90 protein-coding genes, 2 pseudogenes and 1 other annotated feature (1 of these 93 cut by a window edge) are annotated in these 115,343 nt (G+C 53.5%); of the genes and pseudogenes, 58 read left to right on the forward strand and 34 right to left on the reverse strand.

The window, feature by feature from the left end; translation table 11 throughout:
- A protein-coding gene (locus W822_RS0123455) for a CoA transferase (RefSeq protein ID WP_024004803.1) crosses the window boundary here: on the reverse strand, positions 1-577 show its 5' end (the start). 848 nt of this gene lie to the left of the window's left edge; only the first 577 of its 1,425 coding nucleotides appear in the window; it begins with the start codon at positions 575-577; its stop codon lies beyond the left edge, outside the window.
- A gap of 96 nt (positions 578-673) precedes the next feature.
- On the opposite strand from W822_RS0123455, the gene W822_RS32590 reads away from it, so the two are divergent.
- Positions 674-1,561, forward strand: a complete 888-nt coding sequence (locus W822_RS32590) for a LysR substrate-binding domain-containing protein (protein WP_031242511.1) — start codon at positions 674-676, stop codon at positions 1,559-1,561.
- 49 nt (positions 1,562-1,610) lie between these two features.
- On the opposite strand, the gene W822_RS32595 is transcribed toward W822_RS32590, so the two are convergent.
- From W822_RS32595 to W822_RS32605, 3 genes are read right to left on the reverse strand one after another with little or no spacing between them, the layout of a single operon-like run.
- The gene (locus W822_RS32595) at positions 1,611-2,591 is read right to left on the reverse strand and encodes a Bug family tripartite tricarboxylate transporter substrate binding protein (RefSeq protein WP_024004805.1); all 981 of its coding nucleotides are present in this window, start codon (positions 2,589-2,591) and stop codon (positions 1,611-1,613) included.
- Between the two features lie 36 nt (positions 2,592-2,627).
- The gene (locus W822_RS32600) at positions 2,628-3,815 is read right to left on the reverse strand and encodes an acyl-CoA dehydrogenase family protein (RefSeq protein ID WP_024004806.1); all 1,188 of its coding nucleotides are present in this window, start codon (positions 3,813-3,815) and stop codon (positions 2,628-2,630) included.
- 12 nt (positions 3,816-3,827) lie between these two features.
- The gene (locus W822_RS32605) at positions 3,828-5,393 is read right to left on the reverse strand and encodes an AMP-binding protein (RefSeq protein WP_024004807.1); all 1,566 of its coding nucleotides are present in this window, start codon (positions 5,391-5,393) and stop codon (positions 3,828-3,830) included.
- 107 nt (positions 5,394-5,500) lie between these two features.
- On the opposite strand from W822_RS32605, the gene W822_RS32610 reads away from it, so the two are divergent.
- A complete protein-coding gene (locus W822_RS32610) occupies positions 5,501-6,400 on the forward strand; it encodes a LysR family transcriptional regulator (RefSeq protein ID WP_024004808.1) in 900 nt (299 codons plus the stop codon).
- Between the two features lie 432 nt (positions 6,401-6,832).
- Here the strand turns inward: W822_RS32610 and W822_RS32615 are convergent, their stop codons facing one another.
- Positions 6,833-8,539: an N-acyl-D-amino-acid deacylase family protein gene (locus W822_RS32615; RefSeq protein WP_081724323.1), complete on the reverse strand. Its 1,707-nt coding sequence runs from the start codon at positions 8,537-8,539 to the stop codon at positions 6,833-6,835.
- A gap of 1,119 nt (positions 8,540-9,658) precedes the next feature.
- Here W822_RS32615 and W822_RS32620 point away from each other — a divergent pair.
- The gene (locus tag W822_RS32620; RefSeq protein WP_172642775.1) at positions 9,659-11,017 is read left to right on the forward strand and encodes an MmgE/PrpD family protein; all 1,359 of its coding nucleotides are present in this window, start codon (positions 9,659-9,661) and stop codon (positions 11,015-11,017) included.
- A gap of 74 nt (positions 11,018-11,091) precedes the next feature.
- A complete protein-coding gene (locus tag W822_RS32625; protein WP_024004811.1) occupies positions 11,092-12,054 on the forward strand; it encodes a Bug family tripartite tricarboxylate transporter substrate binding protein in 963 nt (320 codons plus the stop codon).
- Between the two features lie 15 nt (positions 12,055-12,069).
- Here the strand turns inward: W822_RS32625 and W822_RS32630 are convergent, their stop codons facing one another.
- On the reverse strand, positions 12,070-12,741 hold the full coding sequence (locus W822_RS32630; protein WP_024004812.1) for a GntR family transcriptional regulator: 672 nt from the start codon (positions 12,739-12,741) through the stop codon (positions 12,070-12,072).
- A gap of 182 nt (positions 12,742-12,923) precedes the next feature.
- On the opposite strand from W822_RS32630, the gene W822_RS32635 reads away from it, so the two are divergent.
- Genes W822_RS32635 through W822_RS32655 form a run of 5 tightly spaced genes read left to right on the forward strand, consistent with a single transcriptional unit; the run spans position 12,924 to position 18,098 of the window.
- Positions 12,924-14,117 (forward strand): 2-methylaconitate cis-trans isomerase PrpF family protein, encoded by a 1,194-nt coding sequence (locus W822_RS32635; protein ID WP_024004813.1) that lies wholly within the window; start codon positions 12,924-12,926, stop codon positions 14,115-14,117.
- Between the two features lie 56 nt (positions 14,118-14,173).
- Entirely contained in the window at positions 14,174-15,076 is a 903-nt protein-coding gene (locus W822_RS32640; protein ID WP_024004814.1) for an isocitrate lyase/PEP mutase family protein, read from the forward strand.
- Positions 15,077-15,078: 2 nt separating this feature from the next.
- Positions 15,079-16,479 carry a 3-isopropylmalate dehydratase large subunit gene (gene leuC, locus W822_RS32645; protein WP_024004815.1) on the forward strand — a complete coding sequence of 467 codons (1,401 nt, stop codon included), beginning with the start codon at positions 15,079-15,081 and terminating at the stop codon, positions 16,477-16,479.
- Positions 16,480-17,100 carry a 3-isopropylmalate dehydratase small subunit gene (gene leuD / locus W822_RS32650; RefSeq protein WP_024004816.1) on the forward strand — a complete coding sequence of 207 codons (621 nt, stop codon included), beginning with the start codon at positions 16,480-16,482 and terminating at the stop codon, positions 17,098-17,100.
- Positions 17,101-17,123: 23 nt separating this feature from the next.
- Positions 17,124-18,098 carry a Bug family tripartite tricarboxylate transporter substrate binding protein gene (locus W822_RS32655; RefSeq protein WP_024004817.1) on the forward strand — a complete coding sequence of 325 codons (975 nt, stop codon included), beginning with the start codon at positions 17,124-17,126 and terminating at the stop codon, positions 18,096-18,098.
- Positions 18,099-18,288: 190 nt separating this feature from the next.
- On the opposite strand, the gene W822_RS32660 is transcribed toward W822_RS32655, so the two are convergent.
- From W822_RS32660 to W822_RS32675, 4 genes are all read right to left on the reverse strand, one after another.
- Entirely contained in the window at positions 18,289-19,074 is a 786-nt protein-coding gene (locus tag W822_RS32660; protein ID WP_024004818.1) for a GntR family transcriptional regulator, read from the reverse strand.
- A gap of 32 nt (positions 19,075-19,106) precedes the next feature.
- Positions 19,107-20,078, reverse strand: coding sequence for a Bug family tripartite tricarboxylate transporter substrate binding protein (locus W822_RS32665; RefSeq protein WP_024004819.1), 972 nt, complete (start codon positions 20,076-20,078; stop codon positions 19,107-19,109).
- A 101-nt stretch (positions 20,079-20,179) separates the two neighbouring features.
- Positions 20,180-21,280, reverse strand: coding sequence for a TauD/TfdA family dioxygenase (locus W822_RS32670; protein ID WP_024004820.1), 1,101 nt, complete (start codon positions 21,278-21,280; stop codon positions 20,180-20,182).
- Positions 21,281-21,478: 198 nt separating this feature from the next.
- Positions 21,479-22,318, reverse strand: a complete 840-nt coding sequence (locus W822_RS32675) for a GntR family transcriptional regulator (RefSeq protein ID WP_031242517.1) — start codon at positions 22,316-22,318, stop codon at positions 21,479-21,481.
- A gap of 112 nt (positions 22,319-22,430) precedes the next feature.
- On the opposite strand from W822_RS32675, the gene W822_RS32680 reads away from it, so the two are divergent.
- The 6 genes from W822_RS32680 (at position 22,431) to W822_RS32705 (ending at position 29,778) form a co-directional block, all read left to right on the forward strand.
- On the forward strand, positions 22,431-23,300 hold the full coding sequence (locus W822_RS32680; RefSeq protein ID WP_024004822.1) for an isocitrate lyase/PEP mutase family protein: 870 nt from the start codon (positions 22,431-22,433) through the stop codon (positions 23,298-23,300).
- Between the two features lie 7 nt (positions 23,301-23,307).
- Positions 23,308-24,723, forward strand: coding sequence for a 3-isopropylmalate dehydratase large subunit (gene leuC, locus W822_RS32685; RefSeq protein ID WP_024004823.1), 1,416 nt, complete (start codon positions 23,308-23,310; stop codon positions 24,721-24,723).
- Positions 24,720-25,361: a 3-isopropylmalate dehydratase small subunit gene (gene leuD / locus W822_RS32690; protein ID WP_031242519.1), complete on the forward strand. Its 642-nt coding sequence runs from the start codon at positions 24,720-24,722 to the stop codon at positions 25,359-25,361. The genes leuC (W822_RS32685) and leuD (W822_RS32690) overlap by 4 nt, the downstream gene beginning before the upstream one ends.
- 233 nt (positions 25,362-25,594) lie before the next feature.
- A complete protein-coding gene (locus W822_RS32695; RefSeq protein ID WP_024004825.1) occupies positions 25,595-27,241 on the forward strand; it encodes a 3-(methylthio)propionyl-CoA ligase in 1,647 nt (548 codons plus the stop codon).
- A 67-nt stretch (positions 27,242-27,308) separates the two neighbouring features.
- On the forward strand, positions 27,309-28,745 hold the full coding sequence (locus W822_RS32700; RefSeq protein WP_024004826.1) for an MmgE/PrpD family protein: 1,437 nt from the start codon (positions 27,309-27,311) through the stop codon (positions 28,743-28,745).
- Positions 28,746-28,791: 46 nt separating this feature from the next.
- Positions 28,792-29,778 (forward strand): Bug family tripartite tricarboxylate transporter substrate binding protein, encoded by a 987-nt coding sequence (locus W822_RS32705; protein ID WP_024004827.1) that lies wholly within the window; start codon positions 28,792-28,794, stop codon positions 29,776-29,778.
- 179 nt (positions 29,779-29,957) lie between these two features.
- On the opposite strand, the gene W822_RS32710 is transcribed toward W822_RS32705, so the two are convergent.
- Both W822_RS32710 and W822_RS32720 read right to left on the reverse strand, forming a co-directional pair.
- Positions 29,958-31,192 (reverse strand): IS3 family transposase gene (locus W822_RS32710; RefSeq protein ID WP_253272254.1). Its coding sequence is split into 2 segments (ribosomal slippage): positions 29,958-30,913 and positions 30,913-31,192, totalling 1,236 coding nucleotides; the frame shifts between segments, so codons are not numbered across the junction.
- Positions 30,798-30,914: a sequence feature (AL1L pseudoknot), on the reverse strand. It overlaps the preceding gene by 117 nt.
- A gap of 257 nt (positions 31,193-31,449) precedes the next feature.
- On the reverse strand, positions 31,450-32,361 hold the full coding sequence (locus W822_RS32720; RefSeq protein WP_031242522.1) for a LysR substrate-binding domain-containing protein: 912 nt from the start codon (positions 32,359-32,361) through the stop codon (positions 31,450-31,452).
- Between the two features lie 102 nt (positions 32,362-32,463).
- On the opposite strand from W822_RS32720, the gene W822_RS32725 reads away from it, so the two are divergent.
- Together W822_RS32725 and W822_RS32730 are read left to right on the forward strand one after the other, a co-directional pair.
- On the forward strand, positions 32,464-33,438 hold the full coding sequence (locus tag W822_RS32725) for a Bug family tripartite tricarboxylate transporter substrate binding protein (RefSeq protein WP_024004831.1): 975 nt from the start codon (positions 32,464-32,466) through the stop codon (positions 33,436-33,438).
- 21 nt (positions 33,439-33,459) lie between these two features.
- Complete coding sequence (locus tag W822_RS32730; RefSeq protein ID WP_024004832.1) at positions 33,460-34,641, forward strand: aminotransferase class V-fold PLP-dependent enzyme; 1,182 nt, start codon at positions 33,460-33,462, stop codon at positions 34,639-34,641.
- 11 nt (positions 34,642-34,652) lie between these two features.
- Here W822_RS32730 and W822_RS32735 read toward each other — a convergent pair whose 3' ends face one another.
- Positions 34,653-35,606, reverse strand: coding sequence for a LysR family transcriptional regulator (locus tag W822_RS32735; RefSeq protein WP_024004833.1), 954 nt, complete (start codon positions 35,604-35,606; stop codon positions 34,653-34,655).
- A 104-nt stretch (positions 35,607-35,710) separates the two neighbouring features.
- Between W822_RS32735 and W822_RS32740 the strand changes: the two genes are divergently transcribed.
- The 5 genes from W822_RS32740 (at position 35,711) to W822_RS32750 (ending at position 41,957) form a co-directional block, all read left to right on the forward strand.
- Positions 35,711-37,783, forward strand: coding sequence for a hydantoinase/oxoprolinase family protein (locus W822_RS32740; protein WP_031242528.1), 2,073 nt, complete (start codon positions 35,711-35,713; stop codon positions 37,781-37,783).
- Between the two features lie 6 nt (positions 37,784-37,789).
- Positions 37,790-39,385, forward strand: coding sequence for a hydantoinase B/oxoprolinase family protein (locus tag W822_RS0123460; protein WP_081724327.1), 1,596 nt, complete (start codon positions 37,790-37,792; stop codon positions 39,383-39,385).
- Positions 39,386-39,436: 51 nt separating this feature from the next.
- The gene (locus tag W822_RS0123465) at positions 39,437-40,426 is read left to right on the forward strand and encodes a Bug family tripartite tricarboxylate transporter substrate binding protein (protein WP_034279526.1); all 990 of its coding nucleotides are present in this window, start codon (positions 39,437-39,439) and stop codon (positions 40,424-40,426) included.
- 146 nt (positions 40,427-40,572) lie between these two features.
- Positions 40,573-40,905 (forward strand): tripartite tricarboxylate transporter substrate-binding protein, encoded by a 333-nt coding sequence (locus tag W822_RS32745; RefSeq protein ID WP_024004835.1) that lies wholly within the window; start codon positions 40,573-40,575, stop codon positions 40,903-40,905.
- A gap of 5 nt (positions 40,906-40,910) precedes the next feature.
- The gene (locus W822_RS32750; RefSeq protein ID WP_024004836.1) at positions 40,911-41,957 is read left to right on the forward strand and encodes a GntG family PLP-dependent aldolase; all 1,047 of its coding nucleotides are present in this window, start codon (positions 40,911-40,913) and stop codon (positions 41,955-41,957) included.
- Positions 41,958-43,280: 1,323 nt separating this feature from the next.
- Here W822_RS32750 and W822_RS32755 read toward each other — a convergent pair.
- Positions 43,281-44,126, reverse strand: coding sequence for an ImmA/IrrE family metallo-endopeptidase (locus tag W822_RS32755; protein WP_024004837.1), 846 nt, complete (start codon positions 44,124-44,126; stop codon positions 43,281-43,283).
- A gap of 351 nt (positions 44,127-44,477) precedes the next feature.
- A protein-coding gene (locus W822_RS0123480) for an IS3 family transposase (protein WP_437177142.1) occupies positions 44,478-45,634 on the reverse strand; the annotation gives its coding sequence in 2 pieces (ribosomal slippage) (positions 44,478-45,391 and positions 45,391-45,634; 1,158 coding nt in all).
- 182 nt (positions 45,635-45,816) lie between these two features.
- Between W822_RS0123480 and W822_RS32765 the strand changes: the two genes are divergently transcribed.
- Complete coding sequence (locus W822_RS32765) at positions 45,817-47,358, forward strand: acetolactate synthase large subunit (RefSeq protein ID WP_024004841.1); 1,542 nt, start codon at positions 45,817-45,819, stop codon at positions 47,356-47,358.
- Positions 47,359-47,907: 549 nt separating this feature from the next.
- On the opposite strand, the gene W822_RS32770 is transcribed toward W822_RS32765, so the two are convergent.
- Positions 47,908-48,786, reverse strand: a complete 879-nt coding sequence (locus tag W822_RS32770) for a LysR family transcriptional regulator (RefSeq protein WP_024004842.1) — start codon at positions 48,784-48,786, stop codon at positions 47,908-47,910.
- Positions 48,787-48,931: 145 nt separating this feature from the next.
- On the opposite strand from W822_RS32770, the gene W822_RS32775 reads away from it, so the two are divergent.
- From W822_RS32775 to W822_RS32800, 6 genes are read left to right on the forward strand one after another with little or no spacing between them, the layout of a single operon-like run.
- Entirely contained in the window at positions 48,932-49,705 is a 774-nt protein-coding gene (locus tag W822_RS32775) for a Sua5/YciO/YrdC/YwlC family protein (protein WP_024004843.1), read from the forward strand.
- Positions 49,702-50,592, forward strand: coding sequence for an isocitrate lyase/PEP mutase family protein (locus tag W822_RS32780; RefSeq protein ID WP_024004844.1), 891 nt, complete (start codon positions 49,702-49,704; stop codon positions 50,590-50,592). The genes W822_RS32775 and W822_RS32780 overlap by 4 nt, the downstream gene beginning before the upstream one ends.
- A complete protein-coding gene (locus tag W822_RS32785; RefSeq protein ID WP_024004845.1) occupies positions 50,585-51,985 on the forward strand; it encodes a 3-isopropylmalate dehydratase large subunit in 1,401 nt (466 codons plus the stop codon). Before W822_RS32780 ends, W822_RS32785 begins: the two co-directional genes overlap by 8 nt.
- Positions 51,986-51,995: 10 nt before the next feature.
- Complete coding sequence (gene leuD, locus W822_RS32790; RefSeq protein WP_024004846.1) at positions 51,996-52,628, forward strand: 3-isopropylmalate dehydratase small subunit; 633 nt, start codon at positions 51,996-51,998, stop codon at positions 52,626-52,628.
- Positions 52,601-53,614, forward strand: coding sequence for a Bug family tripartite tricarboxylate transporter substrate binding protein (locus W822_RS32795; RefSeq protein WP_031242538.1), 1,014 nt, complete (start codon positions 52,601-52,603; stop codon positions 53,612-53,614). The genes leuD (W822_RS32790) and W822_RS32795 overlap by 28 nt, the downstream gene beginning before the upstream one ends.
- 8 nt (positions 53,615-53,622) lie before the next feature.
- Positions 53,623-55,293, forward strand: coding sequence for a 3-(methylthio)propionyl-CoA ligase (locus W822_RS32800; protein WP_253272255.1), 1,671 nt, complete (start codon positions 53,623-53,625; stop codon positions 55,291-55,293).
- Positions 55,294-55,353: 60 nt separating this feature from the next.
- Here W822_RS32800 and ddlA read toward each other — a convergent pair whose 3' ends face one another.
- Positions 55,354-56,457: a D-alanine--D-alanine ligase gene (gene ddlA / locus W822_RS32805; RefSeq protein WP_024004849.1), complete on the reverse strand. Its 1,104-nt coding sequence runs from the start codon at positions 56,455-56,457 to the stop codon at positions 55,354-55,356.
- A 737-nt stretch (positions 56,458-57,194) separates the two neighbouring features.
- On the opposite strand from ddlA, the gene W822_RS32810 reads away from it, so the two are divergent.
- The 3 genes from W822_RS32810 (at position 57,195) to W822_RS32820 (ending at position 60,322) form a co-directional block, all read left to right on the forward strand.
- Positions 57,195-57,725 carry a hypothetical protein gene (locus W822_RS32810; protein ID WP_024004850.1) on the forward strand — a complete coding sequence of 177 codons (531 nt, stop codon included), beginning with the start codon at positions 57,195-57,197 and terminating at the stop codon, positions 57,723-57,725.
- A gap of 19 nt (positions 57,726-57,744) precedes the next feature.
- The gene (locus W822_RS45815) at positions 57,745-59,502 is read left to right on the forward strand and encodes an AAA family ATPase (protein ID WP_024004851.1); all 1,758 of its coding nucleotides are present in this window, start codon (positions 57,745-57,747) and stop codon (positions 59,500-59,502) included.
- A 64-nt stretch (positions 59,503-59,566) separates the two neighbouring features.
- Positions 59,567-60,322 carry a metallophosphoesterase gene (locus W822_RS32820; RefSeq protein WP_024004852.1) on the forward strand — a complete coding sequence of 252 codons (756 nt, stop codon included), beginning with the start codon at positions 59,567-59,569 and terminating at the stop codon, positions 60,320-60,322.
- A 218-nt stretch (positions 60,323-60,540) separates the two neighbouring features.
- On the opposite strand, the gene W822_RS32825 is transcribed toward W822_RS32820, so the two are convergent.
- Entirely contained in the window at positions 60,541-61,875 is a 1,335-nt protein-coding gene (locus tag W822_RS32825) for a flagellin N-terminal helical domain-containing protein (RefSeq protein WP_024004853.1), read from the reverse strand.
- Positions 61,876-62,767: 892 nt separating this feature from the next.
- Between W822_RS32825 and W822_RS32830 the strand changes: the two genes are divergently transcribed.
- The 6 genes and pseudogenes from W822_RS32830 to W822_RS46785 all read left to right on the forward strand — a co-directional run bounded on the left by W822_RS32830 (position 62,768) and on the right by W822_RS46785 (position 70,668).
- Positions 62,768-63,751 (forward strand): PDDEXK family nuclease, encoded by a 984-nt coding sequence (locus W822_RS32830; RefSeq protein ID WP_024004856.1) that lies wholly within the window; start codon positions 62,768-62,770, stop codon positions 63,749-63,751.
- 3 nt (positions 63,752-63,754) lie between these two features.
- On the forward strand, positions 63,755-65,779 hold the full coding sequence (locus tag W822_RS32835; RefSeq protein ID WP_024004857.1) for a hypothetical protein: 2,025 nt from the start codon (positions 63,755-63,757) through the stop codon (positions 65,777-65,779).
- Positions 65,772-67,142, forward strand: a complete 1,371-nt coding sequence (locus W822_RS32840; RefSeq protein ID WP_024004858.1) for an ATP-binding protein — start codon at positions 65,772-65,774, stop codon at positions 67,140-67,142. The genes W822_RS32835 and W822_RS32840 overlap by 8 nt, the downstream gene beginning before the upstream one ends.
- Positions 67,143-67,146: 4 nt before the next feature.
- Positions 67,147-67,650: pseudogene (locus W822_RS46780) on the forward strand (TniQ family protein); the annotation flags it as partial.
- 69 nt (positions 67,651-67,719) lie between these two features.
- Positions 67,720-68,871 carry a TnsD family Tn7-like transposition protein gene (locus W822_RS32845; RefSeq protein ID WP_024004859.1) on the forward strand — a complete coding sequence of 384 codons (1,152 nt, stop codon included), beginning with the start codon at positions 67,720-67,722 and terminating at the stop codon, positions 68,869-68,871.
- Between the two features lie 1,560 nt (positions 68,872-70,431).
- Positions 70,432-70,668, forward strand: coding sequence for a GIY-YIG nuclease family protein (locus tag W822_RS46785; RefSeq protein ID WP_216593291.1), 237 nt, complete (start codon positions 70,432-70,434; stop codon positions 70,666-70,668).
- A gap of 597 nt (positions 70,669-71,265) precedes the next feature.
- Here the strand turns inward: W822_RS46785 and W822_RS32855 are convergent.
- The 3 genes from W822_RS32855 to W822_RS32865 all read right to left on the reverse strand — a co-directional run bounded on the left by W822_RS32855 (position 71,266) and on the right by W822_RS32865 (position 75,341).
- Entirely contained in the window at positions 71,266-72,129 is an 864-nt protein-coding gene (locus W822_RS32855) for a DUF2971 domain-containing protein (protein ID WP_024004861.1), read from the reverse strand.
- Positions 72,130-72,190: 61 nt separating this feature from the next.
- A complete protein-coding gene (locus tag W822_RS32860; RefSeq protein WP_024004862.1) occupies positions 72,191-73,618 on the reverse strand; it encodes a UvrD-helicase domain-containing protein in 1,428 nt (475 codons plus the stop codon).
- Positions 73,605-75,341, reverse strand: coding sequence for an ATP-dependent nuclease (locus tag W822_RS32865; RefSeq protein ID WP_024004863.1), 1,737 nt, complete (start codon positions 75,339-75,341; stop codon positions 73,605-73,607). The genes W822_RS32860 and W822_RS32865 overlap by 14 nt, the downstream gene beginning before the upstream one ends.
- 302 nt (positions 75,342-75,643) lie before the next feature.
- On the opposite strand from W822_RS32865, the gene W822_RS32870 reads away from it, so the two are divergent.
- Positions 75,644-76,183, forward strand: a complete 540-nt coding sequence (locus tag W822_RS32870; protein ID WP_024004864.1) for a BrxR family helix-turn-helix transcriptional regulator — start codon at positions 75,644-75,646, stop codon at positions 76,181-76,183.
- A gap of 519 nt (positions 76,184-76,702) precedes the next feature.
- On the opposite strand, the gene W822_RS32875 is transcribed toward W822_RS32870, so the two are convergent.
- Positions 76,703-78,007, reverse strand: coding sequence for a flagellin N-terminal helical domain-containing protein (locus tag W822_RS32875; RefSeq protein ID WP_031242545.1), 1,305 nt, complete (start codon positions 78,005-78,007; stop codon positions 76,703-76,705).
- Between the two features lie 351 nt (positions 78,008-78,358).
- Entirely contained in the window at positions 78,359-80,191 is a 1,833-nt protein-coding gene (gene glmS, locus W822_RS32880) for a glutamine--fructose-6-phosphate transaminase (isomerizing) (protein ID WP_024004867.1), read from the reverse strand.
- 249 nt (positions 80,192-80,440) lie between these two features.
- Here glmS and W822_RS32885 point away from each other — a divergent pair, with 249 nt between their 5' ends.
- Positions 80,441-80,902: an Lrp/AsnC family transcriptional regulator gene (locus W822_RS32885; protein WP_031242546.1), complete on the forward strand. Its 462-nt coding sequence runs from the start codon at positions 80,441-80,443 to the stop codon at positions 80,900-80,902.
- Here W822_RS32885 and W822_RS32890 read toward each other — a convergent pair.
- The 6 genes from W822_RS32890 to W822_RS32910 all read right to left on the reverse strand — a co-directional run bounded on the left by W822_RS32890 (position 80,899) and on the right by W822_RS32910 (position 87,219).
- On the reverse strand, positions 80,899-81,966 hold the full coding sequence (locus W822_RS32890; RefSeq protein ID WP_024004869.1) for a glycosyltransferase family 4 protein: 1,068 nt from the start codon (positions 81,964-81,966) through the stop codon (positions 80,899-80,901). The two genes, W822_RS32885 and W822_RS32890, sit on opposite strands and share 4 nt — an antisense overlap.
- A 21-nt stretch (positions 81,967-81,987) precedes the next feature.
- Positions 81,988-82,791 carry a glycosyltransferase family 2 protein gene (locus tag W822_RS32895; RefSeq protein ID WP_024004870.1) on the reverse strand — a complete coding sequence of 268 codons (804 nt, stop codon included), beginning with the start codon at positions 82,789-82,791 and terminating at the stop codon, positions 81,988-81,990.
- Positions 82,781-84,187, reverse strand: coding sequence for an MFS transporter (locus W822_RS32900; RefSeq protein ID WP_031242547.1), 1,407 nt, complete (start codon positions 84,185-84,187; stop codon positions 82,781-82,783). The genes W822_RS32895 and W822_RS32900 overlap by 11 nt, the downstream gene beginning before the upstream one ends.
- A gap of 4 nt (positions 84,188-84,191) precedes the next feature.
- Entirely contained in the window at positions 84,192-85,568 is a 1,377-nt protein-coding gene (gene glmU / locus W822_RS32905; protein WP_024004872.1) for a bifunctional UDP-N-acetylglucosamine diphosphorylase/glucosamine-1-phosphate N-acetyltransferase GlmU, read from the reverse strand.
- 88 nt (positions 85,569-85,656) lie between these two features.
- Positions 85,657-86,379, reverse strand: coding sequence for a PhaM family polyhydroxyalkanoate granule multifunctional regulatory protein (locus W822_RS0123485; RefSeq protein WP_024004873.1), 723 nt, complete (start codon positions 86,377-86,379; stop codon positions 85,657-85,659).
- A gap of 21 nt (positions 86,380-86,400) precedes the next feature.
- Positions 86,401-87,219 carry an NUDIX hydrolase gene (locus W822_RS32910; protein WP_051401654.1) on the reverse strand — a complete coding sequence of 273 codons (819 nt, stop codon included), beginning with the start codon at positions 87,217-87,219 and terminating at the stop codon, positions 86,401-86,403.
- A gap of 253 nt (positions 87,220-87,472) precedes the next feature.
- Here W822_RS32910 and coxB point away from each other — a divergent pair.
- The 5 genes and pseudogenes from coxB to W822_RS32930 all read left to right on the forward strand — a co-directional run.
- Positions 87,473-88,285, forward strand: a pseudogene (coxB, locus tag W822_RS32915) (cytochrome c oxidase subunit II); the annotation flags it as partial.
- Positions 88,286-88,373: 88 nt separating this feature from the next.
- The gene (gene ctaD, locus W822_RS32920) at positions 88,374-89,975 is read left to right on the forward strand and encodes a cytochrome c oxidase subunit I (protein WP_024004876.1); all 1,602 of its coding nucleotides are present in this window, start codon (positions 88,374-88,376) and stop codon (positions 89,973-89,975) included.
- A 9-nt stretch (positions 89,976-89,984) separates the two neighbouring features.
- A complete protein-coding gene (locus W822_RS46845; RefSeq protein WP_437177143.1) occupies positions 89,985-90,095 on the forward strand; it encodes a cytochrome oxidase small assembly protein in 111 nt (36 codons plus the stop codon).
- A gap of 30 nt (positions 90,096-90,125) precedes the next feature.
- Positions 90,126-90,350, forward strand: coding sequence for a DUF2970 domain-containing protein (locus W822_RS32925; RefSeq protein WP_024004877.1), 225 nt, complete (start codon positions 90,126-90,128; stop codon positions 90,348-90,350).
- 31 nt (positions 90,351-90,381) lie between these two features.
- Entirely contained in the window at positions 90,382-91,257 is an 876-nt protein-coding gene (locus tag W822_RS32930) for a cytochrome c oxidase subunit 3 (protein ID WP_024004878.1), read from the forward strand.
- 171 nt (positions 91,258-91,428) lie between these two features.
- Here the strand turns inward: W822_RS32930 and W822_RS32935 are convergent, their stop codons facing one another.
- A complete protein-coding gene (locus W822_RS32935; protein ID WP_024004879.1) occupies positions 91,429-91,641 on the reverse strand; it encodes a twin transmembrane helix small protein in 213 nt (70 codons plus the stop codon).
- A 35-nt stretch (positions 91,642-91,676) separates the two neighbouring features.
- Here W822_RS32935 and W822_RS32940 point away from each other — a divergent pair, with 35 nt between their 5' ends.
- The 5 genes from W822_RS32940 (at position 91,677) to W822_RS32960 (ending at position 95,849) form a co-directional block, all read left to right on the forward strand.
- On the forward strand, positions 91,677-92,456 hold the full coding sequence (locus W822_RS32940) for an SURF1 family protein (RefSeq protein ID WP_024004880.1): 780 nt from the start codon (positions 91,677-91,679) through the stop codon (positions 92,454-92,456).
- The gene (locus tag W822_RS32945; protein WP_031242553.1) at positions 92,453-93,115 is read left to right on the forward strand and encodes an SCO family protein; all 663 of its coding nucleotides are present in this window, start codon (positions 92,453-92,455) and stop codon (positions 93,113-93,115) included. The genes W822_RS32940 and W822_RS32945 overlap by 4 nt, the downstream gene beginning before the upstream one ends.
- A 5-nt stretch (positions 93,116-93,120) precedes the next feature.
- Positions 93,121-94,146 carry a COX15/CtaA family protein gene (locus tag W822_RS32950; protein WP_031242554.1) on the forward strand — a complete coding sequence of 342 codons (1,026 nt, stop codon included), beginning with the start codon at positions 93,121-93,123 and terminating at the stop codon, positions 94,144-94,146.
- On the forward strand, positions 94,143-95,045 hold the full coding sequence (cyoE, locus tag W822_RS32955) for a heme o synthase (protein WP_024004883.1): 903 nt from the start codon (positions 94,143-94,145) through the stop codon (positions 95,043-95,045). The genes W822_RS32950 and cyoE overlap by 4 nt, the downstream gene beginning before the upstream one ends.
- Positions 95,046-95,165: 120 nt before the next feature.
- A complete protein-coding gene (locus W822_RS32960) occupies positions 95,166-95,849 on the forward strand; it encodes an SCO family protein (RefSeq protein WP_024004885.1) in 684 nt (227 codons plus the stop codon).
- 32 nt (positions 95,850-95,881) lie between these two features.
- On the opposite strand, the gene W822_RS32965 is transcribed toward W822_RS32960, so the two are convergent.
- From W822_RS32965 to fghA, 3 genes are all read right to left on the reverse strand, one after another.
- Positions 95,882-98,551, reverse strand: a complete 2,670-nt coding sequence (locus tag W822_RS32965) for a cation:proton antiporter (protein WP_024004886.1) — start codon at positions 98,549-98,551, stop codon at positions 95,882-95,884.
- A gap of 440 nt (positions 98,552-98,991) precedes the next feature.
- A complete protein-coding gene (gene rpoH / locus W822_RS32970; RefSeq protein WP_024004887.1) occupies positions 98,992-99,873 on the reverse strand; it encodes an RNA polymerase sigma factor RpoH in 882 nt (293 codons plus the stop codon).
- Positions 99,874-100,065: 192 nt separating this feature from the next.
- The gene (gene fghA, locus W822_RS32975; protein ID WP_024004888.1) at positions 100,066-100,920 is read right to left on the reverse strand and encodes an S-formylglutathione hydrolase; all 855 of its coding nucleotides are present in this window, start codon (positions 100,918-100,920) and stop codon (positions 100,066-100,068) included.
- 174 nt (positions 100,921-101,094) lie between these two features.
- Between fghA and W822_RS32980 the strand changes: the two genes are divergently transcribed.
- Both W822_RS32980 and W822_RS32985 read left to right on the forward strand, forming a co-directional pair.
- Positions 101,095-101,832, forward strand: a complete 738-nt coding sequence (locus tag W822_RS32980) for a hypothetical protein (protein ID WP_024004890.1) — start codon at positions 101,095-101,097, stop codon at positions 101,830-101,832.
- A 98-nt stretch (positions 101,833-101,930) separates the two neighbouring features.
- Positions 101,931-103,829, forward strand: coding sequence for an LTA synthase family protein (locus W822_RS32985; RefSeq protein ID WP_024004891.1), 1,899 nt, complete (start codon positions 101,931-101,933; stop codon positions 103,827-103,829).
- Positions 103,830-103,891: 62 nt separating this feature from the next.
- Here W822_RS32985 and dbpA read toward each other — a convergent pair whose 3' ends face one another.
- Entirely contained in the window at positions 103,892-105,265 is a 1,374-nt protein-coding gene (gene dbpA, locus W822_RS32990) for an ATP-dependent RNA helicase DbpA (protein WP_024004892.1), read from the reverse strand.
- 310 nt (positions 105,266-105,575) lie between these two features.
- On the opposite strand from dbpA, the gene W822_RS32995 reads away from it, so the two are divergent.
- The 6 genes from W822_RS32995 to W822_RS33020 all read left to right on the forward strand — a co-directional run bounded on the left by W822_RS32995 (position 105,576) and on the right by W822_RS33020 (position 115,304).
- Positions 105,576-110,324 carry a glutamate synthase-related protein gene (locus W822_RS32995; RefSeq protein WP_024004894.1) on the forward strand — a complete coding sequence of 1,583 codons (4,749 nt, stop codon included), beginning with the start codon at positions 105,576-105,578 and terminating at the stop codon, positions 110,322-110,324.
- Positions 110,325-110,337: 13 nt separating this feature from the next.
- Entirely contained in the window at positions 110,338-111,804 is a 1,467-nt protein-coding gene (locus W822_RS33000) for a glutamate synthase subunit beta (RefSeq protein WP_024004895.1), read from the forward strand.
- A gap of 187 nt (positions 111,805-111,991) precedes the next feature.
- Positions 111,992-112,828 carry an ABC transporter ATP-binding protein gene (locus W822_RS33005; protein WP_024004897.1) on the forward strand — a complete coding sequence of 279 codons (837 nt, stop codon included), beginning with the start codon at positions 111,992-111,994 and terminating at the stop codon, positions 112,826-112,828.
- The gene (gene mlaE, locus W822_RS33010; RefSeq protein ID WP_031242564.1) at positions 112,825-113,607 is read left to right on the forward strand and encodes a lipid asymmetry maintenance ABC transporter permease subunit MlaE; all 783 of its coding nucleotides are present in this window, start codon (positions 112,825-112,827) and stop codon (positions 113,605-113,607) included. The genes W822_RS33005 and mlaE overlap by 4 nt, the downstream gene beginning before the upstream one ends.
- Before the next feature lie 40 nt (positions 113,608-113,647).
- Complete coding sequence (mlaD, locus tag W822_RS33015) at positions 113,648-114,193, forward strand: outer membrane lipid asymmetry maintenance protein MlaD (protein ID WP_024004899.1); 546 nt, start codon at positions 113,648-113,650, stop codon at positions 114,191-114,193.
- Positions 114,194-114,308: 115 nt separating this feature from the next.
- Entirely contained in the window at positions 114,309-115,304 is a 996-nt protein-coding gene (locus W822_RS33020; RefSeq protein WP_024004900.1) for an MlaA family lipoprotein, read from the forward strand.
- The last annotated feature ends 39 nt before the right edge of the window (positions 115,305-115,343 follow it).

The following is a 115,343-nucleotide window of genomic DNA, read 5'->3' on the forward strand; positions in this document are numbered from 1 at the left end:
GCGCCGCCAGCAAGGAACCCTGCGGATGCGCCCGCCACTCGCTTTGGCTCCTGGCATAAATGCCAGGTAATCGGGCTGCGGCAAAGGCGTCTTCCAGCTCATCGGCGCTCCATTTGGCAATGGCGTCGGCCAGGCCCCTCTCGGTATTGGGACAGTTCAGCACCTTGAGTACGCCGTCGCGCAGGTGCGGATATGAACCAATGGGGAAAAACCAGCGATTATCCCGGGTGCGATAGAAGTCGGCTTTCAGCTCAGTCAGTAAAGACAGGGCGGGCAGACCATAGCCGCTTTGGGTCTGAAAATGTCCCGGATTAAGTGAACTGGCCGCTTGCATCCAATCGATATCAATGGTTTGAGCGTGTCCGGTGCATTGTTGCCACCATTGTTGCACGGTGACGGCGTATGCACCGATAGCCGAAGCGGCGCTGACGGCAAGCTTGTGTCGTGAATCGAAATCAGGCAGTGTGCCATGCAGCGACAGACAGGCATCTGGCCGTTCGCTGGTTTCAGGATTCTGGGCCAGCAGGGTTCGAATAGCGCGCCGAACGTCCTCTTCGGCTTGAGTGTGATCTGTCATGTTGTTGATTTTCCGTGAATGATCAGAAAATTCTAGAGAGGTCGCACAGTTATGTCTAATATATAATTAATGACAATTAAGATAAAAAATATCTTTATGCTCAATAGCAAATTACTCAGGCAATTCATTGCCGTTGCCGAAGAACTGCACTTTGGGCGAGCTGCCCAGCGGGTCAATATTGCCCAGTCGCCCCTTAGCCAGGCGATCCAGAAACTGGAGGAACACCTGGATGTGCAGCTGTTTGAACGCAATAAAAGAAATGTGACATTGACTGCAGCTGGTCGGGTCTTTCTGGAAGAGGCTCGGCAGTGGCTGAAATACGAGCGGCTGGCGATAGAGCGCGCGCAGCACGCCCGCAATGGCGACATCGGTCATCTTTCAATGGGTTTCATCGGCAGTGTGGGATATGGATTTATGCCTGATCTGATTACCCGCTTCCGGGAGCAATATCCGAATATTACCTTTCGTCTGGTGGAAACAACGACGCTGGATCAACTGGAACAATTACAGAATCACAACCTTGATGTCGGTCTGTTGCGCACACCGCTGGCCTCCCAGGCACGTGGTGTCAAAACCCGGTTTTATGCGCGTGATAGGCTGATGGTGGCTTTGTCGGTCAATCATCCCCTGAGCAGCCGAAAACGGATTTCGCTCAAAGAGCTGGCGCAGGAATCCTTTGTAGCGTTCTCCCGGGAGCGGGTGCCTGCTGCTCATGCGCAGCTTATAGCCGCTTGTATGGAGGCCGGCTTTTATCCAAATATCGAGCAGGAATGCGCGCAGGTCGCCAGCATGGTGTGCATTATTGCGACGGGGTTGTCGGTCGCACTGGTTGCGGGCAATCTGACTGCTTTGATTCATCCCAGCGTACGCTATATCCCGCTGTCGGATAAGACACCGCATCTGCACCAGGAAATATCGGTGGCGTGGCGCGAGGACGATCAAAATCCGGCGCTGACTTCGTTGTTGAAGGTTGCCCGGATTTAAGTCTAACTATTGCTCATTTAAACGGTTATCTGCAATCGCATTTTTTGTACTACTGTGGTTCAAGACCCGTAATTTTCATCATTTTTTCGGTCCATGCCGTTTGGTCTTTCAGACGCTGGCTATATTCCTGCCCGCTCAGGCGTGATATTGAAACGCCGGTGGTTTCCAGTTGCTTTCTTACTTCCGCGTTATCAAGCGCCACATCAAGCGCATGCTTGATCGCGCTCACTACACTGTCCGGTGTACCTTCAGGAACTGAGATTCCTCCGATAGACGTATTGTCGACATCGGGAATCCCCAATTCGGCAACCGTTGGTACTTGTGGAAGTTGAGGATTCCGCGCTTTTGTCAGGATCGCAAGCGGCCTGATTTTGCCGGCTTTTATCTGGGGGATGGCAACAGATGCCAGCACAAGAGCAAAGTCGACTTGTTTACCAATGACCGCATTCAAAGATTCAGATGCGCCTTTGTACGGGATCTGCAAGGCTTTGGTGTGCGTTTTGGCCAGAACGAGTTCGGCACCCAGATGCGACGGCGTTCCCACTCCACCTGATGCGTAAGTCAACGGTTCATTTGCTTCCTTGAGTTTATCGATTAATGTCTGGAAACGATCGTAGGGTGAGTCCGGCCGTACGATTATGACGGAGTCCGACTGAGACATGCTTCCTACATGCGTGAAATCTTTCATCACATCAAAGCCGGGCCTTGCGTAAATACGCATATTATCTGCCATGGCAGTCGAAGAATAAAGCCAGGTATACCCATCCGGACGGGCACGCTTGACCGCTGCAGCGCCAATATTGCCAGCGGCACCACCACGGTTTTCCACGACAATCGTTTGTCCGAGAACGCCTGACATTGCATTCGCGATAATTCTGGCATTGGAGTCGGGGCCGGTGCCGGGCAGGTAGGGCACGACCCATGTAATGGCAGACGACGGATAGTCGCTTTCTTTGGCATGCCCGGCAGTCATTGTTACAGCTGCGGCACAGCATACAACAGACGCTATTTTTCTGATTTTTTTGTTCATTTTTGTCTCCTTGTCATTATTTAAATATAGATATTCTTACTGCCGCTCACTTGCCAGCAAATCGCGAGCAATGGTATTGCGCTGAATTTCACTTGTTCCGGTCAGGATGCGGTACATGCGCAGCAGCCGGAACATGAACTCTACCCGGCTGCCCTGGACGATGCCTTGTCCTCCATGGATTTGCACGGCCCGATCGGCAATGCGGAAAGCAGTTTCTGAGCAGAATAATTTGGCCATGGATGTCTGCGCACGCCCGTCAATGCCCTGGTCCAGCGCATGGGCGACGCTCAGGACCAGGGCGCGTGCTGCTGTCCATTCGGTCGCCATGTCGGCCAGCATATGTTGTATTGCCTGGAAGGCCCCAATGGGCTGGCCGAATTGGCGGCGTTCCATGGCATATGTGATGGAATCACGCAGCGCAATACTCGCATGCCCGAGCATGGCAGGGCAATGCATCAGCCGGTTCACGGATATTCGACCCAGCGCCATCGCCAGGCCTTTACCCTGTTCACCAATCATATTGGCAGCCGGGATGCGGCAATCGGACAGGATGATATCCCCGGTGCTTGATTGACCTGCCAGCGTTTTGTACCCTGATTCGACCACAAAGCCCGGTCGACTGCGTTCCACAAAGAAGGCGGAGGTCTCGCGGCGTTGCGGATCATCACTGGTCGAGGCAATGACCACGGCCATGTCGCAAAAAGGGGATCCTGAAATATAGCGTTTTTTACCGGTAAGGATGAAGTGATCGCCGTCGCGCACCGCTTTTGTTTGCACTGCGCCGGCATCGGAGCCCGCTTCCTGTTCTGTGATGGCAAAACAAATAGCCTGCTCCGCGCGGGCTACGGGCAGGATAAAGCGCTCCATCTGATCGGGTGTAGCGGCGCGCGCCAGGGCCCCCACTCGTGGCGGTCCAGACAACTCTCCCATCACATGGGGGGCCAATACTGATCCTGTCGCATAAATCGCTTCTTTGATGAGAACGAGGTCTCGAACGCCAAACCCGGCACCACCAAGTTCTTCAGGCAGATTGACCCCGTAGAACCCATGACGACGAGAAAGCGTCCATACGTGTTTGAGCAGTTCGCGTGAGGCGCCGGATTCGTATGTAATGCCATTTTGCGAAGCCAGCGGGTCTATCTCATTTGAAATAAACGCCTGTACTTCCTGAATAAATTCATATGCTTGTGGGGAGCCTTCAAATGTTTTTGTGTCCAGATTCATGCTGTCTCCGCTTCAATTGACCAGGCGGGCTCTGCCGCGCCAGTAGGGTTCGCGTACATCTTTGCGCGAGAGTTTGCCGTTTGCATTTTTGGGTAACTGATCGACAAATGCCACGGAGCGGGGACGCTTGAAATCGGCAAGCCTGTCGCGGCAAAAGGTCATGATTTCTTCTTCGCTTGCCTCTTGACCGTCTCGCAAAACGACAACCGCAGTCACGGCTTCTCCCCAGCGCTCATCCGGTATGCCGATCACGCATGCCTCATACAGAGCAGGGTGTTGAGCCAGTACGGTTTCCACTTCATTGGGGTAAACATTGAATCCGCCGGTCACAATCATTTCCTTGCGACGATCTACAATGTAGATGTAACCTGCATCGTCCATCCGTGCCAGGTCGCCCGTACGCAGCCAGCCGCGCTTATCGAAAGCATCGGCAGTTGCCTGGGGTGTGCGCCAAAAGCCAGCAAAAACATCCGGGCCGCGCACGCAGATTTCGCCGATTTCATCACCCTTGACGCGGTTACCTTGCTCATCCAACACCTCCACCTCGGACTCACAAGATATGCGTCCGCAGGCGCCAAGCAGTTCATCCCGCCCTTCCTCGATAGCGATACGATGGTCCTCTACACTCAGCGCAATGATGCCGCCAGTCGTTTCTCCTGCCCCATATCCCTGCGATAATACGGGACCGAAGGCTGACCATGCTTCCCGGATACGGGTGGGTGAAATGGGCGCGGCACCATAAAGGAGCAGGCGCAGGCTGGACAGATCACGTGTCTTGATGCCGGGATCCGCCAGCAGCGCGTTAATCATGGCAGGTACGACAAAGCAAATTGTCGCTCGGTGTTTCTCTATTGCTTCCAGGACCTGGTTGGGCTGGAATTTTTCAAGCAACAGAATCGTACCGCCCTGGTAGAGAATGGCCTGCATGAACATCCCACTGGCATGCGTAATAGGTCCGCTCAGCAGTAGCACTTCTTTTCCCTGCATATGCATCCGACCCATTACATTCTTGCGCAAGGACGCCATGCGATTGCCCACCGTTTGCATCGCCGCCTTGAGCTTGCCTGTCGAACCAGATGTGTAATGCAGAACGGCAAGATCGTCTGTCGCCATATCAATATGGATATGCTCATCGGAATGCCGGCTGAGCAATGTTTCGTAGTCTTGCCAGTCTTCAGCGGTTTCGTCTGAAGAGAAAATAAAGCGGTGAGCCAGGGCAATGCCATTTTGAGTTGCTTTGTCTATCATGGCCTGATGTTCCGGCCCGGTAAAGCAGATGCTCGGCTCTGCATTGGACAGCGCATCTTCCAGCTCATTCTGGGCCAGGCGGGCGTTGAGTGCTACTTTAACCAGGCCAGCCTTGTACAACGCACACTCCAGCTCTATGATTTCTGGCCGGTTTGGGGAAACGATTGCTACCCGGTCGCCTTTCTGTAAGCCAAGCCCGAGCAAAGCATGGGCAAGGCGATTGGACCTTTTTTCAAGTTCTGCATAAGTAATGGCGTGATCGCGAAACAGGATGGCTGTTTTCTGCGGCCAGAAGCGTGCACTGCGTTCCGTAAAAATTCCAATATTCATTTGATCTCCTTTCGGGCAAGTGTATCAACGCGTTGATCAGCCCGGGATAAGTAGGAGGTGGCATCTGATAAGGTATACTTATCACCAAAAATGACAATTGAAAACCTATGAGTATCCGCCTTGACGATGTCGATTACTTTCTTGCTGTCGCCAAACATGGCAAGGTCCGCCGTGCTGCCGAAGCACTTGGAGTGAGCCAACCTGCGATTACCCAGGCGCTGCATCGTCTGGAAAGCGAGTGGGGTTTCCCGCTATTTTTTCGTAGCAGCACCGGCATGCAACTGACGCCGGCGGCGCAACCGTTTTATGAGCGCATATGTAAATTACGGTCAGGGCTGGACGACGCGGTCAAAGAAGCGTCTGACCTGCACCTGGGAGAACGTGGTCTGCTGCGGGTGGGTGTATCTACGCTTTACATTCAGCGCGTATTTGTTCCGGCTGCGCTGGAATTGCAACGGCAGCGCCCTGCGGCACGTTTGCGGCTCATGTTCAATTTAAATGACCGGTTACAGGAAGCGCTGCACGCAGGCGACATCGACTTATGCATCAGCGCCTTGCCACGCGTGGTGCATGAGGACCTGACGCCAGTGTCCTTGCTGGATGACCCCATCGTGCTGGTAGTGAATAATCGCCATCCTTTGCTGAAAATCGCGGAACTTCGGCTTGAAGATTTGAGCGACGAATCCTGGTTGCTGCCTGCGTCTACTGTAAATATCCGCAGGGAGATAGAAGGCCGATTCGCAGAAGCCGGATTACCGCCTCCACGGGTCGTTGTCGAATTCAATAATGGAACGTCGGGTCAGCTGAATCCGCTCATTGAGAATACCAACCTCATCGGTTTGATGAGTGAATCGACGCTTAATAGTACCGCGGGCGCGGGGCTCAAGGCGTTGCCTCTGGAGCAGGGTCGATTTATACGCAAAGTGGGTATCCTGTACCGGAATACTGCAATCCTGTCTCCATTGGCGCAACGGTTTATCGATTTGGTGCATGGGCAACATTCCTGACAAAACGTGGACGGTTATTGCGGTGTGACGCCTGTATCTTTTATTAATTCCCCGACAATACGGTCTTCCGAGCGTAATAAATCCAGGCAAAGATCTAAACTTACACAGGTGAAGGGGCGGCTTGCCAAATTTTCCAGCCTTTTAATGACATCCGGGTCTGACACGATTTTTGCTGTTGTGTCATGCAGGAGTTGTTCTGCAGGGTGAACTGATCGGCTTGCTTCGTCCGTTCGTTCAGAAATTCAGCAGCGTGGGAGTAGAGTGGCTGGGTGAAATGCCTTGATGTCGCTTCGTTAATAAGAAATGAGATGACGTTGTCGAGTCTGGCTTCCTTTCTAAGAAAATTACAGGCCCGATCCTGGCGGTAATGCGGGGGACAGACGCTAAGTACCCGGCAGAGGCAAAATAGTCGCCTCTGTCTCTCCTGCGCTGCTATTCTCTTACAAAATCCTCACCATTTCTGTTCAGAACACGCCCTTTGCGGATGTCTTTGTAGTTCGCTTCGTCAACGGCAAGTTTACCGTTCACAAAGACATATTTCATTCCTTTGGCCAACTGATGGGGTTCAGTGAAAGTGGCCATATCCTTAACTTCTTTTAAGTCAAAGATGGTTATGTCTGCGTACATATTCGTCATGAGAAAGCCTCGATCCTTCATGCGATGAACAGTAGCCGGAAGACCTGTCATTGAGTGTATCGCTGTCGCCAGCGGAACCAGATTATCGTCACGCGAATACTTGGCAATCATTCGTGGAAATGTACCGTAGACTCGAGGATGCGGCACACCTTCTCCCATAGGGACAAGATCACCATCAGACGAGGTCATGCGCCACGGTTTGTTCATAAAAGATACGACGTCGCTCGTGAGCATATTGAAAGAAACGATGCCAATCTGTCCTTTTGCCTCGATCAATAACTCGATTGTCGTATCGACCGGACTCTTGCCTCTGCTTTCAGATATTTCGCTGAGCAACTTTCCTTCCAGAGAAGTATCCGGGCTGAAATTGGCCAATTGAATGCGTTCCGCGCCCCCGCGTCGTTCTAAATTCGTCTCGATTTCAGGTCGCATTTTGTCAAGGGCTGCGGTATCTTTAAGGTTTTCCAGCATTTTCGATGTGCCGCCTGCCATAGCCCATCGTGGAATGAGCGCAGAAGATAACCCGGTCTTGGAAGCTTCATAAGGATATTGGTCTGCCCACATTTCTACGCCATCGGCCCGCGCTTGCTCTATGCGTTGAGTTACCGCCTCAGAAAAGCCCCAAACTCGTGGGCCCAATGCTTTGACGTGTGTTACAACGCCGGGAATTTTTGCCTCTCGGGCGACCTTGATGACTTCGTCGACTGACGGGATAAGTCCGATTGAGTAGTCGCTTTCGTCTCGGATATGGCTGGTATATAAGCCGCCGAACTCTCCGACGACCTTGCCCAGCTCCACAATTTCAGAAATATCAGCAAAAGATCCCGGAACATAAAAAAGACCGCTGGACAAACCGAACGCGCCATCCTGCATGCCCTTACGTACCAATTCGCGCATTTTATCCAGCTGCTCTTCACTTGCATGTTCGTCTACATCTCCCATTACCAAGCGACGAACCATCCCATGCGGAACAAGCTGGGCCACATTCACGCCAACTCCGTGGCTAAGAAGCTTTTGGCGCTGATCGGCGATATTGACGGTATCAGTGCCGGCCGAACCGCCGCCGCCATCCGGGTTGACGACGACGGTGGTCAAGCCTTGTGCTAAAAGGGGTTCTGCTCCCCCCAGTTCAGCCTTTACCAGGCCGTCCCCAGCATGCGTGTGCGGGTCGATGAACCCAGGCGATACATAGAGTCCAGTGGCGTCAATGCGTCGTTCTGCACTCATATCCTTCAGATTTCCAATTGCTTTTATGCGGTCCCCCTTTACAGCCACATCGGTCTTAGTCCATGGCGCACCGGTACCATCGAATACGAATCCGTTTTCGATAATCACATCGACTTTGTCATTGCTTATATCTTGAGCCAGAGCCGCTGAAGAAATCACACAGAGTGCAAGCCCGGCCAGTGTCTTTCCCACATTATTTAACATCTTTTCCTTCCTCCCTTCATGATCAATATTTATTATTGGCTGTAATTTAATAAAGGGGATGAACTTCACCATGATTCACAATGAAGTACTCCCGATATTTATATTTAGTCTAGCGCTGTCATGATAATTCAGGCTAACGTAATGCTATTGACTGAGTGTAAAAAAATGAAAGTAAAAATATATTTAATGGGAAGGATTAGCTGCACCAACCAACCTGACGCGCATTATGATTTTTTCGCAGGTGCGCTCGGTTGCCTAACTGTTGTACGTCCGAAATAGAAAAACTAAAGCCATCAAAATTGCTTAGATTTTGATGGCTTTAGTTGTGAATCAGCAGGCGTTGAAAGAAAATAAAAAACCAACAGACTTCAGTCTTTCGATTTAATATGAACAGAAGAAATAAAGTCTGTCGATTTCTTCTTAGAGGAATTTTTAAGGAAAATTGGACGTTAAGTCTGTCGATTTATCTGGTCGTCGCAATTTTCCATATCAAATTTGAACTAAAGTCTGTCGAGGCCAGTAGAACTGCGGCTTTTGAAGCCCCAGAATACCTGCGTTTGCGGAATTGAGTATTATGAATTTTTCTAATTCCCAGCTTGATTTCGTATTATGAAAATATTATATGGACTAGTTGATGAGATATCCGAGACCAGCGCCTACCGGATTGCTTAAGTTCATGCTTATCCCTATATCAATTTGATTGATCTTCAAAAGTGCAAAGCCATAGCCTTTCCCCCTGAAAAAGAAAATCAGTAGAAAAGGAATAGAGCTTGTTGATTTTTATTCTTCTCTTAACAGAACTCTATTTCTATACAAAACCACCGAAAGCGACATAAAAAATTCCTCAGGGACTAGGTCCTTCGGGATGCGTATCACGGAGATGACGCACAAATCTGAAGAATCTGTCGGACGTACGCTGGAACAGCGTACGTCTTGAATGATATGGATGTCAAAGGTATCCATATCATTGCGGCTAACGAAGCATCCTTAATCCATCTTACCGCCATTTCTGACGTTCAGTGCAAAGGGTGAGGTGCTACACGAAAAAAACCTGCTACAGACGAATTGGTGTGGTAATCAGTTGTATTTTTTTAAAATATTGTATTATTATATTGTAGTACAATAATTCGCAACTAAACTGAAAGAATGGGCGCGTGCAAGCTCTTCTATGATCAAGAGAGGTGGTCAAATTTGAACGCTCAATACCTGATTTCTAAATTTTCCAATGAGTTTTCCAATGAATGCTTGTCGGAAAGCATTGTGAGAAGCGTTGCGTTAACGTTGTTGGATACCTATGCAGTAGCCCTTGGGGGACAAAGTGAACCAGCCTGCCTGGCGGCCGGGCAATATTTAGACGCACCGGGTCTGGATCCACAAGGAGTGTCAACCGTTTGGGGCTTGCGGCGGAAGACGTCACCGGAAGTCGCAGCATTAATAAACGGGGTTGCTGCACATGTTCTAGACTATGACGATGTGAGCAGCCCATTACGTGGTCATCCCAGTGTCGTTCTGTGGCCTGCATTGGCTGCATTGGGAGAATATACGGATATGCCAACAGCCAAAATGGCCAGTGCATATCTTGTAGGTTTCGAGGTGATGCTTAAGCTGGCGCGAGGGTTTGCCATTTCACAGTATGCGACCGGATGGCATACCACAGCCTCCATTGGAATTATCGGCGCGACTGCGGCGTGCGCTCATCTTCTAGGGCTGAATATCTTCCAAACCAGCCACGCCATTGGTCTGGCGGTTGCGCAGACTGGCGGCAGTCGACAGAACGTCGGAACCCAGGCTAAATCATTTCAGGCGGGCCATGCCAATGCGGCTGCGGTACGTGCTGTCTTGATGGCACAAGCGGGATTCGAGGCTTCACCGGAAGCTTTGGATGGACCCTTTGGTTATTTTGCTCTTTATGCGCAAGATAGAAATGGCGGTAATGAGCTCTTCTCCATGGGAAAAGGAGCTTTGGAATTTGAGTGTATTGGCATCGATGTAAAAAAGTATCCAATGTGTTATGCCACTCATCGCGCGCTTGACGCTGTCACCGATCTGATGACGACACATAAAATTCATTGCGATGATATCGAGTCCGTAACGGTGCAAACGAACTCAGGCGCTTTAATCCCTCTTGTACATCCTTCGCCAGAAAGAGGGTTGGAAGGAAAATTCAGTATGCAATACGGAGTCGCTGCGATGCTGCTGGACGGCCAGGTCTGTTTATCGAGCTTTACCGATGCTGCGGTGGCCAGGCCTTCGGTCCGCGCGCTGATGCGACGTATTGCAGTCAGGGAAACCGACTCACCTATTGCTCCCCGTTGGGCCGAGGTTTGCATTCGCACAAAAAATACGGCTGTATATACCCAGAAAAGCGAGCTATTAAGAGGATCGGCGGCTGCACCTCTGTCAGAAAATGAAATGCTGCTCAAGGTGAAAGATTGTCTGGAATGGGGTAACTACAACGTCGATACTGCAAAGCTATACAAGGCGGTGATGAGGTTGGGAGAGGGGCATTCAAGGTCGTATTTTCAGCAGATTTACGAAACACTTTTGTAATGACTGATGTTCAAAAACAGGCTGCTTTTATATATAAAAAACGCAACCTTAAATCAATGATTGGAGACGAGTAAATGAATTTAAATAAGTTTTCTAAAATATTATGTTGGGCCGTGAGTGGCACCCTAGGAGTTTCAACGGCGGCTGCCGCCACTTTTCCCGACAGACCTGTTACCGTAATGGTGCCGTATCCGGCAGGCGGGGGAACGGATGCGCTTGCGCGGAAACTGGCCCGCAGCCTGGCAGATTATTGGAAAGTGCCTGTTGTTGTAGAAAATGCAGGCGGTGCGGAAGGACAGATCGGTACCCAGCGTGTGCTCAATGCGCCAGCCGATGGCTACACGCTCTTGTTTCAGATCAGTCAGATGTTGTTGTGGAATAAAACAGTACCGAATAACAAAATCGATGCAGTGAACGATTTTCGTTATGTCTCCAAAATCCAGACCTCACCTTTGGTATTTGGGGTTTCCTCAAAGCTTCCAGTGCGTAATTTCGAAGAGTATGTGACTTGGTGCAAATCGAATGATTGCGCATGGGGTTCCGGAAGCGCTTATGCGCAGCTGATTGGCAAGCAGTTAATGGCAGAAGCGGCTCTTGCTGACACCGTTAACGTGCCATACCGAGGAACTGCGCCGATGATGACCGATGTATTGGGGAGCCATATTGCAATGGCGGTTCCGGCAGTAACGTCAAGCCTGGGGCAAATTAAAGGTGGAACGTTTAGGGCGCTGGCGGTCGGATCGAAAATGCGATTTGATCAATTGCCTGATGTCCCGACTCTCGCTGAACTCAAGTATTCAGTCCAGGGTGAGACGTGGTATGGTTTGCTGGTTGCCAAGAAAACTCCCCAGCCTGCTTTCGAACGTATTGTCCAAGCCGTCAGGGCAGTCTCGACTGACGAAAGCTTGCGGGCACAGATACGCGCCGAAGGCGGCACGCCGGTATTCAATGCGCCGGATGTTTTCCAGCGTGAAGTGGAGCAGGAAAGCGAGCAGCTCAATACGCTACTGGATCGATACTGGGCTCCCCAAAAGTAACTCAAAGTCCGTTTTTCAAGGAAAAATATCGGGTAATTTCATTACCCGGTCAGCCGCGTTCGCCAGGTGCTTTTGCATGAGACGCTCGGCAAGTTTTGCATCGCCCGCGAGCATTGCCGTTGCGATTTGGCTATGTTCCTTCTTCGAGCTAGTAATGTAGTCCCGATCCAGCGAACCCCTGATTTGGTATTTGACAAATGGGAGCTGCATTTGTTCGACAAGGCTTTGCAGTTTCTGGTTGTCGCAAAGTCTGAGTATGGTGCTGTGAAATTTGCTGTTTTCTTCTGAGAAATTCGCTATGTCGTCCGGGGCGCCGCTTGCGATCTGCTCTAACATTTTGTGTTCTTCCTTAAGTCCATGCTCTTTCAGATTCTCTGTCGCCAGTCTGGTGGCAAGTCCTTCGATGACCTGTCGAATCAGAAATAGATCGTGGATCTGTTTTCTGGAGAATTTTTTGACGATAGCGCCCTTGTTTGGCACGACATCAATAAATCCCTCTGCCCCCAGTCTTCTGAACGCTTCGCGCAACGGCCCGCGGCTGACACCATAGTCTTTTACCAGGTCGGTAGCGACCAGACGCTGGCCGGGTGCGAAGGTCCCATTCTGAATGGATTTTTTTAACTGATTAAATAGCTGTTCGACCGTATTGCCATGCAATTTGGGTGAAGACGACGGGGCTTCTGACATAGATCCAGGCTCGAAGAAAAAATAGGTTAATCGCCACGCTCTATTACAAGACAGGCGAGAAAATTTGTGTGTCCTATTTTACTACCATATTGTAGTATCGAATATATTCATTGATTGTAGTACAATATAGGGATACAATAAAATCATTCAACCTCATTATTTATTCTGTGCCAGGAGCAGCCGTGAACAAACCAGCCACACTTACACAGCCAGAGCAACGTGCCGTACCCTGCGTCATTCTGCGAGGCGGTACGAGTAAGGGGATTTATTTTCATGAGGAGCATGTACCAGCGCCTGGTCCGGAAAGAGACCATTTTCTGCAAACCGTCATGGGCAGCCCCGATATCTTGCAGATCAATGGTCTGGGTGGGTCTCGCCTTATCACTTCCAAAATCGCAATCGTCAAGCGTTCAGAGCGAGACGATGCAGACATCGATTACACCTACGCGCAAGTGGTTCCCGATCGCGATGTCGTCAGTTATGCAGGCAATTGCGGCAATATTTCGTCGGGTGTCGGGTCATTCGCAATTGACGAGGGACTTGTGAGTGCCGTGGAGCCCATCACTCAGGTCCGTATATTCAATACGAATACGCAGAAAATACTTGTTGCGCATGTGCCTGTCGGTGGCGGCCTTGCCAGAGTTCACGGTGACTTCGCCATTCCTGGCGTGCCCGGAACGGGCGCGGAAATTTTTATGGACTACAGCAAAACGGCTGGAGCCAAAACTGGAAAATTGCTTCCGACAGGCAGCGCCCAGGATGTTGTTCAGTTAGAAGATGGCACTCAACTGACTGTTACGCTGGGCGATCTGGCCAATCCATGCGTATTCGTCCACGCACAGGACGTTGGATTGACTGGCAGCGAAATGCCAGTACAAATCAATGAAAACAAGGCGCTTATTTCCCGACTTAAGGAAATAAGGGGAAGGGCAGCGGTATTGGCTGGGTTCTGTGATGATTGGAAGCGGGCAGAAGCGGCATCGCCAAGTTTGCCTCTGGTCGTCATCATCGCTGGATCTGACGATTACTTAGACATGAATGGCAAGGCCGTTCCTCAGGAACACATGGATTTGCGAGCACGGCTGGTTTTTTATAACAAATGTCACGAGAGCATGGCAGGAACAGGTTCAATGTGCACGGCTGCAATGTCCAGAATACCCAATACCATTGTGAATTTGACGGCGCGTAATACTGAGGGCGACACGCTGCGTATTGGTCATCCTTTGGGGGTAATGCATGTTGTTGCTGATGCAAACTCCGATGCGGTACAGGGAGAAGTCAGGTTCAAGCGCCTTGGCTTCAGCCGCACAGCCCGGCGGATTATGAGCGGTACTGTCTATATACCCAATAAACTGACATCAGACGAAATTGGATAAGCACCAGGAAAGTGGATTGAGCTTGGCGCTCACTTGATAATAATTGGAGAAATTGAATGAACAAAGCGTCCGAAAAATTCCGTGCACTTCTTGGTGCAGGAGAAATGGCGGTTGCGCCAGGTGTCTATGATGGCCTGACAGCCCGTCTAGTTGAGCAGGCCGGCTTTCCGGTAGCCTATATGACCGGAGCGGGTACCTCTGCAGCCAGAGGTTATCCGGACTATGGCTTACTGACGATGACTGAAATGGCCGAGGCTGCCGGCGTCCTGGCTCGAACCGTCAACATTCCTGTTATTGCTGATGCGGACACCGGTTACGGCAATGAACTGAATGTCACACGCACCGTCCGTGAGTTTGAAATGCGCGGGGTAGCGGGTATACATATTGAGGACCAGGTCTTTCCGAAGCGTTGTGGCCACTTGGATGGGAAGGAGATTGTTCCTGTAGACGATTTTTTAGCGAAAATTCGCGCTGCTGTGGCGGCGCGTCAAGATAATAACTTTTGTATCATCGCCCGCACTGATGCGCGTGCCGTTACTACGTTCGAGGAAGCAATTTCCCGGGCAAATCAGGCAATTGACGCCGGCGCAGATATGATTTTTGTTGAGGCGACGCAGTCTATTGAAGAATTTGAGCAAGTGCCCAAATTGGTGCGCGGGCCGTGTCTGATTAATATTGTAAAAGGGGGTAAAACACCTGACATATCCCTGGTGGACGCTGCTAATGCGGGTTACCGGCTTGCAATATTACCAAGCTTGTTGTCGGTCGCTGCGACCGATGCTTGTGAATTGGCCCTGACACAATTGATCCAGACAGGACGACCGCCTTCCTCGGCTAAGGGCGCTTCTTTACAGGCGCGTTTTCAACGATTCCGGGCCGACGAATGGGATGCATTGCGTACCCGCTTTCGTGGTGAAACGTCGGAGTCCAGCGAGCACGTGGATCAGAAGAGGGCGTGATAATGAAAGCGCGTACCTTACTGGATAAGCTCTGGGATAGTCATGTTATTCAGCAATATGAAAATGGCTGGGCATTGTTGCATATTGATAGGCAATTACTTCATGACCTTTCGGGGACCGCAAGTCTGAACGCACTATCCGCTCGTGGCTTGAGTGTACACAATCCCGAACTGGTATATGCAACGCCGGATCATGCCGTCTCTTCGGCAACTGGCAGGGACGCGTTTACCTATGAGACGGGTGGAAAGTTATGGAAACGCCTTCACAATCTTACTCAGCAAGAGAATATCCGTTTCTTCGACATTGGTCAGCAGGGACATGGGATTGTTCATGTGATGGCGCCTGAACTGGGTCTGGTATTGCCCGGACTCACCGTGATTTGTGGCGATAGCCACACGTGCACAAATGGGGCGCTGGGGGCTCTGGCATTTGGTGTGGGTTCTTCTGAACTTGCGCATGCATTGGCTACCCAGACATTGAAACAGCGCAAGCCCAAATCGATGCGAGTTCGATTCGAGGGGGCGCTATCGGCGGATGTGACCGCCAAAGACCTGATTCTATACACGATCGGACGGCTAGGAGTTTCTGCCGGGACAGGCTACGCGGTCGAATATACCGGTCCGGTGATCAGGCAGCTTTCCATGGAACAGCGCATGACATTGTGCAATCTGTCCATAGAGTTCGGTGCAAAAATGGGTTTCATTGCACCTGACCAAACCACGTTTGAGTACATAAAAGGACGCCAATACGCGCCACGCGGAGACATATGGGATCAAGCTTGTGAGGCCTGGCTTACGTTGAACTCGGACGCCGACGCCCTATTCGATAGCGAAGTGGTCATTAACGCCGATGAAGTCGGGCAAATGATCACCTGGGGTATCAGCCCCGAACAGGTCATTTGCGTCGACCAGAATATTCCCGATGTTGATGTGTCTTTGGACGATAGCGTGCGCAAGGCACGACAAGCTGCAGCGGAGTATATGGGCTTGACGCCTGGCGCCCCGCTTGCCGGCACACCGGTGGACCGTGTTTTTATTGGGTCCTGTACCAACGCTCGGCTGTCCGATCTTGTGGAGGCGGCCCGGGTGGTTCAAGGGCGTCATGTGGCGGGACACGTCAATGCTTGGGTTGTGCCTGGTTCGGAAGAGGTTAAGCAAGAGGCTCAGGCGTTGGGGCTTGACGTGGTTTTCAAAAATGCAGGATTTGAGTGGCGGGAACCGGGTTGCAGTATGTGCGTGGCAGCTAATGGAGAAATCGGGCGATCCGGTGAAAGAATCGTTTCGACGACGAACAGAAATTTTGTCGGGCGCCAGGGACCTGGGGTACGCACTCATCTAGCCAGTCCGCGCGTGGCCGCCGCGTGTGCGCTTGCGGGCGCCATCACCGGGACAATTGGAGGTTGAATGGACAAGGTAAGAATCATTGAAGGTTGCGTGGCCAATTTGCGCAGGGATAATCTGGATACCGACACCATTATCCGTATTGAGCGCCTTAGCGCCATCGAAAGAAGCCAGCTCGGGCAGTACGCGTTTGAGGCCCTTCGTTACGGCAAAGACGGCGAGGCCGATCCGTCCTTTCCCTATAACCAGCCGATGTTTGCGCAAGCCCCGATTCTGATGGCCGGAAAGAATTTCGGCTGTGGCTCATCCAGAGAAGGCGCAGTGTGGTCGCTGGTCAGTCTGGGTGTTAGATGCATCATTGCGCCCAGTTTTGGTGAAATATTCCACAATAATTGCTTTCAGAACGGTGTGTTGCCGATTGTTTTGCCAGAGGGAACGATTACATCAATCGACTTGCAGACAAGCCAGGGACATGCGCTCACAGTGAACTTGGAAACGCAGCAAATCCTGTTGCCTGACGGTCATGCCATCGGATTTGAAATTGATGCGCGCAGACGTGACGCCTTACTTGAGGGCCGGGACGATATTGAGCAGACATTGACCCAGGATGCAGAAATATGTGCATGGCAAGCACAGGATCGTCAGGCCAGACCATGGGTCTGGCTGCACATAGCGAACAACTAGTAAACTCATCAACGGAGATATTGATGTATTCGATACTTAAAAAAATTTCATCAACCATATTCTTTGGTTGTCTAGGTTTAAGTCAGGCGCTTCACGCTCAGGCGACCTATCCCGAAAAGCCGATAAAAATAGTTGTTCCTTATACTGCAGGTGCAAGTACAGACACATTGGCGCGCATTGTAGGAGAATCAGTATCCAAGCAACTCAAGCAACCGGTAATCATCGAGAATAAGCCTGGCGCAGCCGGCATTATTGCCAGCAATTACGTTAAGCAGCAAAAGCCGGATGGTTATACCTTGATGTTGACTACAGACGGCATAGCGTCGGTCAATCCCTCTCTGTACAAAGCCGTGTCGTACGATTCAGTCAAAGATTTCACATCGTTGACAGTGGCGGTTTCGGTGTCCAATGCGCTGGTCGTACGCAACGACTCGGCGTTCAAGACAGTGGGTGACGTTGTGGACTATGCGAAGAAAAATCCGGAGAAACTGTCGTATGGCTCAGCGGGTGTTGGTAGTTCGTTGCATATCGCTGGCGAATTGCTAAACGATACAGAAGGCATCAATATCCTGCATGTACCATACAAGGGTGGCGCAGCAGAAATGAATGCCCTGCTCGGCAACGAGGTCTCGATGATTTATATACCCATGGTATCGGCCTTGAATTTTCAGTCGGCTGGGAAGGCGCGTATCCTGGGGATAGGCAGTAAAGAACGCAATTCTGCCGTACCTGATGTGCCCACTTTCAAAGAGCAGGGGATCGAATACGATTCCGATACCTGGTATGGATTTGTAGCACCTACCGGCGTTGACACCGCTGTAGTCAATGTGCTGAATGCGGCGATAGAAACTGCGCTGATCGATAACAAAGATCGCCTGGAAAAAATGGGATTTACGGTGACAGCAAGCAGTCCAGAGCAAATGGATGACGCAATTAGGACAGGCCTCGAAAGATGGAAGCCGCTTCTGCAGAAGATTGATCTATTCCAGAAAATGTAAGTCTGGGGAAGGTACGGGAGCAAATGTAAGTTATTGCACTGGCTTTGCTTATCGGCCAGATAACGAGCGACTCCCTACTATATTTGCATAGAATAAGTGTCAAATAATTAAAAAATGGGCCAAGGTGGCACATTTAACGGTTTTATTCGCTAGCGGACAGCTAACTTGTGTGTCTATGACGAGTTGTTCGCTATCCAACGTCATGTACCAGATGACCTGCCGAAACGGTATTCAATTCTTTACCGGAAATTGACATGACCATTCTGCTGCGTAACGGGGTTGCTCGAATGACGAGGTACTGGAGAGGCTGTTGTTTGCTATCGTAGACCAATCGGGTGGTTCGAAGAACGGGAGAATTGACTTTGATTTTCAGATGGTCTGCCACATTAGGGTCTGCCATTTCTGCCGTCACTTCCTGAACCACTTCTCCCAGTTGTGTGCCATCGCTGATCAGCAATTCGTATAAAGGTCTAGAACGTAAAGCGGATGCAGTTAGAATCGGCGCAAAGCGCGGTAGCATCCACGCGTCCAGTAACATCAGTGGCGTGCCTTTACGCTCGCGCACGCGCACCACATGTACCGCATTTTTGTCTTCGCTCAAACCAATCGCCCGCGCTATCGTTAACGGTGGCTTCGCCAACTCCGACAGAATCAGCAAAACCCTGGTTTCATGGACAACCTGTTTCAGGCCTTGCAGGTATGTAAGTGATACGGTGGCCGCAGGCTTTCGCTGGTTCGGAAGAACGAATGAGCCGACACCTTGTTCATTTCGAATCAGGCCTTCTGTTTGCAGTTCTGAAAGCGCGCGCCGCACGGTAATACGTGATACTTTGAATTGCCTGGTAAGCGTATCCTGAGTCGGCAGTTGTTGACCTTCCAGATAAACACCATCCAATATTTGCTGACGAAGCGTCAGAAAAAGCTGGTAATGCAATAGTGTACCTTGAGCTTTGAGAGAAACTTTAGATGTTGGCATAGGGAAAGTTGTGAATAGAGCAATGTGGCCGGTTATTGCGATGTCTCGTTTAAATGTAATCGCCTGATCATTGCTTCGTATTCTACCAAATCGCCCTGAAATCGTTTGTTAAATTCTTCAGGAGGGTCTCCTCCGATTTCGGCACCCAGAAATTTTAACTTATTCAGCACCTCGGGGTCTGTGAGCACGGTTTTAACGTCTTCGTAAATAGCATCGACTGTTTCCTTGGGCATTTTTCCTGGACCGAATAGCCCATACCAACTATGTGATTCCAGGCCTGAAATGCCCTGTTCCAGCAGCGTGGGAGCGTTCGGTAACAGTTCACTGCGGCGAGAGGAGAGCACACCAAGGACTTTGACTTTACCGTCTTTGAGAAACGGCATGGCAGATGTGATACTCATAAAACCGGTGTCAATCAGGCCATTGAGCAGATCAATTGTCCATTGGGAAGAGCCTCTGTAGCCAATATGTTGCATATCAAATTTTTCGCTCTCTTTGAGTCGTTCCCCATACATGCGCGTGCTTGTTTCAGCGCTCCCGAAAGTGAATTTTCCGGGTTTTTTTCTCGCTTCACTGATAAACTCAGGTACATTTTTCGCCTGCATGCCAGAAGAGGCAATCATTACCACTACTGGGCGGGCAAGTGTCGTGATCGGAGTAAAAGCGGTTTTGGTGTTGTAGGGAAGTTTCTGAGTCATTATGTAGGGGTTGATGACAATCGAGGCGACCGACAGCAGTAAGGTCGTGCCGTCTGGCTTCGACCTCGCTACATGTGCTGCACCGATAGAGCCATCGCCACCAGATCGATTATCGACCACTACAGGTTGGCCCCATATCGCACTCAGCTTTTGAGCAAAGAGTCGCCCGACTGTATCAGTCCCTCCTCCCGGGCCATAGGGTACAATCAACGTAACGGGTTTGGACGGCTTGAATTCAGAGGACCAGGCCGATTGTGCGCAAACGCCCATTAACAGGCCTACTAATAATTGGTTGAATATTTTCATAATTGTCTCCTTAGCTATAAAAATACATCAATACGCGCGGCTGCGGAATGATCAGCAGTCCGAGTTGAAGTTCGACGTATTAACGCTGAAAAATGCGCGTATCACGGTTGAAATGACATACCCATTGCGAGAGCCTGGTCGGTATCGAAGCGCAGGCAATGTGCGTCGTAGTTCAGTCCCTTGTTTCCTCCGCGTACCGTCCCGGCTTCGCATGAACCCGTATACAGGTCCCAACCCTTGGGTAATTTGAACGAGTCCGGCATCGCCAGCCACAGGCGGTAGAGTGTGCGCTTGTTACTTTCGTTTGCATCGTCCTGAAAGCTCGTCCGGGAATGCAATATGGTTTGGTTGCTCAACAGTTGCAGGTCTCCACGCTCCAGGTGCATGCAGTACATAAGATCGGGGCGTCTTATTACAGCGTCCAAGTACCCAATTGCTTCACTCTGCAGTGCAGTCAAACTTGGTACGCCTTCCAGTCTCTGGGCATTCCAGACGCGATTGCGGTTCCATGCGCAAAAAGTTCGGCCTTCTTCAAATCCATAGATCGGTGCATTTATCCACGAGGCTTCACCGGGTGCTTCCTGACCGTTCTTGCTGAATGGATAAGGCAGGAGTAAGGTTCGGGCCAATTCCGATCGCTCATGGGCAACAACCTCAAGGGCTTTGACGGCGCTGGTGCACATACTCATTCCCCCAACGGGGGCCTGGTTATAGCAACTGAGAAGAACAATGTCCGCGCCGTCGACATGGAAGTCCAGTTGTTCGTGGGACGAGTACCCTCGACCATTCGGGCTTCGATAATCGGTACCGATATTTTTCACCTCATTCATGTATGAAGTGGATCGATCCTGAGGACGAGCGACGCCAAAATGTAGTCCTATGGCCCAGGTTATCAGTGCAAATTCATCCGGCCGCACATTCTCGCGGGGTATGCCCTTGATAAGGGCCATGCCGCGACCATCGCGCACTTCCCTGAAGCTCGTTGTCAGGGCATTTAGCACCGCATCAGAAAATGGAAAATCCGTCTTGCGGTATTCCAGCATTGATTTCTCTTCCCGACGGCCGTTGCGTACGGTGCTTAATAGTTCGGTAGCAATGTCGGGCGAGAGTTGATTTATCCAGCTGGTATCTTCGGTTACGTCAGCTACCGTCCATGCTGCGCGAGGGTTGGGATTTTTCTTGAGTTCGGATATGACGTCCACGAGTAGTCTCCTTTTGAATTGATGATGAACAGTTTGTAAGTATGTTGATATACCAATATACCAACATACTTACAAAAAAGCGAGTTTTTTTTCTTGTTGATGCTACGTTGTCAATAGTGGCGGCTGAGCGACTTGCTTCTGTGCTAATAATTATTGAATTATTGTGGGAACGGGGCTGCGGAAACAAAGGCGCCGCTTTTATTCTTTTTTGGAGGCTCTCTGCCGTTTAGTTCGCGGTTCAGCTGTTTCTGCCAATAGAGGATCGTGCACTATATGCCCGGCACTGAGTGTGTCGATGGCGTCACCAGGGATTTCCATCAGGATTCGACTGTGCTGCGGTAGCATATGTGCCGTGACATGCATCACCGGCCGTCCGCCCTTGTCGTGCATTAAGCGTGTAAGGCGAATCAGCGCAGTGCTGAGTTCGCAATGGAGCAATCCGGCCTTGTAGGGATCCGCTGACTCGGCGCTGATTTCCTGTACCACGCGGCCAAATTCAACGCCATGTGCCATCACGATCTTGTACATTGCGTGCTTTTTGAGTGTTGCGGCGGTGACGCCGACAGCGGCGTCTCGACGTACCCAGGCTTCGGTGAGCATCGCCGGTGTTTTTCCCAGCAGGCGCATCCGAACGGCGCGAACCGCCAGATCTTCTCGCGGTATCTGCATCACGGCGCTGACCCAGGGCGGTGGGGCAACGGTTTCCACCGTGATTACCTGTACATCGGTTGTTTGGGCGTTCTGCCGAAGTTCGTCCACAAAACTTAAGGATGCAATATTCGCTCCGGTAGATAGGTTGGCCCGAACAAACGTGCCGCTGCCATGACGTCTTTGCACCAGTCCCTCTGCTTCAAGGTCGGCCAGGGCCCGGCGCACCGTTGCGCGGGCTACACCAAATAACTTCACAAGCGCTTCTTCTTTGGGAAGTGCTGTTCCGGGCGCATAGAACCCCTGGATAATGCCATCGCGCAGTACCAGAAAGATTTGTTGGTGCAGCGCGGTGCCTTTGGCGCGAAGAAGATGAGATTCGGTTGTCATGGAAAAAGTATAGCAAATGCGAGACCTCTGTGACAGCAACATTTCTGGCTTCAAACAGCTTGACGATATTTGACTAGTTGTGCAATACTCTAGACAACTTATGGAGGCTAACTTGAATCCTGCACATTCGTTGAGACAGTTGCTCGCAAAGCCTGGAACATTAATTGCGCCTGGCGCGTATGACGCCATCGGCGTACGGTTGATCGAACAAGCCGGTTTTCTCGCGGCATACATGACCGGCGCAGGTACATCTCTTGCCCGGGGTTACCCGGATCTCGGTTTGCTTACCATGGGAGAGATGGTCGAAAATGCCGCAGCCATGGCTCGTTCTTCGCAGATTCCCCTGATCGCTGACGCGGATACAGGATTTGGCAATGAACTGAACGTGACACGTTGCGTCAGGGAATACGAGACGCGTGGTGTTGCAGCCATTCATCTGGAAGATCAGATAATGCCTAAGCGTTGCGGACATACCGATGGCAAAGACGTGGTGTCGCGCGACGAATTTATCAGTAAGATCCGTGCTGCGGTTGCCGCCCGGCAGGACCCTGCTTTCGTTCTCATCGCACGAACCGATGCTCGTGCGGTCGTGGGGTTTGACGAGGCAATCTGGCGCGCCAACGCCGCGCTGGCGGCAGGGGCCGATATTGCATTCGTAGAAGCACCACAAACAGCCAAAGAGGTTGCAGATGTGCCTAAGTATGTGCGAGGCCCTTGTCTGCTGAATATCGTACCGGGGGGGCGAACGCCGATAGACAGTTTGCGTGATACGGAAAAGGCCGGCTACAAACTTGCAATCCTGCCGGGATTTATGTTGATGGCGAATATTGATGCAGGCGATCAGGCGCTTGCGACACTCAAATCGACGATGATGTCGCCCGCAGCAAAGGGCAGCGTGACCGACGTGTTTCGTCGGTTCGGACTTGATCAGTGGAATGCACTAGCTACCCGCTTTACAGCGTCTGATGATGACAGCAGGTAGCGGAATGATGGGAACGAAGTCTCTTTTCGACAAGTTATGGGACGATCATATCGTCCGCAACCTCGGCGACGGCTGGGCTCTGCTTCATATTGATCGTCACCTTCTTCATGATCTTTCAGGCCCGCCGGCACTTGCAAGCATTGCGAATAGGGGCATGCAGCTTCACCATCCCGATCTGGTCTTCTCAACGCCTGATCATGCGGTGTCCAGTCGCCCCGGACGTATCTCTACAACGTTTCCGCTGGGTGGTAAGCTGCATGGTGATCTGAGTCGTCTCAGTGCCGAAATGGGTGTCCGGATGTTTGATCTTGGCCACCCCGGCCAGGGTATTGTACATGTCATGGGGCCTGAGTTAGGCATCGTGCTTCCGGGTCTGACCGTCATCTGTGGAGATAGTCATACTTGTACGAATGGCGGTATTGGTGCGCTGGCATTTGGTGTTGGTTCGTCGGAGAGTACCCATGCTTTAGCCACACAAACATTGCGCATGCAAAAGCCCAGGCAACTTCGCATCCGCTGTACTGGCAGGCTTGGTCGTGGAGTGACTGCCAAAGACCTTGCGCTGCATATTATTGGAAAATATGGTGCGGCTGCTGGCGTCGGATGTGTCGTGGAGTTCTGCGGGCCGGCTGTCGAAGCGATGGGCATAGAGGAAAGACTAACTCTGTGCAACCTTGCCGTCGAACTGGGTGCGCGTACGGGCATCATTGCGCCGGATGACAGAACATTTGCCTATCTTCGTGATAAGCCTTATGCGCCGACAGGTGAGTTGTTTGATCAGTCGGTTGACTACTGGCGAACTCTGTTTAGTGATGATCATGCCGTGTTCGATCGGGAAGAACAGGTGGACGTTTCAGAGCTGCGCCCAACCATTACCTGGGGAACCAGTCCGGAACAGGCGATTACAGTGGATGGCTGCGTGCCCAGCCCCTGTGACATAGAAGACGAGGCTGAACGAAATGCGTTGGCTGCCACACTTCAATACATGGGGCTGGAAGCGGGGCAGCCGATTGTCGGAACTCCCATTGATTGGGTTTTCATTGGCTCATGCGCCAATTCGAGAATCACGGATCTTCGTGCGGCTGCTGAGGTAGTGCGCGGCAAAAAGGTATCTGCGTCCGTCACTGCTTGGGTGGTGCCCGGGTCTGAAAATACCAAACGTGCTGCCGAAGCAGAGGGGTTAGACAAAATATTTCAGGCCGCTGGCTTTGTGTGGCGCGAGCCTGGCTGCAGTATTTGTGTTGCAGCGAATGGAGAGCAGGTCCCTGCGCGGAAGCGATCGGTGTCCACGTCGAACCGAAATTTTGTTGGTCGACAAGGGCCGGGAGCACGTACACATTTAGCAAGCCCAGCGATGGCGGCCGCAGCTGCCATCGCTGGTGTCATTGTTGATGTGTCTGCGATTTCGGAGGTTATGTCATGAGCCTGTTGCCATTTACTATCGTTACCGGTGCGGCGCCTTATCTGCGACAAGCCAACATGGATACCGATGTGATCATCCGGATCGAGCGACTAACGTCACTCGGACGTGCTGAGTTAGGCCCATATGCGCTGGAGGCGCTTCGCTACTTTCCGGATGGCAGCGAAGATCCGGCGTTCATCCTGAACCAGAAGCAATTTCGTGGCGCCCCTTTTATTCTTGCAGGGGAGAACTTCGGATGTGGATCATCCCGGGAAGGGGCGGTGTGGGCATTGCAGGGCATCGGCATCCGCTGCATCATCGCTCCCAGTTTTGGCGATATTTTCTACAGTAACTGCTTCCAGAACGGCGTTCTTCCAATTCGTTTATCGCTGCAACATATAGAGACGCTGGCAGCAGCGTGCCAGGACGGCGTGCCGTTAACCGTTGATTTAGAGCAATGCATCTTGCATGTCTCTGGTGCTTCCGCTATCCGATTTGAGGTGGATGTGCTGCGTCGCGAGGGCCTTTTGCACGGGCTCGACGATATTGGCCTCACATTAAAGCACAACGCTGAGATTCTGGCCTGGCAACACAAGGACCGCCAGCGTCGCCCCTGGGCCTGGAATACGGTAGCGCGTACCGACTACTTCCCGCCATGAATATACGATTGAATATATAACACATGTCTGATCGGATAGAGTTTATTAAAAGATAGAGCTTATTAAAACGAAAAGGAGACAACCTTGTTGCATCATTTTGAGCCACGCCAACTATCCCTGGCACAGCACTCAGGTACGCTTGGAACGAGCGTGCGAACTAGCGGTGCACTCCATTACGCAGACGCTGAAGCGATCACCCTGACTGATTATCACAATTGAAATGGAGGAATCAAATGTTGGGTTTAATGCAGGATCACCCACTATTGATCTCGTCGCTGATTGAATTTGCGGAACGCCATCATAGTGACGCCGTCATTGTTTCCAGGCGAGTGGAGGGGGACGTCCATCGATACACCTGGGCGGCCGCGGCGAGACGCGCCCGTCAGGTAGCCAAGGCCCTGGATGCAGAGCGACTGCTTGTTGGTGACCGCGTCGGTACCCTGGCGTGGAACGGGTATCGTCATCTTGAGCTTTATTACGGTGTCTCGGGATCCGGTCGGGTGCTGCACACGATTAATCCGCGCCTGCACGTCGACCAGATCGCATGGATTGTAAACCACGCAGAGGATCAGATTCTGTTTTTCGATGTGAGCTTCCTGCCTCTTGTTCAGGCGATCCACTCGCGCTGTCCTACCGTTAAGAAGTGGATTGCGCTCTGTGAGAGTGATAGTCTTCCAGCGGACACGGCAATGTCCGGTCTGCAGAGCTATGAGAGCTGGATGGGTGCGCAGTCATCGGACTATGCATGGCCACGCATTGATGAGAATTCGGCTTCAAGCATGTGCTATACAAGTGGCACCACGGGTAATCCAAAAGCTGCGCTATACAGTCATCGATCGACTTTGCTGCACGCCTATGCTGTCTCGCTGCCTGATGTAATGAATATTTCCGCGCATGACTCGGTGCTGCCGGTTGTACCCATGTTCCACGTAAATGCTTGGGGAATCCCGTATGCTGCAGCATTAACCGGCTGCAAGCTTGTGTTCCCAGGACCGGCACTTGATGGAAAAGCGGTGTACGAGCTCATTGAAGCCGAGCAAGTGACTTTTGCGGCAGGTGTGCCAACAATCTGGCAAATGTTGTTGACGCACATGAAGCCCGCCGAGCTGCGGTTCTCGACACTCAAACGCACAGTGATTGGCGGTTCTGCTTGCCCACCTTCTATGATCCGTGCTTTCGGTCAGGATTATGATGTTGACGTGCTACATGCCTGGGGTATGACAGAGATGAGTCCGCTAGGCACGCTGTGTAATCTCAAGCACAAGCATCTTCTGCTTCCCCTCGAAACGCAGGACGAGATCCGACAGAAACAGGGGCGCGCTATCTTCGGCGTAGACATGAAGATTGTCGACGAAACGGGTAACGAACTTCCCTGGAACGGGAAAGCCTATGGCGAACTGCTGGTTAAGGGGCCCTGGGTTATCAAGAATTATTTCAGCGACGAAACTGGCGATCCACTGATTTATGACTCGCAGAATCAGGGCTGGTTTCCAACGGGTGATGTGGCGACGATTGATGCAGACGGTTTTCTCAATATCACCGATCGCAGCAAGGATCTGATCAAGTCCGGGGGAGAATGGATCAGTTCCATCCATCTCGAAAATATAGCAATGGCACATCCCGCCGTGCAAATGGCAGGCTGCATTGGTGTGCCTCATCCGAAATGGGATCAGCGTCCTGTTGTCATCGTGGTGACAAAGCCAGGAGCGACGCTGACAAGAGAGGAATTGCTAGCGTTTTACATAGGAAAGACGGCTAAATGGCAGATTCCCGATGACGTACTTTTTGTCGAATCAATGGCGGTAGGCGCGACCGGTAAGATCATCAAAAATCAACTGCGCGAGCAATTCAGGAACTATCAACAGCGGACACATTCATGACCAACCTTGTCACCCTTGAGGTCATGCTGTTTTATCAAATTACTTGTCATCACACTGGACACTCATCATGATCTCGTCTATCCAAAAAGCCAATGAACCGACTGACCCCACCGGACCTACCGGTATTCTTTGTAACTGGCTTGCTGCTTTTGAACTGGACCAAACTTCTGCCATTGCACGTGAATGCGCCAGAGCTCTGACGCTCGACGGTATTGCATGTGCGATAGTGGGTGCCAGGCTACCCTGGTCGGTGACAGCTGCCAACATAGTACAGAAGTTTGAGGGCCTGGGTGATCGAACCATCGTTGGCTGGGGCACCAAAACCAGTGCTCCAGGAGCCGCCCTACTGAATGGAACATTCATTCAAGGCTTCGAGCTCGATGACTATCATCCACTGGCACCATTGCATAGTACCTCGTTGGTATTGCCCGCCTTGTGGGCTGCCATTGAGGGGCAGCCTATGGTTTCCGGGCGACAATTTCTGGAAGCCGCGATGGCCGGATATGAAGTTGGCCCTCGTGTCGGCAAGGCGCTGCATGGTATTGAAATGCTATCGCGTGGATGGCATTCCGGTGCGGTGTTCGGAACCCACTCCGCAGCCGCAGCAGTGGGTAAGCTTCTGAAGCTGGATGCTGCGCGCTTCGAAGATGCGCTTGGCCTGGCTGGCACGCAGTCCGCTGGCCTGATGGCGGCACAGTATGAAGCGATGTGCAAGCGCATGCATCATGGATTTGCTGCACGTAATGGCCTGTACGCCGCCATGCTGGCAGAGGGTGGATATACGGGAATTAAACGCGTTTTTGAGCGTGAATATGGGGGATTCCTTTCCACGTTTGGCGAAGGCCACGAGCCGGATGCCTCTCAGATTTGCAAGGACCTGGGACAGCATTGGGAAGTGGAGCATATTGTCATCAAGCCCTACGCGGCAATGGGGGGTATCCACTCGCCGCTTGATGCATTGTTTGATGTGAATCGGCAACGTGCGTTGAAGGCGGAAGAAGTGACACGTATTGAGGTGGATGTATCTCATCCCGTCTACCATCACGGCTGGTGGACGCCGACACGACCTTTGACACCTGTGGGTGCGCAGATGAATATTGGTTACTGCCTGGCTGTCGCAGTGCTTGACGGCACGGCCATGATGCGCCAGTTTGCGCCTGCACGTATAGATTCTGACGATGTATGGGCGCTTATTCCAAAGATAGAGGTACGGCACGAACCAGCCTTCGACGTGGGTGGTGCCGCTCAGCGTTTTCAATGCCGTGTAGCGGTCACTTTCACTGATGGTGAGCGAATTGAAGTCTTACGCCAGACTTCGCGCGCAATGGCCGCGAGGCAAAGTACCGACGAAGTGGCGGAGAAGTACCGATCTCTGACAGACGGGTTAATTGACAGGTCGCGCCAGCAGCAGATTGAGCAGATGGTGCGATGCATAGAAGAAGTGGATGACATCCGGGATCTTCTTGCTCTGTTGTCGCCTGTCGTCAAGCCCGTGTTTGATTAATTATAGCCTGGTCGCACTATGGCGGCTTGCAATCCTGGAGATTCTTATGAAGCCATTCTTCTTGAAGCACTCTTTGCTGGGCGTCATCTTATGCGCCTGGCTGGGGCTGATGAATGTACCCGCTAACGCGGCGAACACCTGGCCTGAAAGACCGATCCGGTTAGTCTTGCCCTTCTCCGCAGGTGGTCCCGCAGACACGGTAACCCGACTGATTGCGCAGGGTCTTTCCCGGCAACTGAACCAGCCAGTCGTTGTGGAAAATAAGCCAGGCGCCGGCGGTATTATTGGGTCTGCATTGGTAGCGAAAAGTAAGCCGGATGGTTACACGCTTTTGGTGGCAGGAAACGGTTCGATTACCAATGTTTTGTTACGCAGTAAAATGCCCTACGAAGATGCAGATCTGGTACCGGTGGCCAGTACACACACCTCACCATCTGTTATTGTGGCGTCCGTGACGAGCGATTTCACTAACCTTACGGAACTGCGAGACAGTGCGAAGCGTAAGGGCGGCCTGAACTTCGGTACTGCAGGCGCGGGAAGTACAGGGCACTTCGTGGCCGAGATGATTCAGGAAGTGCTTGGGGTTCCCATCACGCTCGTACACTACAAGAGCGGTTCTGAAACGATCAATGCGCTGATGAGTGGCCAGATCGATTTGGCCTCGGAGGCCCCGGTGGGGGTCAGTGGCTATGTGGCCGGAGGAAAACTGCGCGCACTTGCTGTAACAGCAGGCGAGCGGTCGTCCTTTCTGCCCGATGTACCCACTACGGCGGAACAAGGTTTTTCGGCAATAAGCATGCAGCATTGGGGCGGGATTTACGCACCCAAAGGAACGCCGACGAATATCCTGAATCATGTGGTAAGCGCCTTGCTTGCTGCGTCGGAGGAGGACAATGCCGCACTCAGAACAAAATTGGAAGCGATGGGCAACGAGCCGATGATGGGATCGCGGCAGGATTTCGAGCGGTTTATTGCGTCGGAAAAGGAGAGGCTTGGTAAGCTTATTCGGAAATCCAATATGAAACTTGACTAGGCGATATTGCGCGTTTTTCATGTGCGTTCCCCAGGATCTGAACAAAGCATCTTGACATGTCTTCAGAAGGCAGCCCATGCTCAATCGCAAATGAATTACGTGTTTCATCAAGGTAAGTTCAGCCATAGCGCGATCCTGAATCGGCCTGAATCGAACTGGGAATTGCGGAGGCTGTTTGGTTAAAGTAAAACAGGTTCCGCAGCCTGCGCTGCAAGTTGTCGATAGTAACGCTCTTCGGCTTCGGCTGGTGGAATATGCCCGATCGACCCGAGCAAACGCTGGTGGTTGAACCAGGATACCCATTGCAGGGTGGCTAATTCGACGGCTGCCTTGGTCTTCCAGGGAGCCCTAGGATGAATCAGTTCGGTTTTGTACAAGCCGTTAACGGTCTCAGCCAGCGCGTTGTCATACGCACTGCCGGTGTTGCCCACAGAAGGATTAATGCCAGCCTGCCCGAGGCGCTCGGTGTATCGAATGGACACGTATTGGGAGCCGCGGTCCGAATGATGGACGAGTCCATCGGATTCGGTGGGACGCCGATCATGCACGGCCTGTTCCAGGGCATCCAGCACGAAGTCGGTAGTCATGCTACTGCTCGCCCTCCAGCCGACGATCCGTTTGGCATAGACATCAATCACAAAGGCCACGTACAGCCATCCCTGCCACGTGGAAACATAAGTGAAATCTGCCACCCACAGCCGGTTCGGACGATCTGCCTCGAACCGACGCTTGACCAGATCCAGCGGGCAGGCGGGCGCACGGCCCGCCACTGTGGTGCGCACCCGCTTGCCGCGACGAACCCCTTGGATGCCTAACTGGCGCATCAAGCGTTCGACCGTGCATCGTGCCACCCTGGTGCCCTCTCGGTTCATTTGCCTCCACACCTTGCGGGCACCGTAGACCCGAAAATTCTGTTCCCAGACACGGTGGATTTGTACCATCTGTTCTTGGTCCTTCTGTGCTCGCTGGCTGCGTAGCAGTGGGTCCCGACACCGGGCGGCATAGCGTCTGTAGGCTGACGGGGCAACCTGCAACACTTTGCAGACTGGCTCGACCCCGTACAAATCCCGATGCTGATCGATATAGGCGTTTATTTCTTCAGTTCGCGGTCGAGCGCCGCCTGAGCGAAAAAAGCGCTGGCTGACTTCAGGATCTCATTGGCTCGGCGCAATTCGCGGTTCTCCCTCTCCAAGGCCTTCATGCGCTCGCGTTCTTCGGTGGTTATGCCAGGCCGAGTTCCCTGGTCGATCTGCATGCGTTTGACCCAGTCCAGTAGCGTGCTGGGCGTGCAACCAATCTTCGGTGCAATCGACTCTACAGCCGCCCAGAGCGACCGATACTCGTCGCGATGCTCCTGCACCAGTCGCACTGCACGCTCACGCACTTCAGGGGAAAATTTGTTGGTCTTGTTCATGGCTCTATTCTCTCAAGATTTAGAGCCTCCTCAAAACCCAGTTCGATTCACTAGCGTCGCTCAGAAATTGCCAAACTGAATGATCAAGACATACCAAAGTTGTAGAGAATAGAAAGCGTTTTCATTTGCGCTCCTTATATAGTCAAAAATATGTCTAACATTTAGGGCGCAGTTCAATTTTACGTGGGTACTATCCTTGCATTTTTAATAAGGCCGTGAAATGTGGGATCAGTGAACGGTTACTTAAATGGAACGGTTCACTGGTCCACATCGAACACCGAACCGAGCCAGTCCAGAAACAGCGTGGTGCTGCGCCGATGTGCTGTGCGGTGTGAGCACAGAGCATAGTAATTTAAGTGGTCGTGGGCAGAGCCGTGCCATAAGCGCACGAGGCGTCCCTGCTCGATGGCGTTCTTTACGAGCGAATATCGGGTGATTGCTACACCAGAGCCCGATTCTACAGCTGCCAGCAAAGTCGAAGAATCGTTGAATTTCAAGATGCTATTAAAGCCTGAAATCGCTTCATTAGGATTCTCTTTATTCCAACGCTCTAGGTAGTCTCTTTCCTGATTAATATAAAAGATGCAACCGAGAATATCGCCAGGACTTCTATTGGCGAGAAAACTAGCGCGGTCTGGTGCACATACAGGAATAAGAAAATCATCAGTCAGACGTACCTGAAGATGATCATCCCAATTACCATCCCCGAGTCGGATTGATATATCGGCGCCAGACGAGTCCATATCCGAGAAATAGCGATGGACATCGATGTGAACGTCGATCCAGGGATGCAATTCTACAAAATCACCTACCCGAGCTGATAGCACTCTCTCTGCAAAACTTCGTGCAGCAGAGACGACAAGGGTCTGTCGCTCCACGTTCAAGACCAGTCTACCGAGCCCTTCGTTGAGGAGTGAGAACGACCGTTTTGTGAAGTCATAGAGCAGCTCTCCTTCCTGTGTGAAGCAAAGCCCTTTAGATGTTCGCTCGAAAAGCAAAACGCCTAGATGATCTTCCAGGGATTTAATTTGTCTGCTAAGTGCGCTTTGGGTCAAGGAAAGACTTTGTGCCGCGCGTACTTGATTCAAATGCTCTGCTACGACATTGAAGATCAATAAGGAGCGTAAGGAAGGAAGGCGGTGCAGATTAGGGGTATTCGATGAACTCATAGCAGTCGTCCGTGAAGTCATTGGCGGGAATATGTCGGAAAAATTACACTTCCTATTTCTATAAACGATTATTTACATCCTCGGGAAAATATGAAATTATCCATGACTCGACAATCCATACTAGCCCATACGAAAGGCATTGTTTTTGGCCTCGCAGCTGTGTTAGGAAGCGCTGCTTCGGCTCAGAATTTTCCTACTAAGCCCATCACTGTCATTGTTCCCTATACGGTAGGTGGAAGTTCCGATGTCATTGCGCGACTGGTTACTCAGGGCATGTCTGAGCCGCTGGGCCAATCGGTCGTTGTGGACAACAGGGCTGGTGCGGGAGGGACAATTGGTACGGGCCTTGCGGCTCGCAAAGGTCAAGGTGGCTACCACCTGCTGATGGCCGACAACGCCCAGGCTGTGATCCCCGCGACTTATAAGAAGCTGAACTACGATCCGGTGGCTGATTTCTCCATGGTGGGCTATGTGGGCGAGGCTCCGGTCATGTTGTTCGCCAGCGGTACTTCGGGAATCAAATCGTTGGAGGATCTGTTGACGAAAGCCCGTGCTCAGCCTGGGAAGATCACGATTGGTACAGGTTATGGCTCGCCTAGCCACTTGATGACGGAACTTCTCCAGAAAAAAGCTGGCATTGAGTTGCAAATCGTTCCTTACAAAGGAGCCGCAGCGGCGCTGACGGATATGATCGCCGGACATATTGATCTGGTGCTGTCCAACTCGGCTTCCGGAGCTTCCTATCTCTCGACTGACAAGGCCGTGGTTCTTGCACAGTCCGGTTCGAGCCGGGACCCGCGGTTCTCCAAAGTGCCGACTTTCAGCGAAGGTGGCGTGCCTGGCTTCGACGTACAGTATTGGTTCGCCCTCCTGGCTCCTAGCGATACGCCAGCGCCAGCACTGCAGACGCTGCGCGGAGCGATGAAAAAGGCGCTGGTCGATCCAGAACTTTCGCGCAAACTCTACGAACTGGGTATCAATAAGGCGACCAGCGATGCCGATTCCATGAGTTCCATCAAGGACGAAGCCGATCTCTGGAAAAAAGTCGTGATCGATTCTTCGATCTCTATCAACTAAACGAAAGACAGGTATTTCTCTATGATTCAAAGTATCGATGCAGATTTCGACAGAGTGAAGACACATTTTTCCGGTGCACGCAACAAGGTATATATGGACGTTGCAAGTCGAGGCCTGCTTTATGACCGCGCGGTGGCGATCACGGAAAGCCACTTGCAGGAACGGGTCGACGGCGTAGCTGACAAGAAAAGATATTTCAGTTTGGTCGAATCGGCCCGAGAGAAGTTCGCTCGATTGATCGGCGCGCACGCCGACGAGATTGCCATCACGAAAAACGTCTCTGATGGACTGGCCATCGTGGCGGGTGCGATCGACTGGAGCCGTGGCGGCGAGGTTCTGCTGTGCTCCGACATCGAACATCCGAATAATATCTATGTATGGCGTAATCTGGAGTCTCGTGGCGTCAAGGTGAACGACTTGCCCAGCGAAAACAAAAGTTTTCCCGTCCAGGCAGCGTTGGAATGGATTGCGAAGCCAGCCGAAGTGCCTCGGGTCGTGACGCTCTCGGCCACTTCGTTCAAACCCGGCTTCCGAGCCGATCTGCGGACGTTGTCCGAGGCATGCGATCAGTATGGAGTGCGGCTGGTCGTCGATGGGGCACAGTCTGCGGGCGTGACCCATCTCGATGTGAACGAGACGCCCATCGGGGCGTTGGCGGTGAGTACCCAAAAAGGGCTGTGTTCTCTGTACGGCATGGGCTTTCTCTACGTGCGGCGCGAATGGGCGAACAAGCTGCACCCGCAGAGTCTGGCTCGCTTTGGCGTAGAGATCGAAGCCCAGCACGAGGCTGATTACGACAGTGGGCCTATCCGCTTGCGCGAGGCTGCACGGCGGTTTGACCTCGGTAACTACAACTTTCTCGCGGCAGCGTTGGTCAACGAAAGTCTGGATCTGCTGTTGCAGTTTGGCACCGAGGCAATCGACCGTTATGTCTCCACCTTGGCTACACGGCTGACTCATGCATTGATGGGTCAGGGGCTCAAGGTGCCTCGCAGCGATGCGAACATCCGGCCTTCGAACATTGTTTGCGTTGATTTTGGAGGTGACGCGGCATGTGCACACAGGATCCAGCAAGGTCTCGCAACCCGCAATGTGTTTGTAACAGTGCGCGGCAGCATGCTGCGGTATTCGCTGCACTTCTATAATGATGTTCAAGATGTCGATGTGGCAGTCGCAGCCACGATTGAGGCGCTGGCGGACTGAAAAACGGGCCATCATGTGGCTGGAGATAATGACAGTGATTTGCGCAGAGCATCCACTTGGGGCCGGAGCGCATCACCCAGGGACGCTTCGTGCTGCACGTATTCGATGAACCGTTGTGCGGCTGGAGACAGATCCCGGTCAGTGCGCCGCAAGATGCCAATGCGCCGCATCGGACTTGACTCACCGAAAGGGCGGAATGCGAGGCCGTCCATTTTTAGTGCGTCGAGCGCCAGCCGTGGCAGCACTGTCACTCCGAGACCGGCGCGCACCATCGCCAGCGAAGTGACCATGTTGACGACTTCATGGGCTGGTTCGCGGTGTGCGCCTAAGCGAGCTAAACCGGCATCGACCAGTCTACGTACGCTCGACGTGGATGGTAATAAGATCAGCTTTTCGTTCGTTAGATCACGCCACTCGGCCTGTTTTTTATGTATCAATGGATGCTCTTGCGCAACTACCACGACCAGATCATCGAAGAACAAGTGATCGAATCGCAACACAGCGTTAGTGCGTCCCGCCATGCCGATGCCAAAATCCACTTCGCGATTGAGTACCTTGTCGGCCAGCAGCCGGTCCTGATCCTCGATTTGAAGCACCTGGACGTCAGGGAAGTCGGCTCGAAATCTCCCCACAGCCCGCGCGCCGAGTCCGAAGGCCACCGAAGGCAGGGCGGCAAAGCGTACCACTCCGCGCGTGCCGTCTGCTAGTTGAGTTACGGCCAAATACGCGTGGTGCAAATCCTCGATTGGCCGCTTCGCTTGCGTATAAAGCAACTGCCCGGCTTCGGTCAAGTCGACACGGCGGGTGGTCCGCTCGAAGAGCCGCGCACCGAGTAGTGTCTCCAACTCCCGGATGAGCTGCGAGAACGCAGGTTGTGTCATGCACAACCGTTCCGCTGCGCTACTGAAAGAATGCTCATCGGCTGCTGCAATGAAGCCTTCGAGCTGGCGAAGCTTAAAATTCATAAGTATTTCGTATAAAAACGCGTTAATTATCCATTTGTTTTAATTTTCGCATTATCGCATAATTCTTTCAGACTAAAGGAAGTTTGAACAAAGGACTTGATTTAATGAGCGAATACTGGATTGGAATCGATACGGGCGGTACCTTTACTGACCTCGTGTTGGCCGACCCCGCGAGCGGGCACTGGCATTATCATAAGGTTCCCACGCGCACGGCCGACCCGGCGCAGGGCATTCTGGACGGCATCGGGGAAATCATCGAGTTAGCTGCGGTGCAGCCAGCAGATGTCGGATTCCTTGTACTTGGCACGACATTGGCGACCAATGCTGTGCTCGAAGGCAAATGGGCTCGCACCGCGCTGATGGCGACTAGCGGCTTCGGCGATGTTCTGGCCCTTGCGCGCCAGCGACGACCACACTACTTCAATCTTGATGTACGCAAGCCTGTTCCACCGGTGGCCGCTGATTGCTGTGCTGAAGTCGTCGAGCGACTTGATGCTGATGGAGAAGTGGTCAGAGCATTGGACGAAACGAGCGTGCTCGCTGCAATTGACCAGCTCAAAAGCACAGGCGCTGCGGCCGTTGCAGTCTGCTTTCTCCATGCTTATCAGAATCCGCAGCACGAGGCGCGTGTTCGGGAACTCATTCATGCGCAATGGCCTGATGTTCACGTTTGCCTATCATCCGATGTGCTGCCAGAGTACCGGGAGTACGAGCGCTTCGTGACCACAGTTGTCAATGCTAGCTTAGTTCCGATTATGGATGCCTATTTGGCACGCTTTGAGGCTGGTGTGGAGGACATTGGCGTGTCTTCCGCAGCCCATGTGATGCAGTCCAACGGCGGCGCGGCTACGACGGCTACAGTGCGCGAACGCCCGATCAACACTTTCTTTTCGGGACCTGCGGGAGGCGCGATGGGGGCTGTCGCGTTAGGTGAAGAAACGGGGGTGCGTAATCTCATCACCTTCGACATGGGCGGCACCAGCACGGATGTCTGCCTCATCCGCGATGGCAGGCCCGCTATGAAGAACGAGCGTGACATGGGTGGATTCCCTGTCCAGACGCGCACTATCGACATCCACACGATCGGAGCAGGTGGAGGCAGCATTGCCTGGATCGACGCCGGCGGCATGCTCAAGGTGGGACCGCAGAGTGCTGGCGCCTACCCGGGACCGGCCGCCTACGGTCGGGGAGGTGAACTGCCTACTGTAACCGACGCCAATGTCATCCTCGGTCGACTTAGCCCTGCATCGCTGCTGGGTGGTCGGATGGATATGTATCCGGAACGCGCATTTGATGCGGTGGAGTCGGTCGTGGCTGGCAGCATCAGAAAAAGCGTAGAAGATTCCGCCATTGGCATCTTGGAGATCGCCAATGCCCATATGACTGGTGCTGTGCGAGTCATTTCCGTGGAACAGGGCGAGGATCCACGCGACTATACACTGGTGGCGTTTGGAGGTGCCGGACCTCTTCATGCAGCCGATGTAGCTCTGATGGCCGGCATGCGCTACGTCATTGTTCCCTCGCGCCCGGGCGTATTCTCTGCGCAGGGCCTATTGCAGTCCGACCGTCGTGCCGACTTTTCGCTCACGCGCATGACTGCGGCGAATGAGACATCCCTGCCTGTGCTGAACGCAGGGCTCGTAGAACTGCAACGGCGAGGCGATGCTTGGCTGCATGCGGAAAAAATCGATGACGTTACGACTGATGTCCGCTACGAATGGCAGATCGACCTTCGATACGAGGGACAAAACTCCGTCCTCATCGTAGACCTTCCGGACGCGAGTCTGAACGCAGGAAAAATCCGCCAGGCTATCGACGAGTACCATGAACGGCACAAAGCGCTCTACGGTTACGACCTACCAAAACAGGCCGTGGAGGTAGTAAATCTTCGACTTACCATTGTGGCTGTGCACGGCCGCATTGGCGTTGCATCTACCACTGCGACCGATGCAATTGAAGGAAAGCCTCAGTCGCCAGCCACACGTCGAGTATGGTTTGTCTCCACTGGCTTCATTGAGACGCCGGTTATCGCGCGGGATCAGCTGGCCCCGGGCGTTGTCTTCCAAGGCCCCGCCATTGTCGAACAGATGGATACGACGACCGTTATACCGCCGGGTTCGTCGGTACGCGTCGATGCGGGACGCCACCTCCATATCGATCTTCATCCGAATTCTTGAGAGACCATGTCCATGAACCATAGCACCAGCAATTTCGACCCCATCCAGGCTGAGGTCGTCGCCCGTTTCCTACTCGGGGTGACAGAAGAGATGAGCGCGGCACTCATGCGTACTGCTTTCTCGCCTAACATTAAGGAGCGCGGCGATTGCTCCACCGCTGTCTTCGACGCTGAAGGCAATGTTGTTGCGCTACCGCAACGGGTGCCGATCCACCTAGGATCAATGGTAGGCGTGGTCGAGGCTGTGCTCGCGAAATTCGATCGTAATGCCATCCGGCCAGGAGACATGTTCCTAGCCAACGATCCTTATTCAGGCGGCGGTTCGCACCTCCCTGATATCAACGTCATTGCGCCGGTCTTCGTTGAGGACGCCATCGTTGCATTCGTCGCCTGCATTGCGCACCACGCTGACGTGGGCGGCATGGTTCCTGGCTCGGAAGCTGCTGTATGTACTTCGATCTTTCAGGAAGGTATCCGGGTTCCCCCCGTTCGCATCGTCAGCGAAGGCAAGCTCAATGAGGATGTATTCGATATCCTGTTGCTGAACTCTCGCACACCTGAGGAGAGGGCAGGCGATCTACGCGCACAGGTCGCCGCGAATAATGTTGGGGCGCGCAGTGTGCAAGCATTGTTCGCGCGGCTAGGAGTTAAGAAGACCCGCGAGACAATGGCGGCTTATCTCGAATTCACCGAGCGTCGCTTTGCCGCGGCGATCGACCGAGTTCCTGCAGGTACCTACACTGCGTGCGAATATCTGGATGGCGCTCGGCAGGGCGAGACGGCGGCAATCCGTCTGACTCTCACTGTCTCGCCAGGAAAGCTGGTCTTCGATTTCGATGGAACGTCTCCGCAGATCGAGGCGGCGCGCAACATTCCCTACCGTGCACTGATTGCAACTATCTATACCGTTGTCAAGAGCCTATTGGATGCTGACGTACCGGCCAACTCAGGATACTTCCGCACTATTGAGGTGAAGTTCCCGAGGGGCAGCGTAGTTTCACCCGAAGCGCCTGCGGCGGTAGGGGCCCGTTCCATGTCCAGTGCTGTCCTCGGCGATGCCGTGGCGTCAGCGCTGTCACAAGCCCTCCCCGAGAAGGCGCTTGCTCCGAGCGGGCCACACCAGCTCATTGTGCTGGCCGGCACCGATCCGCGAACAGGCAAGTATTTTGTGAACTACGAAACCATCGCTGGTGCGATGGGCGCACGTGCCTACCGAGATGGCGTGGATGCAGTACGAGTGCATGCTTCCGGCGCGGCCAATCTGCCGGTCGAGGCGCTCGAACACGCTTATCCGCTGTTGGTCGAACAGTACGCTTTACGTCAAGATTCTGGGGGTGGTGGGCGCTACCGAGGCGGGCGCGGCGTGGTGCGCGATTACCGCGTTCGGGCTGATGCCGCCGTACTGAGCTTGTCGTCAGAACGGCAAAATGTACCTGCAGAAGGTGTTCAGGGCGGCGGCAAAGGCGCGCTCGGTGTCTTCATTCTTAATCCAGGAACGCCCGATGAGAAAGTCCTGCCTTCGGCAGCCGCCGAGATTCAACTTTGCCGAAACGATTTGCTGCGGGTTTGCACGCCAGGTGGAGCGGGATTCGGCGTCGGTTGAGTTTCACGTCTCCTATATATCTCGCAATTCAGAATCGAAAAGGAGTAAGCAATGGCAATTCTTAACTCAGCGCTAAAGATCATCCTCTGCGTGGCGGCGAGCGCCGGGGTCATGGGCGGCGTCCAGGCGGCAGAGGCTGATGAATATCCGACACGACCCATCAGAATCATCGTTCCCTTTGCCGCGGGTGGCGGTGTCGATGCGACGGCGCGTATCATCGGCGAGCAAATTGCGAAGAAGTTGGGGAAACCTGTCTATATTGAAAACAAGCCGGGCGCTGGCGGTCTGATCGGGGTACGGCAGACAATCGCCGCACCAGCTGACGGCTATACGCTTCTTCTTAGTGCCGCCGGGGAAGTTGTCATCAATCCTGTGTTTAACAAAGAGGCGGGATACGATCCGAGTAAGGATTTGGTTCCTGTGGCGGTCGTGGTCCGGGCACCCAATCTACTCGCGGTAGGGACCGAAGTGCCCGTGAAATCCGTGGCTGAGTTAATCGAATATGGGCGCAAGCACCCTGGCGAGCTGACATATTCTTCCAGCGGTGTCGGTACGATCCAGCATATCACCGGGGAAATTTTTAGCAAGGTGGCTGGGATCGAGGCGCGGCATGTACCATACTCTGGCGCTGCACCGGCTACGCTTGATGTTGCGAGCAATCAGGTCAGTATGACGTTCTCCAGTCCCGGCGCGGTCATGCCATTCGCTCAAAAGGGCCAGCTGCGTGTACTCGCTGTTGCTATGTCGAAGAGATATTCGGAGCTTGCCGAGCTTCCGAGCATTAAGGAGTCACCCGGGATGTCGGCTTTTAACGTGGAAAGCTGGTTCGCCCTATTCGCTCCGGCTGGGGTACCCTCATCGATCATCACGCGCCTCAATGCCGAGGTGCGTGAGGCAATGCACAAACCTGAGGTGGCGGAAAAGCTGATAAAGAACGTCGGAATTCCGTCGTTCGAGGATGAGACTCAGGCCAAAGCCTTCATTGATGAGGAGATAGCCAGATACTCGACGATTGTAAAAGAACTGAATATCAGGCCGTGAATCAAATTAGATCTGATTGTTGAAGATTGTTGAAATAAGCGGAAGTTCTGATTTTTGTGAGACTGTGTAGCTTTATCTCCAGAGCTCATCTCGCCATGCTGCCAGCAAAAGGGCACCCTTTTTGACATTTGAACTAGGAGATAGATATGTACGGATGGCGAGGAAGAATAGGGATGATGGTTCCTTCGGTGAATACTACAATGGAATCCGAGTTTTGGGCAACAGTTCCGAGAGGTGTGCCGGAATACGTGTTCAAAGACCACTATGCCATCTTCACGTCGCCGAGCGTGCCGGCTTCGGTGGTCGGCGTACTGGCAGCCGCTGTGAAAGCGGCTCTTGCCGAGCAGCAGGTGCAGGATCTGCTGACGGAACTTGGCATCATCGCCTATGATGACAAGGAAACGCTAAAGCAACTCTTGGAGACGGAAACTATAAAATGGTCCAAGATACTGAAAGCTGCGGGCTTCCAACCTGCGTAGCGGTTATGGGTTCCATCAACGACACCCCCCTTGCTCTAGACTTTCGCAGCGATACCGTGACACAGCCTCCAGAGGGTATGTGGGAAATGATGCGGGCAGCGGAACTGGGCGATGACGGTTTGGACGGTGATCAGACCGCCAGGCGCTTGGAAGAAGAGACTGCAAACTTGCTGGGTAAAGACGCGGCCATCTATTTGCCGACCGCGACTATGGCGAATTTACTTACAGTTCTTGCGACTGCTCCGCGTGGTGCGCAGGTGATCACGCAGATCAATTCCCATCTTTATTCCGCCGAACGCGCAGGTAGTACGTTAGCCGGTGTGCTGTACACTGCGATCGGTGGCCGTCAGGGAGAGCTTTGCCTAGATAGCCTCGCGGACATACTCTTGAGTGTTAGTGGGCCGTCGATCGCCTTAGTATGCACTGAGAATACGCACAACGACTCGGGTGGAATTGTACTTTCACTGGACTACTCGAGGAGGCTCTACGAGCTCTGCGCTGCTCGTGGTGTGCCGGTGCACTTGGATGGCGCGCGGATCTTCAATGCATCTGTGGCGCTAGGATGCTCTGCAGCTCGAATTGCTCAGTATGCCGACTCCGTTACTGTCTGCCTGTCCAAAGGGCTTAGCGCGCCTGGTGGTGCGCTGCTAGTCGGCTCATCGCCGCTTGTCCGCCAAGCCAGGTTGCTACGGAAGACGGTGGGCGGCACACAGCGGCAAACCGGAATTCTGGCTGCAGCAGGACTGTATGCCATTCGGCACATGTCTGCGCGGCTTGCGGAAGACCATCGGCGTGCCTGCATGCTCGCTCAGGGGCTAAGGGGACTCTTTCCCTCTGCACAGTGTGACCTTCCTGATTCGAATATTGTTTTACTTGATCTGGCGGGCTCGAAACTCGCTAGTCGTAATGTCGTAGACGCACTTGCGCAGGTCGGCATCCAGGCGCGAGCGCGACGCGAAAGTCGAACAAGATTTGTAACGCATCGGCACATCACTGATGCGTCTGTCGCCGCTGTGCTAGCTCGATGCATCGATTGGGCGAGAGAGTTTTAAAAATGTGAAGAATCAATTGGCATAGTATGCCAGTATCAGGCGAAATTAAATTCACACCGAATATATGAATTCTAAATATTCAACGTGAATTCATTCAAAAGCTTGCTCCATGATTTTGTTCACTTCAGCACTTTTCGGTGCCTAGGTAAAAACTGAACTGCCCCGGGTTTGAACTGACATCCAAGAGTTGGACGGTTAAATTCCAGTACGATACTGTTCGTAGTTGGCATTCAGTTGTTCGATATTCTCGAAATCAGAGAGATGGAAATATTCTGCTTTCAGTGTAGCAAAAAGCTCTCCATAGCTGCGTTGTCGAAACAATTTCCCTTTCGCGACATACTTTTCCCGGTTATTCGGATGCCGCCATGTTTCAGTGATGTACTGCGCATTACCTCATCAATGACGTTGCACAACTGCAGACGGTAGTCGTTGTCTAGTACATGCTGCTTCCGGCAGTATCGGATGCGAGCGCCATCAAGTGGCCTGCGAGCTCAGTAGAAGTACCATTGACATGCCTCCGCTCGAACCACAAGTGCATGACCATTCCGAAGAAGTTGCTATGGACCGCCGTTTTGTCGTAATTTCAGAGTCAAAGCAACTGACTTTTTTTTGAGATTTGCTAAGACTTGACACACTATCGAATCTGGCGACTTGCTAATTTCGTCGGCCGGTGTCGATGCAGATGATTTTTAATGCTCGACATCAGGCATTCGTAGCATGAACGCATCGGTTTTGTTATAGAAGGGCCGTCTTAGCACTGAATATGGTGAAAGAAAAAAAACCACCTAAATTACCGAAATTTAAGTGGTGCGAGGCGCTCGTGGAGGTGGCGGTGGTACATTGGCCGGGTTCCACTGAAGTTCATCCCCTGGTTCCGCTTCAGGTAACGGCCGCCTAGGAGGGGCTTTGCCTGCGCCCAGCTTGCTCCAGTAACCAGGGCGTGGCCTCGGAACACGCAAGCGGTCACACACCCTCGCTAGAAAACTACCGGAGACGCCATATTTCTCCGCCAAGTGCATTGCTGGCTCGGACCATATTTCTTCGTAAAGCCGTTCTCGACTCACGATATTATTATCATTTCGTTCATTTTCAGAATTGGCAGTCTGATCCATTCGCTAAGCTCCTCTGGGTGGATGCGCGATCTTGATAGTTTGCAGAAAAATCTGAATGTATGGCTGGATTTTTATAACAATGAACGAAATCATCAAGACAAGATGTGCTGCGGCAGAATGCCAATGCAGACTTTGCTTGAGGGTAACTCTCCTTTTTTCCAGGACTTTTTCAGAGCAGATTGAGACTAGTTCATTTAAAGCCCTTCATTCACTACGGAACTGCAGGCTTCTTGCGCGAAATGTACGAGCCATGTTCGTTATACTTTCGGCCGACATCCCAGTCTGGGCCAACCTCAAACATTGATGATTCTAGATATAGTAGGACAAGCGCCGTGCCCTTTGTGCTAATGAGGCATTGTTCTTGAACCTCATACTCCCCAGCGTCATTGTTTATGAACCAGACGTCAGCCGGTTGTTTCCCCAGCCCTGGACACTCCTTACCATAATGAAGTAAGTCGTAAGTAAAAGAGTCTTCATCTAGTTCCTCGTTTAGGCGCCAGCGTGTTGGGATATCTTGTGCGGGAATCGCCCACCGTTTCCCATTACGGTCATAGCAAGCCACGATAACAGGCTGCGTGTTAACGTTGGCTAAACGTAGCGCAGTGGTCATTATGCTTGTCTCAAAATCATTGGCAACACATATCAACTGCTGAAATGTTGGCTTGCCGAATGACTTGATCATTGGATTAAATAATGGTCTAGGGAGCAGTAGATGCGCAGCAAAGCTATCTGCTTCTCTCTCTAAAACTCGGTCAGATGACAAGTTTGTATCGGGATCATCCACGCGACACCTAAAAGAGCGACCTCGATGTAGATGCCAATGCCCGAGTTCGTGCGCCACCGAAAATCGCTCGCGACCACGGACCCCTGACGGGTTGATGGTAGCGATCGCACGATGACGGTAACCCACTAGAGATGCCTCGCACCCCGTCATAGGTTCATAGACAACTTCAACTTGAGAGTCGAATGCGATGGCTTCGATGTCCAGCTCTTCAGGACTACTGATACCCAGATCTGCGATCAATTCTTCCGCGCGCTCTCCAATGCTCGCTGTCACTTATCATCTCCATCCCTAGTCGATTCCAAAAGACTTTTTAGCTGCGTGTATAACGCTATCGCCTCAGTGTCAGACAACTCCCCAAGGTTGCGTGCAGCCAGCGTAAATCTGCGGTCATTAGATGCTTTCTCTAAAAAAAGTCGAGCTTCTTCTGCTGAAACGTCGCGCAGTGTCGCAGTAGTTTTCGACTTTAGGGCAGCATATCCGGCTTGCGCCGCAGCAAGGCGTGAACGATTTGCTTGTGCCTTGGCGGCTTTGAGCAGGTGAAGCCCCTTGGCTTGCACTGTTTCTGGACTCAGTCCTTCCAGAATCTGGTCGTCGGGAGTCTCTATTAGTGAATCGGCCAGGCTTTTATAGACAGTTCGTAGTCTCAGAAAAGTATTGCTGTTCGTAGTTTACCGGTGATAGGTTGGCCGCATGACTATGACGGCGGACAGGGTTATAAAACATTTCGATATAGTCAAAGATATCCTGTCGTGCGTGCTCTCTGGTTTTGTATATATTACGTTTAATTCGTTCACGTTTGAGTAATTGAAAGAAGCTTTCTGCGACAGCATTATCATGGCAGTTTCCTCGGCGGCTCATGCTCGGTTGAAGATTATGATTGGCTAGGAATGCGCCGTATTCATAGCTGGTAAATTGACTACCCTGATCTGAATGGACCATGACGGGTTGCTTGGGTTTACGACGCCATACTGCGGCGAGCAATGCCTGCAGAACTAAATCTTTATTCATACGAGAATCCATCGACCATCCTACTACCTGGCGCGAGAATAAGTCCACCACAACAGCCAGATAGAGCCATCCTTCATGGGTACGGATATAGGTGATATCGGTCACCCAGACCAGATTCGGTGCCGCAACGTTGAATTGCCTGTCCAGAATGTTAGCCACTACATTATGAGCAGCGCCACCATAAGATCCGGGTCGACGACGACCATATCCAATCTGAGCTCGCCATCCACAGCTACGCATCAAGCGCGCTATGCGATGACGGCTGCAGGTCTCGCCCAATGCCAGTAAATCCAAATGCACCTTGCGATAGCCATAAACCCGGCCACTCTCAAGCCAGGAGGGCTTCATCAGGGCTAACAATCGTTGGTCTTCATGATGGCGTGTGCTATAGGCATTGCGTCTCCAGGCGTAATATCCACTAGGATGAACGCCCAGCACCTGACACAGTCTGCGCACGGGGTATTGAGTCGAATATTGTTCTACAAACGCGTACTTTAGCCGGACTCCTTGGCAAAATACGCGGCGGCCTTTTTTAGGATATCTCGCTCTTGAGTCAATCGTTTGACCTCAGCGCGCAAACGCCTGAGCTCAACCGCCTCGGCACCGGCTTGCTGGCCCGACTGTGCAGACTTACCGTACCGTTTGACCCACGCATACAGGCTGTGGCTCGACACGCCTAGTCGTTGGGACACTTCGGCCACCGGTCGGTGGTGTTCTGTAATTTGCTTTATCGCTTCGAGTTTGAATTCTTCCGTGAATCGGACCTTGCTCATAATAATCTCCATCTGTGAGTATTATGAGGCTTAAAAGTGTCTAGTAAACCCTGGCCGATTCAAGCTAATGCATTGCGTACAGTACGCTTAGCATGCTATGCACGTTCAACAAAGCGATAGACTAATTTCAAGCTTATCAACAGCAAAGATTAAATCGAGTTAATTCGGAATGGGAGTTATATATGAATGGCGCGCATAGTCTAGTCAAAACACTACTGGCATCAGGCGTAGACACATGTTTTGCTAATCCTGGCACGAGTGAAATGCATTTTGTTGCAGCACTTGATCAAATACCTGGTATGAAATGCGTACTCGGTCTACAAGAGAACGTCGTAACAGGTATGGCTGACGGATATTATCGATTGGCGCGTAAACCAGCGTGTACTTTGCTGCATTGTGGACCCGGGCTGGCCAATGGAATGGGGAATCTTCACAACGCTCGCGGAGCCCGGAGTGGAATAGTAAATATTGTCGGTGACCAGGCTACCTATCATCGTCCTTTCGATGCCCCATTGACCGCTGACACAGACGGGATGGCAAGAACAGTTTCTCAATGGGTTCATACTAGTACGAAATCTGAAGAGTTGGGACGTGATGCTGCTTTAGCTGTACGTGCTGCTAAAACTTATCCTGGCCAAATTGCCACGCTGATTCTTCCTGCAGACGTTTCTTGGGAAGAGGGCGGAATCGTTGCTGATCCGATACCACCAGCTCGTCCTCCTGTCGTTGACAATTATGCAATTGAAAATGCCGCGAGGATTCTTCACAATAGCAAAAATGTATTGATACTACTTGCGGGTCATGGCGTATTGAGTGAAGCTCAGTCTCTTGCTTGGCAAGTTGCAAGCGCAACTGGTTCTACCGTCATGGCAGATTATGTCACTTCTCATCTTGCCCGTGGACGGGGCCGTTTGCAACTTGAGCGGATACCCTACGGTATGGAAACTGCGATTAAAACACTCTCGCGGTTCGAGCATATTATCCTAGTAAATGCCAAAGGCCCAGTGGGATTCTTTGGGTACCCTGGGATGCCCTCAGAACAGTATCCATCGAGTGCCCAGTTGCATACACTGACTCGCCCCGATCAGGATCCCATTGAGGCTTTGAAAGGATTGATTAATGAATTGAACGCTCCTGAGGTAGAGCTGCCGGATCCTGGGGTACGTCCATACGCTGCGAGTGGAAAGCCGACACCTGAAGGTTTGGCACAAACAATAGCGGCACTGATGCCAGAAAACTCGATTATCTCGGATGAAAGTATCTCTTACGGCCGAGGATTTTATAAGTTTACCCATGCTGCACCTGCGCATGACTGGCTTCATTTGGCTGGCGGAGCAATTGGGGACGGTATGCCAGTTGCTACTGGGGCCGCTTTGGGAGCAAACAAAAAACGTCGAGTAATTAATATTCAAGCCGACGGCTCAGCAATGTATTCTCTACAATCTCTTTGGACTCAAGCACGCGAACAGCTCCCAGTCACGACGATTGTTTTAAATAATAGTAAATACAACATTCTGATCGGCGAGTACACCAACGTGGGCGCAGTTCCTGGCGATACAGCAATGAGTATGTTAGATCTTGGAAATCCAGGATTGAGTTGGGTCAACCTTGCTAACGGCATGGGTGTTGAGGCTGCGCAAGCCAGAACGCTTGAAGAATGCGCTGATCTGAGGAAAAGTAGTTTCAATAAGAACAGCCCTTTCTTGATTGAATTGATGATCTAAGCTACTCGCTGGTAACCTAGTCTGGAACCATCAGTAATAACAGTCCCTTCATGATCAAAAAAAATATACACACTCATGTTACATAATGAATTATCCAAGTATCCAACTTTTTATCTATGCCGGCCGCTGTGTGCTGAATATAGGTGTACTAGACATGATCTGACTGTTACCCGTTTGTCGCGCAGTGTCTGTCAGATTAGATTTGGCTCACATTCTCCGATTCTCTAACCGCCTTACTCTCAAGCAAGGTCTGCATCTGCGTTCTGCCGCAGCACATCTTGCCAGGGCGAGCCGTTCGTTATTATAAAAATCCAGCCATACGTCCAGATCTTTCTGCAGAGAATCCAGATTACTGTATAGCGTTCTTCTAAATATGATCTGATAGAGCTCCTGCAGCCGCGCAAGCCCTGCACTACATTTGTACTTGCGTGCCCAGTCGAGCGATCGTGAGCCCCAATTTGTATAGTCCATCCGTATTGCCGTTTTGCGGAGCTTGGAACTACATGTTGGATCTCTGATTATTAAATAAGCGATTTTTCGCTGGACCATTTACATCACCGCATAGACTTCTAATACACACTCTAGAAAAGCATCAATGCGTCGTCTTTCCGCATCCGTTGAGCGGCGTGCTAATACGATTTGCCTTTTAGGCATCATTTTTTCCAAGGAGATAACCTTAACATCGTTCGCATCGATGACCAATTTTGGCGGAGTAGGTATGACGGAAAAGCCCAGGCCCTCGGCGACCATACCCACAACGCCTTGCGCCGTCATGACCTCGTATTGCGGATGCAGGTCAGGGGCAATACGCCGGATAAAGTCTGATGCGATTCGACCACCTTCAAGGCTGCCGTTGTAGCGTATCCAAGCAAGAGTCTTGACGATTCTTCCTACCTCATCTGGCTGTTTAGTGCGGAACGGATAAACAAGGCTAAAGGGCTCCTCCATAATTGTTTCGCAGGCCAGTTTTCGCGAAATCCCCGCGCGCGGCCGCACGACAATAGCGGCATCGATATCTCCCGCTTTGAGGGCTTCGAGCAATTTTTCCGAGGTGTTTTCTGGTTCCAGTGTGACATGGATATTTGGGTAGCGCTGGTTAGTTGTTCGAAGAATGGCAGGTAGGGTGGACAGCAGCACACTGTTGATGACTCCTAAACGCAGGCGACCGCTGATTTCAGGCCTGTTTCGATCACGCAGCGCCTCCAGTTCTTCGAGGGCTTCGTCTATTGTCGCCACCACCTCCAAGGCAAAGGGCGTGGGTTTAACCGCTCTTCCTGAACGATCAAATAGGGGGCTGCCGAAATAGTTTTCCAATTGACGCATTTGCTGACTCACGGCACTTGGGGTTAGCGCGAGCTCACGCGCAGCTGCTGCGAAATTCCCCCTGCGAATGACCGCCTGCAGCGTAGGGAGCGTCCCAAGCTTCATATGACCACCTCAAAAAGTCACGATTGATTAATTATTCTAATCTTTATTTTAAAAAATTACCGTTTTTATTTTATCAGAGAGGTCTGTAGTATGAGGTCAATTCGCTAGGCTCAGAACCGAGCCTGCCCATCACAAGGAAACTCGAATGAGCAAACAGACCAACAAAATTGCCCAGCGGCTGGATATCGATGGCGACATTGAACGTGTCTTTTCTGTCTTGCATGCCGGTGGTATTGCAATATGTCCGAACACAGTAGGCTACGGAATCTGGGGCGGATCTTCAGAGGCACTCGAGCGTATATACCGGACAAAGGAGCGTGGACCACATAAGCGTAACGCATTAATTACCGATGAGATCGGCCAGCGCGAAATTCACGACTTGGAGCCGCATAAACAAGCCATGATTGAGTGCGTGACGGTGGATCATGATCTGCCGATGGGGGTGATTGCGAAGTACCGCAAGGAGCATCCCTTACTGCAAAAGGTTGACCCTGATCTACTGCGTGCGAGTACTGCAGAAGGAACGATTGGGATGTTGCTTAACGGGGGGAAAATTCATTCGACAATTGGCAGACTCAGTCGCGAAGCGTTACATCCTGTTTTCGGCTCGTCGGCAAATTTGACTGGCACTGGCACCAAGTTTCGATTGGAAGACATTCAGCCGGAAATCCGTGCTATTGCGGACATCGAAATAGACTATGGGCTGCGTCGTTATCACTTATACCAGCGCTCCTCAACGATTATAAATTTCACTGACCTGACGGTCGTGCGTATGGGATCCTGCTACGACCTGATTTCGGATGTATTGAAACGTCACTTTAAGGTCGAACTGCCACCTGATCCTGGGCGCAACGCCAATCCGTCTGGCCACCAACGGGAGTTTCAATTGCGAGACTTTGCTGAGGAATCCGTCTCATGAAAAAGACCACTTTGTTAAATCAGCTAATTCATGCGCCTGAATTGCTCATTATGCCAGGGGCATTCGATCCGATTTCTGCCAAGGTAATTGCTGCAGCAGGTTTTCCTGCTATTCAATGTTCTGGCTTTGGCATGTCGATGTCGCGCCTCGGGCTACCTGATTACAGTTTTATGGCCATGTCGGATATGGTTGCCGCGTCAAGACTTATTGTTGATGCCGTTGATATCCCAGTGATGGCGGACGGAGACACGGGTTTTGGCAATGCGGTGAACGCGTGGTATACGGTCCAAGCATTTGAGCAGGCCGGATGTGCGGGTATCAATATTGAAGACCAGGTGCTCCCCAAACGCTGTGGACACCTTGATGGCAAACAGATAATTCCAATTGAAGACGCTGTAGCAAAAATACGGGCTTGCGCCGAGGCACGGCGGGACGACGATTTTGTCATCAATGCCCGTACCGACGCCTTGGCTGTAGGTGGCATTGAAGAAGTGGTCATTCGGGGCAATGCATATTTGGATGCCGGAGCGACGATGCTATTCATAGATGGTCTGACGGATAAAACACTCGCCCAGCAAGCGGTTAAACGTATTCGGGGGCCGGTAGCCATTAACGTGGTTGAGGGAGGGAAATCGCCTGCGGATTTTACGTTCGCCGAGATGCAAGCGATGGGAATTGCGCGCGTAAGTTTGCCTGGGACATTGTTGATGGCTGCTATCCAGGGAATGCAGAATGCGCTATCTGCGATGCTGAACAATGGGTATGCAGGCGGTCCTGGTGCCGTACTTGCTGGGTTCGACACATTGAAACACCTGGCCGGTTTCGAACAGGTATTTGAACTTGAGGGGCGCTATTTGGGCCAATTGTTGGAGCAAGAAGATGCCTAAAGCGCGCAACATTATTCAAAAAATCTGGGATCAACACGAGATTGTGCAGGTCGATGATGGACAAAGTCTTCTCCAAGTAGACCGAATAATGTTACATGATCGGGCAGGACCCGCTGTATTCGGTGCGCTTAAGGACGCGGGTCGAACCGTCGCACACCCGTCCATGGTATTTGGCACGATGGATCATATTATCGATACCCATGCCGGCCGTGGGGATGAGACGTTATTCAAGGGCGGTCGCGCCTTCATTCAGGGATTTCGATCTGGAGCAAAGACGTTTCGCATTACGTTGTTCGATATTAGCGATCCGCGGCAAGGCATATCGCACGTGGTGTCGGCAGAACAAGGCATAGCATTACCTGGCTCGACTCTGGTCTGCTGCGATAGCCATACCTGTACGCTCGGTGGGATTGGTGCTCTCGCTTGGGGCATCGGGACGACACAGGGGGAGCATGCCGCCGCGACTCAAACACTCATGTGTACCCGACCGCGTACGATGCGCGTTGAGTTCACCGGTCGCCTTGCACCCGGTGTCACGGCAAAGGATATGGCTTTGGCAATGATCGGTCAATACGGCGCCAATGGTGGTGCGGGACACGCAATAGAGTTTTGTGGCAGTGCTGTACGCTCGCTCAATGTCGAGGCACGTTCAACGCTTTGCAACATGGCTGTGGAGTTTGGCGCATGGACCGGTATGGTCGCACCCGACGAGACCACGTTCGAATGGCTACGCAATAGGCCATATGCGCCTACCAAAGATCACTGGAATGCTGCGGTGGCGCATTGGCGCGATCTGGCGTCAGACACTGATGCGACTTGGGACCGTTCACTTGTAGTTAATTGTACGCATCTTGCACCGCAGGTGAGTTGGGGCACTAACCCGGGGCAAGTGGTTGGAGTTACAGAGACAGTGCCAGTTGGTTTGGAGTCAACAGAACCAGCATTGCAGTATATGGACCTTCGTCCGGGACAGGCATTGGCTGGCTTACCCATCGATGCTGCCTTTATTGGTTCTTGCACCAATAGTCGGCTATCTGATTTACGAGCTGCCGCCGCCGTGATCAAGGGACGAAAAGTGGCTACACAAGTGAAGGCCATTGTCGTGCCAGGCTCCACTGCGGTGAAACAGGCGGCTGAAGATGAGGGTCTGGACCGAATATTTCATGACGCCGGTTTCGAATGGCGCGAGAGTGGCTGCTCTCTCTGCTTTTACGTAGGCGGAGACAATTTCGATAGCCCTGGCCGAAAAGCTCGTCGTGTCATTTCTAGTACTAATCGCAATTTTGAAGGACGACAAGGACCCGGCGTGCGAACGCACCTGGCCAGTCCGGCAACGGTCGCCGCCTCTGCTTTGGCCGGCTGCATTGCGGATCCCCGGCCTCTACTGTCGTGAGAATCTTTTAATGGAAAAGTTTATAAAAATCAAAGGCGTGGCTGCACCATTGCTGCGGGACAATATTGATACGGATTTGATCATTCCGTCGCGTGAAATGACTACTCCAGGCAAGGATGGCTATGGTGAAAAACTATTTGCCTCCTGGCGCTATTTACCGAGCGATGATGGTTCGCGCGTGGAAAATCCCGACTTTGTACTGAACAAGCCGCCGTTTCGACAGGCTAGCTTTCTTCTTGCCGGCGCTAACTTCGGCAGCGGTTCGTCGCGCGAGCAAGCCGCTTGGGCACTAAGACAATTTGGCATTCGAGCTGTACTGGCGCCCAGTTTTGGTTCCATTTTTCAGAACAATTGCTATCGTAATGGGCTTTTACCGGTGATCTTGCCTCGTGACGTTATACAGGATTTGGCCATGCAAGCCGAGACAGGCGGCGTGACATTAACAGTGGATCTTTGTCGTCAAGTAGTACAGATGTGCGATGGCATAAGTTGGCCATTGAATGTTCCTGAAAATGAGCGAACTATGATGCTGTCTGGACTGGATGCTATCGGCTTGACGCTTCGTCGTAAAACACAAATCGACGCTTTTCAAAAGGTTGACCAACAACAGCGGCCATGGATTTGGCTGAAAACAAATTTGTAGGAGACAAAACAATGAAGTATCGCCACTTTGCGAAAACGCTTGCTGCTTCGTTTTTGATCGCAGTAAGTAGTTATGCCTATTCACAATCCGATTTCCCGCAACAGCCTATACGGATTGTTGTCGCCGCTCCGCCGGGGGGAGGCACCGATCATATGGCCCGTGTTCTTGGTAAGGCGATCTCCAGCAATACGACATGGACGGTGATTGTCGAAAACAAACCCGGTGCTGGCGGTACTATCGGAACGGACACCGTTGCCCGAGCGAAACCCGATGGCTACACATTAAGCATGGCTCAGACTGCGACTATGGCGATCAATCCAGAGCTTTTTCGAAAACTGTCCTACGACGCCATGAAAGATTTTACCGCTGTGGCCACGATAGCGAATCAGCCTGTCGTTCTAGTAGTGCGTTCAAATTCGCCGTATCAAACTGTAGCTGACTTACAGGCCGAGCACAAGTCGAAGAGGTTGACACTGGCGACCGCTGGCTTAGGTACCGTAGGGCAATTAGTTGGGAAAATGTTTGGTCACGAAGTTGGATCAGACTTTATCGAAGTGCCATACAGAGGCTCTGGCCCCGCGCTTCAGGATGTTGTAGGTGGTACCGTGGATACCATGTTTGCAACCCCGCCTGGTGCGCTGCCGTTGGTGCAAAGCGGTCGTCTGCGCGCGCTCGCCGTATCATCGGCCAAGCGCCTCCCATTGCTTCCCGATGTACCTACATTAGAGGAGTTAGGTTACGACAAATTCGATTACAACGAATGGAAGGTCTTAATGGCACCGGTAGGAACACCGCCAGAAATAGTCGAGCGTCTAAATACGGAAGTTCAGAAGGCGTTGGCCCAGCCATCCATCATCAAGCAGGTGTTGGCAGCCGGGGATCTGCCTATGACAGGTTCAGTGCAATCAGCGCAGCAATTTGTGAACGAAGAATTTGTTCGTTGGCGTACTATCGTGCGTGAAAGTGGCCTTAGCAAGTCGAATTGAGGAAACTTATGAAAGACTCACTACAGATGGGCTTGATGCAGCAGTCTCCTTTGCTGATTTCATCTTTGCTCGACCATGCAGAGCGGCACCACGGTGACAGCGAAATCGTGTCGCGTCGGATTGAGGGCGATATACACCGCTACCATTGGCGTGATGCTTCTCGTCGTGCCCGTCAGGTAGCCGAGGCGCTAAATGCCTGGCAACTGCCGCTGTCCGCACGTGTGGCCACACTCGCCTGGAATGGCTACCGCCATCTGGAGCTTTACTTCGGTGTCAGCGGATCTGGAAGGGTGTTGCATACCATTAACCCGCGGCTGCATCCAGACCAGATAACGTGGATCGTCAATCACGCCAGCGATCAGGTGCTTTGTTTTGATTTGACCTTTCTGCCGTTAGTCCACGCGATCTACGAAAAATGTAAAACCGTCCGCCATTACGTGGCCCTGTGTGATCGTAACCAGTTGCCCGCCGACTGCACCATAGAGGGTTTAATCAGCTATGAAGATTGGATCGGAAATCAGTCCGCCTCCTATCACTGGCCACAGTTTGATGAAAATGCAGCCTCCAGTCTGTGCTACACCAGTGGCACCACTGGAAACCCGAAGGCGGTTATGTACAGCCATCGCTCGACGCTGCTTCACGCCTATGGTGCAGCGTTACCCGATTCGATGGCATTGTCTGCCCGCGACTCGGTGCTGCCCGTCGTGCCCATGTTTCACGTCAACGCCTGGGGTCTGCCTTACACGGCAGCACTGACCGGTAGCAAGCTGGTATTCCCAGGTAATGCTCTTGATGGGCAATCTGTATACCAATTGATGGAGCAGGAGGCTGTGACGTTCGCTGCGGGCGTACCGACTGTGTGGCAATTGCTTTTGAATCACCTAGAACGCGAAGGCTTACGTTTCTCTTCACTTAAGCGAACAGTCATTGGGGGCGCCGCTTGTCCACCAGCCATGATAGATACTTTCTATGAACAGCACGGGGTGGAAGTTATTCATGCTTGGGGAATGACTGAAACAAGCCCTCTGGGCTCGCTCTGCACACCGAAAAATAAAACATTAATGCGAGCGACCAATGAGCAAGTCAAGCTCAGATGCAAGCAGGGAAGGGCGCTATTTGGTGTCGATTTCAAGATTGTGGATGACGACGGATGCGAACTACAATGGGACGGCAAAACGTTCGGCGATCTGTATGTTAAAGGGTCGTGGGTGATTCGGGAATACTTTGAGGCTGAGGATCAATCACCATTAGTGGATGGCTGGTTCCCTACAGGCGACGTTGCCACAATTGATGCCGACGGGTATTTGCAGATTACCGATCGCAGCAAGGATGTAATTAAATCGGGTGGAGAGTGGATAAGCTCGATCGAAATCGAGAACATTGCCATGGCACATCCGTCCGTCCAGTCGGCGGCATGTATCGCGGTTAAGCACCCGAAATGGGATGAGCGGCCGATCGTCGTGGTGGTAGGAAAACCAGAGGCGACGTTGGACCGCAATCAATTGTTGCAGTTTTTTGAAGGCAAGGTTGCCAAGTGGCAAATACCGGACGATGTCGTGTTTGTTAAATCCATTCCGTTGGGGGCAACAGGAAAAATGCTTAAGGCGAAAGTGCGAGAAATGTCTGAGGTTTTAGCGTACTGCAAAAGAGTAGAAGCCAGTCTCGAATCAAAAATTTAGGAATTTGAGGCGCGATTTATGGATATACCACGATGTCTACTTCAATGAATTATTCGAGTATCAAACTCGAGAGGTTGAGCTTTGTAGTAGAAGTTCACTATGATGGTGTTCAATCGCCAGTTCAATTAGGCGTGTAATCAAATCACTGTAGCTTAATCCCGTGGCTTCCCAGAGCTTAGGATACATACTTATGTTGGTAAACCCGGGCAGCGTATTAATTTCATTTACAATTAATTTCCCGTCACTGGTTAAAAAGAAATCGACCCTCGCCATCCCAGAGCATTCCAGTACTTCAAACGCTTTCAAGGCTGTCTTACGTATATGATTACTAGTCGCCTCGCTCAGCTGAGCGGGAACTACAATATTTGCGCCTTCGGAATTTATGTACTTGGTTTCATAGGAATAAAAGCTGTTGCTGGTTACGATTTCACCGCACAGGCTGGCTTCAGGACGCTCATTACCAAGCACGGCACACTCAATTTCTCTACCATCAATAGACTGTTCTATCAAAATCTTATTGTCAAAAGCGAAGGCGGTAGATAGGGCTATTTCAAACTCTTCCTGCGTTAGAACTTTACTCACTCCCACTGACGAGCCAAGGTTAGCCGGCTTAATAAATAATGGTAAACCAAGCTGTTCACATACAGACTGAAAGTCTAAATTTTTTCGATTATGTTTTTTCAGGCTTATATAGGAAGCAACATTAAGTCCGGCGGCGCGAAGCAATCGTTTGGATACGTCTTTATCCATACATATGGCGGAGCTAAGTACACTGGAACCGACAAATGGAAGATTAGCGATACGCATCATCCCCTGTAAAGAGCCATCTTCGCCAAGTGTGCCGTGAACGACCGGAAAAATAACATCCAGTTGTGAAAACTCTTGGTTTTCGTCTGCTTCACTCAATTGATTTAACTGTTGTCCCGGGAAAAGTGCCACATGCCTTCCAGACCTATTCAGAGCGATAAGCTCGGGGTTTTCTGCGTTTAATAAAAAATTCGATGTCTCATTAACGTGCCATCCACCATTTTTATCAATGCCAATGAGCGTTACGTCAAACTTTGCTTTATCGATTGCTTCAAGTATATTTTTGGCGGATTGAAGTGAAACTTCATGCTCAGCTGATTTTCCTCCAAAAATAATTCCGACACGCTTTCTTTTCATACTCAACCGTCCTTTATCTATCTATTTACACACTGAACACAGTCCGACCATTTGCAACAATTATAAAATTCAATTAGCAATAAATATAAAATCTGACATGTTTGTCTATAACAAGCATCCTGAACTACCACTTCCAAAAAAAACAGACTCCGTACAAAAACGGGAGCCACGCTGCCAATATGTATCGCTACAGGTTTTTACTAATGACTAGATTGAATTTTTATTAATTATGAAACTCGACAATTATAGAGATGAGCCCACCTGCAAAGTGGTAGGTTCATTGCGGTTCAATGTAAAAGTTATTGCTTTTGTAATTTAGTTGTTGATCAAATGCCATATTTTTTGATAGGCTATGCGCATACGCTCGAGGGAACTATCTATTTTCCTTCAACGCTATGTACCAAGCCATTGGTCATTGCGAGCGCGCCCAATTCCTCGGATGAAGGAACATGCACCAAACAAATTTAACGATTCGGTCGTATTGCTCAGCCCCGCCATTGTGCGGGGCTTGGTCCTTTTTGAGCAACTCCGCAACGAACCTACAACCTATGCCGCACGCTACGCGTCGGCTGCTTCTGTCTTCAGCGGGTACGAATGATGGGTCCTAGAGACGGCCCCTTCGGCACTGTCACTAAGCCCCGCCATTGTGCGGGGCTTAGTCCTTTTTGGGCAACTCCGCAATGAACCTACAACCTTGCAGCACCCGTTACTGTCCTTTTTCATAGGAGAAACGTGCCATGAACAAAAAATCTAACTCTATCGATGCGCAGCAAAATCCTCGTCCCAATCATGAGACAGGAGACAGGCAAGCTTCCCAAATGGTTGAGCGCGATGCAACCTGGGATGCATTTGTCAGGGCGCTTGCCGAGCCCCACATTGTCGACTCGGCGGATCGCTCAGGTCTGGATGCGCTACCCATCCGTTACCCCAGGCTGTTTATGAACGAGCCCCTACCTTGGGGGCTACAGATTGGCGCTGGCTGGACGCACCTCGTGACAGTCTTGTGCGCGCGTATCGATGCGCTCTTGCGCCAGGCCCCCTCCGCCAGGTTCCATCTGCACCAGGTCAAGGAGAAGTTTGGTGGTCTGCGTTTTTACTACGAGACTCACGGCGCACCAGAAAACATCAAGCAGGCGATCCGAAAGGCAGTCGAGCAAGCCATATTGGTAAGCCACGAATGCTGCGAGCGCTGCGGTGCGATGGGCGCAAAACGCTACTCCAGCGGCTATCTCGTGACATTGTGTCCACGCTGCGCCAGCACGCTGTAAGAGGACTGAGGATACGGACATGAAAAAAACAAACATTACGGACACACCTGAGGACGATGTGGTCCCGGATACCATAACCTGCGATTTCAACGGTGCCTTTGAACCGCCCGAAGCATTAGATAGCTTCTTTGACGATGACTTCTTCATGCTGGTGTATGCACTGGACGATGACGCGACACCGTCCAGGCTCTGGTACCTTAAAGAGCAGCTCAAGCTGGTACTAGATAAATCCACCGAGAATGCAATGCGCGCGCAGGTCGCCAAGGAACTGGCTGACCACGTGGCTGCGCGATCGCATAATGCCCGGGCACTCACTCCAGACGACCTGATTCGGGCTAAGGAGTGGTACGAACTGGCCTTGGGGTTGGGCAACGTACAAGCAGCACAGGCGCTTGCCTCACTGTACCTGGCCGATAGACTCATCGGTATGCACATGGATCCTGAACCAATGGGATTACTGGTCTTCACGGATATCCTAACCGGTGAGCCTGTAGCCAATAAAGTGGTCGATCGACATGCCTACGACGCCTGGTATCGGGGTGTGTGCTTGACGCTATGCCATGCAGAACTGGGCTTTGTCGACTGGGATGCGCACACCTTTGAGGCGGCCTTTACCTGCATTCTTGGGTTTCTCTCTATTGAGATACCAAGGGATTGGACTCCGACTGTAGGCAGAAGATTCCCAAACAGAACGCGAGCACTGAGCTGGCTTGGCCCACTTTGGAAGGCACTTGTGCAGGCCTTGACAAAGGCGCAAGTCGATCCGCTGGGAAATCAGGCGGATCGTATAGAGCAATTTCTTGCCGTGCAACTAGCCCTCAAGGCGGAAGAAATAAGTCAAGGGGATAGGACGACCAAACGCACGCCTCGCGCCGAGGTGGCGTCCGCCAGTACGCTTCAGGTTCAAGTGATTAAAGGTGAAATTCCACCTTCAAGTGATCGCAGTGATGCCTCTATCTTAAAGAGCTATGAAGAATTGCGTAAACCGATTGCACTGGCCGCCATACCGACCGAGGCAGCACTACAGGAGATAAAGTGCGTGCTGCAACGCGAGACGCCTTGGGCCGAGCTGGCGATTACAACGATACTGAGCGACATGTTTGCGCGTTCACGTCACGGGGTTCTGGCCTTAGGCATTGCACCGACCTTACTGGTGGGGCCGCCCGGCTCGGGCAAGACGCGATTTTGCCAGAGATTAAGTGAACTACTGGGCATACCCAATACCGTCATCAACATGGCCGGCATGGGTGATGCTAAGTTGTTCAAGGGCATCACCCGCGGTTGGGCCAGCAACCGGCCGTCAAGGATTGTGGAGTTCATCGCGCAAAACCGACTCGCCAACCCGTTCTTCATCCTCGATGAGGTCGATAAGGCTGGAGAAACCAGTTCAAACGGCGGCCATGCTCAGCAAGCATTGCTGGATCTGCTCGAGCCAGTCAATGCCCGGCGCTACCAGGATGTCTTTCTGATGGCGGAGTGCGACGTATCGCATTGCCTATATCTGGGGACAGCCAACTCGCTGGCCAGCATATCGGCACCGCTGCGCTCACGCTTTCGTCTGGTGTACTTTCCGGCTCCCAGGTCTGAGCACGCCGAGGCCATTGTCAGTGGCGTGCTGGCAGACATTGAGCGCAGTTGGAGCCTGCCCGTGGGCGCCTTGACCCTCCCACCCGAGCAGCGGCGGTCCCTCGTCGGTATTGCACCGCGTCAGATGCGCCATGCGGTGCTAGACATCTTGGGCGCCGCTGAGCATCAAGCACTTTTTACCCGGCATTAGGGCCACGGTCGGTCGCAACGCGAATCGATCACCCTTACATAAACCGTATTGAAGGAGCATAACCATGTCAGATATGCACCAGCGACTACCAGCCAATACGCTCGGTCGCGATTTTGTCGTCGGGGATCTACACGGGTGTCTGCAGTTGCTGCGGAGTAAGCTCGTGGGCATTGGGTTCAACCCCGATCAGGACCGACTATTCTCAGTGGGCGATCTGGCTGATCGCGGTCCCGATTCGCTGGGCTGCCTGCGGCTACTACGTGAGCCTTGGTTCTACGCCGTAGCCGGCAATCATGAGGATATGCTGCTTAGCTACTTTTATCTGCGCGACACGGTCTGCCATCGTCCGGACAGCATTTTCCATAACGGCGGTGACTGGCTCACAACGATTACACCCGAAGAGCGCGATGAGCTCGAAAACGATCTGCTGCCCCGAGTGCTGGCGTTGCCATATGTAATCACCGTTGGCCAAGAACAGGCAAGCTTTCATGTTGCGCATGCAGAGCTGATGGTGTCGTTAGATGCCATCAGCTCTGATCCGACAGGACAAGTTGCTGCCGAGCTGACCTGGAGCCGAAGACTCATCCGTCAGGTCACCTCCGAGACATGGGCTGAGCGGCGCACTCCACATGGCACACTCATCATGAGCCACCAGCCCTGGGAGCCAAATCACGCACTCACTTTTGTTGGCCATACGCCACTCAAGATGCTGGTGATGCACCGATCACATCTATTTATCGATGGGGGAGCCTATGCACACCAAGATGAAAAACACCTCCATGTTGTTGATGTGGAGGATGCAAGAACCTGGGTCAGCTAACGTCGAACTAACGGCCGAGGCCTCAGGTTTTAGTTCTGGATAGTTGACTTGTTCTGCTTAAAATCGCTATTGACGTTGAGCCCCAGTACTGTTTATGGGGGGTGTTCACATCAATACAGGTCCTTCATTCAGTGTATGATTAATGACTATCACACGTATGAATGTTTGAAGGTTGTTCTGCAAGGATATTCTGATCAAAAATTGAATAATGCCCTTATTTATTGCAGCAACGACAAGACGCCAATAGGAATCTGATTCGCCTGCGCTAGCACTGCGTTTCCAGCTTGCTGTAAAATTTGCGTACGAGTCATATTCGAGATCTCAGCCGCGTAATCTGTATCCTGGATGCGTGACTGGGCGGCTTGCAATGCCATGTTGCTGCCTGACAATCCGTTTTTGATACTGTCGAGGCGATTCATCATGGCGCCCAAATAGGCACGATAATCATTCGTGAACTGCAATGCGTTGTCTGACTTTTCTATCCAATTAACCGCGGCCAATTCAACTTCACCACTGGGAAACACTCGAAGTGGTGATGTGGCTGATGCGTATTGGTACTTCTTATCGTTGTACTCGATATAGCGCACTACATTTCCGTTGGTGTCGATGCCCATGGCGGGGGCACTGGTGACATCGATTTCGGTCTGGTCTCCGCCTTCTACCCAGTAATATTTATTAAAACCGAATCGGATCCGCGCGGACGCCGATCCATCGTCATTGATCCAAGAGGTGGCGCTCTGTGTCGTCGATGTCGCGTCCACAAAGTTGTTGTAATAGTATGTCTCGCCAATTTGCATGAGATAAACAGGCTGCCCAGCCGATAAATCTCGTACCATCTGCACGCTGTCGACCGGGACACCGAAGTAGTTTGCGATTTCGGCCCGGCCGGCAAGCGTGATGTACTCGCTAGGCTTGGAGCCAGGTACGGAAAAGAAGCTCACATTGAACGTCTCATCCGTCACGGCATACGTTCCAGGCTGGCGCGATCTTCCGTCGTCAGGAATAATGATTTCAGAAGCTGGCTCATTAATATTCGGTAGTGCGTTGGATATCAATCCAATGGTGGCCGAAGTAATCGGTTTGGTATTAAAAGAGAGGCTATCAACCTCTGACTCTCCGATTTGAAAGCTGAATTTTCCTTGTGAACCAATATTGATCCCATTGAAATTCAAGTTTGCGGCAAGCCGATCAATTTCCGCACGCGAGGCATCAATCTCAGCCTGAATGGATACGCGATCTGAAATGGTATTTGTATCGCTCGCTTTTTTAACCGCCAGCTCCCTGATACGTTGAATCAGGCTCTCAATGTCCCCGATTCCTGAATCCAGGGTGGCCAGCATAGATTGCGCATCAGAAACGTTGCGCATCGCCTGCGCTTTCCCACGAATCTTCGACTCCATCCGATTAGCGATGCCTTGACCGGCTGCATCATCAGCAGCCGAATTGATTCGCAACCCGGACGATAACCTCTCAATTGACTTTGCCAGCGTCGATTGCAACGTCCCCAATCCTTGTCGGGTCTGCAGCGAAGGAATATTGGTAAAGATTCGCATGATATGTTGGGACAGAAGGCATTGCTTCCTGAATCCGAGTTGATGGCTATAGTCTTGTTTACGGCATTTGATAGGATTTCTTTAGACGAATGGCCAAAAGATATCTGATATTGAGAAATTTCTCCCGAGAAAGAGAGCTCCCCGGCGGCAAACCTTAGATTAAATCACCTGTTCGACAAGGACATTTTGATGATGAATTGCCTAGCTAACAGGAAAAGAGGAAAAGGAGTTTAGAAATCGCCGAAACCAATCATTCTACAAATCCCGAACCCATTTAAATATTGATTAATTTATATGCCAGTTCAACATCAGATTAGAGCCAGTTTAAGATCGAATTATATAGCTACGTCCAAGTAGACTGGTGTAGAAATAGCCTTTCGTAAACACAAAACCATTATTACTAAATAGAATTAAAAGATAAAAATTTATATAAAATAAATATAATGAATTCTAGCAACTTGATGATTATTTTCAAATTGCTTTAGGCCGCCTTCTTCATCAATATTATTGTCATGGCCTTCTTTTCAGGCATACACCAGTTTGCATTCAAATCGCAGAGATTTGGACTGGATAGCCATATTTGAGCGACAAGTAGCACAAACAAGTCCATTCGAATTGATTTGAATTGATTTCAAATCAACGTTGATCCCTTTTCATAAAAAATTTCATGAATATGGGTCGTTTCGCTTTGACAATGGATCTTCCCTACCAACATAATGCGCCTAATACATCAATCGTGACCTTTTTACTTAGTGTTTTTTATGACAACCGCCAGCCATCTATATGGCTCGCCTCACCTGGTTAATCCGCTCTTTAAGCAACAGGAACTGGAGCCCAATCGCGTTCGGCAAGCCCAACTTATCTGCCCACTGACAAGCTGGGGGAGATGCTGATGGCTCGCAATCCTCTCATAAGTGAAGCGCGCCTTCAGCTCATTGAGCGCCGCCAACTGCGCCCTGGGTGGGGGCCGCACTACGAACCAGCCATGCGCGCGACACGAGATGAGGCGCCAGCAATTAGTCGACCCTCAACAGTCTACTCAAGTAAGTTGGGAAGAGAAGTGCATTTGCTCTCGCTTGCCGAGCGTGTGCCATGTCAATTGGCGCTCTATCATCCCGCACTATTTGATCTGCGTGAGCAGCACATGCTCTCGCCATTTCCGACAGAGCACCCGCTAACGGGACACCCTTACGCCGCGCGCCTTCGCCTGTCTGAGATTAAGGGCACGATCAATGTTGCCCAGCGCCTGAATGCCTTATCCAAACATCCTACCGTTTGGATCGAGGAGCAAGACCCAGAGGGACACATTGAAGCTAGACGGGCCGCTTTTCCTTATTTAGGGGATTTACTACTCTTTTTACGCGATAAGCATGGCCCCTATTGTGTGAACTGGACCGTAAAGAGTGATCGGCGCGCGTTTTCTGTCTCGCCGCATCGCTTACAAAATCCGCTTCGCATTGAGCAAACACAGGCCAATGCCCAACTGCGCCACCAAATTGAAGAAATTTACTTCGCCGATGCGGGCATTCCCACGGTACAAGTGGCCGCCAACGAGATCGATCCGCAACTTGCGGCCAATTTGACTGCACTCATTGGATGGCAGACACAAGCGGATCCCGTGTCTGACGAGGTTTTCGATTACCTGCTACAAGATTATAAGCAGCTGTTGCAGAACCGCCAGACCGTATTATCCAGGCTAGAGGCGCTCATGCACCAAACCAATTCTACCCGTCAGCAGTGTCTAGCGGTGCTGTACCAGGCGATTTGGCAGCGGCAGCTTCGCGTAGACCTGTATCAACCCATCTTGCCTGATCGGCCCTTGCGGCTAGAACGCACCGACGTGCTGGCTGATTTTTCTGCTTGGTTTGAGAGGTAAGCGATGCAGGTTGGTACACCGCTTATTGCGCCCGATGGCTACGAGATTCTGGAAAAGGGAATCAGCTACTATCTATTGCGCAGCAGCCGACTCACTCATCAGGTCCTGTTATTGACCTTTACGCCTGCCCCCAGACTGTTAGCTCAGCTGGTCATGGTTGATCGCGATACGTTTGAACATGGCTTGCAAGAAAAGCTCATTATGCCTACTAAAGCAACGGGCTTGCCTCCGCACTTAGCTGGATTCGAAGGATTTAACTTCGAGACGGTCGACATGCATCGTCTAAATGCAAAGCGTTCACATCGCGAACGCGTTCAGGAGCGGCTCTTAGCGATTGCTCCACTATTGGCCCGCGAAGCAGACATACTGAATTCCCCCTCTCCAGAGCGAGAGATCAACAAATATGCGGAAAATAACGGTAAAAACAGCCAACGGCTGCGTACCTGGTTTTTCACATACCTATGTTTTGGTAGAAACATTTGGTCCCTGATGCCGACCTTCTTTCATAACGGACAGTGGGATCGGCTAAAGCGTACTGAAGGCAAGAAGTTCGGTCGACCCTCTCAGGTCGCTGGGACGCAAGCCGGTACTCGTCTGACCGAAGCGCTAACGCAGCGTATCATCCGCAGCTATACCAAACGCGCCCAACCTGGACATCGCTTTGTCAGTATCTATCGAGAAGCCATGGTGCAGGATTTCGAAGCGCTAGTGACCACAGATGAGCGCGGTAGAAAACGACTCATTTCATCAGGCACAATCGCCATACCCTCGTACGATCAGTATCGATACTGCGTGCACAAGCACATCGGCATCAGACAAGTGCAACAGTCCCTCTATGGAGATGCACGTTATCGCCGGCAATACGCTCAGCACCAAGGCGCCTTCGCCCGCGCGGTAAGCAATCTATACGAGAAGGTCGAAGCTGATGGGTACTACACCGCAGATTGCCCTAAAGGCTATGTGGATGGCGCACAGCTCAATCCCCTATGTGTGGTGCGTAGCGTCGATACCGCATCGGGCATGCGTATTGGTATTGGGTTTGCCTTTGGAAAAGAGAAAAGCGAAGCCTATAACGCCATGCTATTTAGTGCCGCTATCTCCAAAAAGAAATTCTGCAGTCTGTTTGGCATAGAGATAGAGGAATATCAATGGCCCTCGATCGGTCTGCCTCTTCACTATATTACAGACCGCGGCCCCGGTGTTAAGCGTGAACCCGGCGCTGATGGTACTGCACCTGTTGGGCTGGTGATACGTGAAGTCACCGTGTCTGGAAGCGGACAAAGCAAGGCGTTAGTGGAATCAGCACAGCGGCGCCGAACCAAGCTTGAGGGGCCTGGCTCCAAGCTTCTCAGTGACCTATCGGCTTCTGAGATGGCACGCCGGGAGATACGGCGCCTGCTTGCGGAAAATCAAAGCGCCAATACCAGCGCGCGGCTCACCCCGGACATGATTCGCAGCAACGTTACGGCCAATCCGCTTGGGGTGTGGGACTATTTGGATAGCCGAGGGCGTAACAATGCCCAATCCATGTCATTTGATGAGGCAGTCAGGCGTTATCTCAAACGTATAGACGTTCGGATCAATCGCAGTGGGGCTTACATCAAGCACCAACTGTTCAATTCGCCTGCCTTGCAAAAGACCGGATTTTTGGACCGAGTTGGGTCAGCCAGCTCACAAACGGTATCTGCCTACATTCTGCCATTTGCGTTACGTTACATATGGTTGGAAATAGACGGCATGCTCATTGAGGTGAAAGCGCAGCTTCCCTTGCGCGACGATCCGGAGCAGCTCGATCGCAGTTATGACGAATTACTGCAAGAGGACACGCAGTTAAAGCGAATGCAAGCTGAGCAACGTATTCATAGTCATGCAGCTACCGCTGAGCAGATCGCCCACCACGAACACGAAACCGGCAAGAAATGGCGCGCTTCCAGGCGAGTCTCAACACGCCGCTCTCAGGCAAAATTGGCCCGAGCAGACGCACGCGACGCCCAGACTCTTTTAGAAGGAGAGGCATATTATGCCTAAAGAGAAAAACATTTGGTTAGCGCGATTCGATGGCTTACAAGATCAGGACGAGCTCATCCGTCGAGCAACGGTTAGCGGCCAGCCTCTCGAGAGAATTGAGAATATTCCTCTATTTGGCATTCAAAAAGCGGTTGAAGGCGCGCTCGGTAGTTTCTACCTACCCTCGGCGGCCGAGGTGCGCATACTCATGCGCCTGATCGAGCAAGCCATGGCCCATTGCTGGCGCCGGTACGCAGATCGGCAGGCCTATCTGACCGATTTGTACTGTCCCTATGCGCAGTTTGAATCCGAGTTTGTCGCACCACACTGTTTGACAGGCCCCGCCGGTGTGGGCAAAACCGCGCTCATCGCAGCGCTACGACGCATCCTGCCTGCCAATGCCCCGCTAGACCTGGGGCCGGATCATCCCAAAGCTGACTTGATCGGGCACTGGCATATCGAGGTAAGGGATCGCTCCTCCATCTCGTCAATGCTGCGACCCTTCGTCGATCAAGAATACGGTGAATCGCGACGGGTCACTAATAGCGAACTGTCCCGGGTGTGCGCAAAGTCTGCTCACCGAAATGGCGTGCCTTTAATACTGTTGGATGAGCTGCAGTTTCTGACCCAGAGCGCCTCGGCCAGCACGCTGATCACCAAAACGCTCTATCAACTCGCTTACATAGGCGTGCCACTCGTTTTTGTGGCCAACTACAGTTTGTGCCGGTTGCTTCTAGGTCGGCAAGAGCAGGATAAGCAGCGGCTACTGACTGCTCCGCTCATTCTTACACCTTGCTCACCAGACAGTGATCATTGGCTAGCGTATTTGAATCAGTTCAAATTGATTTTGGGCAAAAGCCTACAAATCGACCTAGCACAAGAGGCGGGAACCATCTATCACTTCACCGCAGGGCTCAAACGCCTAGCCATCAAGTTGATGGCGGCAGCCTACGAGAATGTGTGGCGCCAGGGCAGGCGGCAAGTTCATATTGAGGATATCGCCAATGCATACGAAGGGCTATCCTTTGCAGCCAATCGAAAACAGGTTAAAGCCATGTTGATGCCACACCCATCGATACAAACTAAGCCCTTTGAATGTCCCTTTCCGCTACCGGCTGACGAAAGCACCACGCTCCAAGCAATTAGAAAGCAGGCCAGGGATGAGGCGCTACGCTATAAAGTACAGCAAGAAGTGATGACGCCGCAAGAGCGCAAAGAGGCCAAGCTACAAAGGCCCGTCCTGCCAACGCCCGTTCAGGCATCGTCAGAGCCCTTGCGAAAAAGAGCTCAGCGTAAACCGCTTTCGGCTCAGGAGCTATTAGAGACCGAGCACCATCGGCGTGGCAAAAACCTGTATCCGCGTGGGCCCTCTGCGATAGGCTAGACACATGGACGCCGCGCCCCTCCAGCCAGCCGCCAGCAGGGAATGCCTGCATACATCAGGTTGGTTGCCGGGCGAGACGCTCTTTAGCCTATGCAGCCGAGAACATGTCCTATCCGGGGCACGGCTCTCGCGCATCACAACGCTTCGGCTCTTCGGCGATAGCCGGCAAGGCGCAAGTCACGATGTTCCAGCCAGACTGGAGCATTTCATACAGGTTACGGATGGCCAGTACGGTGCCACAGCATGGCAGATCTGTCTGGAACACACGCTATTGCCATTCTATTTGTCATGGCGCCCGCCTGAAGATCGAGTGCAGGTAATGAAGCAGGTATCGGGCCAGCGCGCCGGATCTGTCAAGAGTGTGCTAGGCCTACCCAGCAGTCGGTTTGGTGCGCAACACCCCCTAAAACTCTGTCCTCAGTGCGTACGAGCCGATCAAGCAACCTTTGGGACGGCTTATTGGCATCTGGATCACCAGCTACCAGCGGTTTGGGTTTGCCCCATTCACCGCCGCTTGCTACTCGAATGTCGGTTTAAGCGGCTAGGAGTAGGTCGGTTTTTGTGGTGCTTGCCTTCTATGGATGAGAGCATTCCGATTGAGAACGACCTGACTGGCGCTGTTGCGAACTGGGTAGACTTTGGGCATCTCGTACTGGAAGCAGCCCATAAGCTACAAGCCGTCCATATCGATTACGACCGGCTGCACCGGATTTATATCCAGGCGCTGTACGAACTGGGCCTGATGAAAGGGAATCACTCATTTCGTATTTGCGAGATCGCCAAGCAATATCTGGACTTTCTGGACAGATTCAACACCCATGGCAAGTTTGGATCACTGCCCTCGACTGCTACGGATTGCGGCCATCACCTGTCAAGCGTGCTTTATCCAGGTCATGTAAGCAGGCACCCACTTCGACACCTCTTATTTATCCACTGGTTATTTGGAGACTGGCCCTCGTTCTGGTCTGCCTATGACGCTGATCGTACCCAATCAAGCGCTCGCCAATCAGCGGCCAAGCCACGACGCCAGTCACATGCCACAGGCGCTAACGCATTGGTCATAGATTTGGTGACTCAAGGTCGTAGCGCCTCTGAAGTGGCGCGTGCCTGCTGCGTCGATGTTCACACCGTACAAAGCTGGGCCGCCAAGGATGGCATTGCTGTATGCGTTCGTCGCACTGCACTACGTAGCGCGATCATCAAAAGCCTAAGACAGGGGCGCTCCAAAGAATGGGTCGCGCGGCAGCACAGGGTTTCCGTGCAAACCATCACACGTATTCTGCTAACCGAAGTGGATTTGCATGAGCAATGGCGTGAAGCACTGTGGCAGCGCACCCGCGTGCAAGCCAGGACACAGTGGCTGCGGAATATGAAAAGCCACCCCACCTATGGAAACAAGCAACTGCGCGTACTGGATCCGGCCATATACGCCTGGCTTTATCGTAACGACCGGCAATGGCTGTGCGAGAACAGCGCCGCCCAGCTGCCAAGCAACCACAGCTCACGCGTTGACTGGCGGCATAGGGACGCGTTATTGGTTCAGCAAGTTCAGGGGTCGCTCCTGACGCTATGCACCGTCTATGGTAGCAATCAACTAACGCATCAGGCGCTGTGCCAAGAAGTGCCGGCACTTCTTCAGTACGCCTCGAAGCTTGACAAACTGCCGCTAACAAGGCAGTTGCTCGAGCGCTGCTTGGTCAGGCGCCGCACTCGCAACACCAGGCCATAGCACCTCTTGAATCGTGGCCAGATCTCGAATCGTCAGGCACGCTCGCAGCAAATCCAGCCCATTTGTCCAGAGATCAGAGCGTGCCTTACTCGTCCGGTGGTGACAGGTTTGTAGAAACTTGGCGCGCCATGCCTTATCTACGAACACACCGTCTGGTGCCCATTGCTTACGTATTGGCGGAAAATGGTGCGCAATCCATACCTCAGGGATTTCATGTCGATTGATTACGGCACCCAAAGACGGCAAACGGAGGGTTTGACTATCCAACGGCGACTGCATCCAACCATGCCGACGCAATGCCAACAGCTTTAGCCTTAACTGGCCATCAGGTAAGGGGCGCGCCAAGAGCTCAGTAACAACTGCGCGATACAGCGATAACGCTGGGGTTCTGTTGGCGGCGATAAGCTCAGGCGTTGGGATTATGCATTGCAATGCATCGGGCTTGGAAAGCGTGGGATCCTGGAATATTGATTCGACTGTGCAGCCATGCAGTGGCTCATCATGCAGTGGACACAGATCAATGCCCGGCACTTGATGTACTATGTGCCAGTAGGCAATGCCGTAGCGTGCCCGATCCAGTACGCGGCATGTCGCGCAAAACTTCCATAGTGTCGGACGCTTTGTATCGTCTACCATGAAATTCATAGGGATATGGTGATACACAAAGGGCTCTGCCAGGAAGCCTTCGTCGGCTGAATAAACTCCAGGCTGTGTGTGTTTGGCAAGAAATACCAGAGTATGACGCTGCTTGTACGTTTGCTCAGTCATTTCAAGGCCACGCACTAACTGCTCGTAGTAGCGACTCTCCCCTCGAGCGTGATGATGAGATCCTCCATCAACCCCAGTCCTAAAGCTCTTAAGCAGAGCGGAAGGGACGGGCAGTGCATTGGCCGCGAGATGGCGCGTCAGGTGGCCAAGTACAAATTCGTCAGGTAGGGCAGGCACAGTTCTCATACTTGATTAACGGCAAGTTTTGAGAAAAGTTTAGGAATCTGCCTGCAGTTGATCTGTACTGACCCAGACTTAATCCGAAAAACACAGTCAGCCTTGTCAGACAGAAAACGACCCGAAGCAGACTGTCAACGCTACAAGACTCATCTGTTCTCTTGCTTCTCCACCACTCGCTGGACTGATAGAAAAGTCTTGTCCCCGCTTATGCGCACTGTCGGCCAGTCGAAATAAACGGGGTGCTCGTCGAACGCTGACCAACATCGCATCAGGTAATCATCGAACAAAAGGGTTCGGCGTAATCGTTTTGAAATATCGAACGAATCAATGTTGCAAGCGATTTCTTGTCTCACGCTTGGCTCTAAAATGGGAGTGTCTACCAGCATTGCGTCCATGTATGCAAAGGTGGGAGCCCATCGATTACAGTGATAAGAGCCGATGGTGGTAGCGCGAAACGCTATGGGCATATCTCCAACTAGTCCTTGAAGCCCTTCATCAAAGGTGACCCGCTCTGTCGTCTCAATAAGTTTCTTATTGGTTAGCTTGCGGAGAGAATGCTCTACTTGATCGACGACGAAACCGAAGCGTCCCAGCTCTGCGCAGATATCACATGTGGGAAACCTTAACCCCAATAAATTCGAGACCCTGATCCATGGCTTTTTACATGACCAACGGCTGACTTTGACGCTTATGAGCAAGAACGGGAAAACTTATAGCCCCAGAGAGTGGTTTTCAGTGCCCCTTGACACGGCGCGTGATGTCGTGAGGCGAATCATCGACGGCAGCATTGTCCACTACAGAATGGATAACACGACCAACAGATTGGTGAAAAAGGTCATTTCGAGTTAATAGTGAATATGCCTGGCCTGTAAGCGCTCGGATCGAAAGATACCTGATGTGTCCGTGCACGCCGAATGGAATCGCCACAAAAAACAATGCGACCCTAGAGTTCCTGGTCAAGAAGGGCACCGAAACGAGGCGAAAAACCTCGCTCAGCCATTCGAGAACAGTTGCTCAATGCAATTATCGAATTGAATGACGCTATCCTTCGCAAATCAGAGGACTATATTAGAGAGGTTGAGAGTGAGCTGTGCCGTAAAGCATAACTTGGCCTAAAATAAAGCATAAAGTGGCCAATCGTGCAGAAATAACGCATAAAGTGACCAATCGCACATCATGAAATTTTTCTATTTAAAAACATAGGCTTATTGTCTCTTTCGTTCTGATCTACGGTGTACGGCCATGGGCCAAGTGACTCTCGCGCTTCGCGTGATGCCGTGTTCTTCTCTGTATAGGGGATGCCGAAGTGAAAGCGTGGGCGAGCCGAACCGCACGGCAAGATGATCAAGCAATGGGATTTCTTTAGAGAAAAATTCCGAAATGGCTGATGGCCAAGTTCGAAAAATTGTCCTGACGATGTCACCCGACGACAAAGAGCGAGGCTTTCTACAGCGGTCTACGTTCCATGTAAATTTCGCTTCGTGCCGCGTGCCGCCCGAGGTAGCGTTGAGTCACACGATCGATGGTGTCGAAAACCCAATCAGGGGAGTCGGGATGGACGACAACGCGATTACATAGGCGTTTTACGTCAAGAGGTATCAATCGACCCATTTCGTCCCTGTTTTCCGTCGGATCGCAATTTTTATCAATTGCAACCACTCTGACTTCCCGTTCATCCCGGTAGACCCTGGATTTTTGAATGGCGATCCAGTACGGATCATCAGAAACCGTGGGCAAACCCAACCACTCTCTATAGATGACTGGCAATACCTTTATGTCGATGCCTTCCGTAGGCGAGAGACTTCCCTGCAACAGATCAATGGTTGTGACTATGCAAACCGCCCCGTCGCCCTGCCCATACTGCCTCCACATTCCAATGTGTTCATGGTCGAATTGATGCCAACACCATACGTCAATCCATTGGTTGACTCTGTCATAAATTTGGCCGTGATCTAGATCATCTGCTGCGTATACCGGGCCGAATGGAGTGTTTACGGGCTTTATCGTAACCTCATCAACGGCTTTCTTAATCCGCTCCGTCTCGCCACTGACTGATGGCCAATTGGCGTTCATAGCCAAATCCAGAATCTCAGCAGTTCCATCTAACAACCACCGATCATTCGGGTTTAGCTTTCCTTCCATACGATCTCCTTTGTTGCCCTCCGCACCGCGCAATGAAAAAACGCTCGGAAAGTACGCTGTGCCTGTTTCTATAAGTTGTAGAAACTGAGCGAGACCCATATATCGACCAACTTTGGTTTCCCGGGCTAACTCATTGGGATAGGCCTGGATGGGAGGAATACTCTGCATGGTTTGGATCTCCGCTTCTGATTCAGCGCCGAATTTTCGTAGAACTCTAGATGAGCATTAGCTAGCGACGACCCCTGATGGGCGTTAGCAACGGCGTCGACGAGCAGATCACCACTCGTCTTGCGCCTCGCGTGAGAGCCACGTAGAGATGTTGGGCAGTCATGCGCTCGGGTTCAAGAATAACCGCGACATCGGCCTCCAACCCTTTCAGAAGAAGCGTACTTCCAACGGCGCGCCGGCCCAGTGGCCGAGCTAGATGGCGATTTCGCTCGCGGGCCTGAATCGCCGCACCAATGAACCCATCCTTGCCTCCAGCCGCTCTCAGCGCTGAGATACAACAGCGCAGCACTTCGGGTCGATAGACACGTGCTCCGGGTTGGTCCGCGAGAGACTGAAGCAGATCGATTGAGATCGTGTGGCTGGGAGCCGCCATGAACGCCACAGCTGCAGCTTCTGCTGGCGACGCAGGAGTGCGGGCTCGGCCACCTCGTATTGTTTCGACCCTCGTGAGCAAGTGCGCGACTCCAACGCCTGTCATCAATGAAGTCGCGAATTCGGCTATTTGTCGTAGCGCGTTGGGATTTGATAAATCGAGCTGGCGGGCGAACGTCACGAGGTCTTTCAGGTCGACAGCCTCTACCGAAGTGGCACCCGGCGTCTGCATAGTGAGTTGATGGCGACCATTGACATTTATAGAATCACCAATGACAAGAACGCGGCCGTCTTGGTTTGGAGCTTCTATTCGGGCAGCCATCAGTCGTTGCTGTAGCTCCATGCCTTGAGTTAGTTGAACCCACTGGACTCCCGCTGGCGCCCCCCGTAGATCCACGGGTTGGCCAGCCTGCAATGATTCTCGGACTCGAAGCAACCAGGCACCCAGCGCGTCCATGCCCGCGAGTCGCCATCGCCAAGGGATCTGTAGTACGCCAATGGGCGGGAACGCAGCCTCAGCCTCATGCTCCCAGTGAACCAATGGGTCGCGGAAACCGAATATCGCCTGCATCGGGTCACCAAGGACGCACGTGGGCAGTGTCTGCGCGATGGAACAGACGATGGCGTGCTGCGTACTGTTACAGTCCTGATACTCGTCAACCAGCAAGCGAGAATATGTCGATGTTATGGGGTCATTGATGTGTCCGGCTTGTAAAAGACCTTGCACCGCACCTCGAATAGCGGGGTAGTCAGCGTTCGGATTGGCCAATTCGAGAACGCGTGCGTCGATGTTCGAACGCAGCGGGAACTTGCTCACCAGTCGCATTGCAAAGCCGTCGATGGTCGACACCCTGTATGCTGAACTGGGAACGCCACCATGCTGGAGTCTGGTGCGTAGGGCGGCGACTCCAGCGTTGGTATGCGTTAGCACCAAGACCGGCTTGTCGTCGATGTGCTGACGCAGCGCATCCGCGATGAGCTGCGTCTTGCCGCATCCGGCTGGAGCGGTAACTGAACCTAGGCGAGCCTGAAAGATGTCGATTTCAAGCTGCGGCACTCATCCACCTCCAGAGTTGGTTCGTAATTTCGATGAAGCCCGGTTCTGCGTTCGCTATATGAGGACCGACGATATCTTTAGCGATCTCCTGAAAACTGCTCACTGATTTGAACCAGCCGTTCTTGTTGTTACGGGCGGCAAGTCCGAGCAATTCCCTGCTCGCAGGTGTGTAGCCGCTAATCAGCCCTTCGGTCTCTATTTGGTCCAAGGTGACTTGCCCGTTCGATTTCGACTTGATATGCTGGGCCATAAGCTCTCGGCCAACCACTTCTTCCGCCTTATTTAGCAGCGCTTCCACCGCGTCATCGCATGAATGGCGGAATAGCTCGTCCTCGAGTGCCAAGCCGGAGCGCCATGTGAGGTATTGGCCACCGGCGGCGACGAATCTCTCGACCAATCCGACGGTTGAAACAGACTTGTCCGCATCGATGAAGACGAGGACGCGATAGCCCAGTTTGAGAAACGCTTCCCCTCGCATGAAGCATTGGTCAGGGCTTCCTCCGCCTGCGTCTACATACGATCCTCCATGGGCCAGGAACGAAGTCGCTCCACAGTGGACCCACCACTGGTCCATACCGCGAGCGAAGCCGACCTCGCTAGCGCCCTCGCAAACAATAACGGATTTAGATAGAAAGGCTTCCGCTGCCTTGCGCAAGGTGCCTTGGATGCCGTCGTCCGTACCAGCGCATATGGCCGTGTGGATCCCGCCCGGTTCCTGGCGCACAACGAAAATCTGGTTGCCAGCGAGCTCTCTGAGCGTCACCGGTGAATGGGTTGTCATAAAGACTTGCAACGGTTGCGCGGAGTCTTTCGCTCCGAGCGAGTCAAGTAGTCGCATGAGCCGGTGCGGCTCAAGTCCGTATTCGACTTCGTCCACCAGGGCGACAGTGGCGGCCGCTGCTGCAGCTCTTTGCAGCCCCGCAACAAGGAGTCGCCCCGAGCCAGTACCCAACGATCGTAAAGGAATACCTGCTTCGCTGTGAAGCGCGATAGCACCGTCGCCAATCGACACTGAGTGAGCATCAAGTAGCGCTTGAGCACTTGCGCCGATGGCTACACCCAAGTCAGTAGCTGTCTGAGTGACCACTTGAAGAGTCTGGGATAGTTGAGTGCCTGCCTGCGCCCCAAAAGTTGTTCGGGCAGCACGTGCTGCGCCGGCGAGTTCGGAACCAAGGTCCGCGCGCTCGTCCGTCAGTCGGTTCAACACCGAGCCCCTAGTCCAGGAAAGGTTCGCGTTTGCGTAGGTGCCGATTCGGGCCGGTGCTAGAAGACTGCGATCTTTCCAAGCCAGAGTCCGTTCGAGTTGCTCATGAGCGGCGCGGTCGGAGTGGAGTGTCCAACTCGGATCTAGGTCGCCCTTAACTTCGAGCTTCAGCGTCAAAACCGTTTCTATGCCTGTGCGCGGTTCGTCTTCAAGCTGCCTAGTGCGGAGGTCGAATCCGCGGAGAAACTCCCCGTAGGCGTCGAGATTCTTCAGCGCGTCGGGTAATGCGCCGACCGTCACCTGGATCACTATGGTTCGACTAACGTCCAGGCCAAAGAAATCCGTGTCGCCGAAAGAGGTGCTCCTTCGCGCTCCAAGGCATAGGTCGATAGCGTCAAGAATGGTCGACTTGCCGCTGTCACCTGGACCAATGAGACAGTTGATTCCATTGGACGGTGTCCAATCGAAAGTCTGTATGGAGCGAAAATTACGAATTTCAAGGTGACGGATGCGCGTCATGTTTTCTCTTGGTTAGTCCGGCAAATATCCCTATGGAATGCAGCCAAGAGACATGCGGGCATACACGTGCAGAACAAGCGAATTTCCGCGTTTGGTCAGGCAACGCTCAGGCGGGCTATTAAACTTGTTATATTGTAAAAAAATATCACAATTTTGTCTGCTATTTCTCATCACCTGCGTCTTGTACTGCTTTTTATCATCAAAAAGCGATGGACTTCGTTGTGTTTTTATTTTCTTGATGTGCGATTTTGAGTCGCATATACTGTGGTAAATAAATCTATCAAACCGCCAAAGCATAGGCCGTGGCAAGCGTCCAACTTTCAGAAATGACTCAATCGCAGCGTGACCGACTCGCATTCATCGAGTTGCGCCTGCGGTTTATTGGGGAAATCGGTCGACAGGACCTGGTGGAGCGGTTTGGCATTCAGGCCGCAGCCGCGAGGCGCGACTTGAGCCATTACAAAGAGCTCGGCCCTCAGAATCTGGATTACGACACCAAGGGCAAGGTTTATATTCGCGGCGAGTGGTTTCGCCCCGTTTTTGACTTCCCCGCCGAGCGGGTACTGACTTGGCTGTCGCAAGGCTTCGGCGATGGCGAGCCGTCGCGGCTGCGCTCCGTGCTGGCAAGCGATGGCTCCATGCTGCCGACTAATCTGGATCTTGAAATACTGTCCGTATTGACTCGGGCCGTTCACAGAAAGATGGCGGTCGAGATTTCATACCGAGCACTATCAAGCGGCTTGACTACCCGGGAGATCGTCCCGTTCGCTTTTGCTGACAACGGCCAGCGTTGGCATGTTCGGGGTTACGACCGCCGCAGTGGCGGTGCCATGAAATTGTGAGGCAAGACAAAGGGATTTCTATGAGAGAAATTCAGAAAATTGTGCCTGACAACGTATTGTCGTCAATCGAAAGCATCTTTGAAATGCTTCGAGATATCAAACAGGAAATGGGCTTGACCTAGAAAATCTAGCCTACCCAGCTTTTTGATAACAGGCCGGCCGAGTGATGAATTCGGCCGGCCTGTTTGCGTTTCTACCCAAAGCTTTCGCGTATCCCGCCGAGGGGAAATAGGCCCCAATGAGGAAGCGCCGAACTTTCTAATATGGCACAAAATTGCAATAACTCATAATATGGCCGAACGTGAAAAAACCCATAAAGCGACCAGATGGCCACTTTATGGGTTACGTCACATGAGCGTAATCTCGATCCAGCCATTTCTCCTGCCCCAGGTCCCGCCAAACCGAATCTGACCCTTGTTAAGGGCAAGAAAGATACTTAATGGTGTACTTTTAAGCCGCCTCCAGCGCGAGCGCCTATTCTGCAAGGATATTCTGATCCAAATTGCATTATGCCCTTATTTATTGCAGCAACGATAAGACGCCAATTGGAATCTGATTCGCCTGCGCTAGCACTGCGTTTCCAGCTTGCTGTAAAATTTGCGTGCGAGTCATATTCGAGATTTCAGCCGCGTAATCTGTATCCTGGATGCGCGATTGAGCGGCCGCCAAGATTGCCGTGTCCTGTGCCAAGCCCTCGGCTATGGACTCAAGCCGGTTTTGTGTGGCGCCCAGATAGGTGCGATATTGGTCGACTTGCTTTAATGCCAGGTCGACCTGTTCCAGAATGTCCGGCTCCATGAGTTCGATCGTATTCTTTTGAGGGCCGCTCAGGTAGAAATATTCATCCCTGGCGCCAGTAGATAGGACGTAGTTCCCATTCCATTCCAGATAGTTGACAAAATTGCCATCTTTGTCCCAGCCAAGCTGGGCATTGTCAATTACTTGAGCATCCAGCATAAAACCTGTATCCGGATCGCGAACGTTGGCCTGACGATACGCGTTGTTGATGCGAAACGATGCAGTTCCCGTATCGGGATCAAAATCCATGTTCGCAGCTCCGGCGCCTCGATAATAGTACGTCGAGCCTACCTTCACTGCGTACGCGTTCGGGCGCGGCGTACCATCATCGAGGTTAAGCACTTGATGGAAGGTGATTGAGCCTGGGGCCAAGCCGTAGTATGCCTCGGATTCTTCAGGCGAGAGATCGCCCACGCCACTGACCGTGACCCCTTTAAATGCCACTTTCCAGGTGCCGGCGTAGGCTCCACTATCAATGGTTATCTCATCCAATGGATCGCTAAGCGGCGGCGTAAAGGAATCAAGGCCAAGTAGGTCGGTGTTCATTGGCCAAAGCGAAATAGGCAACGAGCCATCCGCAGCACTGGAGACCTGCACGCTTATTTGTTTGCCCACATCCATGAGCTTGGTTGCACCAAAATTTGTATTTTGCCCGATGCGGTTGATTTCATCGTGCAGTTGGTCGATCTCCGTCTGAATAGAAGTTCGGTCACTGGTGCTGAGCGTACCGTTTCGTTTCTGCACAGCCAACTCGCGCATGCGCTGCAGGATGCTGTTGATATCACTCACTGCGCTTTCTGTCGTGGCAACCAGGCTCATGGCGTCGGCCACGTTTCGTTGGGCCTGGTTATCACCACGCAGCCTGCTCTCCATGCGATTGGCTATCGCCTGTCCGGCGGCATCGTCCGCAGCTGAGTTGATCCGCAACCCAGAAGAGAGCCGTTCAACGGACTTCGCCAAGGCCGATTGCGACTTCCCCAATCCCTGCTGGGTGTTTAACGAAGGAATATTGGTGAAAATCCGCATGGCATCGTCGAGAGGTAAAAGTGCTGGTTTCTGGACCGAAAGTAATGAGTCCAGTCTTGTTTACGACATGAATCTGGATTTTTTTAGGCGATCCACGTCCGAACCGCCTCCAGCTCCACCTCCGCCTCCAGCACGCGCAAACCGCTTTGTTAGATCCTAAAGCCTGGGGCGAAAACTTGATTTTTCTTAAATATCACAGTTTTTGCAAAATCATTAAACGAAATTAAAGCAAATTTTCGACGAAATTAGAAGTAAATTAGGAGAAATAGAAAGATTTTATCAATCGACGGACTTTATTCCCTTCCGACAGACTTTATTTCTTCTTTTCAAATAAAACGAGCCGTCAACCCCTTATTCCACCGTCACACTCTTGGCCAAATTCCGAGGCTTATCCACATCCGTCCCCCGTGCTACCGCCGTATGATACGACAGCAATTGCAGCGGAATGGTATGCAAAATCGGCGACAATTTGCCGTAATGCTCCGGCATATGAATCAGATGCATGCCTTCGCTGGCCTTGATTTTTGAATCACTATCGGCAAACACATACAACTCGCCGCCGCGTGCGCTCACTTCCTGCATATTGGATTTGAGTTTTTCCAGCAATTCATCGTTCGGTGCAATGGTGACCACGGGCATCTGTTCCGTGACCAGTGCCAGCGGACCGTGCTTGAGTTCCCCGGCCGGGTAGGCTTCGGCGTGGATGTAGCTGATTTCCTTGAGCTTGAGTGCGCCTTCCATGGCAATCGGGTAGTGCATGCCGCGACCCAGGAACAGGGCATTTTCCTTGCTGGTAAAGCGGTCTGCCCAGGCCATGATTTGCGGCTCCAGTGCAAGCACCGCGCCAATGGCGGTGGGCAGGTGGCGCAATTGTTTGATGTACTCGCTCTCCTGTGCCTCAGTCAGTCGGCCTTTGGCTTTGGCGACCGTCAGGGTCAGCAGGAACAGGCCCACCAACTGGGTGGTAAAGGCTTTGGTGGAGGCCACGCCGATTTCCACACCCGCGTGGGTAATGAAATTGAGTTTGCATTCCCGTACCATCGCACTGGTTTGCACGTTGCAGATGGTCAGGGTATTTTCCATGCCCAGTGAGCGCGCGTGTTTCAGGGCCGCCAGCGTGTCGGCGGTCTCACCGGATTGGGAAATGGTGATGACCAGCGATTTGGGATTGGGTACGCTGTCGCGATAGCGGTATTCGCTGGCAATTTCGACGTTGACCGCGATTTTTGCGATGGATTCGAGCCAGTATTTGGCGGTCAGGCCGGCGTAGTAGCTGGTGCCGCAAGCCAGGATCAGGATACTGTCAATCTCTTTGAAAATGCCCACAGCGCCATCGCCGAACAATTCGGGTTCGATGGATTCAATGCCGTCAATGGTATCGCCGACAGCGCGGGGCTGTTCGAAGATTTCTTTTTGCATATAGTGGCGATAGGGGCCCAGTTCTGCTGCGCCGGTATGCGCGTGTACGATATTGACCTTGCGCTCCACGGCCTTGCCCTGGGCATCGACGATCCATACTTTTTGCAGCTGCAGGTCGACCACGTCGCCATCTTCAAGATAGATGATTTTATCGGTGGTGCCGGCTAGTGCCAGTGCATCAGAGGCCAGGAAGTTTTCGTTTTCACCGCGGCCGACAATCAGTGGAGAGCCGTGACGCGCGCCGACGACCCGGTGGGGCTCGTCGCGGCAGAAGACGGCAATGGCGTAGGCGCCAGTCAGGCGGCGCACGGTTTGCTGTACTGTCTCGAACAGATCGCCGTTGTAGAGGTGGTCGATCAGGTGTGCAATGACTTCGGTGTCGGTCTGGCTCTCGAAAACGTAGCCATGGCCTTTGAGTTCTTCCCGCAGTTCGTCGTGATTTTCGATAATGCCGTTGTGAACCAGGGCGATCCGGGGTTTGCCGTTGGCCGGGCCGGAAAAATGCGGGTGTGCATTGCGTGTGGCAGGTACACCGTGTGTTGCCCAGCGGGTATGGGCGATGCCCGTGAAGCCGCTGATGTGATCCTGTTTGATCTGGTCGTCAAGTTCTGCCACGCGTTGTGTGCTGCGGGTACGGCGCAGTTCGCCGTCCATGTGTACTGCGACACCACAAGAATCGTACCCTCGGTACTCGAGTCGTTTCAGGCCTTCTACCAGAATGGGTGTGATGTCCCGTTGCGCGACTGCGCCAACAATTCCGCACATGGATATGCTCCGTTTTTTGAAAAGGAAAAGCGTATTGTGCGCCTGAAGTTGAGAAATTAAATTTCTATTTAATCAATAATATGAAATATTCAATCATCTATATACAGTAACGATATAATATTTCAAATAGGATAAAATATGAAATTATATTTCATTACAGAACAGTAATAAAGTGTGAAACTGTGGCTCCTGCGCAGCACGTGACAGTATGGTTTCGAGTAGAAAAAATGAAAGAATCAGGGAAGTGGCATGATGCTGGATGATCTGGATAAACGCATTCTCAAACAGTTGCAAAATGATAGCAGCCTGACCAATCAGGCTCTGTCCGAAAAAGTGCACGCGTCGGCGCCTACGTGTCTCAGGCGGGTGCGTCAATTGCAGGAACAGGGGGTGATCCAGAAGACGGTGGCGATTGTCGATCCGACGCTGGTGGCCAGTACCCTGACCGCGATTGTTGAAGTGACGCTGGATATACAAACGGCCGAAGCCTACCAGGCTTTTGAGACGGCGCTAACAGACGAGCCGTGCATTTTGCAGGCGTACCGCGTCTCCAGCGGGCCCGACTTTGTCCTGATTGTGCAGGTTCGGGATATGCCTGCTTATCATGCGCTTGTACATCGTTTTTTTACCGCGCAACAAAATGTGCGGAACGTTCGCAGTTTCTTTTCAGTTCATCGCAGCAAGTTCGAAACGCAGGTCGCGATTGATTAGCCGGGTTGTTTCGTCAGGGCATTAAATTGCTGCAGGTAGCGCTCGCTCATGCGTTCTATATTGTGCTGATCCTGCACATAGTCCCACGCCTTCTGCACGCGGAGCTGTGCCTGCTCGGGGTGGTCCAGTACTTGGTTCAGGGCGTCGGCCATCGCCTGGTCATCACCAACATCGCATAGATAACCCCGTTCGTCATCAAGCAGCTCTGCCAGGCCGCCTGCATTGGTGGAAACGACGGGGATGCGTTGCAAAAAAGCGTCCAGTACACTGCTGCCCAGCGCTTCTTCGCGACTGGCCATCACAAAGATATCAAAGAGGCTGTAGAGGTCTTCGATATTCTGGCGAAAGCCCGCCAGTTGGTAAACCTGTTGCAGCCCCTTGTCCTGTATCAGCCTGCGGGCTTCATCAGAGCAGTCGCCTTCGGCGCCAAAGTGCAGGAAGATAAAGTCCTGGCGTATGACATGCAGGCGGGCGATGGCACGAATCAATGTCAGAGGATCTTTGACCGATACAAGCGCGGCGCTGGTGGCCAGTATTTTCTTGCCGCCGACGGCAAATTCGTTACGCACCTGCTGCGCATGCGCGGTATTGATATGCGCTGCTTCAATGGCGCTGGGAATCAATACGGGCTGGATGCCAAGCCTGCGTGGTTCGGCAGCCGCCATGCGGCTGATGGCAACAAACAGGTCGACCTGACGCCATTTACGCAAGGTGCGCCACTGGCGCTCGGCGGAGACCGGCAGGGACGTGCGCCGGGTGAATATCAGTTGCGCGGAACCGAAAAAAGGTCGTGTCAGTGCCGCCCAGGTGAGGGAGCCTGCCGTTTGAACATGAACAATGTCAAAATCGCGCGCGTGTCGCAACAGGTAGAGCGCCTGTTCAAACGGGCGATGCCGGGTCGCCACTTCAAAGTTTTCGTTCGCCGCGGCCTGCGCCAGCGCCTGATCTTCGCGCGCCAGCAGGGTCACGTCATGTCCGGCCTGGCGAAAGGCCCGCATGCAATAAAGCGTCTGGCGTTCGCCGCCGCGCCAGCCTTTCTCGAAATTGACCTGCAGGATTTTCATGATGAATGTGATCGTGCCGTGTTAATCGGGGCGCCGGGTCTGTCGGGTGCGGGACCACAGGCAGGCGTATTTGTTGAACACCGATTGCGCCGCCATGACAGAGAGTAAAAATCCGGCCTTGCCATCGAGTATGCCCAGACGCAGAAAGTACGTGCGAATAAAACGCGCGCCGGCGTGCAGGGTAGCGGTGAGCAGGGAACCTTTTTTGCCGGCGGCTTCACGCTGTTCGGCCCAGGCAATAGCGTAGCCGGCTGATTTGCGCAAATGCTCATCGACCGTGGCATAGGTAAAGTGCAGCAGATCGCCCTGCAGTGTTTTCAACTGGGCGCCCGGTGGCAGTACCAGGGATTCATGGACCAGGGCGTCGTTATATCGGGTCAGCGCCCTGGGATGCAGGCGTTCGACGTAACCGGGATACCAGCCGCAATGACGAATGAATTGGCCGAATGCCCAACTGAGTCGGGCGACCTGATACACGGTGTTCGCGGGCGGATCCTGCAGCACGGCATCAATGCTGGCGCGCAATTGCGGGGTGACGCGTTCGTCGGCATCCAGCCACAAAATCCAGTCGGCAGTCACATGGGTTTGCGCGCGCTGGCGCTGCGGCCCGAAGCCGGGCCAGTCGGCGCTGGTATAGAAGGCCTGGGTGTAACGGCGTGCGATCTCTTCTGTCGCATCGGTGCTACCCGAGTCCAGGATGACGATTTCATCTGCCCATCCGGCAACCGAATCCAGGCAGGCGGCTAGATACTGCGCCTCGTTCTTGACGATCAGCGCGACAGCCAGTGTGACGCGGCGAGGGGCGTGGCCGGGCTCAGCAGGCATCGGTGTCCAGACCTTTGATATAACGGAACAGGTTGATCATAACCGCCATTATAACCAGGGCGCTGGCAAAGCCCATGACGTACATTGGTCCGCGTATCTGGTCGATATGAAAGCTGATGGCGACGCAGGCCGCACCGATGCCCTGGCCGAACAGCCGCGTAGTGGCCTGCACTCCGCCGGTGGCGCCGCTGCGCTTGAGCGGCGTGGACATGAGCATGGCCCGGTTATTGGGCGTCTGGAAAAAGCCGAAGCCCATGCCGGCAATGAACATGGGGCCAACGTAATACCACAGGGAAATATCGGCAGGCAACGAAATGAGTGAAATAATGCCGATGGCCATCAGCAATGCGCCGATCCCCGCCAGCAGAGAAGCTTTGAAGTGTCCGCACAGTCGTGCCGACAGCGAGGCAATGACCACGCTGCCCACTGGCCATATCCCAAATAATAAGCCGACTTTTTGCAGCGGAATGCCCAGGTTGTGCTGGTAATAAAAGGGCAGGGCCAGCATTGAAATCATCTGGGCGGTAAAAGTCAGGGCGGAAACGATGACAGCGTATTTGAAAACCGGGTAGCGGAACAGATCGACCGGAACCAGTGGGTTGGTCTGTGGTAGTGAGCGGCGTATCAGAAAAATACCGCAAGCGGCAGCGACCGCCAGCATGGCTAAGCCTCGCCCGGGATTGCGCCCGACCGCGTCAAGCCCGATCAGCAGGATCGCGAATGTAAAAATATTCAGAACCGCGCTCAGGTAATCAAAACGACCCTTGCCGCCTGACGACGCTTCCGGCAGATAACCGGCGGCGTACATGGCAAACAGGCAAATGGGGACCGTGAAGCCGAAGATCCATTGCCAGGGTGCAACCGATAGAATGGCGGCTCCCAGCGAGGGTCCGACCACCGACATGACGCCCACCATCATCGCGTTGATGCTGATACCCGCAGCCAGTTTGTGCGGCGGATAAATATGACGCACCAGTCCGCCGAAAAGACACATCATGGACGAGGCGCCCAGGCCCTGCAGCATGCGCGCGGCCACCAGGCTCTGGAGATTGCCCGAGAGGGCGCACAAAACGGTGGCAATGGTAAACAAGGCCAGCCCCAGCCGGAACATGAACTTGAAACCGACGCGTTCGGCGACTGCGGACAGCGGCAGCAGGGTGGCCATCACGGAAATCGTATAGCCATTGACGATCCAGATAGAGTCGGCTTCGGCTACATTCAGTTCGCGCGAGATGGTCGGCAGGGCGATGTTGGCGATATTGGCATCCAGTACGCTAACGCAGATGGAGCACAGGAGTGCGCCCGCCGCCCAATATCGGGCCGGTGCAGGAAGGCCCGCACTGGTTCGGGTGGGGGCGGCGGGTTTACTGGAGCTTCGGGGGGCGGCCTGATTCATGCCATCAATCTTGTTTCTTGACCGGACGTGTCCAATTTTCGATTGTGGTTTGACGGTTGCGCGAGAGCGTCAGCTGATCTGCGGGCGCGTCTTTTGTCAGGGTGGTGCCCGCACCCAGGGTGGCGCCTTTTTTGACGGTGACCGGCGCGACCAGTTGCGTGTCAGATCCGACGAATACGTCGTCTTCAATGATGGTTTTGAATTTGTTCACGCCGTCATAATTGCAGGTAATGGTACCGGCGCCAATATTAACGCGCTCACCAATCTCGGCATCCCCCAGATAGCTCAGGTGGTTGGCTTTGCTGCCTTCGCCGAGCCGGGTTTTCTTGAGTTCAACGAAATTGCCGACGTGCGCATGCGCAGCCAGTTCTGTGCCGGGGCGCAGTCGGGCATAAGGTCCGATTTTGGTGTTTTCGGCGGCGGTGGCCTGTTCCAGATGGCTGAAGGCCTCGACCTGGGAACCCGCGCCCAGTGTGACGTTGCGCAGTACGCAATGCGGGCCGACGCGCACGCCATCGCCCAGTTTGACGTCGCCTTCGAATACGCAGCCGACATCAATAAAGACGTCGCGGCCACACTCCAGCGTGCCGCGCAGATCGAAACGGGCCGGGTCGGCCAGTGTCACGCCTTGCGTCAGCAGGCGCTGCGCCTGCTCCGCCTGCCAGGCACGCTCCAGTTGCGCCTGTTGTACGCGGCTGTTGACTCCCAGGGTTTCCCAGCTGGCATCGGGCTGAGCGGCATTGACCGGGATATTATCCTGGACCGACAGGCCGATCGTGTCGGTCAGATAGTATTCACCCTGAGCGTTGTTGTTATTGATTCTGGCCAGCCAGTCTTTCAGTTTGGCGGTGGGGGCGGCCAGAATGCCGGTGTTGACTTCGCAGATTTTATGTTCTTCTGCCGTGGCATCTTTGTGTTCGACAATGCTTTGCACCTGACCGCTCGCATTGCGCACGATACGGCCATACCCGGTGGGGTCTTGCAGCGTTTCTGTCAGGACAGCCATGCCACCGGCACGCGCGTCCAGAAGTCGCTTCAGTGTGGCGGGCTGTACCAGCGGCACGTCGCCATACAGAACAATAGTGGTGTCTTCAGGATTATCGCCCCCGACCAGCAGCGGCAGCGCCTGTTGTACCGCGTGGCCTGTACCGTACTGGGGTTGTTGCAGGGCGTATTCAATATCGGCCTGGTCGGCGAAGGCTTTTTTAACTGCCTCGGCGCCGTGGCCGACGACCACAATAATGCGGTCCGGCGACAATTGCCGTGCACTGTCGATGACCTGGGCAAGCATGGGTTTGCCGGCCAGTGTGTGGAGAACCTTGGGCAGATCCGATTGCATGCGTTTGCCCAGACCTGCTGCGAGAATGACGATATTTAACATAGATGGATTGATTTAAAAGTTGAAATAAGTTGAAGTGCGGCAGGAGGAAACGGGATGAACACGTTCGCTTCCCTCTGGCGATACGAGGTCAGGCCGTGCTGCGTCCTGGACTGTTGCGCTTGCTCGCGGAGCGACTGGTGCTGGCAGCAGAGCGCTTGCGTGTGGTGGGTTTGACGGGTTCGCCCGGATCGGCAGGCTCATCGGGCTCGGGGCCGGGTGGCGTTTTGACGGGTGCGGGTTCTTTGTGCATGGCCTGCGTTGCCTGTGTGGCGACCTGGGACAATTGCGTGAACTGGTTCTGCAGCATGTCCCACCAGGCCTGCGCCGCGTGGTTCACCGAGTCGGTCGAAAAGTGATTATCTGCACTGTCGGCTTTGCTGTCTTTTTTGCCTTTAGTGTCTGCGTCCTTTGTCGTATCGGACATGCTCTGGCGTGACGCGTTGTCTGTCGAGGGTTTCTTCAGCCCCAGAATGTCGTCCAGTGAGCGATCGTGATTCTGGGTCTGCAGCGTGTCGACAAATGTTTTGAACGTATGGATGCTGGCACGCTGGATTTCCAGTCCCTGGATGGTGCTTGAAAGCATAGACAGATTCATGGTCAGCCAGCTTTCAATGCTCTTGAGTTCCTGTATGCGCTTGTCCAGATCGTCTGCATTCATGGCGGTGGGCATGGAAAACACTGTGTTGCCTGCATTTTGCACCTGGGCAAACTGTTGCCATGCCTTGTTCATCATGTCCAGACTTTGCATAATGGGATTGGCGGCGCTGCCCTGGCCCAGGCCGGGGCGATCGAACGGGTTGCTGTTTGACATGAGGTTCTCCCTGCGTTTGGGCTAAGCGCGATAGCGCGCGAGCAAAGTTTCGGATGTGCGGCTCACTATGCCTTCCAGTATAACAAGCGCAGCTTCCAGCGTGACTTCACGGTCGTCAATCATTTGAACAACCTGCGCCTGGCTGACAATCCGGATTTCAGAAACTTCGCCGTCCATATTGCGGGGGTTGGCGTCTGGTGACAGGATGCAGTCGCTGACCAGAATGTCTTCGACCTGATAGCCTTCCGGCAGGCGGCGATGCATGCGCAGCAGCGTGCGCAATGGCGTGCGACAGGACAGGGCGTGTTCTTCCAGCCCCGCTTCTTCATATGTTTCACGCAAAAGTGCGTGTTCAAGATTTTCGGCGCCGTTGGCCAGGCCGCCGGCCAGGGTGTCCCACATGCCCGGATCGGTGGCCTTGGTCAGGGCGCGTTTGGCAATATAAAGTTGCAGGTCGGGGGTCCAGGCATTCAGATGGACGGCGTGCGTCAGCAGGCCCAGCGGGCGCATGGCGGCGCGCTCCATTTTTGCCAGGTCCTCGCCTTCTGCGTATACTGTGAGCAACTCATTGCGCCAGGTCTTCAGAAGGCCCGCTTCGCGCAAAATATCTGCAATCTCTGCCAGCATCGGCTCCAGTTCGAAGCGTGGCGTGCCCGGGTCTGCCAGGTGTACTGCCGTTTTGGTGATGCGCACTTCAGGTCGATGGGAAATTGCCTTGAGTGCTTGCGGGGTGATAAATCCCGCCAGTTTGCCGGCGATGGTCAGCGGCAGCGAATATTCCGGCGGCACTTCCTGAATGGATTGCAGGAGTGCGGCATAGAGGGAGGGGATTCGGTTCAAGATTGCATCGACGTCGTATCAAACATGCAACGATTGTATTCGCAAATTCATACGCATGCAGCCTAGCCTCAGTATTTATATGGTTAAATAAGCTATCCTTGACACACATCAAGGCGTCTTCGGTATAATCCTGTACCGCAAAGGGTTATGATGGGTACGTTCACGCGCTTGCCGTCAGCTACGATAATCAAGGCGCGAGATCCGATCAGTTTCATATGAAAAAAGCGGAGCTGCGCACAATAATGAGGTCAACATGAAGAAGTTGCAAGGTTTACTTGGTCTTGGAGCGCTCCTGCCAGCCTGTACGGCATGGGCTGACGTCCAGGATATGCCAGGTGGTCCTAAGGTATTGCAAGTCAATCTGCATAAGGGTGTCACCGAAATAGCCGAAAGTATGTACAGTCTGCACATGATGATGCTCATCATCTGTACCGTCATTTTCGTTGCGGTATTCGGCGTCATGTTCTACTCAATCTGGGCGCACCGCAAATCCAAGGGTTTCAAAGCTTCTACCTTTCACGAGCATATGGGCATTGAAGTGGCCTGGACCGTTGTACCTTTCATTATCGTGATTGCCATGGCACTGCCCGCGACCAAAACCGTGGTTGCCATGAAAGATACCAGTAGCGCCGACATTACTGTCAAGGCAACCGGCTATCAGTGGAAATGGGGTTATGAATATCTGGATGGCAAGGCCAAGGGTATCAATTTCGTTTCGAATATGACAACGCCGTACGATCAAATCGAAGGCGGTGCCGAGAAATCCAATACTTACCTGATGGAAGTGGACAACGAGCTGGTTGTTCCTGCAGGCAAGAAAGTTCGTGTCGTGATTACAGCCGACGATGTTATTCATTCATTTTTTGTACCTGAGCTGGGTGTAAAACAGGACGCCATCCCCGGCTTCCTGCGTGATGCCTGGTTCCGTACCGATAAGGTAGGTATCTACCGCGGCCAGTGTGCCGAGCTGTGTGGCCAAAACCACGCATTTATGCCAATCGTGGTTCGTGTCGTGTCTCCCGAAGATTATGACAAGTGGATTGCCGAGCAGCAGAAAGTGGCAGCAAAATGAACATGACATTCGGAACTTTATATTCGCAATATTGCGCCTGTGATATCTGTAAGCAAGGCAAGCAGCAGGCAAGGAGTCAAAAATGAGTAGCACTGTAGTGGGTCACGCTCCTGATCATCACGGACATGATGACCATCACCACGCCGCGCCGACAGGCTGGCGCCGCTGGCTGTTTGCCACCAATCACAAAGATATCGGTACGATGTACCTGATGTTCTCGTTTTTTGCATTGCTCGAAGGCGGTACGCTTGCGCTGCTGATTCGCGCTGAGTTGTTCGAGCCAGGTGTACAGTTTTTCCAGCCGGATCTGTTCAACCAGTTCACGACAATGCACGGCCTGATCATGATTTTCGGCGCTATCATGCCGGCACTGGTCGGTTTTGCCAACTATATGATTCCGCTGCAAATCGGTGCTTCCGATATGGCTTTCGCACGGATGAATAACTTCAGCTTCTGGTTGCTGCCTGTTGGCGCCATTTTGCTGACGGCGTCGTTCTTTGTGCCAGGCGGGGCAACCGCAGCCGGCTGGACGCTGTATGCACCTCTGTCCCTGCAAATGGGTCCTGGTATGGACATGGCCATTTTTGCCGTGCATATTCTGGGTGCCTCATCCATTATGGGCGCGATCAATATTATCGTGACCATTCTGAATATGCGTGCGCCTGGCATGACGCTGATGAAAATGCCTTTGTTCTGCTGGACATGGCTGATCACTGCTTTCCTGTTGATCGCTGTGATGCCGGTATTGGCTGCTGCCGTGACCATGCTGCTGACTGACCGTCATTTCGGTACCGGCTTTTTCAATGCCGCTGCCGGTGGCGACCCGGTTCTGTATCAGCACGTTTTCTGGTTCTTCGGGCACCCTGAAGTGTATATTATGATTCTGCCGGCCTTCGGTATCGTGTCGGCGATCATTCCAACCTTCTCGCGCAAGCGCCTGTTCGGCTACGCCTCCATGGTGTATGCGACTGCCGCGATTGCCGTGCTGTCCTTCATTGTGTGGGCACACCACATGTTCGCGACCGGCATGCCGGTAACAGGCCAGCTGTACTTTATGTACGCAACCATGCTCATTTCCATTCCGACCGGCGTGAAAGTGTTCAACTGGGTTGCAACAATGTGGCGTGGTTCGCTGACATTTGAAACCCCCATGCTGTTTTCCATCGGCTTTATTTTCGTGTTCACCATCGGTGGCTTTACCGGTCTGATTCTGGCCATGGCGCCAATCGATATCGCCGTACACGATACGTATTATGTTGTTGCGCACTTCCACTACGTGCTGGTTGCAGGTTCGCTGTTTGCCCTGTTTGCCGGTACCTATTACTGGCTGCCAAAATGGACCGGCCGCATGTACAACGAGAAGCTGGGCAAGATCCACTTCTGGTCTACCATGCTGTCGTTCAACGTGACGTTCTTCCCAATGCACTTTCTGGGTCTGGCCGGTATGCCGCGTCGCTATGTTGACTACGCTCCACAATTTACTGACTTCCATCAGATTGCCACAATCGGCGCCTTCTGGTTCGGTATCTCGCAACTGTTGTTCCTGTATATTGTTGTCAAGACCTATCGTGGCGCTGGTGAAACGGCAACGGCCCAGGTGTGGGAAGGTGCAGAGGGCCTGGAGTGGACATTGCCATCACCGCTGCCGTTCCACACTTTTGAAACACCGCCTGTTGTCAAGTAACTTCACGTGATGACACCAGAGCAAAAACGTAAAAACAGGATAGTGGGACTCGTCCTGGTGGTATTGGTTCTTGCCATCTTCCTGTGGGCGATTTTCGGTCATGTTCTGTCAGCAGCCTGATCGCTGCTGACATTCGGGACGGGGGGTGCAATGAGTGACGATTTACGGGATCTGTCAAAAAGAAAGCTCAATTTCTTCCAGACAATGAAAGCAGTTTTGTGGGGCCTGTTCGGCGTACGTCGTGGTTCAGGCTACCAGGATGATATTTCCCGGCTCAATCCGGTGCATCTGATTCTGGGCGGCATTATTGCGACAGTCGTATTTATTATTTTATTGGTGATGGTGGCGCGCTGGGCAATAACCAGCCTCACCTAGTTGTTGAAAGCGTTCCATGAGGGAGAACATTATGAGTGCGAGCCACTCGGTTCAGGTAAATGAAGCACCGTATTATTACGTGCCGGCCGATTCGGCCCATCCGGTAAAGACAAGTCTCACAATGCTGATCATTCTGATCGGCGCGGTGACCTGGATTAACCATGTTCCTTACGGCCAGTATATTCTTCTGGTCGGACTGCTAGCCCTGTTCATCAATCTGTACCAGTGGTTTGGCGATGCCATCCGCGAGTCCGAGACCGGCATGAACAGCAAGCGCGTCGATCTGTCCTACCGCTGGAGCATGGGCTGGTTCATCTTTTCTGAAGTCATGTTCTTTGCCGCCTTCTTCGGGTCGCTGTGGTATGCCCGCGAGGTGACCACCCCCTGGCTGAGCGACATGGATCACCAATTGCTGTTGTGGCCCGGCTTTACCGGCACATGGCCCAATCTCGGCCCTGCCGGCATTGTGAGTCACTTTGAGACCATCGGTCCTTTCTGGTTGCCCACGATCAATACACTGTTGCTGCTGTCGTCCGGCCTGACCCTGACGCTGTCTCACCATGCGTTACGAGCCAATCATCGTAAAAGCACTATTTTCTGGCTGTTCGTCACTGTTGTCCTGGGCTTCACATTTGTGTTTTTCCAGGCCGAGGAATACATTCACGCTTATACCGAATTGAATCTGCGTTTTGATTCCGGTATTTACGGTTCGCTGTTTTTCATGCTTACCGGTTTCCACGGTTTTCACGTGATTCTCGGCGCAACGATGCTGACTGTCATTTTGATCCGCCTGCTGCGCGGTCACTTCACCGCCGATCATCACTTCGGTTTTGAAGGCGCTGCCTGGTACTGGCACTTTGTTGACGTGGTCTGGCTGGGTCTGTATCTGTTCGTATACTGGTTCTGATCAACGGTTCCGGTAGGTGTAAGGCAAAAGGGTCGGAACACCGGCCCTTTGCTGTTTCAGCATAACGGGTGCTGTTACAGCAATTTGGGGTGATGGGCGGTATGATGAGAGGATATCGGACGGGTACCGTGTACCCGGAAAAGCTGGATCCCGCTTCGTGGCTCAGGGAGTTCAGCGGGTGACCTGATGAATGCCTGTGCTTTCGATCCAGCCCATGTGATGGGCGAACAGGACAAAAAGAAACAGCGCAATAGACAGCCCGATACGCACCGTGAGTGCGTTGACAGTGCGGCTGGTCGTGCCTTTGTCGCGCATAAGGTAGAAAAAGGCGGATGCCAGACTGCCTATGATGACCACAAAGACAAGTCCGATAATAATGCGCATGGCTAAACTCCTGACTGGAATAGAATATTGTAGTAATGAAACGGAAATTAATAAACTGGAAAACGGTAACGATGCTGATTCTGCTGGCATTGATGACTGTGATTTTCGTTTCTCTGGGACGCTGGCAGCTGCAACGGGCCGATGAGCGCCGTGAGACTGCACAGCGTATCGAGAGCGGCAAGGCGTTGCCGCCGCTGACTATCGATAAACACCTGCCGACAGCCGATATTGTGGCATGGCGTCCCGCAACCATGGCAGGGCACTGGCTGGGTGCTTTTACCGTGCTGGTCAACCGCAATCAGGATGGTCGCCCGGGTTATTGGCTGGCAACCCCCATGTTGTTGGATGAACAGACCCGCGATGCCGTGCTGGTGCTGCGAGGATGGTTCCCCCAGGTGCTCAAACCCGCTGCCATGCCCGATTTTCCGCTGCCTGAAGGGATCCAGAAGATAAGCGGGGAAATGGCCTTGCGGGTGCCCCGTCTGTTTGAGCTCTGGCATTTCGGCGGCGAGGCAGTTGCGCAGTTGCCTGCACAGATTCCCCAAAGCAGCGGACCGCTGCCGCAGGTACAGAATCTGGACCTGAACGAGTTTGGCAAGGCCAGTGGCTTGCATATGCTGCCACTGGTACTCATGCAGACGGGTGCTTCTACCGAAGGACTGGTCCGCAATTGGCCGCATCCCTCGATTGATGCGGACAAGAATATTGGCTACGCAATGCAGTGGTTCGCTTTTGCAACCATCGCTGCGCTGGCCCTGTTGACGAGCCTGATCCGGCTGCGTCTGAAAAGGAAAAAGGAATCACCTTCATCATGAATACGACCCGCCCATCACCGTCCGGGAGCCCGGCGCAGCCTGGCGCGACACGCTCCAATATGCCGCTGTATTTAATTATTCTCAGTTGCATTGTACCCATTCTGGCTGCCGCGCTGCTGTATTACGTTCCCTCTCTGCGGCCTGAAGGTTCGACCAACTATGGCGCGTTCGTTCAGCCTCAACGCCCTTTGCCTTCGTCCGATAGTCTGCGCCTGACCACGCTGGACGGTCAGCCTTTTGATTTGACCAGCCTGCGCGGTAAATGGCTGCTGCTGACCTCCGATGGCGGTGCCTGCCCCGATTCCTGCGCCCGCAAGCTGCATTTCACCCGCAATGGCCACGCCAGCCAGGGCAAGAATGTCGGTCGTATTCAACGGGTGTGGTTTGTGACCGACGATCAGCCCATCCCGGAAAAAGTCATGGAGGCATACAAAGGTACGGTCATGCTGCGCGCAGATCCCAAGGCGCTGAGCGAATTTTTGCTGGATGATGCAGAGCGCGTGGGTGATGCGGTGGCGCTTGAAAAGAAGATGGACTCCTATTTGTGGATTGTGGATCCCAATGGCAACCTGATTATGCATTATCCTGGCAACCAGTCAGATCCGGTGCGATTCCGCGATGATCTGGCCAAGCTGCTGCATGCTTCCTCTATTGGCTGACCGGCATGAATACGGTATCTGAACGCATCCGCACCCGCTATCGAAGACTGGTTTTCCTGACCTGGTTCTTTACGCTGGACCTGATCATGTTCGGTGCGTTTGTGCGGCTGACCGATTCCGGCCTGGGTTGTCCCGACTGGCCGGGTTGTTATGGCAAGGCCAGCCCTTTCGGCGCTTCCGAGCATATTGCAAATGCAATGGAACAGCAGCCTTTCGGCCCTGTTTCCACTTCCAAGGCCTGGATCGAGATGATTCATCGCTATTGGGGCAGCCTGCTGGGGCTGATGATCATCGCAATCGTGTACATGGCCTGGCGCTACCGCCGGGAGCTGGGCAGGTCACCCATGCTGGCGACCACAACCCTGGTAGCCGTCTGCCTGCAGGGCGCGTTCGGTGCCTGGACTGTTACGCACAAACTGATGCCGCTGGTGGTGACCACGCATCTGGTGTTGGGCATGCTGCTGCTGGGTATGATGACCTGGCTGGCCGCTCGTGAAAAACCGCATGCAGGCATTGCCGCAAGGGCACGCAAGTGGCAGCCGTGGATGGCGCTGGGTTTTGTGATTCTGATCGTGCAGCTCTTTCTGGGCGGATGGGTCAGCACCAATTATGCGGCCCTGGCCTGCATGGATTTTCCGACTTGCCACGGCGCCTGGGTGCCTGAAATGGATTATCAGGGTGGGTACTCGCTGGTACGTGCGCTGGGTGAGTTGCCGACCGGGGAAATTATTTCCCAGGAAGCGCTGACCGCGATACACTGGACCCATCGCAACTTCGCGTTTTTTGTTTTTGTCTTTCTGTTTGTGCTGGCGCTTGTTGCGCGCCGGGAATCGGGTCTTAGGGGGCCGGCTCATTTGTTGATCGGATTGCTGATCGTGCAGGTGCTGACCGGACTGACAACCATTTTCTTTCAATGGCCGCTGCTGATCGCGGTATTGCACACGGGTGGCGCTGCCGGGCTCACAATAGCCTGCGTAACGTTGCTGGTGCGCATGTCCCGCGGTGGCAAGGGGTCGTTCCTGCCATTATGACAATTGCTATTCATCCCGAGGCCGGATTGCTGCGGCAATATCTGGTCCTGACCAAGCCGCGTGTGACGCAGTTGGCTGTGTTTTGTGCGGTCATCGGCATGTTCCTGGCGTCACCGGGCGTGCCGCCGCTGCAAACGCTGGTGGCAGCGACCATTGGTATCTGGCTGCTGGCCGCAGCGGCGTTTGCAATCAATTGTCTGATTGAATTCGAGATCGATGCGCGCATGTTGCGCACGGCCCGTCGGCCGACCGCCAAAGGCACGATCACGCCGCTGCAGGTGATCGTAATGTCGGGCGTGGTGGGCGGCCTGGGCATGCTGGTTCTGTATCATCTGGTGAACCCGCTGACCATGTGGCTGACTTTTGCTACCTTTATTGGCTATGCACTGATTTATACCATCGTACTCAAGCCGCGTACACCGCAAAATATTGTGATTGGCGGTTTGTCCGGCGCCATGCCGCCTGCACTGGGCTGGGCCGCCGTGGCCAATGCAGTGCCCGCGGAAGCCTGGTTGCTGGTGCTGATTATTTTTGTGTGGACGCCCCCTCATTTCTGGGCGCTGGCGCTGTACCGCGAACACGATTATCGCAACGCGGGGCTGCCCATGTTGCCGGTCACGCATGGCAAGGATTTCACCCGCCTGCATATTCTGTTGTATACGTTCATGCTGCTGGTCATCACGATTTTGCCCTTTGTCATTCGCATGAGCGGCTATGTCTATCTGGCCAGCGCGCTAGTACTGGGTGCCATTTTCATCGGCTATGCCTGGAAACTGTATCAGGCCTACAGCGATGCGCTGGCCCGCAGGACCTTCCGCTATTCAATTCTGTATCTGGCCCTGCTGTTCGTGGCGCTGCTGGTCGACCACTGGATACTGATGTCCGGCCTGTTTGCCTAGTCTGATGAGATGGCAGCGTGCCGGGCTGATAACCGAAAAGCGTGTTGCCGATGCTGAAAGTGCTACGATTTGTGACGAATCGGATCATGTGATCGAAACGTCTGTTTACTGGAGTGAATCATGAAGTTGTATCGGCCATTGCAATGCGCGACCCGCACTATCCTTGCTGTCACCCTGGCAGCCGCGTTGGCGGCGTGCGATAACAGCGCATCTGACAGCGTAAACGCAGCCACGCCCGCCAATGCCGGGTCCGGCAACGCGAGTTCCGCTGCCTCGGGCGTGAGCGCTGCGGTGGGTGGATTCAAAGGGACCGATATCACAGGTACAGGGTTTGGCAAGAACATTGAACTGGTGGACCAGGACGGCAAACCTGTCACGCTGCTTGATGCCTATCGCGGTAAAGTCATGGTGGTGTTCTTTGGCTTTACCCAATGTCCGGATGTGTGTCCGACGACCATGGCCGAATTGGCACAGGTCAAGGAAAAACTCACGCCCGAGCAGCGCGACCGGGTTCAGGTCATCATGGTCAGTATTGACCCCCAGCGCGATACGCCTGCCGTGCTCAAGCAATATGTGCACGCGTTTGATCCGTCGTTTGTTGGCCTGACCGGTTCGGACGAGCAGATTGCCAAGGTGGCTTCATCCTTTAAGGCCTATTACAAGAAAGTTGAAAGCGGCGACAGCTACACCATGGAGCACAGTTCGGGCCTGTATGTGCTGGATACACAGGGCGAATCCCGGCTGCTGGTCAAGCCCAATACGCCGCCAGAAGACATTGCTGCCGATATTCAGAAACTGCTGTAACGCATGAACAGGGCCGGGGTGACCGGCCCTTTTTAATTCTGTGCCGTTATGATCGAAGTGGGTCCAGATTCGGGCTCGGGTTCGGTGTCGGGCGGTAACGGCCCGACCAGTTGCACAGGTCCATGCGCCTCACTTTCCGAGCGCGAGGAAATATCTCCCGGCGCCGCAGCTGTTTCGGATTCATCCACGCCATTGGATGCGCCGGTTTTGGCCGCATATTGTTCCCATACCTCCAGGGCGCGCAGCCGTTGCTTGACCACCTGGTCAATCTTTTCTTTGATATGCGGGAATTTGGTCATCAGCGCCTGAAAGTCGCGTGCCTGCAAAAACAGCAGTTTCGAGTAGCCCATGGAGCGCACGCTTTGCGTCAGGGATTTGTCGGTCAGCATGCTGAGTTCGCCCAGCATTTCGCCGGATCCCAGCTCAACGCGCGAGGAATCAGGCAGGGTAATGGTGACCGCGCCCGAGGCCACAAAAAACATGACTTTATGACCATATCTGTCGGTTTGTGGCACCGTCTGGTTCGGCAGCATCAGTCGGGGTCTGAGCAGTTTGCTCAGCCGCGTCAGAGCCGTGTCGTCCATGTCCTGAAACAGGGGAACACGCTTGACCAGCTCTTTGGCACTGAGCGAAACGTCCAGGCTTGGATGGCGAAACAATGACTCCCAGCGCATATTGACCTGTGCAATCAGGTCCTTATACACCTCTTTGGTAATCAGTGACTGTTCGAGCATTTCGTTATAGCGGGTGACTTCAAGGGAACGGGCAATGCGCGCCAGATAATCCTCCTGGGTCCAGTGGGCATACACAGGGTAGGTCAGGTTCAGGGCGCTCAGCGCGTTGTCGATGGTGTGCAGGCGCGCCACCAGGATGCGTTCTGCCTTGCCTGCGATTTCTTCTCCAAGCAACCGTTTCAGATCGTCTTTGCAGAACCGCACCAGTTGGCTGACCACCGAGTGTTTGCTGATAAGCTTGATAATACGCTGTGACAGTTCATGGGCCAGCCAGGGGTTGAAATTGAAGTTGGTCTGCAGGCGCAGGGCGATTTTGAACGACGGTGTGTAGCGAATGTCCTTGCGCAGGGCCCGTGCGTAGGCCCGGGCGCCGCCGGCACGGGCTGCATCGCCCAGGTTTTCTGCATTGGACAGCAATGTCTGGGCGGCCTGCCAGGGAATCAACTGTTTCTTGAGGGAGTCAAAAAACAGCTCTTCTTCCCGATTGGAAATAATGGCCAGGGCGACAGACAGCCGGTCGGCCTTGCTCAGGTAATCGGTCTTGTCCTGCTGGATCGCAGCCATCCCTTTTTCAAAGATGGCATCAACCTGTTGCTTTGCCGTGGTTTCTACTTTGAGTAATCCGGCCAGTTCGTCGGTCTGTTCCTTGACGTCATCCAGGGCGACTACCAGTGCCTGATTACGTAGACCTTGCTCCACCGGGCTTAACTGGTCCAGGCCCAGCCGGGAAATCAGGGGCCGCAGCGTCAGGCCATTGATCAGCAGGGTGGACAGCACGTAGCAGGTGGTGGCCGCGGCCACGAAATGGCGTACGTCTTCCGGAATGGCGGTCTGCTCGGTTACGGCCAGGGCCAGAGCCAGCGAGATGGCGCCGCGCAGGCCGCCCCAGCACATAACGGCACGAAAGGGCCGGCTCACGTAGGTGGACATCTTCAACAGGGATAACAGCGGAATCACGCCAAAAACCACCACGGCGCGCGCTGCCAGCGTGGTGATAAAGAGCAAAACGATCAGCAGTCCCTGTTTGAAGTCCAGATCGACCACCAGGCGGGGAATCAGCATGGCGGCCAATATGAAAATCAGTGAATTGGCCCAGAAACCGAATTGCTCCCAGGAGTGGCCGAGTTGTTCGAAAGTTGAGGGCGACATGCGGGTGCGTCCTGCGGATCCCACAACCAGCCCGGCGACCACGGTAGCGACCACGCCGGATACGTGGAAATAATGCTCCGAGATGAAAAACGTCAGGTATGCAGTGCAGATGGTCAGGCTGATTTCGGCAGTCGGCCAGCCGCGCATGTAGTGGAAGAGCCGACAGGTAATATGCCCGAATACGAAGCCGATTGCGCCGCCGATCAGGAAACTGTACAGAAAATGGCTGGCGATGCTCTCAATGCTGAGCGGCGCTTCGCGGGTGATCACCGAAATGAAGACGGTATACAGGGCAATGGCTGCCGCGTCGTTCAACAGCGATTCGCCTTCGACCAGGGTCGTCAGTCGCTTGGGTGCGCCTACCTCCCGGAAAATACCCACAACGGCGACTGGATCAGTGGTGGCGACAATAGCCCCCAGGAGCAGGCAGACAGCCAGGCTGTAACCGGAGAACTCGGCCATAATCAGGCCAACGCTGACGGTGCAAACCAGCACCGCCACAATCGCCATGGTCAGGATCGGACTGATATCGACCATAATACGCCGCACATTCATGGCCATCGAAGTCTCAAAGAGCAGGATGGGCAGGAAAACGATCAGGAATGTCTGCGAGGAAATCGTGAAGCCGTGCAAGGCATGAAGGAAGTCACCAATGAACGGAAGATGAACGCCATTGGCTTGCACGATCAGGCCGAGGGCGCCTCCCAGGATGGCCAGCATGACGGTATGCGGCAATCCCAGACGACTGGCCAGCGACGGCATGAAGCAGGCGATGGTCAGCAATCCGGCCAGGCCAAAGACGAAATATTGAATTTCCATGCGTGAGCGTTTTGTAAGGCGACGGAAATTAACTATACCGGATATGTTTTTACGTAAGCTGTTATTGTGCGACAGGCAAAAAAAAAAGGTGCTTCGAGTGGAAGCACCCTTAACATCCGTTTCAAAGGGGAGGGGAAAGAGGAGAAGCAGAAACGGACGGATCCGGACATGTGTCTAGGACAGGCATGAGCGAATCATAAGAGTTAGTCCACTGCGGTGCGCCGAAGTTCCGGCAGTTCGATGCCGGATATTTCAGATGGTTACGTACAGGGGAACAACGGAACCTGAATGAGGGTCAGCGGACAGAGAAACGAAACCGGACGGATCCTCACCAACGAATTGCATGGCGCGATGCAGGACCTGCAAAGAAAAAGGGCATCGAAAGATGCCCTTTGTACGGTTGGCTCACTGTGTAATGCGCCGTGCTCGCTTTATGAGCCTTATGCCGCGAATGCGCCGCGCATTTTCTTGAGCGCAGCCGATTCAATCTGACGAATGCGTTCTGCCGAGACGCCGAATTCATCGGCCAGTTCGTGCAGCGTAGAACCGTTACCTTCGTCCTGCAACCAGCGCGCCTCGATAATCCGGCGAGAGCGCGGGTCCAGAACGGCCAGGGCATTGGAGACACCCGTACCCTGCATGTCATCGTGAGCACGTCGATCCAGCACCGTGCCCGGTTCCTGCTCGCCTTCGTCGGACAGATAGGAAATGGGCGCGAAAAAGTCATCGCTGTCGTCGTCTTGCGCTTCCAGCGACATATCGCGACCGGTCAGGCGCACTTCCATTTCGCTGACGTCTTCCGGGCGGACATTCAACTTGGAGGCAATGCCTTCAATATGCTCTGGCGTGAGCGTCTGACCATCGGGCCGCATGCTGCGCAGGTTGAAAAACAGCTTGCGTTGCGCTTTGGTTGTCGCAATTTTCACCAGCCGCCAGTTGCGGATGATGTATTCGTGAATTTCGGCCTTGATCCAGTGGACGGCAAAGGACACCAGCCGCACGCCACGGGTGACGTCGAACCGTTTGACCGCTTTCATGAGTCCGATATTGCCTTCCTGGATAAGGTCGGCATGAGGCAGACCATAGCCCAGGTATTGACGGGAAATGGATACGACCAGGCGCAAGTGAGACATGATCAGTTCGCGCGCTGCGTTCAGATCGCCTTTTTCCTGCAGGGTGGCACCCAGTTCCTGCTCACGTTCGGGCGTAAGCATGGGAATGCGGTTCACAGCACTGATGTAAGACTCGATTGTGCCCAGCGCGCCAGGATTGGAGATGGCGGTGGCGATCGAGTTTTGCAGCGTAAGCGCTTGATTAGACATAGTTTTGTATATCTCCTGAAGAGGAATATTCAAAGTACTTATATATTAGCACTCTCTGTCACCGAGTGCTAATATAGAGTGGCTATGAGCTAAAAAGTTCCGTTTCAAATGATTTTTGGCGGCTTGAAAAAGGCGAAGGCGGCCGGGGTTTCGGATGTCCTGCACCAAATCCGGCCGCCTTGCCGGCGCTTATTATTTTTGAAGCCGTTCAGCATGGAATCGCAGGTGATCCTCCATAAAGGTGGAAATAAAATAATACCCGTGGTCATAATGTTCGTGGCGACGCAGCGTAATCGGCTGTTCTGCCTTGGCGCAGGCCGCTTCCAGCAATTCGGGCAGCAGTTGCCCATCGGCCAGAAATTTGTCGGCCAGGCCCTGATCCACCAGAATGCCGTCAGGGAAGGGGGTTTTGGCCTTTTCCATGAGTTTGCTGGCGTCGTAGTTTTCCCAGGTGCTGCGATCCCTGCCGAGATAGCCGGTAAAGGCTTTTTCACCCCAGGGACAGTTGACGGGGGCGCTGATGGGCGCAAAAGCGGAGACGGATCGGAACAGTTCGGGATTTTTCAGCGCAATGGTCAGTGCACCATGCCCGCCCATGGAATGGCCAAAAATACCTGTGCGGCTTTGGTCGCCGCCAAATTCCGGGATAAACCCCAACAGTTCTTTGGTAATGTAGCTGTACATCCGGTAATGATCTTTCCAGCCGGGTTCGGTGGCATCCAGGTAAAATCCTGCGCCAGTGCCGAAATCCCAGCCCTCATCTTCGCCGGGCACGTTGGCGCCGCGCGGGCTGGTGTCGGGCGCGACCAGCAGCAGTCCCAGTTCGGCAGCCACGCGCTGGGCGCCCGCCTTGGTCATGAAGGTTTCTTCGGTGCAGGTCAGACCGGCCAGATAGATCAGGGCAGGAACAGGGCCGCGCGCGGCCTGGGGAGGGATGAATACCGAAAACTGCATGGGCAGACCGATCTCAGTGGAGGCATGCCGGTAAAAGCGTTGCGTGCCATCAAAGCAATGGTGTTCACTCAAAAGTTCGAATTTTTCGCTCATGGTATGCGTTGCTCCTCGTCGCGGATAGTTGTGTAAATTTGCCGAATACTTGTCAACGTTCTACCATAGCATTGTTTCAATCGTGGTTACAATATATGCAGAAAATCGCCGGTTGCCGTCGGTAGCGTCGGTTTGCTTCTCGCATCGTTTTTCACCCAATCTGAATGATATTTCATGGCCCGTTTACCCCGTCTTTACGCTCCAGGTATTCCGCAGCTGGTTCATGCACGGTTTCTTTTTCCGCTCTCTGAACGGGCGGCCTCCGGCGCCCTTGTTCTGGACGATCTGCAAAAATGGCTCCTGGACGGACTGGCCCGTCACGGGGTGATGCTGCACGCATGGACGTTGACCGACGAAGGCATGCTGCTGCTGGCCACGCCGAACGATGCGCAGGGGCTGTCCCGCCTGGTTCAGATGCTCGGACGCAATTTGGCGACCACTCTGCGCCGGGGGCCGGTATTCAGTGGACGCTACCGTTCCACGCTGGTCGAGCCCGGCACCTGGGTCATTCCGGCCATGATCTGGCTGGAGTCCTGGGTCGCCCGCGAGAAGGGAGCCAGCGACAGCGAAATATGGCCGTGGTCATCTGCCGGGTATCACACCGGCGCGTTCATGGGGTATTCACCGGCACTAAGTGACCATGCCGATTTCTGGTCGTCGGGAAATACCCCATTTGACCGGCAGGCGGCCTATAAATACCGTTTTACCGAAGGGTTGTCTGCAGGTCAATTGCAACAGATTGCACAGGCCTTGCATGGACAGTGGGCGTTGGGTTCCGCCGGGTTTGTCGATCAGCTGTGTCAGGTGGCCAGCCGTCGGCCTGTTCAGGGGCGGCGCGGTCGTCCGCGCAAATCTCCGCCGCCACAAACGCGTGCTGTTGGCGATGAGGCAGCCGATACCGGTGGCGGATAAATCGGCTATCGGATTGCGCAGTGAATTTTACAAAAATTTTACACTCTGTACTTTAGAGTTGCGTATACTGCTTCGTTCCTGGTGCTTCTGGATTTATTTTGAGATATCAACTGCTTGCGTTTGTTATTGCGCTGTTCCTCGTTTTTTTCGCGAGCCGCGTGATGTTGGTTCTATGGCAACGCAAGCGCGTTCTGGCGGCCGGCGGGACCGGCAGGGTATTTCTGGGCGGTTTGCGCATCGACCTGAATCAGATCGCCACTTATGTCGCTTTGCCCGCATTGCTGATGCCCTGGCTGGAAGACCAGCAGTGGTTCGTCAATGTGACGGCAGTCTGGTTTGGCCTGTGGTGGCTGGGTTGCGTATTCATGGAAATCTGCACGCCCCAGTTCATTGATGAATACGATACGCGCCCGAACCGTCTTTTTGTCGAGTACCTGAAGCATCCCAAAGAAGTGTCCGGCATGCTGTGGCGGGGCTACAAAAAAGTCCTGGCCCTGGGGCTGATTGTCTTTGCGGGCATGATCTATCTAGCGCTGCAGCTGTTTTCCGGGTATACCACGGCCCCATTGGGACCGTGGTGGCTGAGGCCTATTGAATCCCTGGTGTATGCGGCCATCTGCTTTCTGGCTATCCGTGGCACACTCAAAAAACGTCCCATCAATCCTTCTACTGTGGCGTTCGCAGGCGATGGCATGGTCAATAGCCTGGCGCTGAACTCCATGTACAGTTTGCAGTACGCCGTTTACGCCATGAAGTACGAAATGTCTGCCGAAGACGTCTATGGCAAAATGCCGGCAGCGCAGATGAATCAGATCGTCAACGAAGCGGCCGGCATCTCACCCGCAGAGGGCAATGGCAAACAGGCGGCAACCCTGCACAGGCAGCCGGCGACGCATGTTGCTGACAGGCCACTCAATATCGTGCTCATTGTCGAAGAAAGCCTGGGCGCGCAATATATACAGACCCTGGGCGGACAGTCGCTTACGCCGAACCTGGACGCTCTTTACGAGCAAGGTTGGGGTTTTACCCGCGCCTATGCCACCGGTACCCGTTCGGTACGCGGACTGGAGGCGCTTTCTGCCGGCTTTCCGCCCACCATTACCCAGTCGGTCTTCAAGCTGCCGGGCGCGCAAAGCGGTTTTTTCACGATTGCTGATGTCCTGGGGCAGCAGCACGGCTATCATTCCCGTTTCCTGTATGGCGGCGAAGCGCATTTCGATAATATGAAAGGTTTTTTCCTGGGAAATGGCTTTCGCGAAGTGATTGACGGTCCACAATTTAAAGACCCGAAATTTTTGGGCACGTGGGGCTATTCCGACGAGGATATGTTCAACCAGCTGGATCGCCTGCTCCAGGAAGACGGGGCGCGCAAGGAACCCGTGCTGACGCTGGCCTTCAGTGTCAGCAATCATTCTCCCTGGGAGTATCCGGAAGGGCGCATTCAGACTAGTGGCAATCCGGCGACGGTGGATAACACCGTTCGCTATGCCGACCATGCGCTGGGCGAGTTTTTCAAGATGGCCCGCACCCGCGATTACTGGAACAACACGGTATTTGTCGTTGTGGCCGATCACGATTCCCGGGTATTTGGCGCAGATTTGATTCCGTTGCGACATTTCCATATTCCTGCGGTCATCCTGGGCGGAACGATCGCTCCACGCCGCGATGACCGGCTGATCAGCCAGATTGACCTGGCGCCGACGCTGCTTTCGCTGGCGGGCGCCGCTTGCGAGCATCCGATGATCGGGCACGATCTGACCCGCCAGACGCCGGATCGGGCCATCATGCAATATGGGGACCGCTACGGTTATCTGCAGGGGGATCAACTGACTGTGCTGGAGCCTCACCTGGACCCACAGCAGTTCCGCTATCAGGCGCCGGAAACGTTTGAGCCCACGCCCACCGACGAGGCTATGATTCAGTGCGCGCGGGCCCATGCATTGTGGCCGTTCAGCGTCTACCGGGATAAAAGTTATACGGTGCCCAAACGAGGTTGAATACAACCCGGCACGGGGGGGCTACCTGGACAGGCCAGACCGGCCAACCGCGTATCCTGGCATTAGCTCAGAAAACGCATCTTGAACGACCGACCCTTGATGGGGCGCTGGCTCAGGCGAGTCAGCGTGTCGTCGGCAATCTTGCGATCAATGGCCACGAAAGCCACAAAATCAAAAAGCGTAATCTTGCCCACCTGATCGCCCCGCAATCCCAGGTCTTTGGTGAGTGCCCCCAGCAAGTCGCCGGCGCGTAACTTGTCTTTCTTGCCACCGCGCAGGCAAATCGTGCGCATGGGCGGGGTGAAGGCACCACGACCACGCGGCAGGCTGTTGATATCCAGCCATTCCAGCGGTTTACCCAGTGCCTGTTCAATTCTTTCTGCCCGGAATTTTTCCTTCGGCGTGCACAGGGTGAGCGCCAGCCCGCCCCGTCCGGCGACCCGGCCAGTGCGACCCACGCGATGAATATGCGTTTCGGCGTTAGGCGACATATCGACATTGATCACCGCGTCAAGCGTGGCAATATCCAGGCCGCGCGCCGCGACGTCGGTCGCCACCAGAACGGAACAGCTTTGGCCGATGAAATCGACCAGCACATCTTCCCGATCCCGCTGATCCATATCGCCATGCAGGGTGCGGGCTTCAATGCCGCGTTCGAGCAGTGATTCGGTGAGCGCTTCACACTGGGCCCGGGTATTGCAGAAGGCCAGCGTGGAGACCGGCCGATAGGCATTGAGCAGGGCGGCCGTGGTGTCGAAACGCGCTTCATCTTCAATCGAGACAAACCAGGATTCGGTTTCGGGGTGGTCGGGCTTATCGTCTATGCGCACGTGCACCGGATCCATCAGAAAGCCTTCGCTGGCTTTGATAATGGCGGGAGGGAAGGTCGCCGAAAACAGCAGGCTCTGGCGCTTGAGCGGACAGGCCTGGGTAATGGCACTGATATCTTCGTAAAATCCCATATCGATCATGCGGTCGGCTTCATCCAGCACCAGGACCTTGACGGCAGACAGCCTGAGGATATCGCGGTCTACCAGATCGAGCACCCGACCAGGCGTGCCTACAACAATATGTGCACCATGCTGGAGCGATTCTGCCTGCGGTTTGACGGCCGTGCCCCCATATAGTGCAAGCACCTTGATATTGCCCAGCGCCCGCGCCAGTTTGCGCACTTCCTGGGCAACCTGCTCGGCCAGCTCCCGGGTGGGGCACAAGACCAGCCCCTGGCACCCGAAATAGGCCGGATTCAGGCGTTGCAGCAGACCCAGGGCAAAGGCCAGGGTTTTGCCGCTGCCGGTTTTTGCCTGAGCCAGGACATCCCGCCCTTCGAGCACGACCGGCAGGCTGGCCGCCTGTATGGGCGTCATGGACTGGAAACCGAGTTCGGCCAGATTGTTCTGCTGGGCATCGGAAAGGGGGAGTGAGGCAAAAGACATAGTGACCTGGAGCGGTGAGCGAATGGCAAAAAGGGCTTGCCTTTCTGGCTGGGCGCAATTGGAAAAGCGCAATGAAATCGAAGACTTGTATTGTACCTGATGAACGGATTCCGTTGATCTGTCCCTAATTAATAATGACCCAAAATAGTGCGCTATTTATTAGGGTACGTCCCTTATTATTTTTCTTGCCACGCCTGAGTAATCGCAGTATTCTGTCTCCTCCCTTATTGCGCTGCACGATGGGTTTTTGCTTCGGCGTGCCTGATTGCCCTTTCCTGCGCTTTTTACGCAGCATTCTGCGGAGTTTCCTATGTCAGTTCATTCACCTTCTTCTGTTGGCCAGGTGTCGGTTATCGATGCCTCTGCGATTGGTCACCAACCGCATCGTCTGCCCAAGGCTCAGGGCATGTACGACCCGGCCAACGAACACGACGCCTGTGGTGTCGGTTTTGTGGCCAATATCAAGGGCCGCAAAAGCCATGCCATCGTCCAGCAGGGTCTGAAAATTCTTGAGAATCTGGATCACCGCGGCGCGGTGGGCGCAGATAAGCTCATGGGCGACGGCGCAGGCATTCTGATCCAGATTCCCGATACCTTGTATCGCGAGGAAATGGCCAAACAGGGTGTGACGCTGCCCGCCGAAGGCGAATATGGCGTAGCCATGGTGTTTTTGCCCAAGGAAACCGCCTCCCGGCTGGCCTGTGAGAAAGAGCTTGAGCGCGCCGTGCGCGATGAAGGCCAGGTGCTGCTCGGCTGGCGCGACGTGCCGATTGACCACGACATGGAAATGTCGCCCACTGTGCGCGACTGTGAACCGCTGATCCGCCAGCTGTTTATCGGCCGCGGCCCCGACGTGATGGTGCCCGATGCGCTGGAGCGCAAGCTCTACGTGATCCGCAAGACGGCCAGCCACGCGATCCAGAATATGCATCTGGCCCACGGGCAGGAATATTTCGTGCCGTCCGCCTCTGTGCGCACGGTGGTCTACAAAGGCCTGCTGCTGGCTAACCAGGTGGGCATATATTACCGCGATCTGGCCGATACGCGCGCCGTTTCTGCTCTGGCGCTGGTGCACCAGCGGTTTTCCACCAACACCTTCCCGGCCTGGCCGCTGGCCCATCCGTATCGCATGATCGCGCATAACGGCGAAATCAATACCGTCAAAGGCAATTTCAACTGGCTGCGCGCCCGCGAAGGCATGATGGAATCGGCTGTGCTGGGCGAGGATCTGAAAAAACTCTATCCTATTGTTTACGAAGGCCAGTCTGATACCGCGACGTTTGACAACTGCCTGGAGCTGCTGGTCACATCCGGTTATTCGCTGTCCCATGCGATGATGATGATGATTCCCGAAGCCTGGGAACAGCACGCTACCATGGATGAAAACCGTCGCGCCTTCTACGAATACAATGCAGCCCGCATGGAACCCTGGGATGGCCCGGCAGCCGTCGCGTTCACCGATGGCCGCCAGATCGGCGCCACCCTGGACCGCAACGGCCTGCGCCCTGCACGCTATCTGATTACCGATGACGACATGGTGATTCTGGCTTCTGAAGCCGGCACGCTGACGGTTCCGGAAAACCGGATCGTGAAAAAGTGGCGCCTGCAGCCCGGTCGCATGCTGTTGATCGACCTTGAGCAGGGCCGCATTATTGATGACGACGAAATCAAGTCGCAGTTGTCCAATAATCGCCCCTATGGCCAGTGGATCAAACGTCTGCGCGTCAAGCTGGACGATATCCGCATTCACGAGAAGAACCACCCGCAAGCGGCCGGCGCGCCGGCTGCGCTGCTGGATCGCCAGCAGGCATTCGGATGGAATCAGGAAGATCTCAAATTCATCATCCAGCCCATGGCCAAAAACGGTGAAGAAGCCATCGGCTCCATGGGTAACGACACGCCGCTGGCGGTGCTGTCGTCGCGTTCCAAATCGTTCTACAACTACTTCCGCCAGCTGTTTGCCCAGGTCACCAACCCGCCTATTGATCCGATTCGTGAGCAACTGGTGATGTCGCTGGTGTCTTTTATTGGTCCCAAACCCAATCTGCTGGACATCAACAATGTGAACCCGCCGCAGCGGATCGAAGTCTCGCAGCCCATTCTGGATTTTGCCGGCATGAGCGTGTTGCGCGATATCGAGAAATACACCGATAACAAGTTCCGCAGCGTCGAGCTGGATATTACCTATCCGGCTGCCTGGGGCAGCGAAGGCATCGAGGCCTGTGTGGCCGCACTGTGCTCCAGTGCTGCTGACGCCGTGCGCAGCGGGCTCAATATTCTGATTTTGTCCGACCGCAATATGGACAGCGAACGGGTGGCCATTCCTGCCTTGCTGGCCACCTCCGCCGTGCACCAGCATTTGATACGCGAAGGGTTGCGTACCGCGACCGGCCTGGTCGTGGAAACCGGTTCGGCGCGCGAAGTGCACCATTTTGCCCTGCTGGGCGGTTTCGGTGCCGAAGCCATTTATCCGAATCTGGTCATGGAAACTCTGGCTGGGTTTCCCGAGCCGGAGAAGGCCGTCAAAAACTATGTGAAGGCGGTGGGCAAGGGGCTGAACAAGGTCATGTCCAAAATGGGCATTTCCACCTATATGTCCTACACGGGTGCGCAGATTTTTGAAGCGGTGGGCCTGCAGTCGGCGCTGGTCAAAAAATATTTTTCCGGCACGCCCAGCAAAATCGAAGGCATGGATATTTTCCAGGTTGCCGAAGAAGCACTGCGCCTGCATCACGCCGCATACAGCGAGGACCCTGTCCTGAAAAACGCGCTGGATGCCGGAGGCGAATACGAATACCGGATTCGTGGCGAAGAGCATATGTGGACGCCCGATTCCATTGCCAAGCTGCAGCACTCTACCCGTGCCAATAATTACCGCACGTATAAGGAATATGCCCAGCTGATCAATGACCAGTCGCGTCGGCATATGACCTTCCGCGGCCTGTTTGAGTTCCGGGTCGACCCGTCCAAAGCAATTGCACTGGAAGAAGTCGAACCGGCCAAAGAGATCGTCAAGCGCTTTGCCACGGGCGCCATGTCGCTGGGCTCCATCTCCACCGAAGCGCATTCGGTGCTGGCAGTGGCCATGAACCGTATTGGTGGTAAATCCAATACGGGCGAGGGTGGTGAAGACGAGCTGCGCTACCGCAATGAGTTGCGCAATGGCACAAGCGGCATCAAGAAAGGCGATACCCTGGCGTCTGTCCTGGGTGCCGATCGTATCGAAGCCGATGTGCCGCTGCTGGCGGGCGATTCGCTGCGTTCCAAAATCAAGCAGGTGGCCTCCGGTCGTTTCGGCGTGAGCGCAGAATACCTCTCCAGTGCCGATCAGATTCAGATCAAAATGGCGCAGGGCGCCAAGCCGGGCGAGGGCGGTCAGTTGCCTGGTCACAAAGTGTCCGAATACATTGCCAAACTGCGCTACTCCGTGCCGGGCGTGGGCCTTATTTCGCCACCGCCGCATCACGACATTTATTCGATTGAGGATCTGGCCCAACTGATTCATGACCTGAAAAACGTCAATCCATCGGCGTCCATTTCCACCAAGCTGGTATCTGAAGTCGGCGTGGGCACGGTGGCGGCCGGGGTTGCCAAGGCTAAATCGGATCACATCGTCATTGCCGGCCATGACGGCGGAACAGGTGCATCCCCTATTTCTTCCATCAAGCATGCCGGCACCTCATGGGAGCTGGGTCTGTCCGAAACCCAGCAGACACTGGTGCTGAACAAACTGCGCAGCCGCGTGCGGGTACAGGCCGACGGCCAGATGAAAACAGGCCGGGACGTGGTAATCGGCGCGCTGCTGGGTGCCGACGAGTTCGGTTTTGCGACCGCACCGCTGGTCGTAGAAGGCTGCATCATGATGCGTAAATGCCACCTGAATACCTGCCCGGTCGGCGTGGCCACCCAGGATCCTGTGTTGCGCAAAAAATTCCAGGGCAAGCCTGAGCATGTGGTCAACTTCTTCTTTTTCATTGCCGAAGAAGTGCGCGAAATCATGGCGCAACTGGGCATTCGCAAATTCGACGACCTGATTGGCCGCTCTGACTTGCTCGATATGCGCGCCGGACTTGAGCACTGGAAAGCGCGTGGCCTGGATTTTGGCAATATTTTCCATCAGCCCAATGTGGAAACATCGCCACGTCATACCGAAGAGCAGGATCATGGCCTGGACAAGGCGCTGGATAACCAGTTGCTGGAGCGCAGTCGCGCCGCGCTGGAGCGTGCCGAAAAAGTCTCCTTCATCGTGCCGGTACGCAACCGCAACCGCACCGTGGGTTCCATGCTTTCAGGCGCTGTCGCACGAAAATATGGCCATGAGGGCTTGCCTGATGACACCATTCATATTCAGTTCAATGGCACGGCTGGCCAGAGCTTTGGCGCGTTCCTGGCACACGGCATCACGTTCGATCTGGTGGGCGAAGGCAACGATTATGTCGGCAAGGGCCTGTCCGGCGGCCGCATCATCGTGCGCTCGCCCAATGATTTCCGTGGTTTCGGACCCGATCATATTATTGCGGGCAACACCCTGTTGTATGGCGCGCTCTCGGGCGATGCCTATTTCAATGGCGTGGTCGGCGAGCGGTTTGCGGTGCGCAACTCCGGCGCTGCGACTGTTGTAGAAGGCACGGGCGATCATGGTTGTGAATACATGACGGGCGGCACGGTCGTGGTGCTGGGGCAGACGGGTCGCAACTTCGCGGCCGGTATGTCCGGTGGTGTGGCCTATGTCTGGGACCCTGAAGGCACTTTCAAGTCCAGCTGCAATATGGCCATGGTCGAGCTGAGCGACATCGTGTCACATGAAGAGCAGGTTCGGGAAAATCTGCAGGCAAGCTGGCATAGCCCTCAACGCGGGCAGGAGCGTCAGACCGACGAATCTATTGTACGCACCCTGGTGGAAAATCATTTCCGCCTGACCGGCAGCTTCCGGGCACGTGACTTGCTCGGGGACTGGGACAAGGCGCGCAAGCAATTTGTCAAGGTGATGCCGACCGACTATAAACGTGCGCTGGCAGAAATCTGGCAGTCAGAACAAACCGCCCGCAAGGCAGCTTAAGGAACGAACTATCATGGGTAAAATTACCGGTTTTATCGAATTCGAGCGGGTTGCCGAATCATACGAGGCGCCTGGCGCGCGTCTGAAGCACTATAAGGAATTTGTTCTGGCGCTGGACGACAAACAGGCCAAGGTCCAGGGCGCCCGATGCATGGACTGTGGCATCCCGTTCTGCAATACGGGCTGTCCGGTCAACAATATTATTCCCGACTGGAATGATCTCGTGTACCGCCAGGAATGGAGGCAGGCGCTGGATGTCCTGCATTCGACCAACAACTTCCCCGAGTTTACCGGGCGTATCTGTCCGGCGCCGTGCGAGGAAGCCTGTACTCTCAATATCAACAACGATCCGGTCGGCATCAAATCCATTGAACATGCCATCATTGACAAAGGTTGGGAGCAAGGCTGGGTCGTGCCCGAACCGCCGCTGCGAAAAAGCGGTAAAAAGGTGGCGATTATCGGTTCCGGTCCGGCCGGCCTGGCTGCTGCGCAACAGTTGGCACGCGTGGGTCACAGTGTGACCGTATTTGAAAAGAGCAATCGCATCGGCGGCCTGTTGCGTTACGGTATCCCGGATTTCAAACTGGATAAAAACCTGATCGAACGTCGTGTGTCCCAGATGGAGGCAGAAGGCGTTGAATTTCAGGCGTCTACCTATGTCGGCGCGACGGGTGCGGTGACCGAAGACGGGCTCAATGTGGTCACGACCGAGCAGTTGCATGAGCAGTTCGACGCGGTCGTGATGGCCGGCGGCTCCGAGACGCCACGCGATCTGCCTGTGCCCGGGCGCGAGCTGGCCGGGGTTCATTTTGCGATGGATTTTCTGCGCCAGCAGAATAAACGCAACGCGGGCGACCGCATCAGCAACCAGATCTCGGCTGCCGGCAAGCACGTTATCGTGATTGGCGGGGGCGATACGGGGTCGGACTGTGTCGGAACCAGTAACCGTCAGGGGGCAGCGTCCGTCACGCAGATCGAGCTTATGCCCCGCCCGCCGGAGCATGAGAACAAGGCGCTGACCTGGCCTTACTGGCCGGCCAAGCTGCGTACCTCGTCTTCTCACCAGGAAGGTTGCGAGCGCGATTGGGCCATTACCACCAAATGCTTTAAGGGTGAAAAAGGCAAGGTTAAAAAGCTGGTGTGCACGCGGGTCGAATGGATCAAGGACGACACCACCGGGCAGATGAAAATGCAGGAAGTCGAGGGCTCGGAATTCGAGCTGAAGGCGGATCTGGTATTTCTGGCCATGGGGTTTGTCTCGCCGGTGGCGGCGGTACTGGAGGCGCTGGGCGTAGAGAAAGACCAGCGCGGCAATGTCAGGGCCAATGTCGAGAACTATCGCACCTCGGTAGACAAAGTGTTCGCAGCTGGGGATATGCGGCGCGGTCAATCTCTGGTAGTCTGGGCGATTCGCGAAGGTCGTCAGTGCGCCCGCGCGGTCGATGAGTTCCTGATGGGAGCGTCGCTGCTGCCGCGCTAGTTTCTATACCGCCTGCGTTTTGCAGTTGTTACGCTGCATTACGCAAAACAGGCGGTTCAAGTCGATCGTCTGTGCGAAAGAGCCTGTTTGCAAGCTGCGGCAGGCGCTTTCGCATTTTTGCATTTGTTTTTTCAACAACTCCGCCTAAACAGATACAATAGGGTCTCTTTTTCAAGAAATTTCTTTGATGACAGTAGAGTCACGTCACTCCTCCCCGCCGGTCATCCGGTTTGCGGATGTCACCCTCGGTTACGATACACGCGTCATTTTGCGGGATCTCAGTCTCGAAGTATATAAAGGCGAAGTCGTTGCGTTAATTGGTGGCTCCGGTTCCGGTAAAACCACCCTGTTGCGTGCCGCGACGGGGCAAATTCGCGCCCAAAAGGGGACCGTCACGGTCTTCGATCAGGATGTCAACCGCATGACGCCCCAGCAACTGGGGGCGGTGCGTCGACGTATGGGTGTGCTGTTTCAACAGGGCGCCTTGTTTACCGACCTGAGCGTTTTTGATAACGTGGCTTTTCCCCTGCGTGAATTGAGTCACGACAGCGAAGCGGTGATTCTGGACAAAGTGCTGGACAAGCTGGACCAGGTCGGCCTGAAGCGCGCCGCACACCTGAGTGTGTCGGAGATTTCCGGCGGCATGGCCCGTCGTGTCGCATTAGCCCGGGCAATTGTGCTGGAGCCCGAGATTATTTTGTTCGATGAGCCTTTTGCCGGGCTGGATCCTATTTCCCTGGGCATGACGGCCCGTCTGATTCGACGTCTGACCGATAAACTGGGTTGCGCTACTGTTCTGATTACCCACGACCTTGAAGAATCTTTTCTGATTGCCGACCAGGTCTATATGGTCGGCGACGGCAGCTTGGTGGTATCGGGTACGCCTGAGCAGGTGCGGCAAACCGACAATACGCTGGCGCGACAGTTTCTCAAGGGTGCCTCCAGCGGGCCGGTGGTGTTCGAATATCCGCCGTCGGCGGACTTTGACCGCTGGCTGAGTCGTCATCGCGGAGGTTTGGAATGATCGTCCGATTCATTACCGCGCTGGGATCGCGTATTACCGGGCCGATTCTGACGCTTGGTATTTTTTTCCGGTTTTTCATGGCTGTGCTGGCACGCACCAGCGTGGTCTTCAAGCGCCCCCGGCTGGTGATTGAGCAGATCCACTTCATCGGCAATTATTCGCTGATTATTATTGCCGTGTCCGGTTTGTTTGTAGGCTTTGTCCTGGGCCTGCAGGGCTATTACACCCTGACCCGGTATGGGTCGGAAGAGGCGCTGGGCGTGATGGTCGCGCTTGGTCTGGTGCGCGAACTGGGACCGGTGGTCACGGCCCTCTTGTTTGCGGGCCGGGCGGGGACCTCCATTACGGCGGAAATCGGCCTGATGAAGGCGGGCGAGCAGATTGCCGCGATTGAAGTGATGGGCATTAACCCGCTGCGACGTATTGTTGTGCCCCGTTTCTGGGGTGGTGTGATCGCCATGCCGATTCTCGCCCTGATTTTTTCGGCGGTTGGCATTATCGGCGGCTGGCTGGTCGCAGTTGTGCTGATTGGCGTGGACGGCGGCTCCTTCTGGTCGCAGATGCAAAGCGCGGTCGATATCCGCAATGATATTTTGGCGGGCTTTATCAAAAGCGTCGTATTCGGCCTGGCAGTGATGCTCGTTTCAGTTTATGAGGGCTGGATGTCGCGCCCGACGCCCGAAGGGGTGGCGCGGGCCACCACAAGTACGGTCGTGGTCAGTTCGCTGTTAGTGCTGGCGCTCGATTTCCTGCTCACCGCAGTGATGTTCGGTGGATAGTCGCAATCGGCGGCGTGTACACGATAAAGGTTGAATTCAAATGAGTAAGAAAACAGATTTTCTGGTTGGGTTGTTCGTATTGCTGGGTATCGTAGCGGCCATTTTCATGATGCTGCAGGCCGGTAACCTCAAGACATTCTCCATCGGGCAAACGTACCACGTGAGCGCCAAATTTGAAAATATCGGCGCGCTCAAGGTGCGTTCGCCCGTTAAAAGCAACGGGGTCGTGGTGGGACGCGTTGTGAGCATCGCCTTTGATAATAAAGAGTTCAAGGCTCTGGTGGGCATGGATATCGAAGAGGGCTATGTGTTTCCTGAAGACAGTTCGGCATCGATCATGACCTCCGGCTTGCTGGGCGAACAGTATGTGGGTCTCACCCCCGGCGCGGATGAGAAAAATCTGGCTGACAACAGTGAAATTACGTATACGCAAAGCGCGGTGGTGCTGGAAGAGCTGATCAGCAAATTCCTGTTTTCCAAGGCCGAGTCTGAAGGCTCGGCCGGACCGGGCGCCAGTGATCCGGGGCAGTCGCAGAATGCGCCGCCGCTGACGCCACCGTCATCTGCGCCTGCACCCGTGCAATGACACTGGATTTACTGGTATAGTTGAACGAAAGCAAGAGTTGGGCGGCATGGAGTCGCGTGCCAAAAGCACAAGGGGTCTTTTGTCGTGCCCGTCAAAATAAAATATTGAGTCTCGTATGAAACAAACACAAATGCGTCTGGTCGGCCTGGGCTCTGTGCTGGCGTTGCTTGCCGGGTGTGCATCCGTCAAAAATCCCACTCCGGAAGATCCGCTGGAAAGCTACAACCGTAGCATGTTCGCGTTCAATGACGCGGTCGACCGCAACCTGCTGACGCCTGTCGCCAAGGGCTACCAGGCTGTGGTGCCCAGCCCGGTACGAACCTGCGTCACCAATATTTTCAACAATTTCGGTGATATCTGGTCAGGCGTGAACAGTTTCCTGCAGGGGCGTGGCCTGGATTCGGTCAACACCTTTGGCCGGGTGCTGTTCAATACCACCATGGGTCTGGGCGGATGTATCGACGTGGCATCCATGAAAGGGGCGCCGCGCATTCAGAATGATTTCGGCACCACCCTTGGCGTATGGGGCGTTGGTCAGGGTCCTTACTTTGTCCTGCCGCTGCTGGGGCCGTCCACCATCCGCGATACCGCAGGTACGATCGGCGACGGCTTTGGCAGCGCTGCGGTCTATGCCTCTCCGGGCGCTATTAATGATGTGCCTGTACGCAATACCGTCTGGGGCATCAGTTTTGTCAATACGCGCGCCAATCTGCTCAATGCCAGCGATCTGCTGGATGATGTGGCACTGGATCGCTACAGTTTCCTGCGTGATGCATATTTGCAACGTCGCCAGGCGCAATTGAATCAAAAATTGGGACCGGTTGTGCTGGATGCGCCGGATGATCAGAAACAGGGTGGCGGCAATCTGCCGGTCTACGATGATCCCGAAGCCGGCGGTACGGCTGGCGGTAATGGCGCCCGCCCTGCAGCCAACCCTAATCTGCCGGTCTATGATGATCCGGAAGCGCCGGCCGCTGATACGTCGGGCCAGACCAGCGCTATGCCTGCGTCAGGCGCCGTCAGTCCGTCCGGGCAGGGTCGCGCCAGTACGCCAGCCGCCCCGGCAGCGGACCCGTCCCTGCCGGTGTATACGGACCCTGAAGCCAAATAAATGCGTACGCGCTACAACAGCCTGAAACCGGATTGATCA

Source organism: Advenella kashmirensis W13003, from assembly GCF_000506985.1.
Lineage (GTDB): Bacteria > Pseudomonadota > Gammaproteobacteria > Burkholderiales > Burkholderiaceae_B > Advenella > Advenella kashmirensis_A.

What these genes read in the sequence shown, in the direction of transcription:
- W822_RS45815 (WP_024004851.1), top strand. Translation starts at nt 57,745, where the DNA reads ATGAAAAAAACAAACATTACGGACACACCTGAGGACGATGTGGTCCCG.
- W822_RS32665 (WP_024004819.1), bottom strand. Translation starts at nt 20,078, where the DNA reads ATGAAAATATTCAACCAATTATTAGTAGGCCTGTTAATGGGCGTTTGC.
- W822_RS32965 (WP_024004886.1), bottom strand. Translation starts at nt 98,551, where the DNA reads ATGGAAATTCAATATTTCGTCTTTGGCCTGGCCGGATTGCTGACCATC.
- W822_RS32980 (WP_024004890.1), top strand. Translation starts at nt 101,095, where the DNA reads ATGGCCCGTTTACCCCGTCTTTACGCTCCAGGTATTCCGCAGCTGGTT.
- W822_RS32605 (WP_024004807.1), bottom strand. Translation starts at nt 5,393, where the DNA reads ATGAATATTGGAATTTTTACGGAACGCAGTGCACGCTTCTGGCCGCAG.
- ddlA (WP_024004849.1), bottom strand. Translation starts at nt 56,457, where the DNA reads ATGAAAAGAAAGCGTGTCGGAATTATTTTTGGAGGAAAATCAGCTGAG.
- leuC (WP_024004815.1), top strand. Translation starts at nt 15,079, where the DNA reads ATGAAAGCGCGTACCTTACTGGATAAGCTCTGGGATAGTCATGTTATT.
- W822_RS32725 (WP_024004831.1), top strand. Translation starts at nt 32,464, where the DNA reads ATGACTCGACAATCCATACTAGCCCATACGAAAGGCATTGTTTTTGGC.
- W822_RS32675 (WP_031242517.1), bottom strand. Translation starts at nt 22,318, where the DNA reads ATGACAACCGAATCTCATCTTCTTCGCGCCAAAGGCACCGCGCTGCAC.
- W822_RS32810 (WP_024004850.1), top strand. Translation starts at nt 57,195, where the DNA reads ATGAACAAAAAATCTAACTCTATCGATGCGCAGCAAAATCCTCGTCCC.
- W822_RS33020 (WP_024004900.1), top strand. Translation starts at nt 114,309, where the DNA reads ATGAAACAAACACAAATGCGTCTGGTCGGCCTGGGCTCTGTGCTGGCG.
- W822_RS33005 (WP_024004897.1), top strand. Translation starts at nt 111,992, where the DNA reads ATGACAGTAGAGTCACGTCACTCCTCCCCGCCGGTCATCCGGTTTGCG.
- W822_RS32840 (WP_024004858.1), top strand. Translation starts at nt 65,772, where the DNA reads ATGCCTAAAGAGAAAAACATTTGGTTAGCGCGATTCGATGGCTTACAA.
- W822_RS32960 (WP_024004885.1), top strand. Translation starts at nt 95,166, where the DNA reads ATGAAGTTGTATCGGCCATTGCAATGCGCGACCCGCACTATCCTTGCT.
- W822_RS32890 (WP_024004869.1), bottom strand. Translation starts at nt 81,966, where the DNA reads ATGAAAATCCTGCAGGTCAATTTCGAGAAAGGCTGGCGCGGCGGCGAA.
- glmU (WP_024004872.1), bottom strand. Translation starts at nt 85,568, where the DNA reads ATGTTAAATATCGTCATTCTCGCAGCAGGTCTGGGCAAACGCATGCAA.
- W822_RS32615 (WP_081724323.1), bottom strand. Translation starts at nt 8,539, where the DNA reads ATGGTGAAGTTCATCCCCTTTATTAAATTACAGCCAATAATAAATATT.
- W822_RS32630 (WP_024004812.1), bottom strand. Translation starts at nt 12,741, where the DNA reads ATGTCAGAAGCCCCGTCGTCTTCACCCAAATTGCATGGCAATACGGTC.
- W822_RS32875 (WP_031242545.1), bottom strand. Translation starts at nt 78,007, where the DNA reads ATGCGGATTTTCACCAATATTCCTTCGTTAAACACCCAGCAGGGATTG.
- glmS (WP_024004867.1), bottom strand. Translation starts at nt 80,191, where the DNA reads ATGTGCGGAATTGTTGGCGCAGTCGCGCAACGGGACATCACACCCATT.
- W822_RS32835 (WP_024004857.1), top strand. Translation starts at nt 63,755, where the DNA reads ATGCAGGTTGGTACACCGCTTATTGCGCCCGATGGCTACGAGATTCTG.
- W822_RS32750 (WP_024004836.1), top strand. Translation starts at nt 40,911, where the DNA reads ATGGGTTCCATCAACGACACCCCCCTTGCTCTAGACTTTCGCAGCGAT.
- W822_RS32770 (WP_024004842.1), bottom strand. Translation starts at nt 48,786, where the DNA reads ATGAAGCTTGGGACGCTCCCTACGCTGCAGGCGGTCATTCGCAGGGGG.
- W822_RS0123465 (WP_034279526.1), top strand. Translation starts at nt 39,437, where the DNA reads ATGGCAATTCTTAACTCAGCGCTAAAGATCATCCTCTGCGTGGCGGCG.
- W822_RS32795 (WP_031242538.1), top strand. Translation starts at nt 52,601, where the DNA reads ATGGATTTGGCTGAAAACAAATTTGTAGGAGACAAAACAATGAAGTAT.
- W822_RS32830 (WP_024004856.1), top strand. Translation starts at nt 62,768, where the DNA reads ATGGCTCGCAATCCTCTCATAAGTGAAGCGCGCCTTCAGCTCATTGAG.
- W822_RS32820 (WP_024004852.1), top strand. Translation starts at nt 59,567, where the DNA reads ATGTCAGATATGCACCAGCGACTACCAGCCAATACGCTCGGTCGCGAT.
- W822_RS32895 (WP_024004870.1), bottom strand. Translation starts at nt 82,791, where the DNA reads ATGCCTGCTGAGCCCGGCCACGCCCCTCGCCGCGTCACACTGGCTGTC.
- W822_RS32940 (WP_024004880.1), top strand. Translation starts at nt 91,677, where the DNA reads ATGAAACGGAAATTAATAAACTGGAAAACGGTAACGATGCTGATTCTG.
- W822_RS32705 (WP_024004827.1), top strand. Translation starts at nt 28,792, where the DNA reads ATGAAGCCATTCTTCTTGAAGCACTCTTTGCTGGGCGTCATCTTATGC.
- W822_RS32730 (WP_024004832.1), top strand. Translation starts at nt 33,460, where the DNA reads ATGATTCAAAGTATCGATGCAGATTTCGACAGAGTGAAGACACATTTT.
- W822_RS32930 (WP_024004878.1), top strand. Translation starts at nt 90,382, where the DNA reads ATGAGTGCGAGCCACTCGGTTCAGGTAAATGAAGCACCGTATTATTAC.
- W822_RS32590 (WP_031242511.1), top strand. Translation starts at nt 674, where the DNA reads ATGCTCAATAGCAAATTACTCAGGCAATTCATTGCCGTTGCCGAAGAA.
- leuD (WP_031242519.1), top strand. Translation starts at nt 24,720, where the DNA reads ATGAGCCTGTTGCCATTTACTATCGTTACCGGTGCGGCGCCTTATCTG.
- W822_RS32995 (WP_024004894.1), top strand. Translation starts at nt 105,576, where the DNA reads ATGTCAGTTCATTCACCTTCTTCTGTTGGCCAGGTGTCGGTTATCGAT.
- W822_RS32700 (WP_024004826.1), top strand. Translation starts at nt 27,309, where the DNA reads ATGATCTCGTCTATCCAAAAAGCCAATGAACCGACTGACCCCACCGGA.
- W822_RS0123485 (WP_024004873.1), bottom strand. Translation starts at nt 86,379, where the DNA reads ATGTCAAACAGCAACCCGTTCGATCGCCCCGGCCTGGGCCAGGGCAGC.
- rpoH (WP_024004887.1), bottom strand. Translation starts at nt 99,873, where the DNA reads ATGTCTAATCAAGCGCTTACGCTGCAAAACTCGATCGCCACCGCCATC.
- ctaD (WP_024004876.1), top strand. Translation starts at nt 88,374, where the DNA reads ATGAGTAGCACTGTAGTGGGTCACGCTCCTGATCATCACGGACATGAT.
- W822_RS32745 (WP_024004835.1), top strand. Translation starts at nt 40,573, where the DNA reads ATGTACGGATGGCGAGGAAGAATAGGGATGATGGTTCCTTCGGTGAAT.
- W822_RS32640 (WP_024004814.1), top strand. Translation starts at nt 14,174, where the DNA reads ATGAACAAAGCGTCCGAAAAATTCCGTGCACTTCTTGGTGCAGGAGAA.
- W822_RS32950 (WP_031242554.1), top strand. Translation starts at nt 93,121, where the DNA reads ATGAATACGGTATCTGAACGCATCCGCACCCGCTATCGAAGACTGGTT.
- W822_RS32735 (WP_024004833.1), bottom strand. Translation starts at nt 35,606, where the DNA reads ATGAATTTTAAGCTTCGCCAGCTCGAAGGCTTCATTGCAGCAGCCGAT.
- leuD (WP_024004846.1), top strand. Translation starts at nt 51,996, where the DNA reads ATGGAAAAGTTTATAAAAATCAAAGGCGTGGCTGCACCATTGCTGCGG.
- mlaD (WP_024004899.1), top strand. Translation starts at nt 113,648, where the DNA reads ATGAGTAAGAAAACAGATTTTCTGGTTGGGTTGTTCGTATTGCTGGGT.
- W822_RS32885 (WP_031242546.1), top strand. Translation starts at nt 80,441, where the DNA reads ATGATGCTGGATGATCTGGATAAACGCATTCTCAAACAGTTGCAAAAT.
- W822_RS33000 (WP_024004895.1), top strand. Translation starts at nt 110,338, where the DNA reads ATGGGTAAAATTACCGGTTTTATCGAATTCGAGCGGGTTGCCGAATCA.
- W822_RS32800 (WP_253272255.1), top strand. Translation starts at nt 53,623, where the DNA reads ATGAAAGACTCACTACAGATGGGCTTGATGCAGCAGTCTCCTTTGCTG.
- W822_RS32595 (WP_024004805.1), bottom strand. Translation starts at nt 2,591, where the DNA reads ATGAACAAAAAAATCAGAAAAATAGCGTCTGTTGTATGCTGTGCCGCA.
- W822_RS32625 (WP_024004811.1), top strand. Translation starts at nt 11,092, where the DNA reads ATGAATTTAAATAAGTTTTCTAAAATATTATGTTGGGCCGTGAGTGGC.
- mlaE (WP_031242564.1), top strand. Translation starts at nt 112,825, where the DNA reads ATGATCGTCCGATTCATTACCGCGCTGGGATCGCGTATTACCGGGCCG.
- leuC (WP_024004823.1), top strand. Translation starts at nt 23,308, where the DNA reads ATGGGAACGAAGTCTCTTTTCGACAAGTTATGGGACGATCATATCGTC.
- W822_RS32660 (WP_024004818.1), bottom strand. Translation starts at nt 19,074, where the DNA reads ATGCCAACATCTAAAGTTTCTCTCAAAGCTCAAGGTACACTATTGCAT.
- cyoE (WP_024004883.1), top strand. Translation starts at nt 94,143, where the DNA reads ATGACAATTGCTATTCATCCCGAGGCCGGATTGCTGCGGCAATATCTG.
- W822_RS32695 (WP_024004825.1), top strand. Translation starts at nt 25,595, where the DNA reads ATGTTGGGTTTAATGCAGGATCACCCACTATTGATCTCGTCGCTGATT.
- fghA (WP_024004888.1), bottom strand. Translation starts at nt 100,920, where the DNA reads ATGAGCGAAAAATTCGAACTTTTGAGTGAACACCATTGCTTTGATGGC.
- W822_RS32855 (WP_024004861.1), bottom strand. Translation starts at nt 72,129, where the DNA reads ATGCAGAGTATTCCTCCCATCCAGGCCTATCCCAATGAGTTAGCCCGG.
- W822_RS32865 (WP_024004863.1), bottom strand. Translation starts at nt 75,341, where the DNA reads ATGACGCGCATCCGTCACCTTGAAATTCGTAATTTTCGCTCCATACAG.
- W822_RS32775 (WP_024004843.1), top strand. Translation starts at nt 48,932, where the DNA reads ATGAGCAAACAGACCAACAAAATTGCCCAGCGGCTGGATATCGATGGC.
- W822_RS32845 (WP_024004859.1), top strand. Translation starts at nt 67,720, where the DNA reads ATGGATGAGAGCATTCCGATTGAGAACGACCTGACTGGCGCTGTTGCG.
- W822_RS32825 (WP_024004853.1), bottom strand. Translation starts at nt 61,875, where the DNA reads ATGCGAATCTTTACCAATATTCCTTCGCTGCAGACCCGACAAGGATTG.
- W822_RS32600 (WP_024004806.1), bottom strand. Translation starts at nt 3,815, where the DNA reads ATGAATCTGGACACAAAAACATTTGAAGGCTCCCCACAAGCATATGAA.
- W822_RS32765 (WP_024004841.1), top strand. Translation starts at nt 45,817, where the DNA reads ATGAATGGCGCGCATAGTCTAGTCAAAACACTACTGGCATCAGGCGTA.
- dbpA (WP_024004892.1), bottom strand. Translation starts at nt 105,265, where the DNA reads ATGTCTTTTGCCTCACTCCCCCTTTCCGATGCCCAGCAGAACAATCTG.
- W822_RS32655 (WP_024004817.1), top strand. Translation starts at nt 17,124, where the DNA reads ATGTATTCGATACTTAAAAAAATTTCATCAACCATATTCTTTGGTTGT.
- W822_RS32610 (WP_024004808.1), top strand. Translation starts at nt 5,501, where the DNA reads ATGAGTATCCGCCTTGACGATGTCGATTACTTTCTTGCTGTCGCCAAA.
- W822_RS32720 (WP_031242522.1), bottom strand. Translation starts at nt 32,361, where the DNA reads ATGAGTTCATCGAATACCCCTAATCTGCACCGCCTTCCTTCCTTACGC.
- W822_RS32925 (WP_024004877.1), top strand. Translation starts at nt 90,126, where the DNA reads ATGAGTGACGATTTACGGGATCTGTCAAAAAGAAAGCTCAATTTCTTC.
- W822_RS32785 (WP_024004845.1), top strand. Translation starts at nt 50,585, where the DNA reads ATGCCTAAAGCGCGCAACATTATTCAAAAAATCTGGGATCAACACGAG.
- W822_RS46845 (WP_437177143.1), top strand. Translation starts at nt 89,985, where the DNA reads ATGACACCAGAGCAAAAACGTAAAAACAGGATAGTGGGACTCGTCCTG.
- W822_RS32740 (WP_031242528.1), top strand. Translation starts at nt 35,711, where the DNA reads ATGAGCGAATACTGGATTGGAATCGATACGGGCGGTACCTTTACTGAC.
- W822_RS32900 (WP_031242547.1), bottom strand. Translation starts at nt 84,187, where the DNA reads ATGAATCAGGCCGCCCCCCGAAGCTCCAGTAAACCCGCCGCCCCCACC.
- W822_RS0123460 (WP_081724327.1), top strand. Translation starts at nt 37,790, where the DNA reads ATGTCCATGAACCATAGCACCAGCAATTTCGACCCCATCCAGGCTGAG.
- W822_RS32935 (WP_024004879.1), bottom strand. Translation starts at nt 91,641, where the DNA reads ATGCGCATTATTATCGGACTTGTCTTTGTGGTCATCATAGGCAGTCTG.
- leuD (WP_024004816.1), top strand. Translation starts at nt 16,480, where the DNA reads ATGGACAAGGTAAGAATCATTGAAGGTTGCGTGGCCAATTTGCGCAGG.
- W822_RS32780 (WP_024004844.1), top strand. Translation starts at nt 49,702, where the DNA reads ATGAAAAAGACCACTTTGTTAAATCAGCTAATTCATGCGCCTGAATTG.
- W822_RS32945 (WP_031242553.1), top strand. Translation starts at nt 92,453, where the DNA reads ATGAATACGACCCGCCCATCACCGTCCGGGAGCCCGGCGCAGCCTGGC.